Source organism: Shewanella sp. AS16, assembly GCF_021412365.1.
GTDB lineage: Bacteria > Pseudomonadota > Gammaproteobacteria > Enterobacterales > Shewanellaceae > Shewanella > Shewanella salipaludis.
Map to the genome: position 1 here is coordinate 57,672 of NZ_JAKCLK010000002.1, position 115,343 is coordinate 173,014.

At 56.0% G+C, this 115,343-nt stretch carries 97 protein-coding genes and 2 pseudogenes (2 of these 99 cut by a window edge); 42 read left to right on the forward strand and 57 right to left on the reverse strand.

What is annotated here, in order from left to right:
* On the forward strand, window positions 1–1,457 hold the 3' portion of the coding sequence (gene nrdD, locus LZP73_RS05125; protein WP_234233391.1) for an anaerobic ribonucleoside-triphosphate reductase. 343 nt of this gene lie to the left of the window's left edge; only the last 1,457 of its 1,800 coding nucleotides appear in the window; its start codon lies off the left edge, out of view; it ends in the stop codon at window positions 1,455–1,457.
* 123 nt (window positions 1,458–1,580) lie between these two features.
* The gene (locus LZP73_RS05130; RefSeq protein WP_234233392.1) at window positions 1,581–2,297 is read left to right on the forward strand and encodes a DUF599 domain-containing protein; all 717 of its coding nucleotides are present in this window, start codon (window positions 1,581–1,583) and stop codon (window positions 2,295–2,297) included.
* Between the two features lie 610 nt (window positions 2,298–2,907).
* Here LZP73_RS05130 and cydC read toward each other — a convergent pair.
* From cydC to LZP73_RS05145, 3 genes are all read right to left on the reverse strand, one after another.
* On the reverse strand, window positions 2,908–4,677 hold the full coding sequence (gene cydC / locus LZP73_RS05135; RefSeq protein WP_234233393.1) for a heme ABC transporter ATP-binding protein/permease CydC: 1,770 nt from the start codon (window positions 4,675–4,677) through the stop codon (window positions 2,908–2,910).
* Window positions 4,674–6,548 carry a heme ABC transporter permease/ATP-binding protein CydD gene (gene cydD / locus LZP73_RS05140; RefSeq protein ID WP_234233394.1) on the reverse strand — a complete coding sequence of 625 codons (1,875 nt, stop codon included), beginning with the start codon at window positions 6,546–6,548 and terminating at the stop codon, window positions 4,674–4,676. Before cydD ends, cydC begins: the two co-directional genes overlap by 4 nt.
* Window positions 6,549–6,713: 165 nt before the next feature.
* A complete protein-coding gene (locus LZP73_RS05145; protein ID WP_234233395.1) occupies window positions 6,714–7,775 on the reverse strand; it encodes a DUF3626 domain-containing protein in 1,062 nt (353 codons plus the stop codon).
* Between the two features lie 209 nt (window positions 7,776–7,984).
* On the opposite strand from LZP73_RS05145, the gene LZP73_RS05150 reads away from it, so the two are divergent.
* Window positions 7,985–9,448, forward strand: coding sequence for a DEAD/DEAH box helicase (locus tag LZP73_RS05150; protein WP_234233396.1), 1,464 nt, complete (start codon window positions 7,985–7,987; stop codon window positions 9,446–9,448).
* Between the two features lie 188 nt (window positions 9,449–9,636).
* Window positions 9,637–10,191, forward strand: coding sequence for a hypothetical protein (locus tag LZP73_RS05155; RefSeq protein ID WP_234233397.1), 555 nt, complete (start codon window positions 9,637–9,639; stop codon window positions 10,189–10,191).
* A 141-nt stretch (window positions 10,192–10,332) separates the two neighbouring features.
* Here the strand turns inward: LZP73_RS05155 and LZP73_RS05160 are convergent, their stop codons facing one another.
* The 15 genes from LZP73_RS05160 to brnQ all read right to left on the reverse strand — a co-directional run bounded on the left by LZP73_RS05160 (window position 10,333) and on the right by brnQ (window position 26,772).
* Entirely contained in the window at window positions 10,333–12,279 is a 1,947-nt protein-coding gene (locus LZP73_RS05160; RefSeq protein ID WP_234233398.1) for an aconitate hydratase, read from the reverse strand.
* A gap of 384 nt (window positions 12,280–12,663) precedes the next feature.
* Complete coding sequence (locus LZP73_RS05165; protein WP_234233399.1) at window positions 12,664–12,936, reverse strand: helix-hairpin-helix domain-containing protein; 273 nt, start codon at window positions 12,934–12,936, stop codon at window positions 12,664–12,666.
* Window positions 12,937–13,031: 95 nt separating this feature from the next.
* Window positions 13,032–13,469, reverse strand: coding sequence for a glutaredoxin family protein (locus LZP73_RS05170; protein ID WP_234233400.1), 438 nt, complete (start codon window positions 13,467–13,469; stop codon window positions 13,032–13,034).
* A gap of 436 nt (window positions 13,470–13,905) precedes the next feature.
* Window positions 13,906–14,091 (reverse strand): FRG domain-containing protein, encoded by a 186-nt coding sequence (locus LZP73_RS21520; protein ID WP_442800723.1) that lies wholly within the window; start codon window positions 14,089–14,091, stop codon window positions 13,906–13,908.
* A 643-nt stretch (window positions 14,092–14,734) separates the two neighbouring features.
* On the reverse strand, window positions 14,735–16,108 hold the full coding sequence (dbpA, locus tag LZP73_RS05175) for an ATP-dependent RNA helicase DbpA (protein WP_234234208.1): 1,374 nt from the start codon (window positions 16,106–16,108) through the stop codon (window positions 14,735–14,737).
* A 260-nt stretch (window positions 16,109–16,368) separates the two neighbouring features.
* Window positions 16,369–16,938, reverse strand: coding sequence for a peptide-methionine (S)-S-oxide reductase (locus LZP73_RS05180; RefSeq protein WP_234233401.1), 570 nt, complete (start codon window positions 16,936–16,938; stop codon window positions 16,369–16,371).
* 234 nt (window positions 16,939–17,172) lie between these two features.
* Window positions 17,173–17,943 (reverse strand): ABC transporter permease, encoded by a 771-nt coding sequence (locus tag LZP73_RS05185; RefSeq protein ID WP_234233402.1) that lies wholly within the window; start codon window positions 17,941–17,943, stop codon window positions 17,173–17,175.
* A complete protein-coding gene (locus tag LZP73_RS05190; RefSeq protein WP_234233403.1) occupies window positions 17,943–18,878 on the reverse strand; it encodes an ABC transporter ATP-binding protein in 936 nt (311 codons plus the stop codon). Before LZP73_RS05190 ends, LZP73_RS05185 begins: the two co-directional genes overlap by 1 nt.
* 98 nt (window positions 18,879–18,976) lie before the next feature.
* Window positions 18,977–19,507, reverse strand: coding sequence for a hypoxanthine phosphoribosyltransferase (gene hpt / locus LZP73_RS05195; protein ID WP_234233404.1), 531 nt, complete (start codon window positions 19,505–19,507; stop codon window positions 18,977–18,979).
* Between the two features lie 7 nt (window positions 19,508–19,514).
* Window positions 19,515–20,171, reverse strand: a complete 657-nt coding sequence (locus LZP73_RS05200; RefSeq protein ID WP_234233405.1) for a flavin prenyltransferase UbiX — start codon at window positions 20,169–20,171, stop codon at window positions 19,515–19,517.
* A gap of 10 nt (window positions 20,172–20,181) precedes the next feature.
* The gene (gene mpl, locus LZP73_RS05205) at window positions 20,182–21,546 is read right to left on the reverse strand and encodes a UDP-N-acetylmuramate:L-alanyl-gamma-D-glutamyl-meso-diaminopimelate ligase (protein ID WP_234233406.1); all 1,365 of its coding nucleotides are present in this window, start codon (window positions 21,544–21,546) and stop codon (window positions 20,182–20,184) included.
* A gap of 86 nt (window positions 21,547–21,632) precedes the next feature.
* Entirely contained in the window at window positions 21,633–23,372 is a 1,740-nt protein-coding gene (gene recJ / locus LZP73_RS05210) for a single-stranded-DNA-specific exonuclease RecJ (protein WP_234234210.1), read from the reverse strand.
* A gap of 99 nt (window positions 23,373–23,471) precedes the next feature.
* Complete coding sequence (gene dsbC / locus LZP73_RS05215; protein WP_234233407.1) at window positions 23,472–24,200, reverse strand: bifunctional protein-disulfide isomerase/oxidoreductase DsbC; 729 nt, start codon at window positions 24,198–24,200, stop codon at window positions 23,472–23,474.
* Between the two features lie 147 nt (window positions 24,201–24,347).
* A complete protein-coding gene (gene xerD / locus LZP73_RS05220; protein WP_234233408.1) occupies window positions 24,348–25,247 on the reverse strand; it encodes a site-specific tyrosine recombinase XerD in 900 nt (299 codons plus the stop codon).
* 112 nt (window positions 25,248–25,359) lie between these two features.
* A complete protein-coding gene (gene brnQ, locus LZP73_RS05225) occupies window positions 25,360–26,772 on the reverse strand; it encodes a branched-chain amino acid transport system II carrier protein (RefSeq protein ID WP_234233409.1) in 1,413 nt (470 codons plus the stop codon).
* 489 nt (window positions 26,773–27,261) lie between these two features.
* Here brnQ and LZP73_RS05230 point away from each other — a divergent pair, with 489 nt between their 5' ends.
* The 4 genes from LZP73_RS05230 (at window position 27,262) to LZP73_RS05245 (ending at window position 34,040) form a co-directional block, all read left to right on the forward strand.
* Window positions 27,262–28,026 carry a tRNA1(Val) (adenine(37)-N6)-methyltransferase gene (locus LZP73_RS05230; RefSeq protein WP_234234212.1) on the forward strand — a complete coding sequence of 255 codons (765 nt, stop codon included), beginning with the start codon at window positions 27,262–27,264 and terminating at the stop codon, window positions 28,024–28,026.
* Between the two features lie 165 nt (window positions 28,027–28,191).
* Window positions 28,192–29,403, forward strand: coding sequence for an ATP-dependent RNA helicase SrmB (srmB, locus tag LZP73_RS05235; protein ID WP_234233410.1), 1,212 nt, complete (start codon window positions 28,192–28,194; stop codon window positions 29,401–29,403).
* 264 nt (window positions 29,404–29,667) lie between these two features.
* Window positions 29,668–30,879, forward strand: coding sequence for an efflux RND transporter periplasmic adaptor subunit (locus LZP73_RS05240; RefSeq protein WP_234233411.1), 1,212 nt, complete (start codon window positions 29,668–29,670; stop codon window positions 30,877–30,879).
* A complete protein-coding gene (locus tag LZP73_RS05245; protein WP_234233412.1) occupies window positions 30,879–34,040 on the forward strand; it encodes an efflux RND transporter permease subunit in 3,162 nt (1,053 codons plus the stop codon). The genes LZP73_RS05240 and LZP73_RS05245 overlap by 1 nt, the downstream gene beginning before the upstream one ends.
* Window positions 34,041–34,182: 142 nt before the next feature.
* Here LZP73_RS05245 and LZP73_RS05250 read toward each other — a convergent pair whose 3' ends face one another.
* On the reverse strand, window positions 34,183–34,743 hold the full coding sequence (locus LZP73_RS05250) for a MarR family winged helix-turn-helix transcriptional regulator (RefSeq protein WP_234233413.1): 561 nt from the start codon (window positions 34,741–34,743) through the stop codon (window positions 34,183–34,185).
* 158 nt (window positions 34,744–34,901) lie between these two features.
* Between LZP73_RS05250 and LZP73_RS05255 the strand changes: the two genes are divergently transcribed.
* The 4 genes from LZP73_RS05255 (at window position 34,902) to LZP73_RS05270 (ending at window position 38,672) form a co-directional block, all read left to right on the forward strand.
* A complete protein-coding gene (locus tag LZP73_RS05255; protein ID WP_234233414.1) occupies window positions 34,902–35,156 on the forward strand; it encodes a DUF2024 family protein in 255 nt (84 codons plus the stop codon).
* A gap of 24 nt (window positions 35,157–35,180) precedes the next feature.
* On the forward strand, window positions 35,181–35,444 hold the full coding sequence (locus tag LZP73_RS05260) for a Rho-binding antiterminator (protein ID WP_234233415.1): 264 nt from the start codon (window positions 35,181–35,183) through the stop codon (window positions 35,442–35,444).
* A gap of 41 nt (window positions 35,445–35,485) precedes the next feature.
* On the forward strand, window positions 35,486–36,220 hold the full coding sequence (locus LZP73_RS05265; RefSeq protein ID WP_234233416.1) for a hypothetical protein: 735 nt from the start codon (window positions 35,486–35,488) through the stop codon (window positions 36,218–36,220).
* Between the two features lie 208 nt (window positions 36,221–36,428).
* Window positions 36,429–38,672 (forward strand): PAS domain-containing protein, encoded by a 2,244-nt coding sequence (locus LZP73_RS05270; RefSeq protein WP_234233417.1) that lies wholly within the window; start codon window positions 36,429–36,431, stop codon window positions 38,670–38,672.
* 15 nt (window positions 38,673–38,687) lie between these two features.
* On the opposite strand, the gene LZP73_RS05275 is transcribed toward LZP73_RS05270, so the two are convergent.
* The 7 genes from LZP73_RS05275 to LZP73_RS05305 form a co-directional block, all read right to left on the reverse strand.
* A complete protein-coding gene (locus tag LZP73_RS05275) occupies window positions 38,688–40,094 on the reverse strand; it encodes a hypothetical protein (protein WP_234233418.1) in 1,407 nt (468 codons plus the stop codon).
* Between the two features lie 312 nt (window positions 40,095–40,406).
* Window positions 40,407–41,819: a sodium:proton antiporter NhaD gene (gene nhaD / locus LZP73_RS05280; protein ID WP_234234215.1), complete on the reverse strand. Its 1,413-nt coding sequence runs from the start codon at window positions 41,817–41,819 to the stop codon at window positions 40,407–40,409.
* 294 nt (window positions 41,820–42,113) lie between these two features.
* Window positions 42,114–42,854 (reverse strand): DUF481 domain-containing protein, encoded by a 741-nt coding sequence (locus LZP73_RS05285; RefSeq protein ID WP_234233419.1) that lies wholly within the window; start codon window positions 42,852–42,854, stop codon window positions 42,114–42,116.
* Window positions 42,855–43,152: 298 nt separating this feature from the next.
* On the reverse strand, window positions 43,153–43,497 hold the full coding sequence (locus LZP73_RS05290; RefSeq protein ID WP_234233420.1) for a hypothetical protein: 345 nt from the start codon (window positions 43,495–43,497) through the stop codon (window positions 43,153–43,155).
* Between the two features lie 659 nt (window positions 43,498–44,156).
* A complete protein-coding gene (locus tag LZP73_RS05295; protein ID WP_234233421.1) occupies window positions 44,157–44,939 on the reverse strand; it encodes a hypothetical protein in 783 nt (260 codons plus the stop codon).
* A 2-nt stretch (window positions 44,940–44,941) separates the two neighbouring features.
* Window positions 44,942–45,508, reverse strand: a complete 567-nt coding sequence (locus tag LZP73_RS05300; RefSeq protein ID WP_234233422.1) for a hypothetical protein — start codon at window positions 45,506–45,508, stop codon at window positions 44,942–44,944.
* A gap of 1,419 nt (window positions 45,509–46,927) precedes the next feature.
* A complete protein-coding gene (locus LZP73_RS05305) occupies window positions 46,928–48,253 on the reverse strand; it encodes a serine hydrolase domain-containing protein (protein WP_234233423.1) in 1,326 nt (441 codons plus the stop codon).
* Between the two features lie 458 nt (window positions 48,254–48,711).
* Between LZP73_RS05305 and LZP73_RS05310 the strand changes: the two genes are divergently transcribed.
* From LZP73_RS05310 to LZP73_RS05325, 4 genes are all read left to right on the forward strand, one after another.
* Entirely contained in the window at window positions 48,712–49,674 is a 963-nt protein-coding gene (locus LZP73_RS05310; protein ID WP_234233424.1) for a Gfo/Idh/MocA family protein, read from the forward strand.
* Window positions 49,675–49,776: 102 nt separating this feature from the next.
* Window positions 49,777–50,178 (forward strand): cupin domain-containing protein, encoded by a 402-nt coding sequence (locus tag LZP73_RS21440; RefSeq protein WP_234233425.1) that lies wholly within the window; start codon window positions 49,777–49,779, stop codon window positions 50,176–50,178.
* A 631-nt stretch (window positions 50,179–50,809) separates the two neighbouring features.
* The gene (locus LZP73_RS05320) at window positions 50,810–51,817 is read left to right on the forward strand and encodes a zinc-dependent alcohol dehydrogenase family protein (RefSeq protein ID WP_234233426.1); all 1,008 of its coding nucleotides are present in this window, start codon (window positions 50,810–50,812) and stop codon (window positions 51,815–51,817) included.
* A 150-nt stretch (window positions 51,818–51,967) separates the two neighbouring features.
* Window positions 51,968–52,885 carry an SDR family NAD(P)-dependent oxidoreductase gene (locus tag LZP73_RS05325; RefSeq protein WP_234233427.1) on the forward strand — a complete coding sequence of 306 codons (918 nt, stop codon included), beginning with the start codon at window positions 51,968–51,970 and terminating at the stop codon, window positions 52,883–52,885.
* Between the two features lie 198 nt (window positions 52,886–53,083).
* Here the strand turns inward: LZP73_RS05325 and LZP73_RS05330 are convergent, their stop codons facing one another.
* Window positions 53,084–53,866 (reverse strand): SDR family oxidoreductase, encoded by a 783-nt coding sequence (locus tag LZP73_RS05330; RefSeq protein ID WP_234233428.1) that lies wholly within the window; start codon window positions 53,864–53,866, stop codon window positions 53,084–53,086.
* Window positions 53,863–54,201 (reverse strand): hypothetical protein, encoded by a 339-nt coding sequence (locus tag LZP73_RS05335; protein WP_234233429.1) that lies wholly within the window; start codon window positions 54,199–54,201, stop codon window positions 53,863–53,865. Before LZP73_RS05335 ends, LZP73_RS05330 begins: the two co-directional genes overlap by 4 nt.
* 106 nt (window positions 54,202–54,307) lie before the next feature.
* On the opposite strand from LZP73_RS05335, the gene LZP73_RS05340 reads away from it, so the two are divergent.
* Together LZP73_RS05340 and LZP73_RS05345 are read left to right on the forward strand one after the other, a co-directional pair.
* Entirely contained in the window at window positions 54,308–55,201 is an 894-nt protein-coding gene (locus LZP73_RS05340; RefSeq protein ID WP_234233430.1) for a LysR family transcriptional regulator, read from the forward strand.
* A gap of 569 nt (window positions 55,202–55,770) precedes the next feature.
* Window positions 55,771–56,088, forward strand: a pseudogene (locus tag LZP73_RS05345) (transposase); the annotation flags it as partial.
* Window positions 56,089–56,121: 33 nt separating this feature from the next.
* Here the strand turns inward: LZP73_RS05345 and LZP73_RS05350 are convergent.
* From LZP73_RS05350 to tkt, 5 genes are all read right to left on the reverse strand, one after another.
* Window positions 56,122–57,324 carry an HNH endonuclease gene (locus LZP73_RS05350; RefSeq protein ID WP_234233431.1) on the reverse strand — a complete coding sequence of 401 codons (1,203 nt, stop codon included), beginning with the start codon at window positions 57,322–57,324 and terminating at the stop codon, window positions 56,122–56,124.
* 434 nt (window positions 57,325–57,758) lie between these two features.
* Window positions 57,759–58,826 carry a class II fructose-bisphosphate aldolase gene (gene fba, locus LZP73_RS05355; protein WP_234233432.1) on the reverse strand — a complete coding sequence of 356 codons (1,068 nt, stop codon included), beginning with the start codon at window positions 58,824–58,826 and terminating at the stop codon, window positions 57,759–57,761.
* A 151-nt stretch (window positions 58,827–58,977) separates the two neighbouring features.
* Complete coding sequence (locus LZP73_RS05360; protein WP_234233433.1) at window positions 58,978–60,153, reverse strand: phosphoglycerate kinase; 1,176 nt, start codon at window positions 60,151–60,153, stop codon at window positions 58,978–58,980.
* A gap of 187 nt (window positions 60,154–60,340) precedes the next feature.
* Entirely contained in the window at window positions 60,341–61,354 is a 1,014-nt protein-coding gene (epd, locus tag LZP73_RS05365; RefSeq protein ID WP_234233434.1) for an erythrose-4-phosphate dehydrogenase, read from the reverse strand.
* Window positions 61,355–61,472: 118 nt separating this feature from the next.
* Entirely contained in the window at window positions 61,473–63,467 is a 1,995-nt protein-coding gene (gene tkt / locus LZP73_RS05370) for a transketolase (RefSeq protein ID WP_234233435.1), read from the reverse strand.
* 532 nt (window positions 63,468–63,999) lie between these two features.
* On the opposite strand from tkt, the gene metK reads away from it, so the two are divergent.
* Window positions 64,000–65,151 carry a methionine adenosyltransferase gene (gene metK, locus LZP73_RS05375; RefSeq protein ID WP_169564720.1) on the forward strand — a complete coding sequence of 384 codons (1,152 nt, stop codon included), beginning with the start codon at window positions 64,000–64,002 and terminating at the stop codon, window positions 65,149–65,151.
* An 83-nt stretch (window positions 65,152–65,234) separates the two neighbouring features.
* Here metK and LZP73_RS05380 read toward each other — a convergent pair whose 3' ends face one another.
* The 4 genes from LZP73_RS05380 to LZP73_RS05395 form a co-directional block, all read right to left on the reverse strand.
* On the reverse strand, window positions 65,235–65,798 hold the full coding sequence (locus LZP73_RS05380) for a GNAT family N-acetyltransferase (RefSeq protein WP_234233436.1): 564 nt from the start codon (window positions 65,796–65,798) through the stop codon (window positions 65,235–65,237).
* Window positions 65,799–65,872: 74 nt separating this feature from the next.
* Window positions 65,873–66,298 carry a potassium channel family protein gene (locus tag LZP73_RS05385; RefSeq protein WP_169564718.1) on the reverse strand — a complete coding sequence of 142 codons (426 nt, stop codon included), beginning with the start codon at window positions 66,296–66,298 and terminating at the stop codon, window positions 65,873–65,875.
* 90 nt (window positions 66,299–66,388) lie between these two features.
* Window positions 66,389–66,982 carry a GNAT family N-acetyltransferase gene (locus tag LZP73_RS05390; protein ID WP_234233437.1) on the reverse strand — a complete coding sequence of 198 codons (594 nt, stop codon included), beginning with the start codon at window positions 66,980–66,982 and terminating at the stop codon, window positions 66,389–66,391.
* Between the two features lie 103 nt (window positions 66,983–67,085).
* Window positions 67,086–67,289, reverse strand: a complete 204-nt coding sequence (locus LZP73_RS05395) for a hypothetical protein (RefSeq protein WP_234233438.1) — start codon at window positions 67,287–67,289, stop codon at window positions 67,086–67,088.
* A gap of 88 nt (window positions 67,290–67,377) precedes the next feature.
* On the opposite strand from LZP73_RS05395, the gene LZP73_RS05400 reads away from it, so the two are divergent.
* Window positions 67,378–67,797 (forward strand): META domain-containing protein, encoded by a 420-nt coding sequence (locus LZP73_RS05400; protein ID WP_234233439.1) that lies wholly within the window; start codon window positions 67,378–67,380, stop codon window positions 67,795–67,797.
* Between the two features lie 71 nt (window positions 67,798–67,868).
* Here LZP73_RS05400 and LZP73_RS05405 read toward each other — a convergent pair whose 3' ends face one another.
* A complete protein-coding gene (locus LZP73_RS05405) occupies window positions 67,869–68,159 on the reverse strand; it encodes a hypothetical protein (RefSeq protein ID WP_234233440.1) in 291 nt (96 codons plus the stop codon).
* 327 nt (window positions 68,160–68,486) lie between these two features.
* Between LZP73_RS05405 and LZP73_RS05410 the strand changes: the two genes are divergently transcribed.
* From LZP73_RS05410 to LZP73_RS05435, 6 genes and pseudogenes are all read left to right on the forward strand, one after another.
* The gene (locus tag LZP73_RS05410) at window positions 68,487–68,939 is read left to right on the forward strand and encodes a GNAT family N-acetyltransferase (protein WP_234233441.1); all 453 of its coding nucleotides are present in this window, start codon (window positions 68,487–68,489) and stop codon (window positions 68,937–68,939) included.
* 59 nt (window positions 68,940–68,998) lie between these two features.
* On the forward strand, window positions 68,999–69,535 hold the full coding sequence (gene yjjX, locus LZP73_RS05415; RefSeq protein ID WP_234233443.1) for an inosine/xanthosine triphosphatase: 537 nt from the start codon (window positions 68,999–69,001) through the stop codon (window positions 69,533–69,535).
* Between the two features lie 143 nt (window positions 69,536–69,678).
* Window positions 69,679–70,170, forward strand: a pseudogene (locus tag LZP73_RS05420) (GNAT family N-acetyltransferase); the annotation flags it as partial.
* 110 nt (window positions 70,171–70,280) lie between these two features.
* Window positions 70,281–71,321, forward strand: a complete 1,041-nt coding sequence (locus LZP73_RS05425; RefSeq protein WP_234233447.1) for an NADP(H)-dependent aldo-keto reductase — start codon at window positions 70,281–70,283, stop codon at window positions 71,319–71,321.
* A 114-nt stretch (window positions 71,322–71,435) separates the two neighbouring features.
* A complete protein-coding gene (locus tag LZP73_RS05430; RefSeq protein WP_234233448.1) occupies window positions 71,436–72,647 on the forward strand; it encodes a cysteine desulfurase in 1,212 nt (403 codons plus the stop codon).
* A 26-nt stretch (window positions 72,648–72,673) separates the two neighbouring features.
* The gene (locus LZP73_RS05435) at window positions 72,674–73,117 is read left to right on the forward strand and encodes a SufE family protein (protein WP_234233449.1); all 444 of its coding nucleotides are present in this window, start codon (window positions 72,674–72,676) and stop codon (window positions 73,115–73,117) included.
* Window positions 73,118–73,124: 7 nt separating this feature from the next.
* Here the strand turns inward: LZP73_RS05435 and LZP73_RS05440 are convergent, their stop codons facing one another.
* Window positions 73,125–74,528: an alanine/glycine:cation symporter family protein gene (locus LZP73_RS05440; protein WP_234234217.1), complete on the reverse strand. Its 1,404-nt coding sequence runs from the start codon at window positions 74,526–74,528 to the stop codon at window positions 73,125–73,127.
* A gap of 674 nt (window positions 74,529–75,202) precedes the next feature.
* Between LZP73_RS05440 and LZP73_RS05445 the strand changes: the two genes are divergently transcribed.
* The 3 genes from LZP73_RS05445 (at window position 75,203) to LZP73_RS05455 (ending at window position 79,148) form a co-directional block, all read left to right on the forward strand.
* On the forward strand, window positions 75,203–76,351 hold the full coding sequence (locus LZP73_RS05445) for a membrane dipeptidase (RefSeq protein WP_234233450.1): 1,149 nt from the start codon (window positions 75,203–75,205) through the stop codon (window positions 76,349–76,351).
* A 75-nt stretch (window positions 76,352–76,426) separates the two neighbouring features.
* Window positions 76,427–77,602 (forward strand): AAA family ATPase, encoded by a 1,176-nt coding sequence (locus LZP73_RS05450; RefSeq protein WP_234233452.1) that lies wholly within the window; start codon window positions 76,427–76,429, stop codon window positions 77,600–77,602.
* Between the two features lie 151 nt (window positions 77,603–77,753).
* Window positions 77,754–79,148, forward strand: a complete 1,395-nt coding sequence (locus tag LZP73_RS05455) for a M28 family metallopeptidase (RefSeq protein WP_234233453.1) — start codon at window positions 77,754–77,756, stop codon at window positions 79,146–79,148.
* Between the two features lie 111 nt (window positions 79,149–79,259).
* On the opposite strand, the gene LZP73_RS05460 is transcribed toward LZP73_RS05455, so the two are convergent.
* Window positions 79,260–80,450 (reverse strand): class I SAM-dependent rRNA methyltransferase, encoded by a 1,191-nt coding sequence (locus LZP73_RS05460; RefSeq protein WP_169564701.1) that lies wholly within the window; start codon window positions 80,448–80,450, stop codon window positions 79,260–79,262.
* A gap of 315 nt (window positions 80,451–80,765) precedes the next feature.
* Here LZP73_RS05460 and bufA2 point away from each other — a divergent pair, with 315 nt between their 5' ends.
* From bufA2 to LZP73_RS05475, 3 genes are all read left to right on the forward strand, one after another.
* A complete protein-coding gene (gene bufA2, locus LZP73_RS05465) occupies window positions 80,766–81,254 on the forward strand; it encodes a BufA2 family periplasmic bufferin-type metallophore (protein WP_234233455.1) in 489 nt (162 codons plus the stop codon).
* Window positions 81,255–81,322: 68 nt separating this feature from the next.
* Window positions 81,323–82,234: an MNIO family bufferin maturase gene (bufB, locus tag LZP73_RS05470; protein ID WP_234233457.1), complete on the forward strand. Its 912-nt coding sequence runs from the start codon at window positions 81,323–81,325 to the stop codon at window positions 82,232–82,234.
* The gene (locus LZP73_RS05475; RefSeq protein WP_234233458.1) at window positions 82,231–83,067 is read left to right on the forward strand and encodes an HvfC/BufC family peptide modification chaperone; all 837 of its coding nucleotides are present in this window, start codon (window positions 82,231–82,233) and stop codon (window positions 83,065–83,067) included. Before bufB ends, LZP73_RS05475 begins: the two co-directional genes overlap by 4 nt.
* A gap of 31 nt (window positions 83,068–83,098) precedes the next feature.
* On the opposite strand, the gene LZP73_RS05480 is transcribed toward LZP73_RS05475, so the two are convergent.
* Window positions 83,099–83,770 carry a nitroreductase family protein gene (locus LZP73_RS05480; RefSeq protein ID WP_169564697.1) on the reverse strand — a complete coding sequence of 224 codons (672 nt, stop codon included), beginning with the start codon at window positions 83,768–83,770 and terminating at the stop codon, window positions 83,099–83,101.
* A gap of 399 nt (window positions 83,771–84,169) precedes the next feature.
* On the opposite strand from LZP73_RS05480, the gene LZP73_RS05485 reads away from it, so the two are divergent.
* The 5 genes from LZP73_RS05485 to LZP73_RS05505 all read left to right on the forward strand — a co-directional run bounded on the left by LZP73_RS05485 (window position 84,170) and on the right by LZP73_RS05505 (window position 88,793).
* Entirely contained in the window at window positions 84,170–84,562 is a 393-nt protein-coding gene (locus LZP73_RS05485) for an inclusion body family protein (RefSeq protein WP_234233459.1), read from the forward strand.
* A gap of 444 nt (window positions 84,563–85,006) precedes the next feature.
* Window positions 85,007–85,933: a DUF72 domain-containing protein gene (locus LZP73_RS05490; RefSeq protein WP_234233461.1), complete on the forward strand. Its 927-nt coding sequence runs from the start codon at window positions 85,007–85,009 to the stop codon at window positions 85,931–85,933.
* Window positions 85,934–86,304: 371 nt separating this feature from the next.
* Window positions 86,305–87,081, forward strand: coding sequence for a hypothetical protein (locus LZP73_RS05495; protein ID WP_234233462.1), 777 nt, complete (start codon window positions 86,305–86,307; stop codon window positions 87,079–87,081).
* A 368-nt stretch (window positions 87,082–87,449) separates the two neighbouring features.
* Window positions 87,450–87,653 (forward strand): hypothetical protein, encoded by a 204-nt coding sequence (locus LZP73_RS05500; protein ID WP_169564694.1) that lies wholly within the window; start codon window positions 87,450–87,452, stop codon window positions 87,651–87,653.
* 261 nt (window positions 87,654–87,914) lie between these two features.
* Window positions 87,915–88,793: a hypothetical protein gene (locus LZP73_RS05505; protein WP_234233463.1), complete on the forward strand. Its 879-nt coding sequence runs from the start codon at window positions 87,915–87,917 to the stop codon at window positions 88,791–88,793.
* Here the strand turns inward: LZP73_RS05505 and LZP73_RS05510 are convergent.
* Window positions 88,705–89,991 (reverse strand): IS4 family transposase, encoded by a 1,287-nt coding sequence (locus tag LZP73_RS05510; RefSeq protein WP_234233464.1) that lies wholly within the window; start codon window positions 89,989–89,991, stop codon window positions 88,705–88,707. The two genes, LZP73_RS05505 and LZP73_RS05510, sit on opposite strands and share 89 nt — an antisense overlap.
* A 177-nt stretch (window positions 89,992–90,168) precedes the next feature.
* Here LZP73_RS05510 and LZP73_RS05515 point away from each other — a divergent pair, with 177 nt between their 5' ends.
* Window positions 90,169–90,426, forward strand: coding sequence for a hypothetical protein (locus tag LZP73_RS05515; protein WP_234233465.1), 258 nt, complete (start codon window positions 90,169–90,171; stop codon window positions 90,424–90,426).
* A gap of 1,064 nt (window positions 90,427–91,490) precedes the next feature.
* Here the strand turns inward: LZP73_RS05515 and LZP73_RS05520 are convergent.
* The 3 genes from LZP73_RS05520 to prfB form a co-directional block, all read right to left on the reverse strand.
* Window positions 91,491–92,531 (reverse strand): substrate-binding domain-containing protein, encoded by a 1,041-nt coding sequence (locus tag LZP73_RS05520; RefSeq protein ID WP_234233466.1) that lies wholly within the window; start codon window positions 92,529–92,531, stop codon window positions 91,491–91,493.
* 343 nt (window positions 92,532–92,874) lie between these two features.
* The gene (gene lysS, locus LZP73_RS05525) at window positions 92,875–94,377 is read right to left on the reverse strand and encodes a lysine--tRNA ligase (protein WP_169564691.1); all 1,503 of its coding nucleotides are present in this window, start codon (window positions 94,375–94,377) and stop codon (window positions 92,875–92,877) included.
* 53 nt (window positions 94,378–94,430) lie between these two features.
* Window positions 94,431–95,529, reverse strand: a protein-coding gene (gene prfB, locus LZP73_RS05530; protein ID WP_169564690.1) for a peptide chain release factor 2 whose coding sequence is annotated in 2 segments (ribosomal slippage) — window positions 94,431–95,453 and window positions 95,455–95,529 — 1,098 coding nt in all. Because the reading frame shifts where the segments join, the coding sequence is not laid out codon by codon here.
* Window positions 95,530–95,821: 292 nt separating this feature from the next.
* Here prfB and LZP73_RS05535 point away from each other — a divergent pair.
* The gene (locus LZP73_RS05535) at window positions 95,822–97,510 is read left to right on the forward strand and encodes an amidohydrolase (protein ID WP_234233467.1); all 1,689 of its coding nucleotides are present in this window, start codon (window positions 95,822–95,824) and stop codon (window positions 97,508–97,510) included.
* 15 nt (window positions 97,511–97,525) lie between these two features.
* Here the strand turns inward: LZP73_RS05535 and LZP73_RS05540 are convergent, their stop codons facing one another.
* The 5 genes from LZP73_RS05540 to LZP73_RS05560 form a co-directional block, all read right to left on the reverse strand.
* Window positions 97,526–98,404, reverse strand: a complete 879-nt coding sequence (locus LZP73_RS05540; protein ID WP_234233468.1) for a LysR family transcriptional regulator — start codon at window positions 98,402–98,404, stop codon at window positions 97,526–97,528.
* A 43-nt stretch (window positions 98,405–98,447) separates the two neighbouring features.
* Window positions 98,448–99,614, reverse strand: coding sequence for a chromate efflux transporter (gene chrA / locus LZP73_RS05545; RefSeq protein WP_234233469.1), 1,167 nt, complete (start codon window positions 99,612–99,614; stop codon window positions 98,448–98,450).
* Between the two features lie 103 nt (window positions 99,615–99,717).
* On the reverse strand, window positions 99,718–100,896 hold the full coding sequence (gene rlmC, locus LZP73_RS05550) for a 23S rRNA (uracil(747)-C(5))-methyltransferase RlmC (protein ID WP_234233470.1): 1,179 nt from the start codon (window positions 100,894–100,896) through the stop codon (window positions 99,718–99,720).
* An 82-nt stretch (window positions 100,897–100,978) separates the two neighbouring features.
* Window positions 100,979–102,154, reverse strand: a complete 1,176-nt coding sequence (locus LZP73_RS05555) for a glycerol-3-phosphate dehydrogenase/oxidase (protein WP_234233471.1) — start codon at window positions 102,152–102,154, stop codon at window positions 100,979–100,981.
* Between the two features lie 77 nt (window positions 102,155–102,231).
* The gene (locus tag LZP73_RS05560) at window positions 102,232–102,678 is read right to left on the reverse strand and encodes a MarR family winged helix-turn-helix transcriptional regulator (RefSeq protein WP_234233472.1); all 447 of its coding nucleotides are present in this window, start codon (window positions 102,676–102,678) and stop codon (window positions 102,232–102,234) included.
* 222 nt (window positions 102,679–102,900) lie between these two features.
* On the opposite strand from LZP73_RS05560, the gene LZP73_RS05565 reads away from it, so the two are divergent.
* Window positions 102,901–103,092: a cytoplasmic protein gene (locus tag LZP73_RS05565; RefSeq protein ID WP_234233473.1), complete on the forward strand. Its 192-nt coding sequence runs from the start codon at window positions 102,901–102,903 to the stop codon at window positions 103,090–103,092.
* Window positions 103,093–103,201: 109 nt separating this feature from the next.
* Here the strand turns inward: LZP73_RS05565 and ahpF are convergent, their stop codons facing one another.
* From ahpF to LZP73_RS05590, 5 genes are all read right to left on the reverse strand, one after another.
* Window positions 103,202–104,830 carry an alkyl hydroperoxide reductase subunit F gene (gene ahpF / locus LZP73_RS05570; RefSeq protein WP_234233474.1) on the reverse strand — a complete coding sequence of 543 codons (1,629 nt, stop codon included), beginning with the start codon at window positions 104,828–104,830 and terminating at the stop codon, window positions 103,202–103,204.
* Between the two features lie 156 nt (window positions 104,831–104,986).
* Window positions 104,987–105,556, reverse strand: a complete 570-nt coding sequence (gene ahpC / locus LZP73_RS05575; RefSeq protein ID WP_234233475.1) for an alkyl hydroperoxide reductase subunit C — start codon at window positions 105,554–105,556, stop codon at window positions 104,987–104,989.
* 233 nt (window positions 105,557–105,789) lie between these two features.
* A complete protein-coding gene (locus tag LZP73_RS05580; protein WP_234233476.1) occupies window positions 105,790–106,533 on the reverse strand; it encodes a spermidine synthase in 744 nt (247 codons plus the stop codon).
* Between the two features lie 191 nt (window positions 106,534–106,724).
* A complete protein-coding gene (locus tag LZP73_RS05585) occupies window positions 106,725–107,462 on the reverse strand; it encodes a dienelactone hydrolase family protein (protein WP_234233477.1) in 738 nt (245 codons plus the stop codon).
* Window positions 107,463–107,536: 74 nt separating this feature from the next.
* Window positions 107,537–108,538, reverse strand: a complete 1,002-nt coding sequence (locus tag LZP73_RS05590) for a 2-hydroxyacid dehydrogenase (RefSeq protein ID WP_234233478.1) — start codon at window positions 108,536–108,538, stop codon at window positions 107,537–107,539.
* A gap of 274 nt (window positions 108,539–108,812) precedes the next feature.
* Here LZP73_RS05590 and rluA point away from each other — a divergent pair, with 274 nt between their 5' ends.
* Window positions 108,813–109,487, forward strand: coding sequence for a bifunctional tRNA pseudouridine(32) synthase/23S rRNA pseudouridine(746) synthase RluA (gene rluA / locus LZP73_RS05595; RefSeq protein ID WP_234233480.1), 675 nt, complete (start codon window positions 108,813–108,815; stop codon window positions 109,485–109,487).
* Window positions 109,488–109,582: 95 nt separating this feature from the next.
* Complete coding sequence (gene asnC, locus LZP73_RS05600) at window positions 109,583–110,044, forward strand: transcriptional regulator AsnC (RefSeq protein WP_169564678.1); 462 nt, start codon at window positions 109,583–109,585, stop codon at window positions 110,042–110,044.
* Window positions 110,045–110,226: 182 nt separating this feature from the next.
* On the opposite strand, the gene LZP73_RS05605 is transcribed toward asnC, so the two are convergent.
* A complete protein-coding gene (locus LZP73_RS05605; RefSeq protein ID WP_234233482.1) occupies window positions 110,227–114,012 on the reverse strand; it encodes a S8 family serine peptidase in 3,786 nt (1,261 codons plus the stop codon).
* A gap of 786 nt (window positions 114,013–114,798) precedes the next feature.
* A protein-coding gene (locus LZP73_RS05610; protein WP_234233484.1) for a succinylglutamate desuccinylase/aspartoacylase family protein crosses the window boundary here: on the reverse strand, window positions 114,799–115,343 show its end. The gene runs 568 nt beyond the window's last position; the window shows 545 of its 1,113 coding nt (coding positions 569–1,113); the start codon falls outside the window, past its right edge — the gene reads right to left on this strand; the stop codon is at window positions 114,799–114,801.

The following is a 115,343-nucleotide window of genomic DNA, read 5'->3' on the forward strand; positions in this document are numbered from 1 at the left end:
TCGGCGGCGAGTCACGCGCCCCGCAGCATCTGGAATCCTTCTGTGGTTGCTTCATCAATCTGGTGTTTGCCGTCAGCGCCCAATTTGCCGGTGCCGTCGCCACAGTGGAGTTCCTGACCTACTTCGATCACTTTGCCCGCAAGGATTATGGCGATGACTACACCCAAACGGCGGCAGCCAAGATAGAAGCCCACCTGCAGCATGTGGTGTACAGCCTCAACCAACCGGCCGCCGCCCGGGGCTATCAATCGGTATTCTGGAACATCTCCCTCTTCTCCGAGCGCTTCCTCAACGCCATGTTCGAGAACTTCATCTTCCCCGATGGCGACAGTCCCAACTGGCAATCCATCAATAAGTTACAGCACTTCTTCATGGACTGGTTCGGTAAGGAGCGTGAGAAGGCACTGCTGACCTACCCTGTGGTCACCGCCGCCATGCTCACCCACAACAAGCAGGTCGCCGATGTTGAATTCGGCCATTTCTGCAGTGCCCAGATGGCCAAAGGCAACAGCTTTTTCGTCTATATGTCCGACAGCCCCGACTCCCTGGCCTCCTGTTGCCGCCTGCGCAACGAAGTGGCGGATCACAGCTTCTCCTACACCTTGGGGGCCGGCGGGGTGGCGACCGGCTCCATCAATGTCATCACCCTCAACCTGAACCGCCTGGTGCAGCAGGGGAAAGATCTCGGCGAAGAAATAGAAAAGATCCAACAATACCAAGTGGCCTACCGCAAGCTGATGGAACATTATCAAGCCTGCCATATGCTGCCGGTTTACGACGCAGGTTTCATCCACCTGGACAAGCAATTCCTGACCATAGGGATCAACGGCATGGTTGAGGCCGCCGAGTCCAGGGGCATAGTTCCCGGCAATAACAGCGAATATAAAGCCTTTGTCGAAAGCCAACTCAAGGTCATCTACCAGGCGAACAAGGTCGCCAGTCAGCGTTGGGGCTACAAGTTCAATACCGAATTCGTGCCGGCGGAAAATCTCGGGGTCAAGAATGCCAAGTGGGACAGGAAGTCCGGGCTGAAGGTGAATCGAGACTGTTACAACTCCTACTTTTATCCGGTCGAAGACGAATCGCTCAACCTGGTGGATAAGTTCGTACTGCACGGCAAGGAGCTGACGCAATTCCTCGATGGCGGCTCGGCGCTGCATCTGAATCTGGAGGAATACCCGGACCCAGAGCAGTATTTCAAGCTGTATCAGATAGCCGCCAGAACCGGCTGTAACTATTGGACCACCAATATCAAGGTCACCATATGCAATAGCTGTCGCCATATAGACAAACAGACGCGTTACCATTGCAGCGCCTGTCACAGCACGGATGTCGATTGGGCGACCCGGGTAATAGGCTACCTCAAACGCGTCACCAGCTTCAGCCAATCCAGGCAGAAAGAGCATGCACTGAGGCACTATCACCGCCAACAGGCCGGCCTGCAACGAGTCGACTGAGGCTGAGACGGCCGGCGCGCCGCCGCAATCCCTGAGCGGCGCTTCCCCTAAAGATAAAAGACTATAAAACTTCACACTTAGTGTTGCATAATCAAGTTATTACCTCTTTTGCTGCCGTTCCCTATGACTATCTCTCTCTTGGATATACTGTCTTTCCTGTGTTTCATCTGTTGCTGGTCCGGCTATACCGCCTTCGCCCGCCGCAAGGCCAAGACCACGGCCTGCATCGCCCGCAGCCTGCATCAGCATAGGATACATTGGATGTACCAGCTGATGACCCGGGAAATGCGCGTCGGTGAGGCGGCGCTGCTGGCCAATCTGGAACGCAACATCGCCTTCTTCGCCAGCACCACCTTGCTGGTGCTGGCCGGGGTGCTGACCCTGTTTGCCCAGGTGGAAAAGCTGGAGAGCGTGATCGCCTCAGTGCCCTTCTCCGCCCTGAATCACCCCCTGGTACAGGTCAAGCTAGGGCTGCTGGCCGGGATCTTCGTGCTGGCCTTCTTTCAATTCACCTGGTCGATGCGCCAGTATGGCTTCCTCAACGTCATGATAGGCGCGGCGCCGGTCGACAAGTCCGGCACGGATGAGAATTTGCGCGGCTACGCCAGGCAGATGGCGATAGTGCAAGATCAGGCGGCACATACCTACAACTATGGCCTGCGTTCCTATTACTTCTCCATGGCGGCCCTATGCTGGTTCTTCCACCCGCTGCTGTTTATCGGCGCCAGCCTGTTCATCGTCTATACCTTGTATCGACGCGAATTTAAGTCCAGGGCGGTTATCGCCATCACCGCAGGACAGGCACATTTGGAAGCTGAGCAGCAAATCCGCGGTAACTGAACCAAGTTAATATTCATGACAGATAAGCCTTAACAGCAAAACCGATGGCGAGTCTCGCCTCATCGGCTGCAGGACAGGCACATCTGGAAGCGGAGCAGCAAATCCGCGGTAACTGAACCAAGTTAATATTCATGACAGATAAGCCTTAACAGCAAAGCCGATGGCGAGTCTCGCCTCATCGGCTGCAGGACAGGCACATCTGGAGGCGGAGCAACACAACAGCCGAAAATAAACTGCAAAACCGATGGCGAGTCTCGCCTTATCGGCTGCATGCAGGACAGGCACATCTGGAAGCGGAGCAGCACAACAGCCGAAAATAAACTGCAAAACCGATGGCGAGTCTCGCCTCATCGGCTGCAGGACAGGCACATCTGGAGGCGGAGCAGCACAACAGCCGAAAATAAACTGCAAAACCGATGGCGAGTCTCGCCTTATCGGCTGCCGAACAGGCACATCTGGAAGCGGAGCAGCACAACAGCCGAAAATAAACTGCAAAACCGATGGCGAGTCTCGCCTTATCGGCTGCAGGACAGGCACATCTGGAAGCGGAGCAACACAACAGCCGAAAATAAACTGCAAAGCCGATGGCGAAGTCTCGCCTCATGCAGGTTCAGCTCAGGCGGCGATACAGGCTCTGATAGTAGGCGTTGCTCGCGAGCAACGTCTCGTGGCTGCCGGAGGCGGCGATCTTGCCCTGCTGCAACAAATGGATCTCATCCATCTGCGCCATGGCGGTGAGCCTGTGGCTTATCAGCAGCAGCGTCTTGTCCTTGGCGAAGGCGAACAGGAGGGCGAGGATCTCCCGCTCTGTCTGCTTATCCAGCCCCTCGGTCGGCTCGTCGAGCAGCAAGAGCGGCGCATCCCGCAGCAAGGCGCGGGCCACGCCTATGCGGCGCTTCTCCCCACCCGAGAGCTGACGCCCCCCCTCGCCTATCCAGGCATCCAGCGGCGCCTTGCCCTCGAGCAAGCTGCCCAAGCCCACCAAGTGCAACACTTCCATCAGGCGTTCGTCGTTCGCCTTAACCTCGGCCGTATCGGCTTCATGCTCGGGCAATGCCAGGGCGAGGTTGTCCCTCAGGCTGCCGCTGAATAGGTGGATCCTTTGGCTCACCAGGGACATGGACTGGCGCAGGGCTCGCTCGCCGTAAGCCTCTATCGGCCTGTCATCCAGCCGGATAGCGCCGGCTTGGGGTTGCCACTGACGGCAGATCAATGCCAACAGGCTCGACTTGCCGCAACCTGTCGGCCCGAGCAGTGCCACCTTGGTGCCGGGTTCCAGCCTCAGCGACAACCCCTCGAGCACAGGCTCCCCGGGCGCGTAACCGAAATAGATATCATCCAGCGCCAGGCGCCCCGTCTGCGCCGGCACCCCGCCCCCCGAGTTTGTCTCCTCGGCGAAGCGGATCGCCGGCGTCTGCTCGGTCAGCGCCAGGATGCGGCCGGCCGACTGGACGCAGGCCGACAGCTGAGAGAAGGCCCCGGCGATGGGCTGCAGCATTTCGGCGCAGGCCATGGTGGCCAGCACCATGAGCCCCAACAGAGGGCCGGGTGGATACCTGTCGCCGATACCCGCGGCCGCCAGATATAACACCAGCAGCAGCGCGGCGCCATTGACCAGCACCAGCAGCGCCTGGCTCAGGGCCGTCACCCTGGCCATGGCCGTTTGACTGCCAAACAGCGCCCGCTCGGCGGCGTCCAGGCGTGCCAGGAAGCCGCCATTGGCGCCAAATAGCGTCAGCTCGGCCTGGCCCTGCAGATACTCCAGCAGCAGTACCCGCAACCTGCGCTTGTTGTCGACCGTGTCCCGACCTGCCCTGTCGCCCAGACGATAGAAGAGCAGCGGCAACAGCAACCAGGCTGCCAACAGCAGGCCACAGAGCGCCAGTGCCAGCGCAGCATCGAAGCTCGCCAGGAATAGGTACAACCCAAGGGTCATCAACAGCGAGGCCAGCATGGGGGTCAGGAGCCGCAGGTAGAGGTGATCCAGAGTGTCTATGTCGGCCAGCAAGAGGTTGAGCAGTTCGCCGCGCCTCAGCCCCAGCAGATTGGCGGCGCTCAGGGGCATCAGCCTCTGCCAGACCCATATCCGTAGCCGGGTCAGCAGCCTGAAGGTGGCTTCATGGGTCGCCAGCCGCTCGCCGTAGCGGCTCAGGGTGCGGCCGATGGAGAAGAATCTCACGCCGGCCGCCGGGGTAAAAAAGTTAAATGCCTGGGCCGTGGTCAGGCTCAGGCCGGCCACTGCGGTGGCCGACAAGAACCAGCCGGAAAGGGATAAGAGGCCTATGCCCGTCGCCAGGGTGAATAGGCTGAGCAACATGCCCAGCAAGAGGATCTGCCACTGGCGCTTGAACAGGCGCAGGAAAGGCCAGAGAAGGCTCATGACTCGGCCCCCCGGCCGGCGGCCAGAACGTCAGTTTCTATCTTAGTCTCCGGCACCAGGTCATCTAAGCCATCTAAGTCGAGCAGTTCCTCCTGCTCGGTCAACATGTCGCTAAATACCCCGGGGGCAGTGGCCAAGGCGTCGAAGTCGCCCTCCTGCACCAGTCGCCCCCCGGCGAGCACCAAGATCTTATCCATCTGCGCCAGGTGCTCCAGCCTGTGAGTCACCATGATACAAGCCTTGCCCTGCATGGCCTCATCCAGCGCGGCGAGCACCAAGCGCTCGCTATGGCTGTCCAGGCTGGCGCTGGGCTCATCGAGCAGAAATAGCCCTGCCCCCTGGCCCAGGGCCCTGGCCAGGGCGATGCGCTGGGCCTGGCCGACAGACAGGCCGCCCGCCTCTTCGGCTATCCCATGCGCCAGGCCCATGGGGCTGGCGGCGACAAAATCGGCGATATTGGCCTGGGCCAGCAGCTCATGAATGCACTCATCCGTCATCTCAGGCCTGCCGAGGGCGACATTGTCGCGCACTGTGCCATGAAACAACTGGGGCTCCTGCCCCAACCAAGCGATGCGACGCCGCCACTGTTCCAGATCCAGACGATTCAACTCGACACCGTTGATTTGCAAACTGCCGCTGTAGGGCAGGAACCCCAGCAAGGCATTGAGCAGGCTGGTCTTGCCGGCGCCGCTCGGGCCCACCAGCGCCAGGTGCTGCCCCGGCATTAGGCTGAAACTCAGCGGCCCCAGCAGACACAGGCCGTCCAGGGTATGGACTCTCAAACCGCTGGCACTGATGGTGATGTCATCGCCAAACATGGGCTCACCGGCATAGGGCTCGCCGGCGGCAGCGGCATTTGGGGTTGAAACTGCGGCCGGCGGCTGTTGCAACAGTGCCATCAGCGCCTCGGCGGCACCTATGGCCTGGGCCTTGGCGTGATAGTGAGTGCCGAGATCCCGCAGCGGCTGGTAAAACTCGGGTGCCAGCAAGAGGATAAACATCCCGGTCAACAGGCTGATCTTGATGTCGTAATGGCCGAAGTCCAGGTTCCCCAGGTAGCTGAAACCTAAGTAGACAGCCAATACTGCGATAGACACGGCGGCGAAAAACTCCAGCACAGCCGAACTGAGAAATGCCAGCTTGAGCACTGACATGGTGCGGCCGCGAAACTCCTCGCTGGCATCGGCTATCTGTTTGAGTTCGGCATCGGCGCGGTAGAAGAGCTTCAGGGTGCTCAGTCCCCTGAGCCTATCCAGAAAGTGACCGCTGAGCCGGGACAGGGCCCTGACGTTGTTGCGGTTGGCCTCGGCGGCACCCATGCCGACCAAGATCATGAACAGTGGGATCAGCGGCGCCGTCGTCAGCAAGACCAGCCCGGCGGCCCAGTTAAGGGGAAATACGGCGACCAGTATGATGAGGGGGATGCAACCCGCCAGGGCGACTTGCGGCAGGTACCTGGCGTAGAAATCCTGCAGGTTTTCCACCTGCTCCAACACTATGCTGGCCCAGGCACCCGCGGGTTTGCCTTGAATGAATGCCGGCCCCAATACGCTGAGGCGTGCCAGCACGGCGCCGCGTATCTGTTTTCGCAGCCTGACCCCGGCATTGAAGCTGGCCCGCTCACGGCCATAGGCCAGCGCCGCCCGCACAGCTATCAGCGCCAGCAGACCGAGGAACTGGGCATCGAAATCGCTCCTGGGACGCTCGAGCATTATGATGCCGTCGAGCACTGTGGCTATCAGGTACGCCTGCGCCACCATGGCGGCACCCGACAACAGGCCGCACAGGAGCGTCAATTTGAGATAAGGGCCACAGGCATGGCGCTGGGACTTCAACCAGAGGCTGAGACGTTTCTCTAAGGGTTTATCCATGCAAATCCGGCATAAGGCAATAACAATGAAGAGCTTAGGCTAATAAGTAACCCGAGTGAATACATGGCTCAGGATTGGGCAGCAGTATCTCAGGCATTCTTCCATGAGGAAACCCGGACGGGCGAATTTGTTAGCTGGACCACAAATAAGTCATAAACCCGGGACTCAACCCCGCTCACCAATGCTGGGCTCACCGTATTTGACCAGCACATGCCATAGGAGCTTAAGCTCCTGGGCCACCAGCTCCCGGCTGCCCCTGTCACGCCACAGCTGCGGGTTGCGTTGCAGCGCCTGGGCCGCCAGCCCCAGCGCTCTGGCATCCAGGTAATCATCCATGGCGACACGGCGGGCGAGCGACGGCATAGCCGGGCCGCGGAAATCCGACGGGATCTGCGCCAGATGCAGTCTGAAGCCCCCATGCCAACATAAGTCCATCTCGTATTCGGCGGCGAGCCGTTGCAGCAGTTCGCCTGTCTCCGTTCCCTCGAAGGCGGGATCCGCCACCAAATAGTCGACGTCTTCCGCCAGAGACACTTCGCCGTGAACCTGCACTTCTATGTAGTGATCCAGATTGGCCGAGGCCCGTCCGCCGAAGCGGGCTGAGGGATCCAGGGATAATTGCCGGCTCAGGTGATGCACCAGCTGCGCCGGTTTGAAGTCGGCCCGTCCCAGGGCGTAATGCCGCTCGAAACTCTCGCTCAGCAGGGCGGCAAACACCTCATCGAACTGCTTCAGAGTGCCCCACTCCTTGGGGTTACGGTAAGAGTCCAGGTAACAGAAACTGCTGCGCTGCAGCACCTCGGGACAGGTGAGGAGATAACAACTGCCGAAACGCGGCGAGGGACCATCGGGCCATAGCCCAAGATCCAGGGCGCCATACTTGGGTCTGAGTTTAGTCCCCTTGTAGGCCTGGCCGAACACGCGATTCTCCCAATGATCCCTCGGGCCACCCAGCTCGGGTGACAGTTGGCCGTTGGAGATATGGGTTTCGAACTGGCTCTTGTAGACGCCATCCTGCAACAGCCCGGCCGCCACACTCAGGCCGCGGCTGTCGAGTCTGTCGGGATGAAAGTGCAGTGCCACCCTGGCATTCTGGGGCAAACGCCGCTGTGCCAGCAGCATTTCCTGTGCCGGAATATTGGCCATCTGCTGCACATTCCTGATGATCGCCTGGGCCTGCTCCCGTCGCTCCCGCGCCAGGCGCTCGACATGCTCCATTGCCGTCATACTCTCACCACGAGTCCAAGAAGGTTAACTACAAGATACTATAGTTAACCCATTACCACACATAAAGCCGCTGCCGAAGGCGCCGCTCCCGGGTCCTAAATATGCGTATTCGATGGCGCTGTGCAGCCAGATCCTGTAAGCTGCACGCCCGCCAGCCGACCTGGCACAGTCCATCACATCAGCACTTAGTTGCAACAAGAGACCTATCTATGAGTTTTACCTCCCTGGGCTTATCGGCCCCGATATTAAAGGCCGTCGCCGAACAAGGCTATGACACTCCCTCACCCATTCAGGCCCAGGCGATTCCTGCCGTGCTCGAAGGTAAGGACGTGATGGCTGCGGCTCAAACAGGAACAGGTAAAACCGCCGGCTTCACCCTGCCATTGCTGGAATTGCTGAGCCGTGGCACCAAGGCCCAGGCGGGTCAGGTGCGCGCCCTGGTGCTGACGCCGACCCGCGAACTGGCGGCTCAGGTTGCCGAGAGCGTCGCCACCTATGGCAAGAACCTGCCACTGCGCTCCGCCGTGGTGTTCGGCGGCGTGCCCATCAATCCCCAGCTGGCCAAGTTGCGTCACGGTGTCGATGTCCTGGTCGCGACCCCTGGGCGTTTGATGGACTTGTACAACCAGAAGGCGGTGAAGTTCAACCAGCTGGAAATTCTGGTACTGGACGAAGCCGACCGCATGCTGGACATGGGCTTCATCCGCGATATCCGCAAGATCCTCGCCGTGCTGCCCAAGGAGCGCCAGAACCTGATGTTCTCGGCCACCTTCTCAGATGAAATTCGCCAGCTGGCCAAGGGCCTGGTGAATAACCCGGTCGAGATCTCGGTGACGCCGCGCAATGCCGCCGCCACCACGGTCAAGCAGTGGATCTGCCCTGTGGACAAGGGGCAGAAATCGGCGCTGCTGATCAAGCTGGTTAAAGACAATGACTGGCAGCAAGTGCTGGTATTCTCCCGCACCAAGCACGGTGCCAACCGCTTGGCCAAGAACCTGGAAGAGGCCGGCATCAAGGCCGCCGCCATCCATGGCAACAAGAGCCAGACAGCCCGTACCAAGGCCCTGGCCGATTTCAAGAGCGGCGCTGTGCGTGTCATGGTGGCGACGGATATCGCCGCCCGTGGTTTGGATATCGACCAGTTGCCCCAGGTAGTCAACTTCGACCTGCCCAACGTGCCTGAGGATTATGTGCACCGTATCGGTCGTACCGGTCGTGCCGGCGCCTCGGGCCAGGCGGTATCCCTGGTGAGCGCCGAAGAAATCAAGCTGCTTAACGACATAGAAAGGTTGATCAACCGCCTGCTGGATCGCGAGCAGGTCGAAGGTTTCACGCCTGTGCACCCACTGCCTGAGTCACGCCTGACCCAGGGTGGCAAAGCCTCTCACGGCCGCAGAAACGCCAATGCCGGCCATAGAGATGGTCAGCGCAGCGGCGACGTCGCCCGCGGCCATAAGCCGAACGACAAGAACCCGCGCCATCAACGCCCGGCCCAAGGTGACAGAGACGCCGCCAAGCCGGCCCGTGCACCTCGTGCCAACGGTGAAGGTCGCCGTCAAAATGACAGCCGGTCACAGGGCAAGGCTGCCACCCCTAATGCCCAGAGCCCCAAGCCGGCCGGTGAGCGCAGATCGCACTCGGGCGGCAACCGCAGCCGTAATCCTCAAGGCTAATCCTCGGGGTTTAAGCCCAAGTTTAAGCCCAAATTTAAGCCACCCAAAAAAACGCCCGAGGCCAAATGGCCTCGGGCGTTTTTGTTCCCTGTCACTTCTCCCCGGCTCACCCGCCACCCGGGCCATCGCCCGCTTCAGCGTGAACTATACTGAAAACTTAACTTGTTCCCCACCATCCGAGGTGAGCCATGAAGACCCGAGTCAGTATCTTAACCGCCAGCCTGTTACTCGGCATGGGTATCTGCGGTGCCTATGCCGGCGATCAAGCCATGCCCGACGATGCAGCCAATGCCATGTTAGAAGATGCCCTGAGCGCGGCCCCCGCCTCGCTCAGGGACAAGGTCACAGTCATGGATTGGGACCACAAGGTATTGCAACAAGGCAGCAGCAATTACACCTGCTTGCCGACGCCGGCCGGTATGGCAGGCAAATCCCCCATGTGCATGGATGGCCCCTGGATGGAATGGGCCGATGCCTGGATGAATAAGCAGCCTTTCCAGGCCAAAACCATAGGCATCTCCTACATGTTGGCCGGTGATCAGGGCGCCAGCAACACAGATCCCTATGCCTCTATGGAGACGGCAGACAACCAATGGGTCAAGGAAGGGCCGCACCTGATGATCATCATCCCGGACAAGATGTTGCTGGATAGCCTGCCAACGGATCCCTTCAACGGTGGCCCCTATGTGATGTGGAAAGGCACCCCCTACGCCCATATCATGGTGCCGGTCGGCGGACATTAGCCGGCGAGGCCTGGGCCCAAAAAACCAGCGGCAAAACGCCCGAACTTGTGATTCGGGCGTTTTTCATAGCAGACTCTTTATTGCCGGATGCCCTCTTGGCTGTTTAGCACAGGTGCCTTTCCCCCGGGCTGTGCTTCTTCCCTAGTGCTTCCCTGTGCCTTGCTTTCCCCTGGCCCAGTTTATCAGCCCGCCGGCCAATAAGATCTCGGCCTGGCGGCCGGATAATTGATGCCCCAGGGTCAAAGGCTCGCCATTGACCGAGACGCAGATCTCCTTGCCTTCGCCGATGGCGGCATGTATCCGGCTGAAATTGACCCTGTCACCCTGGCGCAGCCTGTCGGCATCCCCGGCCCGCAGAAATGTCAGGGGTAAGATGCCGAAATTCACCAGGTTCTGCCAATGGATCCTGGCAAAACTCTTGGCTATCACCACCCTCAGGCCGAGGTAGCGGGGCGCCAATGCCGCATGCTCCCGACTCGAGCCCTGGCCATAGTTTTCGCCTCCGACTATGATGTGGCCCGTCCGCTCCCTGACCTCGAGTGCCCGCCTGACATAGTCGGCATCCAACTGGCCATACACGAAGTCGGCAATCCTGGCTATGTTGGATCTATAGGGCAACACCTTGGCCCCGGCCGGGAGTATGGTATCAGTGGAGATGTCATCACCCACCTTGAGCAGCACAGGCGCCTCAAAGCCGTCCGCCAGTGGAGCCAGTTCGGGCAACGACTGAATGTTCGGCCCCTTGACCAGGGCCAGCCCCTCGGCCGATGCCGGTGGCGCCAGCAACACATCCAGCTCCAACAGCAGTTTCTGCGCCCGCCTGAGCTTAGGGTATTTAACCCCCAGGGTGCGGGGATCTGTGATCTTCCCCGTCAGGGCCGATGCCGCCGCCGTCTCGGGACTGCAGAGAAAGACACTGTCTTCCATGGTGCCCGAACGGCCGGGGAAATTACGCGGCGTGGTTCTCAGTGAGTTCCTGCCGGACGCAGGCGCCTGTCCCATGCCGATGCAGCCATTACAGCCGGCCTGGTGAATGCGGGCACCGGCGGCCACCAGCGCCGCCAGGTGACCGCCGGCGATCAGTTGCTGCAACGTGTCCCTTGATGCCGGATTGATGTCGAAGGACACCCTAGGATGTACCCGCCGCCCCTTGACTATCTGAGCCGCGATCGCCAGATCGCGAAAACCCGGATTGGCCGACGAGCCTATATAGGCCTGGTAGATGTCTTCGCCTGCGATGTCGGCTACTGGCACCACATTCCCAGGGCTGGAGGGTTTGGCGATCAATGGCTCCAGGTTGGAGAGCGCTATGCTGTCCAGCGCATCATAGCGACAATCGGGATCGGCGCTCAGCGCCCGGAAGTCGGCGGCGCGATCATTTTCCTTTAAGAATGCCGCCACCGCATCGTCGGCAGGAAACACACTGCTGGTGGCCCCCAGCTCGGCGCCCATGTTGGCTATCACATGCCTGTCCATGGCCGACAGGCCTCTGAGCCCAGGGCCGTAATATTCCAGTATGTAGCCGACCCCGCCCTTGACCCCATGGCGACGCAGCATCTCCAGGATCACGTCTTTGGCGCTGACCCAGTCGGGCAATTTTCCCGTCAACTTGATCCCCATGATCCTGGGCATTTGCAGGAAGAAGGGATGGCCGGCCATGGCCATGGCGACCTCCATGCCACCTGCGCCTATGGCGAGCATCCCCAGGGCGCCGGCCGCCGGGGTATGACTGTCGGCCCCCAGCAGCGTCTTGCCCGGCTTGCCGAACTTCTGCATATGCACTGGATGGCTGACCCCATTGCCCGGGCGGGAATACCAGATCCCGAACCTGTCGCAGGCGCTCTGCAGAAACAGGTGATCGTCGGGGTTTCTATGGTCTTCCTGGATCAGGTTATGGTCGACATATTGGGCCGACAACTCGGTCTTCACCCTCGACAGTTGCATCGCTTCCAGCTCCAGCATCACCAGGGTGCCTGTGGCATCCTGAGTCAGGGTCTGGTCTATGCCTATGGCGATCTCTTCGCCGGGGCGCATCTCACCTGCAACCAAGTGATCCCGGATGAGTTTTTGTGCCAGATTGAGTCCCATGACCAAAGCCCTCGCATGCATGCCCCCGTGTTGCGGGCCATACTTTTACCTTAGACCAGCCGGGCAGAGTTTTCACTCGACAGGCCAAGGCGTTGACCTGCACGCTGGCGCGAGTCGTGACCCAAGGTGTGTAAAGGATGCCAGGGCAATAGCAAGGAGATCATTGGGGATTGCAGCTTCCCAGTGCTGCCGGTTGGGCTCAAGCAACGCTTGGCCCAGGAAAAGGTGAGCTGCGGGATAACGGATGGGTTATTTATCCTGTGCCGCCTCCACTTCAAATCCTAATGCCGATCATTGCTATCAGAGATCTTTTACCAGTCAAATACTGCCCTGCTGTAGCTGGCAATAAAATCCGCCACCTGACACAGATTTAATTCAGCCCGCCTATTCCTGTAAATGCCGTTTGCGTTCGGCGGTAAACTCCCACCACTTTCTGGCCGGGCCACCTTCCATGTAACGCACGGCCGCAATGAACACGTCTATGACGCAAGGATCATGCCTCTGGCCAGTGACACGGCAGAGATCCTGATACATCTGGTAGGGATCCTTGCCCGCCAGCTCGGCCGGCGTCTTGAATCCCAGGCGCAAAAAGTCCTGTTCCGTGGCCTTGCCGACATTGGGGATCTGCTGAAACTGGGTGATCTCATCCCTTGGCATTATTTCCCTCCAACGTCAAAAGGTGTACTGGTCTGAATGAGCACTGTGAATAAGCGCTATGACTAAAAACTATAAGGTAAGCTGACAGCCAAGGATTACAGCGGCGCTTGCTGCATAGCCGAATTTACCGTGTCGTCATGGGGAATAAGCTTCGCAATCTCGGCGGCGATCAGCTCACGCCTGAAACCGACGATCAAATTATCCCTGAATAACACCAGAGGTGTTCCATAGCCACCCAGTTGTTGATATTCGGCCTCGGCATCACTGTCTTTTTCTATATCCCGTTCAACATAGGCGATATTGTTTTTGTTGAAGTAATCCTTCAGCAAGACGCAATATGGGCAGCCTTCCTTGGTGTAAGCGATGATCCGGCTCTGCTCATGGCTGAAAAACTGCCGGTAGTCACCGCTGACAGATTTTGGCGCACTCTGGAACCAGTTAAAGAGTAAGAAAATGGCGACACCCGAGATGAAAAACCCCAGGAATATAGATAAATCTGAGCGGAGGAATTTGGGGATAGTGATTTTATTCATGAAACACCCGAACCAGTGGCAACAAGTATATTGAAGGAGCACAGCAGGAGGAACCGAGTGCGCTGCCAAAATGCCTGAAAAACTGGCAACACACTCAGTCTTACAGACTATTAGCCATTAATGACAGCTGGGATCGGTTTCCCAAATGCTACACCAGTTGGTGTAACCCGCCTGACACAGGGCTTCCATACTGTCACAATCGGGACGCGCCAATGCCATAGTTGAAGCGACTCCCAATGCCACTGCCAATCCTGCTACCGCTAGTTTTCTGAACTTTTTCATATTTGCCTCATTTCCTTTGAGTTTAATAAATATATGACTAATCACTGATTAATCTGAAAAGTACTAGGCTTAAACTGCAATCCTAACGCAGAACATAGTTAACAGGTATGCTACATACTGTCAACACGCATCCGACCTGAGCCACTGGTGTTATTTATCCCAAGCTTACATCAGCTATGACGGCGAGCCGGGTAGCGACAATGCAGCGCCGCTGAAAACTAAATAAAGCCGCATCTGCCCCGGAATAATTGAATGAAGAGAAATAGGCTGCTGTTAATGGACTATAAGACCAATCCAAAAGTCCAGTGGCTAACCCCTGGTGTTGCCCAATTACCAGCAGCTAAATACGGAGTTCAGCCAATTATTCTAATGACCAACAAGCATTAGATTGTCCACGATAACCCATCCAGTCTCACTTTTTTAAAAATTTAATGCTCTATAATCCTTCCCAAGATGACACTTTGCTGTTGATAACTTTGCTGTTGATAACTTGACTCATGTATGTCCCCATAATTCATAACACTTGAATTCAGTAATATTTAACGTGATATTTATTAGGGAAGCAGTTGTAATTAACTAAGCCAGGCCCCCTTCCCACCAGAGTTTGTTGGGCATTCAAGCTAAACCAGTACATCAAAAATGCTACTGTTGCGCCAGTGGCCTTTGGCGACAGGGTGAGCATAGCATGGCGATATGCTGTGAACGAGAGCCATGGATGGCGAGCTGGCTCTTGTGCATGGCGGCACTTTGTCGCCGTCGAGCCCTCTGGGACGCTTATGGTGAAATCAAGAACCGGCGACTCTCTTGACCTAAGACTGACTCTCTTAACCCAACTTAACCCAAGAAGAGTCGAAGGGCTGCGCTATGACAAGACAGGAAGCTACACAGTTAAACATAGCCAAATAAAAACACCCGAATCCTTGCGGACCGGGTGTTGAATTGGGTTTGTGCCAGGTGAGTCACAGACTGGCAGATCCAGCCGGTTACATGGGCCATGCCCTGTAGGACTTGCCCTTGAGCTTACCACCGGTGATCTTGTTGAGCGCCTTCTTGGCCACCTTGCGATTGACCGCCACATAGGCGCGGTAATCGGTGATCTGGATCTTGCCGACCTGGGTGCCTTCTATGCCATTCTCACCCGTCAGGGCGCCCAAGATGTCGCCGGGACGCAGCTTCTGTTTCTTGCCGCCGTCGATCTGCAGGGTGATCATGCTAGGTGCCGACGGGGTGGTATTCAGCAGGCTCAGGGATGGCAGCGGCTCGCTGACGATATCCCGCTCGAGATACTCTTCCAACAGGGCAATCTTGTAGCCGTCCTGCTCGGTATAGAAGCTATAGGCGGCGCCCTTGCTGCCGGCACGGCCGGTGCGACCTATGCGGTGAATATGCACTTCTGTGTCGTAGGCCAGGTGATAGTTGAATACCGCATCCAGGTTGTCGATATCCAGGCCGCGGGCGGCCACGTCGGTCGCCACCAAGACGCAGGCGCTCTTGTTGGCAAATTGCAGCAGGGTCTCGTCGCGGTCGCGCTGCTCCAAATCCCCATGCAATGCCAGCACGCTGAAACCAAAGCCGGCCAGCTCGTTGGCCACTTCCTGGGTCTCGCGCTTGGTGTTGCAGAACACCACCGCACTCTCTGGCTTATGCTCGAGCAACAGCAGCCGCAGCGCTTCCATCCGCGCCTTGTTGTCGTCCAGTCGATAGAAATGCTGCTCTATGCTGACGGCATCATGGGTCGAGGCGACCTTCACCATCACAGGCTTATACATTATCTGTTCGGCGATCGACTGGATTTGCTTGGGGAAAGTCGCGCTGAACAACAGGGTCTGCCGCTCGCGGGGCGCCTGTTCTATGATGGCATCCAGTGCCGGTTGGAAGCCCATCTCCAGCATGCGATCAGCCTCATCCAGCACCAGCATCTCCAGATGACTCAGATCCAGACGATTGCGATCCAGATGATCTACTATCCGCCCCGGGGTGCCGACTATGATATGGGCACCATGTTCCAGGGAGCCGACCTGAGGTCCCATGGGCACGCCGCCGCACAGGGTCAGCACCTTGATATTGTGTATGCCACGGGCCAGGGTGCGGATCTCCTGCGCCACCTGATCCGCCAGCTCGCGGGTCGGACACAGGATCAACGTCTGGATGCGAAAACGTTTCACATCCAGCTTGTTCAGCAAGCCCAGACCGAAGGCCGCCGTCTTGCCCGAGCCCGTCTTGCCCTGGCCTATGACATCCTCACCCGCCAGTATAGGTGGCAGGCTCTGGGCCTGGATGGGGGTCATCGACAGATAACCCATGGTGGTGAGGTTTTCCAGCAATGCGGGTTTCAGCTTAAGGGTGGAAAAGGCCATCTGGCTGTCTGGCAGTGTATCTGTGTGACTCAAGGTGTATATCCTGTGGTGATATTAAGGTGTTGCTTAACATGAGGTTAAATCTGTTATTCGGGTGTCTGGCGCTGTGCTGCGCCTCTTGGCGCAGGAACCGGCATGGCCTCGGGCCCCGAAAGAGCGGCTATTGTAGCAAGATAGCCGCGGCTGTGCTTGCCAAGATGCAGATTAAATGTACGGCATGAAGCACAGGGCCGAATTCCCCGGCCCTGTGACCAGCGGCGTCACTCAGGGGTTCTTGCGGCCGCCAGGATCTGCGCCTTGCGCTCGCCATCCAAGTGCTCGCCGAATTGCTGCAGCAAGCGCATCAGCCTTGGCTGGATCCGCACCCGGCAGAAGGGTTTATCTGGATCGGCATAGTAATAATCGCGGATGGACTCACGGGACAGCCTGAACTCGCCGAACCCCAGTGCCCGGGTCTGCAGGGGGGCGTCGAACCCGTTCTGCAACTTGGCTATGATATCTGTCACCGCCGCCAACTGAGGGGCATCATAGGCATAGACGGCGCTGCGATAACGTCGTCCCACACCCTGCTCTAGCGTGCTGCCATGGCTATGCAGGTGGATCTCCACCAGGGTCGCCAGTGCTATCTGTTCGGGATCGAAGTGCACCACCACACCCTCACAGAAGTCATCCTCGCCATAGCGGCTAGCGTCATAGCAGGTGGGCGAACCGGCAGGAGCCGCGCCGGCCGACAGCCAGCCCTGCTCTACCTCGACCACCCCCTTCAGGGAGCGGAAGATGGCTTCGCTACACCAATGACAACTGCCGCCGAGGGCTATCTTGGTTATCATCTCGTCTGTTCCTCATGAGTTTCATCCCCATGGAATGAGCTGCCAAACGCAACACCGGGTTTGGGTTGTCACCTGGCCCAATTTTCCCCTCAGGCCTATCGGCGCTTCAAGGCATAGAAAGGATAGCCCCATCTGGCTGGATTGCACCCTGTCCGGTGCATGTTTTCGAGCCGGCTCACAAAAGCAAACGCCCCGAAAACGGGGCGCTTGTGTTTGGCTCATGTCCAAGCTCAATCAGCTGCGCAGGCCTATGCCACGGGACACCAGGTAGTAGGCCAGCGTCCAGAGGGCGACACAGAAGCCCACCATGATGCCCACCGACAAGGGCACGCTGATATCGGCAAAGCCGAGGAAGCCGTAGCGGAATACGTTGATCATATAGACAACGGGGTTGAGGGCCGACACCCCCTGCCAGAAGCTGGGTAGCAGGGAGAGCGAGTAAAACACCCCGCCGAGATAGGTCAGCGGCGTCAGCACGAAGGTAGGTATTATGCTGATGTCATCGAAGCTCTTGGCAAATACGGCGTTGATCAGCCCCCCGAGGGAGAAGAGCACAGAGGTCAGGAACACGGTCAGCACCACCAGCCCAAGATGATGCAGATGTATGTCGACGAAGAAGAGTGCCACCAGGGTCACTATCAGGCCGACACACAGGCCGCGGGCCACCCCGCCACCGATATAGCCGGCGATCATCACATAGTGGGGCACGGGAGCCACCATGACCTCCTCCAGGTTGCGCTGGAACTTGGCGCTGTAGAAGGACGAAGCCACGTTGGAGTAGGAGTTGGTGATGACAGACATCATGATAAGGCCTGGGGCGATAAACTCCATGTAGGTCACCCCGCCCATCTCGCCTATGCGGCTGCCCACCAGGTTGCCGAAGATCAGGAAATACAAGGTCATGGTGATGGCCGGCGGCACCAGGGTCTGGATCCAGATGCGGGTGAAGCGGCTGATCTCTTTGATTAATATGCTCTTGAAAGCGATGACATACAGGTGCCTCATCACTTGTCCTCCTTGGATTTTTCCACCAGCTCGACGAACAGCTCCTCGAGCCGGTTCGACTTGTTGCGCATCGACAGGACTTCGATGTCCAATGCCGATAACTGGGCGAAGACAGCATTCAGGCTATGCGATTTCTCCACATCCACTTCCAGGGTATGGGGATCCGTCAGGCGGCAAGCCATGCCGGTCAGCACAGGGGCAAGCTGGATATCGCGGCGCAGATCCAGGATGAAGGTCTCCATGTTGAGCTTGCCCAGCAGCGTCTTCATGCTGGTGCATTCCACCAGCACACCCTGGTCGATTATGCCTATGTTGCGGCATAACATCTCGGCCTCTTCCAGGTAATGGGTGGTGAGTATTATGGTCACCCCCTGCTTGTTGATCTGCTTGAGGAAGTCCCACATGGAGCGGCGCAGTTCTATGTCGACCCCTGCGGTCGGCTCATCGAGGATCAATAACTTGGGTTCATGCATCAGGGCCCTGGCGATCATCAGACGCCGCTTCATGCCACCGGACAGCTCCCTGGCCTGGGTGTTGCGCTTGCCCCAGAGATCCAGCTGGCTCAGGTAGATCTCGGCCCGCGCCAGAGCCACATGCCTTGGCACGCCATAATAGCCGGCCTGATTGACCACTATCTGCAGCACAGTCTCGAACTGGTTGAAGTTGAATTCCTGGGGCACCAGGCCTATGCAGAGCTTGGCCTGCTCCAGTTCCCGGTCGAGATCGAAGCCGAACACCCTGACACTGCCGGCCGTTTTCTGCACCAGGGAGCAGATGATGCCGATAGTGGTCGACTTGCCCGCGCCATTGGGGCCGAGCAAGGCGAAGAAGTCCCCTTGTTCGACGCTCAGGCTGATGCCCTTGACGGCTTCGACGCCACTCTTATAGGTTTTTTTCAGGTCTTCGAGTACTAATGCATGAGCTGTATTAGCCATTATCTGTAGCGGCTCCTAGATTGGGTAACTGGATGGCGAAAGCTATCCCGGCGGATAGCAAAACTCCCACTGGGCGCGGGAGTTTGCAGGTATGGCTGTTATTCCAGGGGAACGACTTTGGCTATGTAAGGCAAGTTACGGTATTGCTCGGCGTAGTCTATGCCATAGCCGACGATGAACTCATCTGGAATGGTGAAGCCGATGAAGTCTACCGGCACATCGACCTCGCGGCGCTCCGGCTTATCCAGCAGGGTGCACAGGGCCAGGCTCTTGGGCTCGCGCAGCAGCAACATCTCGCGCACCTTGTTGAGGGTATTGCCCGAGTCGATCAAGTCTTCAACGATCAGCACATCACGGCCGCCGATATCGGACTGCACATCTTTAAGCACTTTCACATCCCGTGAGCTGGTCATGGCGTTGCCATAACTTGAAACCGACATGAAATCGATTTCCACATGCCCCTTGATGCGGCGGCATAGATCGGCCATAAAGACCACCGAGCCCTTCAACAGCCCTACCATCAGCAGGCGCTCGCTGTTGGCATAATGGGCGTTGATCCGCTCTGCCAGTTCATCCAGTTTCTGGTTAATCTCCTCGGCGGAGATCATCACTTCTGTGGTGTGTTTCATATTGCTCTCAATTGTCGAGGTCGCTCTGGTGCTTATCATAACCCCAGCGACTCGTTAATGCGTGGTCTATGCCCAGATGATCCAAGATCCGGGCGACCATGAAGTTTACCAGATCCTGAATGGATTTGGGATTGTGATAAAAGCCGGGTGCCGCCGGCATTATGGTGACGCCCAGGCGCGACAGGGTCAGCATATGTTCCAAGTGTATGGCACTGAAGGGCGTTTCCCTGGGCACAAGTATGAGCTGACCGCGTTCCTTGATCACCACATCGGCGGCGCGCTCGAGCAGGTTATTGCTCATGCCGGTGGCAACCGCCGCCAGGGTGCCCGTGCTGCAGGGGCAGATGACCATCTGTCCGGGCGCGGCGCTGCCGGAGGCCGGCGGCGAAAACCATTCATCCTTGCCCAGCACCCTCAGCTCGCCCTTGAGCTCGCTTGTCTGCTCGGCCAGCAGCGCCAGGAGCTGCTCCCTGGCCTTGTCGGTGTTGGCGCTGAGCTGCAGTCCCTGCTCGGTTGCCAGCACCACGCGGGCGGCGCTGGAGATCATCAGGAAGACGGTGTAATCGGCGCATAGCAAAGCCTGCAACAGGCTCAGGCCATAGGGCGCGCCGGAGGCTCCCGTCCAGGCCAGGCTGATGCTCTTGTCCCCGGGGGCATTCGTCATTGGCATTTCCTCAACCCGCTTTCAGGGCAGACAGGAGTTTCTGGTGCAGGCCACCGAAACCGCCGTTGCTCATTATGATGATATGCTCGCCCGCCTCGGCATTGGCGGCGACCCGCGCGACTATCGCCTCTATATCATCCAGCACTGTCACCGGCAGGGGAGCCGCCGCCATGGCAGGCGCGAGCTGCCAGCCTATGTCGTCCGCCTGATACAGATAGGCCTCATCGGCCTGACGCATGGCATAGGCCAGGGTGTCCTTATGGACCCCGCTCTTCATGGTGTTGGAGCGCGGCTCCAGCACCAAAGTGATCTTGCTCCGGCCCACCTTGGCACGCATTCCCTTGAGGGTGCTGGCGATGGCCGTGGGATGATGGGCGAAGTCGTCATAGACGCTCACCCCGCGAATGTTGCCCAGCAGCTCGAGCCGGCGCTTGGGCGGAGCAAAACCGGCCAGAGCCTCGATCGCCGCGGCCGGCCTGACCCCGACATGGCGGGCGGCGGCGATGGCCATGATGGCATTCTCTATGTTGTGTTGGCCGATAAGATCCCAGGTGAGCACACCCTGGGACTCGCCATCGAAGAAGACTTCGAAGCTGTGGCCATCCTCGGCCAAGGCACAGGCATGCCAACCCAGATCGCCGGCCTGCAGATGGAAGCACTCCTGCTCGCTCCAGCACCCCATGTCGAGCACCTCCCTGACGGCCTGGGCGTCGGCGGGCCAGATCACCTTGCCCTCACCCGGGACAGTCCGGATCACATGGTTGAACTGCCGCTGGATGGCGGCCAAGTCGGCGAAGATATCGGCGTGATCGAATTCCAGGTTATTGATCACCAAGGTACGCGGTTGGTAATGGACAAACTTGGAGCGCTTATCGAAGAAGGCGCTGTCATACTCGTCGGCCTCGACCACGAAGAAGGGCGAGTTGCCCAGGCGCGCCGAGACGCCGAAGTTTTGCGGCACCCCGCCGATGAGAAAGCCTGGCTCGTAGCCGCACGTTTCCAACACCCAGGCCAGCATGCTCGAGGTCGAAGTCTTGCCGTGGGTACCCGACACCGCCAGCACCCAGCGGCCTGGCAGTATGTGCTCGGCGAGGAACTGCGGCCCTGAGGTGTATTTCATCCCCTTGTTCAGCACGGCTTCGACACAGGGATTGCCCCGGCTCATGGCATTGCCTATGACCACAAGATCCGGCTCTGAGTCGAGCTGGGCGGGATCGAAGCCCTGGATCAATTCTATTCCCTGCTGCTCCAGCTGGGTGCTCATGGGCGGATAGACGTTGGCATCGCTGCCCGTGACCCTATGGCCCATGGCCCTGGCCAGCAGCGCCAGCCCACCCATGAAAGTGCCGCAGATCCCTAAAATATGTACGTGCATGCTGCTCACTCTATGTCTGAAAACCCCGGCTATTGTACCTTCGCCGGCGATTATCACAAGCTCGGCCACCGGCCTGGCCCGGCGCCTCACATGGCCTGCAACTGCTCCACCATCAGCTGCAGGCTGCGGTTGCCGCGAAACTCATTCACATCCAGCTTATAGGCGAGGCGCACCCGGCGCACAGTCGCATCCGGCCAGAGGTTAAGATCTACATTGAAGGCGATGCCATCGAGCATCAGGCTGCCGCACTCGGTTTCCAGCACCAGCTTCAGATGGCGCTCGCCCACCAGGCGCTGCTGCACCAGGGTGAAATAGCCGTCGAACAAGGGCTCCTCGAACGCCTGGCCCCAAGGGCCGGCGCCGCGCAGCAGCTCAGCGGTTTCCAGGGTCAAGAGCTCAGCGGGGAGCTCGCCGTCGGACAACAGCTGCCCCGTGAGCTGCTCCGGTTGCAACAGCTCATGGGTCGCCTGGTCGAAGGCGGCGGCGAACTCGTCGAAGCGCGCCTGCTTGAGCGACAGTCCCGCCGCCATGGCATGGCCGCCGAACTTGAGGATCAGCCCTGGATGACGGCCGTTGATCAGCTCCAACAGATCGCGCATATGCAAGCCCTTGATGGAGCGCGCCGAGCCCTTGATCTCGCCATTGCCGGCATCGGCGAAGGCGATCACCGGCCTGTGGTACCTATCCTTGATGCGTGACGCCAGTATGCCTATCACCCCCTGATGCCAGTCACTCTGGAATAGGGCTATGGCCCAGGGCAATTCGGCCTCGTCCAGGCCCTTGCTCCCCAGATTGAGGCTCTCCAGGCGCTTGAGCGCCTCCTGTTGCATGCCGGCTTCCAGCTCGCGGCGCTCGGCATTGAGGCCGTCGAGCTCGGCCGCCATGCGCCTGGCCAGCATGATATCTTCACACAAGAGTGTCTCAACCCCGAGCGCCATCTCATCCAGGCGCCCGGCGGCATTGAGCCTGGGGCCGACGGCGAAGCCGAAATCTGCGGCCACCATACGCTCAGGGCTGCGTTTGGCGACGTCCAGCAGGGCGGTGATCCCGACACGGCAGCGTCCGGCACGCACCCGCTGCAGGCCGGCTTCGACCAGGATGCGGTTGTTGGCATCGAGCGACACCACATCGGCGACTGTCCCCAGGGCGACTATGTCCAGCAATTGTCCCAGGTTGGGCTCGGCCAGGCCCTTGAGGCGGTACCAGTCACGCCGCCTGAGTTCGGCTCTCAGGCCGGACATGAGGTAGAAAGCCACCCCGACACCGGCGATGGACTTGCTGGCAAACTGACAGCCGGGTTGGTTAGGGTTCACTATGGCGTCGGCGCCCGGTAACTCGGCGCCCGGCAGATGGTGATCCGTGATCACCACCTGCATGCCGAAGGCTTTGGCGGCGGCCACGCCTTCCAGCGAAGAGATGCCATTATCCACTGTGATCAACAGCTCGGCACCCTTCTCCTTGGCGACCGCGACTATCTCGGGACTGAGGCCATAGCCATAATCGAAGCGGTTGGGGATCAGATAATCCACCCTGGTCGCGCCCATCATGGCCAGCGCCAGCATGCAGACACTGGTGGAGGTGGCGCCATCGGCATCGAAGTCGCCGACGATGAGAATGGCTTTCTCGGCGGCGATGGCATCGGCCAAGATCACCGCGGCCTCGGCCAGGCCCTTCATTGTCTCTGGCCTGAGCAAGCGCGCCAGGGTCAGCTGGCAATCCTCGGCAGCGACACCGCGGCGGGCGAACAGTTGTCTGAGCAAGGGGGGAATGTCTGACGGCAGATGGCTATCGTCCATCTGGGGGCGGCGAACTATCTCGTGGATCACTGTGGCTGGGTCCCTCTGGCTGAAGATGGCGGCGGTAACGGCGCAAAAGCATAACAAAAAAGGTGAGCCATGGCTCACCTTCCCGGAACTGAATACTGCTTATTTGTTGGCTTCCAGCGCATCGAACAAGGCCTTGGGAGGCAGATAGCCGGCGAGCATGCTGCCGTCTTCGAGTATGATGGCCGGGGTGCCATTGATGCCGAAGGTGACCCCCAGCTTATATTGCTCGTCGATGCGCGCGTCGCACTTGTTCGATTGGAGCTTCTCACCCGCCTTGGCCTGTGTCATGGCCAGTTTAGGATCTTTGGCGCACCAGACGGCCTGCATCTCATCGGCGTTGGCCGAAGGCACGCCGGCACGGGGGAAGGCCATGTAACGCACTGTAATGCCGAGCTTGTTATAGTCGGCCATTTGTTTATGCAGCTTACGGCAATAGCCACAGCTGGTATCGGTAAACACTGTCACTACATGCTTTTCGTCGGCGGCCTTGTAGACCAGCATATTGTCTTCGAATGGCTTGAGCATTTCCAGGCGTGGCCCGGCCGATGCCTGCTCGGTCAGGTTCTTCATCCCCTGATCTATGTCGTATAAATTACCATGGAACAGCTTGGAGCCATCCTTGCTGATGTAGAGCACTCCTCTGTTGGTCAGGGCTTCATACAAGCCTGTGATGGGGGAGTCCTTCATGGACAAGACTTGGAGATTAAGCTGTTCGCTCAGCTTCTGCTTGATGGCATCCGTGTCCTGGGACAGGGTATTGCCGGTCGCACCGGCCAAAGGTGTCAGCAAGAGGGCGCAGAGCAGAGATAATGTTCGGGTCAACTTCATTGGATATCCTATGTGTTTATGGGTCTAACACTTTGCCTACGCATACCAGACCCTCTCTTAGCTGAAAAACTTACAGCCTGGAGGCCCGGAAAGCAAATTTATGCTGTAACTAAATCCTTCTCCATGCTGGATTTAAGCCGGCCGTCTTTAGCCCCTGGGATGGTGTTCACTATGCAATTCCTGCAAGCGCGCCCGGGCGACATGGGTATAGATCTGGGTGGTCGAAAGATCGCTGTGGCCCAAGAGCAGCTGCACCACCCGCAAATCGGCGCCATGATTGAGTAAATGGGTGGCGAACGCGTGCCTGAGGGTATGAGGCGACAACTGGGTGTCTATGCCGGCCCGCAGGGCATAGAGCTTGATGCGATGCCAGAAGGTCTGTCTGGTCATCATCTGTCCCCGGCGCGAGGGAAACACCACGTCGCTCTGCTTATGGCCGAGCAGCTCGGCACGGGCAAATTTAAAATAGCCCTCGATCTCGGCTACCGCCATCTCCCCCATGGGGACCAGGCGCTCCTTGCCGCCCTTGCCGACGATACGCACCAGTCCCTGGCGCAAACTGAGTTGCTCCATGGTGAGGCTGACCAATTCCGTCACCCTCAGGCCAGTGGCATAGAGGAGTTCCAGCATGGCCTTGTCGCGGCATTCCAGCGGGTCCCCGTCGTCCGGTTCGGCCAGCAGGCTGTCTATCTGGGCCTCGCTGAGCGAGCCCGGCAGCTTGCGGGCCAACTTGGGGGATTCGAGCCTGGCGGTGGGATCCAGGCTTATCTCATGGCGCAGCAACAAGAAACCATAGAAGCGCCGCAGGCTGCTGAGCAATCTGGCACTGCTGCTGCGGGCCGCCCCTTGCGCTACCCTGTGCGCCAGATAGCTCCGCAGCTGCTCCTGGCCGACCTCAACCAGCCGGTAACCTTGCTGTTGCTGAAAGCGGTCGAAATGACGCAGATCCGTGCGGTAGGCGGCCAAAGTATTGTCACTCAAGCCTTTGACAGACCAGAGATCATCGACAAACACTTCTATCCAGGGATCGGCACAATAAACGCTCACTGCTACCTCATGACTTTTACGAACGGAGATACTCGGGCATAAAACAAATACAGGACGCAAGCCTGTGGCTCACATCCCGTATCCTTAGCTTATTTCACTGACACGCGTCACTTCATACTGTGACTGCACTCGCTCGCGGGCGGATGAACAGGCAGGCCAGCATGGTCAGTACCGTCGGCAATAACCAGGCCATGCCTTCGGCATGCAGTGGCAGCTCGGCCGTCAGGCGCTCTATGTAGAGCAGCGCATCGACCAGGAAGGCCAACAGGCCGTTGCTGGGCTCCAGCGCCTGCAATACCTCACGGGTCAAGCCGGCGGCATGCAGGCCATCGAGAATGCCGAAGAATAACGCCACGCTCAACACCAAACGGTGAGAAAACTCGGGACGCTTGAAAGAAGAGGTCAGGAATGTCAGCACCACCAGGGCGATGGCAACCGGATATATGGTCAGGAGCACGGGTATGCTGATGCTGATCAACTGGCTCAGGCCTATGTTGGCCACGGTGGCACAGATGGCACTCAGCAAGAACACCCATGACTTGTAGCTCATCACGGGCAATAACTCGTCGAAGAACTCGGAACAGGCAGTCACCAGGCCGACAGCCGTGGTCAGACAGGCCAGGGTGACCACAGTCGACAACATCACAGTGCCTAAGGCGCCAAACTCATGGGTCACATAATTGGTCAGTATCTGGCCACCATTCTCGGCACCCTGGGCGATATCGCCGGCGGTCGCGCCGAGGAAGAAGAGCGAGACATACACGAATGCCAGACCGGCGGCGGCGATGAATGCGGCGCGCACCAGGTATTTGGTCTGCAAGGCGGGCTCGGTGATCCCCTTCTTGCGCACTATGTCGATGATTAACATGCCAAACATCAGAGATGCCAGGGTATCCATGGTGTTATAACCTTCGAGTATCCCCTTGGTCAGCGGGCTGTTGCGGTAATCGCCGACCGCCTGGCCAACCTCCGAGCCCGGCAGGAAGATCACGGATATCGCCAAGGCAACCAACAGAGTAATAAGGATAGGCGTCAACACCTTGCCGACGTTATCGAGCAATTTCCCCGGAAACATGGCCAACAGCATGGTCAAGGTAAAGAAGCCCAGAGTATAAAGTAACTGCGTCAGCTTGAGCTCGACCGAGCCCAGCATGATGATAGCCTCGGTATTGTCTATGAAAGGCCGGGCACCTATCTCATAGGCCACCAGGCCTGTCCTTGGGGCGGCGAAGGCCGGACCTATGATGATATAGATGGCGATGGCCAAGGCGGTTGCGGCGAAGGCCGGCAGCATGGCCATGACTTTGCCGTTGGCCTTGGCGACGGCAATCAGGCCTGTGAGTGGCAAGCCCACGGCAGTGACCAGGAAGCCCAACATGGCCAGCGGCATATTCTCACCGGCAAGCATACCGGCGAACGGTGGGAAAATCAGGTTACCAGCCCCCAGGAAAAAGGCGAAGGTCATGAAGCCTAAGCCCAGGGTGTCTGTAATACTCATCTGCTTGTTTTGCACTCTCTGCCCCATTTGTTGTCTTTTTGTTTCTACAAACTAAGTGATTCCGCCTAGATTAGCTACAGTTCCAGGCTATCGATTTTCGACTGTAAAATAACAATTACAGCTAAACGCAGTTAATTTAAGCTAGTGATGACAAATTTATCGCCAAACAAGCGGGGTAAAAACGCGGTCAGTGTTAGAAATCCTACTTTGAGGGCCTTTTTGGCTTAAACTGGCCCTAACCAGGGCAGAACTAATATCAGAGATAGCAGGCCAAGGCAAGCCGGCATAGCCTGAAACAGGGAAACAGCCTGCATTTGGACGCATTTTTTCAACCTTGTCGCTACAACCCCCTTAAAGTTCGCGCTTTAAGTGCAAAACCGCAACCAGGTGACACTGAGGCAGGCCCGGCGGACCGTGGCAGATCGGACCAGAAACAGCCCATCCAGGCCCATGTTCGGCAAACTGGCGCCAAAAATGAGTTACAATCGCCCCATCAACAACCCCGAATGCACTCAGATGGGCTTCAGCTTTAAACAATTTCATATCGACGATGCAGGTTGCGGCATGCCGGTCAGCACGGATGGCGTGCTGTTGGGCGCCTGGGCGCCACTCACCCAGGCCAGGCATATCCTGGATATAGGCGCCGGCAGCGGCCTGTTGAGCCTGATGGCCGCCCAGCGCACCCGGGAGCAGACACAGCCTCAGGCGCACATAGTGGCGGTCGAATTGGATGAGGCCGCCGCCCTTGCCTGCCGGCATAATTTCGCCAACAGCCCATGGCCCGACAGACTGAGTCTGCATCACACCAGCATCCAGGACTATGCCGAGCGCCATCTCGATTCCTCCAGGGAGCAAGAGGCGGCGTTATTCGAGCACATCATCTGCAATCCGCCCTACTTCGAGTCGGGCCAGCTCTCGAGCAATTCGGCCAGAGCCAGCGCCCGGCATACGGAGCGGCTGAGTTTCGCCGCCCTGCTGAGCGCCATCACCCAATTGTTGCATGGGTCCGGCTCGGTCAGCCTGATCTTGCCCCTGGCGGCCCTGCCCAGACTGGTGCCGCTGCTGGCCCAGACAGGCCTGGTTCTGCGCGAGTTGCAGCCGGTAGCCAGTGTCGAAACCAAGGCGCCGCAGCGCGGCTTATTGCTGTTACAGAAGGCTCAGACGCCCCAGGCGGGCATGAATGCCTGCATGACTCACCCTGTGCTGACGGTGCGCGACAGTCATGGCCACTATTCCCCGGCCATGGCGGCGCTGACGCGGGACTTTTACCTGAAACTCTGATGTCGCCGGCACTCGACAGTCACAGGGCGAGAGTCACTGGGTGAGCCTCCCCGCGCCGGGCCCTGCGACCCAGGCTCGGCTAATGGCGCCATAAGCAGATAAGTTATTTAAGTTAGCCGCCATAAGCTTTATAATGCTGCGCTATTATCCGTCGAGACGCCGCGCATGCTATTTGAAGATTTCCAGCTTGACCCTAGCTTATTAGAGTCACTCAAGGCCATGGGGCACCACACCCCCACCAAGATCCAGCAACAAACCATTCCTCTGGCCATGGATCAGAGGGATATCCTGGCGCGCGCCCCGACAGGCACAGGCAAGACGGCCAGCTTCCTGCTGCCGGCCTTGCAACATCTGATCGATTTTCCACGGCGTTTCCCGGGACAGGCCAGGGTATTGGTGCTCACGCCGACCCGCGAACTGGCAAGCCAAATTCACAGGTATGCCTGCCATCTGGCAACCGACTTGGATCTGGACATAGGCATAGTCACGGGCGGCGTCCCCTATGGTCCACAGGAAGAGACCCTGGCGGGCAATGTGGATATTCTGGTGGCGACTCCAGGACGCTTGCTGGAATACCTGGATAAAGACAAATTCGATGCCACCGAAGTCGACATCCTGGTGATAGATGAAGCCGACCGCATGCTGGACATGGGCTTTTCTTCCGTGGTGAACACCATCGCCATCGAGGCCCAGGGCCGTAAGCAGAATATGTTGTTCTCGGCCACCCTGGAAGGCGGCGGCGTGCAACGTTTTGCCCGGGATCTGCTGAAGGATCCCGCCATCATAGATGTGGACTCCCCCCGCAGCGAGAAGGCCAAGATCCACCAGTGGATCCACCTGGCCGATGACAAGAATCACAAATTCCAGCTGTTGTGCCATCTGCTCAATCAGGAAGAAGTCAAACGCGCCATAGTGTTCGTCAAGACCCGCGAGCAGGTCAGCAGCCTCGAAGGCCAGCTGCTCAAGGCAGGGATCCCCTGCGCCTTCATGCGCGGCGACATGGAGCAGAAGAAACGCTTCCAGGCCCTGGGGCGCTTCACCAAGGGTGAGGTCAAAGTCTTGTTGGCGACCGATGTGGCGGCCCGCGGCATAGATGTCGACGACATCACCCATGTGATCAACTTCGACATGCCAAGGTCGGCCGATACCTATATTCACCGCATAGGCCGTACCGGCCGCGCCGGCGCCAAGGGCACGGCCATCTCCCTGGCCGAGGCCCATGATATGCGCATCGTAGGCAAGATAGAGCGTTACATAGAACAGCCCCTGAAGCGCCGTGTCATCGAAGAGCTGCGCCCCAGGAATAAAGAAGCCAAGGTGCCGGGCAAGAAAAAGCCCAATGCCAAGGCGGCGGCCAAGAAAACCAAGAAGAAATAGCCCAATTTAAATGTGTTCAAAAAAGCCGCAACAGCGGCTTTTTTTATCTCCTTGATATTTATTGGATTAATTTTGTTTTTTGTTTAAGAGACAGAATAGATCACCCTAATGACGGCCAAAACTCCCCTTCCCGGCGCCTTCCCCCTCCCTAAGCCTTGAAATATTATTTTTAGATACATTTTATTTACAAAAAGACGTTTATCGATCGCCCCGTCTCTGGTAATTTAGGCGGCCTAAGTGACTTGCATGGATGTATAGCGAAAAATGATGAAAACGATCCTGCGGAGAGCCTCTCCTTTCCTGATAGTAATAGTGTTTCTGGGCCTGGCCGCGATACTGATGAGTACCAAGGAAGCCCCGGAACAGAAACCCGATGCGGCCCCTGTGCCTATTATCGATGTGACCAGCGTGCAGCAAAGGAATATGTCGCTGAGCCTGTCTTCCTACGGCGTGGTCAATCCCAAATACAAGACCCAACTGGTCACCGAAGTTCAGGGACGCATGTTGAGTATCGCCGATAACTTCGTCGCCGGTGGCATAGTCCATAAAGGCGAACAACTGGCGCAGATAGAACCCTCTGATTATCAAGCCGATCTGATCCAAGCCCAGGCAAGCCTGGCACAGGCACAGGCGGCGCTGAACGAAGAGAAGGCCCGCGGCGAAGTCGCCAAGATTGAATTTAAGGGCTACGACAAGGGCCTGCCGCCTGAGCTGGGACTGCGCATACCCCAGCTGAAAAAAGAGCAGGCCAACGTCAAATACGCCGAGGCCGCACTGGCCAGGGCCCAGCGCAACCTGGATCGCACCGTCATTCGGGCGCCTTTCGATGGCATCATCAAGGCGCGCAACATAGATCTGGGGCAATACGTGACCCTGGGCACCAATCTGGGTGAATTATACGGCACCAGCATAGCCGAGATCCGTCTGCCACTGGCCAATGACGAGCTCGCCTATCTGGAGTCCGTGGATAACCCCAACACCCGAGTGACCCTGAACGCCTCTCTCGCGGGCGAAAACGTCAGCTGGGAAGGCAGGGTCGTGCGCAGCGAAGGGGTGATAGATGCGGACAACCGCATGGTTTATCTGGTCGCCGAAGTCCAGGATCCCTACCTGCGCAGCGCCAAGGTCCCGGGGCAGTTGCCGTTGAAATTCGGCAGCTTCGTCAGCGCCGAGATAGAGGGCCGCAGTCTGGAGGCCATAGTCACACTGCCGCGCCACATAGTGCGCAATGAGCATGTCGCCGTGGTCAGCGACAAAAACATCATAGAGATGCGCCATGTCAACGTGGTGCATACAGATCTGGAGCTGGCCTATATCAAGGGCAGCCTGGCCGATGGCGAACGGGTTTCCCTGACCAACCTCAACAACATGACTGATGGCCAACTGGTTAAGGTGGTGGGTGAAGACAATACTTCCGACCAGGATCCGCTCGACGAGTCGGCGGCGCCGACACTGATGGCAGCAGGTGATAAATAATGGATACCCAGAAAGGATTGATCTCCTGGTTCGCCCGCAACAGCGTGGCAGCCAACCTGCTGATGGTGATACTGATAGTCGGTGGCCTTTTCAGTGCCGTACGGATCAACAAGGAAATTTTTCCTACCTTCGAACTCAACTATTTGAATATCTCGGTCGCCTACCCGGGCGCCGCCCCTCAGGAGATAGAAGAAGGGATCAACATCAAGATAGAAGAAGCCATTCAGGACATAGATGGCATCAAGAAGGTGACCTCGGTTGCCAGTGAAGGCGTGGGGTCGGTCACCATAGAGGTGGAAGACGGCCATGACGTGCAGCAGGTGCTGGACGAGGCCAAGCTGAGAGTCGATGCCATTGCGACCTTCCCGGTGAATATCGAAAAACCCAACATCTATCAGATTAAACCGGAAAACAATGTGATCTGGGTGTCAGTGTTCGGCGACCTGAGCCCACATGACATGAAGGAACTGGCCAAGACGGTGCGCGACGAGATCGCCGCCCTGCCCGCAGTCACCAAGGCCCAGGTCGCTGGGGTGCGTGATTATGAGATAGGCATAGAAGTCTCGGAAGATAAGCTCAGAGAGTATGGGATCAGCTTCGAGCAGGTGGCGCTGGCAGTGCGGAACTCCTCGCTCGACCTGCCCGGCGGCTCGATCCGCTCCCAGGACGGTGACATACTGCTGCGCACCAAGGGACAGGCCTATACGGGTGACGATTTTGCCAACATAGTCGTCAGCACCCGCCGCGATGGCAGCCGCATCATGCTGCCCCAAGTGGCGAACATCAAGGATGGCTTCGAGGAGCGCCTGGGATACACCCGCTTCAACGGTCAACCCGCCGCCATCATAGAGATCCTCAGCGTCGACGATCAAAACGCGCTGGACATCTCCAAGCAGGTCAAGGACTATGTGGCCAAACGCCAGGATAACCTGCCCGCAGGCGCCAAGCTGGATACCTGGGGCGATCTGACCCATTACCTCAAGGGCCGTTTGAACATGATGTTATCCAACATGTTCTATGGCGCCCTGCTGGTCTTCCTGATCTTGGCCTTATTCCTGGATCTCAAGCTGGCCTTCTGGGTCATGATGGGCCTTCCCGTCTGCTTCCTGGGCACCATGCTCCTGATGCCGATCGAACCTTTCTCCATGTCCATCAACATGCTCACCCTGTTCGCCTTCATCCTGGTGTTGGGGATAGTGGTCGACGACGCCATCGTCATAGGCGAGAGTGCCTACAGCGAGGTCGAACACCATGGACACTCGATAGACAATGTGATCCGCGGCGCCAAGAAGGTTGCCATGCCCGCCACCTTCGGGGTATTGACGACCATAGCCGCCTTCATTCCCATGTTGATGGTACCGGGTCCCATGGGCATCATCTGGAAATCCATCGGCCTTATCGTCATCCTCTGCCTGGCCTTTTCCCTGGTAGAGTCCAAGCTGATCCTGCCGGCGCATCTGGCCCATATGAAGCTCAAAAAATCCTCGGGGCCCAAGGGGTTCTTCGGCCGCAACAAGGCCAGATTTAACGAGCAATTCCAGTATTTCGTTCACAACAAGTACCGGCACTTCCTCGAGCGTTGCATCCAGCACAGATACAATGTCATCGCAGGCTTCATTGGGGTATTGATCCTCTCCATAGCACTGGTGGCCAGCGGCAAGGTGCGTTGGGTCTTCTTCCCCGATATCCCCTCGGACTTTATCCAGGTCAAACTGGAAATGGATGAAGGCAGTTCGGAGCAGAACACCCTCAAAGCGGTACAGAGCATAGAAGATGCCCTGTATGCCATGAACGACAAGATGGAAAAAGACCACGGCTATCCTGTGGTGAAGAGCAGCTTCATCGACATGAGTTCACGCACCAGTGCCTTCATCTTTGCCGAACTGACCAAGGGCGAGGACAGGGACGTGGACGGGGTAACTATCTCGGCCGCCTGGCGTGAACAGCTGCCAGAGCTGGTCGCAGTCAAGAAGTTGAATATCAATGCCAGTACCAACGACACGGGCGGCGATATCTCCTTCAGACTGACGTCGAGCGATCTGGAGCAATTGTCCCAGGCCACCAAGGAACTCAAGCAAAAGCTCGCCAGCTATGAGGGGGTGTATGACATCGCCGACAACTTCTCCTCCGGCAGCCATGAAATCCGCCTCAAGATCCGCCCCGAGGCCGAGGCCCAGGGCTTGACCCTGTCGGATCTCGCCCGTCAGGTCCGCTACGGCTTCTATGGTTATGAGGCCCAGCGCATCCTGCGGAACAAGGAAGAAGTCAAGGTGATGGTGCGCTATCCACTGGAGCAGCGCCGCACTGTGGGTTATCTGGAAAACATGCAGATCCGTACTCCTACCGGGGTGGCCGTGCCTTTCTCCAGCGTGGCCGAGATAGAGATGGGTGAATCTTACTCCTCTATCACCCGGGTAGATGGTCGCAGGGCGATCAGCATCAGTGCCAGCGCCAACAAGAACAAGGTCGAGCCGTCGAAGATAGTGGCCGAAATTCAAAAAGATTTTCTGCCTGTGCTGATGCAGAAATATCCCAAGATTTCCACCACCCTGGATGGCAACAGCCAGGATGAGCAGAATGCCTTGGTGGGGCTGATGCAAGGCTTCTTCTTCGCCATGTTCACCATCTATGCGCTGATGGCGATCCCGCTGAAATCCTACAGTCAGCCCTTGATCATCATGTCCGTCATCCCCTTCGGCATGATAGGCGCGCTGCTGGGCCACTTACTGCTGGGACTGTCCATGAGCATACTCAGCCTATGCGGCATAGTGGCGCTGGCGGGTGTGGTGGTGAATGACTCGCTGATCCTGGTGGACTTCGTCAACCGGGCCAGGGAGCAAGGCTTGTCGATCAAGGCGGCGGCGATAGATTCGGGTTGCTACCGCTTCCGGGCGATCATCCTGACCTCACTGACCACCTTCGTCGGTCTGGTGCCCATCATATTGGAGCGCAGCCTGCAGGCGAAGATAGTCATCCCCATGGCCACCTCGCTGGCCTTCGGTATCCTCTTCTCGACCGTGGTGACCCTGATCCTGGTGCCCCTGCTGTATATAGTGCTCGACGATATCAAGCGCTTCAGCCGTCGCTTCTTTACCTGGTGGTGGCAACCCAGGGTGGAAGTCGCTCACGAGGAGCCGACCCCGCGCCAAACGGAGCGTTAATCTCCACAGAGGCGAGATCAGAAAGGGCTTAAGCTGTCGGCTTAAGCCCTTTTTGTTGCTGCCCCGCGGGGATCGCCGGGTTCAAACGTATCTATCGAGTCACGCACTGCGGCCTGCTCCCAAGTGTACACCCAAGTTCGGCCTAAGCCGGAGCCTGGTGTTCCCGGCAAATCAACCCGATGGCATCATCCGGCAAAGGCTCTCGGGTCAGGCCACAGAAAGGCCGGCCATCCCTGTGCTGATGAAAACGGCAACTGCTGCAGATGCCGAAACTCTTGCGGCTCTCCTGTTGTTGCATCTGGGTCAGCAGCTCATGCAATAAGACGGTCAATTGTTGCTCGGCTTCGGCGCCTAACTGCGCCAAGGCATTCTCCAGCACCTGCAGTGTGGCCAGCCTCTGTATCAGTGCCAGGCCTGTCTGTGTGGGCCTTAAATGCACTATGCGCTTATCCTTAGGATCCAAGCGCTTAACCAGCCATTGCCGCTCTTCCAACGCCTTGAGAGACTGAGACACAGTGCCCTTGGTCAGTCCCAGGTATTCAGTCACCCCGGTTACCGTATCCGAGTAATGATTGCAGATGCTCAGATAGCGCAGCGCACTCAGCTGCACCGCCGGCACGGTAGACACTTGGGCATCATCTCTTTGCCAACTGCGCAACAGGCTGTTGAGCCGTTCCACATAATCCAAAAAAGTCGGCGTCATTTCCAGCTCATCAAAGTTATCTCTATTTTTTCAAGTATACATTGACATGGTATCGATACGAAACTATTATCTCGAACACCAAGATTTGGTATCGAATCGAAACCAATTAAACCCAAACCAAGTTAAGCTCAATGACAACGCCATCCAAGGAGACAGGAATGAAAGTTCAGGTATTTGACACACATGTAAAAACCCAGGCCGGCCACTACTTGCATTTTGATGTGCTGGTGGAGCCGAAAAATGCAGCCCAGGCCAATTTCTACGCTCAACGCTTCTTACAGCAACAGGGCATAGACGCCGCCGATATACAGCAACAGAGCTGCAATTTTTGCCATAACGAAATCGCCACCCCGGAAGTGATAGCCGCCATAGATGCCGATGAGCATTTCATTCTCAAACTGCAAGGCTGTTAATTCACGCCGTACTGAGACGCCAATATGAACCCAGCCATCATTGCCTGCGATCTGCACGATCATGTCGAGATCATCTGTATGAGACGCTACCCGATCCGGGTCCAGCGGATGGACGGCAGCCAGATATGCGGCACTGCCTTTAACACCCGCACAGGCGCCGGTGAAGAGTATTTACAATTGCATGCGGCCGGGGACCTGCTCGAGGTGCCACTGCAACTAATTGAACATATTGAAGTATTGGACTCAAAGGCGCCACTGACAACACTCTGGCTGCAGCCGCGGCAGTAAACAGCTATCACCCCAACCTATCACCAATAACGAGGTTAACCATGAAAAAACTTATGCTGAGTATGCTCATAGCTTTAGGCAGTTCACAGGCCATGGCCCACGGTCCCGGCGGTATTCACGCCGAGAAGTCTGATACCCAGGCCGCTTTCGATCTGGTGCACACCCGGGTATTCAGAGACGGCACCCATCTGGTGTTTGAACAGGTAGTGACAGGCAAGGTCGGGGCCGACAAACCCAAGAGCAATGGCAAGAAGTTCGCCACCGCCGATGTCTTCAGTTACGTCTGGCCTACGGCTCTGGACTCGGAAGTCATAGGCTTCGAGGGTAAGAAAGGCATAGTCGCCCTGGCGCTGACGGTCCACCCTGACTTCGATGACACCCCCCTGTACGATGAGAATAACGACGGCAATCCGGCCAATGACGGGGATGACTGGCACGCCCATTGGGTGGTATTGACCCCGGATGAGGCCTGTGGCCCCAAAGGGTTAAAGGTCAGGGATATTCCCGCGGGCGAAACCCCCAAGGTCCCCAAGACCTGGCCTGGTGCCCCCATATACATAGATTCACCCGGCTATGATTTCAGCCTCAAGCAGAACACGGTTGCCATCAGGGTTCCCTTGAAAGAAGTGGGTTTCCCAACAGATTTCAACTACGACGGTGTGACCGCAGCCTTAAAAATCAATGCCAACCTGCATAATCCACTCCTGTGTGTCGTGAATGTCTATGACATCGCTTCCGGTGACCTGTCTCTGCCCGGACGTTGGTCCAATCCCTAAGGCCCGGCGCCGGGATTAGCGCCCGGCCGATACCCAGGGTAAGGACAAAGGGTGAAACCGGACTAACCGGTTTCACCCTTTTTCGGGTCAGCGCCGGCAAAAATTGAGCCGCATAAGCTTCCCAGGTTAGCAATTTGTAACACCCTGTGCCGCCACATATCTTCGTGCTATCATGGCGCCTCCTTAGAACTGCTACCCTATCCCTTACATGTTGAACGGAAACTCAGGCCTACATTCGTTAAAACCTCTGCTCATCGCCGCCCAAGGGATCCACTGGTCGCATCAACGCCTGTTGGCCGTTGCCAGCCAGCTGTCCATGCTGATCATCGCCATGATCATACTCACCAACCTGGCTATCACCCTGGGGGAGCGCCGGCTGCAGGAAGAGTGGGCGACCCAGAGATACAGCGAGCTGCAGACAGTCGGCACCCTGATCGCCGACAAGGTGGCCTTCCAACAGTTTCGAACCCAGATGTTTGCCAAGAGCGAGGCCCTGCAGCAATACCTGCAGCAAGGGGATGAAGCGAACCGGAATAAGCTGCTCGGCACCTGGGACCCCCTGGTGCAGAATATCCCTGAGTTATTGGGCATTGCCCTGTTCGATCCCCAGGGCAATTACCGTTTTTCCACCGGCCCCATCTTCAGCACAGAATCCCTGCCGCCTTCGCTGCTCGGCGGTGCCCGCAACATGGGCGGTAACGAGATCTATACCTCGCCCCTGGAGTTCATCCCCATAGCCGGCCTGCTCGAACCCTATATGTACCAGCTGGCCTGGCTGGAAAACCCGGATCAGAGCATCAAGGGCTATCTGGTGACCTACATTTCCATGCTGCAAATGCTGGAGGCGATCAAACCCGCCTTCTCCAGCAACAAGTCACCGATGATCATGCTCGACACCCAGGGAGTCCTGTATGCCGGCGCAGAGCAACTGGATCCCATGCCGCGCCTGCCTGCAACCTTGGGCGCCAGCCTGAAACAGAGTTACCCCAGCCTGTGGCGCAACATGTCGATGAGCAACTTCGGCCAGTTCCATGGCGAGGATGCCACCTTCGTGTATCTGAAGGTCGAGCTCACCACCCAGTATGAAACCAAGCGGGAGTATTTTTTACTCTCTTACATACGCAACAGCGACATAGCCACCCGCTTCGCCCAGTGGCAGAATCTGCTCCTCATGGCCTCGGTAGCCCTGACCTTGTTGGCCGCGGCCGCCATACTCCTGACCCATATGTATCGCCTGGAACAAAGATCCCGCCAGTACAGCATTGCCCTGGCCAACAAGCTGTTCAGCAGCGACATCGGCTACCTGATAGTCAATGACAATGCCAGGGTGATAAGCGCCAATGCCAAGGCCGCCAGCGCCACCCTGCTGCCATTGGACGAACTGACGGACAGGAGCATACAGCGCACCCTGCATCTGGACGATGCCACCTATGCCAGGTTGCTGGAACAGGTCTACAGCACGGGGGAATGGCGTGGCCAAATCAACCTCGAAGCCATTGGCGGCGCCATCCTCAGGACTGTGATCCGGCCGGCGCCCAACTCCAACAAGCGGGCGCCCCATCTGTTGATCACCCTGGAAGATATCAGCGAGCTGAGCAGCTGCCAGAAGGAGGCCTTCCTGAGCCAGTTGCTATGCAACAATGCGGTCGCCGCGGCACTCACGGACGCCAGCGGCAAGCTGATCATGACCAATGAAGTCTTCGATACCCAAATGCAGCTCAACGGCGAGTTGGATCATAACCTGGCGACCCTGCTGGATAATGATCTCAGCAATCAATGGCCAAGGATCACCCAGCAGATCACTATGCAGGGGAAATGGCAGGGACAGATCCTCTGTTCCGCCAACCACAGACACTCGGCCTGTCTGCAGGCCACGCTCCAGGGCCATATGGACAGTGACGGCGAGGTGCAATACATAGTCTGCACCCTGGAACAGGCGACCCAGCGCAGCAGGATGAAGGAGGCCGGCGATCTTATCCCCCACCGCAGCACCATCTTCCTCAACCTGGAGGATCTGGAGCGCTACTTCCAGTCGCTGACGCCCCAGAGCCGCAATCAATCCAGCCTGCTGCTGGTCGACATCAACCCAGAGGGCATGTTGAGCCATATGAGCGACATAGGCCAACTGGAAACCCGCCAGCAGGAAGTCGAAATGCGCCTGCTGCTGGAACTGCCCAGCAGCTATCAGATGTCCCATTACCAACTGGGCAAGCTGGTCCTGATCTTGCCCGACACGGATGCGACCCAGGCCCATAAATTCGCCAGCGAGATACTCGATACCCTCAATGAGAATGGCTTAGGCGAAGGGATCTGCATAGGCATCGCCGGCTACCAGCCGGAGCAGAGCCTGGAGGCCTATCTGAGCAATGCCGAGGTGGCACTCAAGCGCGCCAAGCAGACGGGCAATCAGAATATCTGTCAGGCCTTCACCAGGCAAAAACCCCAGGCCTAACGGCCCCGGGGGAGCTCACTTGGCGGCGTCGCTCCCATCTATGGCGGCGATATGCCCCGGCAGGTCGCTCACGCTGATGTCCACTATCGCCGAACGGTTCATGGTGATCTTGTAACGGGCGAATTGCGGCTCCCCCTTGGCTTCGCGCAGCATCACTATCAGGTTGATCTGGTACCTGCGCTCCACCGACTCATTGCTTATCCTGCCCTCGACTTCCTTGTAAATCTTCGCCTTACCCCGCTCCAGATAGCGGGCAAAGGGCACCAGACTGAAGTTGACCTGCTCCTGCATGGAGGAATAGCCGGCCTGGAACTCGTTCTGGGTCACCTTGGTCGAGATGCCATAATGCAGGATTTCGGCATCCAGCTTATTCTGGCTATGCCTCTGTTTGAGTATCTCGGCCACCGCCTTGGGTATTTTCTGGGGACGCATGAATTCGAGCCACACCAACTGCCTGGCGATCACCGCCTGGCTGTTGGTGTCCCTCAAAATCCGACTCCAGCGCGGCCGGCCGCGCTGGATGAAGCGCCATAGGGCGTTACGGACATCATCCTTGAAGATCTCCCTGAAGCCGTAGATCACCGCCAGCGACAGCACCAGGGCTATGGTCAGGCCGCTGAATACCCCCTGGGCCTTGATGATCAACGCCGACACCACCAACATCACCAGGCCGGTCGCCAGGCCGGTCGTGAATTTCTTCAAGCCAACACCCAGCGGCTTCAACTCCTCTTTCAACACCACCCCTTGTTGAATAAGGCGTCTGAGCAGCAGCATCTTGTTGGAGATCCTGTTGGGATCTTGCTTGGTTTGCACCGAGTTATAACGCCGCTCCTCTTCCCTGTAGTTATGCTCGGCGCGGCATAGCTGCAGCACAGCATCGCTTATCTCGGTAAATTCACTGCTCCTGGGGGCGTGCGCCAACAGCTTGAGCAAGCGCTGTTCACAGAACCAGGAGAGGTAATTGTCGGCATTCTCGAAATAGGATTTCCACTTGGGGTCCCCCGGCTCGTTGCGGCGAAACTTGCGCAACAACACACTCACCTGCTCCCGCAGCTCATCCAGCGCCTGATAGAAGCTCGCCGTTTCCGTCAGCTGCTCCAGCGCCTTGCCGTCGGTTTCGACCGCGACCGCGAACTGGTAGGCGAACAGGTTGAGGTATAAACGGAACTCTTCGACCGTGCGCCGATTCAAGCTGGCAAAACGGCTCTGCACCAGGGGCAGATGCAGGCCATCGGAAAAATACGAGCGGCGCCCGACAATGGCACTGTGGTAATACTCTTCTTCATTGAGCGTATTGACCCCTATGCCCATTTCCTTGGGTAAGAAGAAATAGAGATCCAGCCGCCGCTGCTCCCCTATGCCCATGAGATGGCTGAACTTGATTGAGAGTGCTTCTTCCTGCTTGATATTGATCTTGGACACTATGACCTTTCACACACTGAATAAATAAAGATAACCGCGAATAGCCGAAGCCCAGCCCTGTCGGAAGACACCTGTTGGCGCCGGCGAGCCATGAGTTCAGGCAGGAACCCCAGTACTCAGACAGGCATGAGTTGAAACAGAAAGTTCACTGTATGATCATAGTCTTGGCTACGGCTCTTGGCTAACCATCTTACGCTAGCCAGGCAGCCAGTGCCATGCCCGGCTTAAACCCACAGCGCGGCTGGTTTCCAATAACTCATGAGCACCTGGATGCATGAGCAGCTGAATAATACAGGCGACCGGGATCACGCCTCAATGAAATGTGGCCGCATTCAACCAGAGATGCACCAGGATACTGGCGGCATAACCCAGGGCGATCACCGGGGTCCATTTGAGGTGGGAGAGGAAGGTGTAGCTGCCCCGCGCCTGCCCCATCAATGCCACCCCGGCCGCGCTGCCGATAGACAGCAGGCTGCCGCCCACCCCGGCCGTCAGGGTGACCAATAACCACTGTCCCAACACCATATCCGGGTCCATGGTCAGCACGGCAAACATCACGGGAATGTTGTCGACAACCGACGACAAGAGGCCGATGGCGACATTGGCATAGGTCACGTCCCAATGGCTGTACATGGCCGCCGAGACCAGGCTGAGATACCCCATGAAGCCCAGGCCGCCGACGCAGAGCACTACGCCATAGAAGAAGAGCAAGGTATCCCACTCGGCCCTGGCGATGCGGCTGAACACATCGAAGGGGACCACATTGCCCAGTTGCACCTGGGACTTGCCGTTATTTTCCCGCTCGGCGCACTCGCGTGCCCAGGCAACATCCTGGGAAAAGGTCTTGCGCAGATAAAACCCAAAAAACTGCAACAGCCCCAAGCCTGTCATCATCCCCAACACGGGCGGCATCCCCAGCAGGGAATGGCCGCAGACGGCTATGCTGATGGTGAGGATGAACAACAGGACCACCCGCTTGGCGCCGCGCTTGGTGACCACGGCTTCCGTCGCCGCCTTGGGCACCTTGGCGTCAATGAAGCAGCTCATGATCGCGGCGGGTACCAGGAAATTGACCAAGGAGGGAATGAACAAGTCGAAAAATTGGCCGAAACTCACCACCTCCTTCTGCCATACCATCAGGGTGGTAATGTCGCCGAAGGGGCTGAAGGCGCCGCCGGCGTTGGCCGCCACCACTATGTTGATGCAGGCCAGGGTAATGAATTGACGCTCCTTGCCCCCGACCTTCATCACCACGGCGCCCATCAACAGGGCCGTGGTGAGGTTATCGGCCACAGGCGAGATGAAGAAGGCCATGCAGCCGGTTAACCAGAACACGGCCCGTAAACTGAAACCCCGGCCGGCCATCCAAGCGCGCAATGCATCGAACAGCTGGCGCTCTTCCATGGCGTTGATATAGGTCATGGCCACCAACAGGAAGAGCAAGAGCTCGGCATATTCGAGCAGATTATGCTTGAACGCCATTTCCGCCTGCTCCGGCATGCCCTGCTGCGTGTAGACATAACCTATCATGCCCCAAATGATACCGGCTGCCACCAGTACGGGCTTGGACTTGCGCAGATGCAGCAATTCCTCCCCCATCACCAGCAGGTAGGCCAGCACGAAGATCCCCACCGCCAGATACCCTGTCCAGCTTGCGGTGAGCGCCAGAGGCTGTAATTCCGTCGCGGCATTGCCGGCACAGGCCTGCGCCGGGAAGAGCCCCATGATGGCCAGACTCAGTCCGGGAAGACGGGCAACAGGCTTGAGCTCGGGCAGGCGTGGTAAGTGCATAGTCTTAAATCTCCATAGGCGGCTACCCTGAAATTACCACAGCCATGGCGACAACTATATTGATAAATCTCAACTTATCTTAGCTTAACTCTCTGCCTTACTCTCGGCCTTACTCTAGACCTTACTCTAAACCAGAGTCGCGACATAGAGGCGGAGGCGGCGTAGGCATCATGTCTTTGGGGCATAAAAAAGGCGCCATCAGGCGCCTGTCGAGAACCGGGTTCAGACTCAGAATGAATACAGCAGAGTCATGTTGGTCTCGGTGTCCGTGCTCTTCTTGTCGTCCAGCGGCTCGCTGTTGTAGCGCACTATCACGGCAAACTTCATCGCCAGCGCGCCTATCAGGTTGGCCGTCAAGGCGGTTTCCGAACGGGCATCCAGCTTATCGCCATAGTCGGCGACGAACCTCTGTTGGAACTTGGCGTTGTCGCTGATTTCAGTCTCGTAGTTCACCACGCCGTGGGCTACCACGCTGGTCTCACTGTCATAGCCCAAGGTTTCGGCCTGCTCGCTGTCCAGGTTCTTATAGATGACACCCGGACCTATTTCGCCATCGAGGAAACTCGTTGCCGTCTCGAAGAACCTGTGACCGTAACCTGCGGCGCCCGTGAGCTTGTAGTCATAACCTGTGAAAGGATCGACTTCATAGTTGGCGTTGGCAAACAGGTAGTTTACCTCGCTCAACTTATAGTTGCCCTGGGCACCCAGGAAGTAACGCTTGGCGGTGACTTCGTTGGTGTCTTCCTTGTAGAGGCCTTCCAGCAGGTACTGGTTTTCCCAGTTACCCAGCTCATGCTTCAGGTTCAAACGGCCCTTCACAGAGGAAGTCTCAGTGTTTCCCGTCGTCAGGGTCGCACCCAGCTCGGCTTCGCCGGCAAAGGTCTTGTCCCCGGCAATAAAATCGGCCCCTGCATGCGCGGCAAAAGGCAGCGCCATGGAGATGGCTGCCGCAATTAGCAGTTTCTTCATTAGTTATTCCGTCCTGTTTACGTCCAATCAGATCCCAAAAAATCGGCGGCGATCTTAACATCCGAAGCGAAAAAATGAAAATATGCGGCAAAAATAACCAATTGGCGCATCGACTGCCTTGAGCTTTCGCACCGTGACACCCCGGCTCCCGATCACACTAAGCCCCGGAGGAGTCGGCTCAAATCTCCCAGTTTCAGAAGGCCACAGCAGCAATGCCATATCCTGTGTTTCGGTTTGGTAACCGTTTTCAAGCGATAAGTCGTGGCGGTTCCCCACTTTTTTTGAGCTTTTTGTTAAATTATCCCTTTAGATCGACACCGCTTAAACCCTCAGATTTTCCTCTAGGACCGTCAATACAAGTACCACTTCCAGCTACCCATACAAGTTTATCTGCAGTTTTTGAAACCAATGCAATCGAAAGTAATGCCTTACCGTATTCATTTTCCGGATCTAACCAAACTTCAAAGCTATCAGTACTCGTGGTACATGTAGAATTCGAGTCCCAACCGCCATTGGCAATTCGAACAAATATTTTTCCCCCATATGCATAGATGTTCGTTACTTTACCTTGGTAAGTACCGGCATATACATCAGAACCATACATAGAAAGAATTATAAATATGCTTGCTAAGATTAATTTCATCGTGGTTTCCCTTAGAGTTTAACGCCCACTTCAACTGCCGGAGGTCAGATTTCAAGCGCTTGTTAAGTGACATTGTAAGCTACCGCATAAATCCATGCCATGCCAGATTATAAGGACAGCCTAAACACTTTTCCCCGGTAATGAAACATCCTGAACAGAGTCCGTGATTCACAGATCAAAGGCTAGCAAACACATTAAAGCTAAGCTTGTCGGGGATTGAGGTGGCATGCCTCGACAGGCAAAAAGGGAATACCTCAAAGCCTAGTCAGACAGGCGCAAAAAAGGTTTGGATGTCCCATCTTTCTTATGTAACGTCGTGGGTCTCCGACCCACACCCGGGGAAAGGGGGCAGTGTCGACTTGCCCCCTTGTCCAATCCCCCAGCGACCCCAGACGAAGCCGAGCACTTTGGCCTTATGGGCTGGAAACGGCCACCGAGACCGACTCGCTCCTGCTCGACGGTCTCTTCCTCGGCATCCATGCCTCGGCTCACCCGTTTCTTTCAGCCCAACGCCCAAAGCGGCTTCGATGGGGAGGAAGTGAGGTGCAATCTGCAAGTTAAGTGTTATGCCTGTCCTATCTAATTTGCCTGTCCCTACATTATATAAATATACGCATAGTAAAGATGCTACGTGTTGCTAATCTCTCTTATTCAGCTTGTTATAATTTGGATTCAATAAGGAAACCGTCAACACCGTTCAACTCTTTCCTCTTGAATCTAAGTCCTCCTCCAGTAGACGAGGTTGGCCACATAGCTTCAAGCTTTGTATCTACGTAGATTACGTTGGTTCCACCAGAGAGCTTTGTAGCTCGAAATACACACTCTCCAAATGCTTTTGCCTGTTTAGCACCATCTAAACCAACTAAAGTAATTAACGCTTTACTACTTGCCAATCCAACACCAATATCTAGCTCTGGCAATTCGTACCTTTCATGCAGTATTTCGTTTACGATAAGACGACAGGTATCAATACAGTTTTTAGCAGCTCTATGAGCAGCGTAAATAGATTGTGAAGTATCCGTTTCATCAACCTTAAAAAATGCTAATACGCCGTCACCTAAATATTCCGTAACAGCGCCGCCTTCAAATGATATTGTTTTAGCTAAAGCAGGCAGTAGTGCTGATGTTTCATAATAGACTCTCTGTAACATGCTAACTTTTGCTTTTTTGGTACTTATATCACATAGCAAGTGCCGACTTGAATTCCGCATATCAGCAACCAACGCGATGAAAGAAGCAACCTCATTGGTATCTGTTCTTACGATTGGGTAACCGGGAATAAATGAAGTAACGCTTGCAGACTTTTGGATATCATACGATTCAGAACGAAAACTCTCATTTGCTACAACCAGTTGAGAACCTTCCTTTTCCCATATATTTTCAGCATCATCAAGACTATCGCAAATCAACTTGCGTAAAATAGATTTCTTTTCATTATTCATAACTATAACCAAACCTTAAAAACGGACAAACTCCAGATCAACGTACCTAGAGATATGAACAAGAAAGTGCAGCGCATACACCAAGTAGAGCGCTTTATTTTTAAATCTCTAATATAAGTTATTTTCATACTTTCTCTCACAAGACTAAAAATAATATCATCATAGCTACCAGGCAATAATAAACGCTTCTGTTCAATACTTTTGTTAGCAATAATGGGAAAATTCATAAACAAGTCAATGATTGAGAATGAAAATAAATCGCCATTATAGAATGCACAATTATCACCACCACTAATATTTTCAATAATAGATGTGGGGTTTCTTATAGATACAAGTGCCTTATAAAGAAAAAACAAAGACAGTACCCAAACTATTAACAGTGCGTAAGACAATGCGCAGTAAATCCAAACAGTCTTTATCTGCTGGTAAACCTCATACACTTTTGGAATAGCAACAACAGGAAGAAATACTGCAATGAACAGAAAGCCTAACTTAACATCTATAGCTCTAATGGTATTCTGAGTGTCAGATATGGACTGGTACAAAAACTCAATTTTCTTATCGTTCATAAGTACGCTCCGAAATATAGTAATTTATTCTTACGACCTTACAAGCTTTACCTTCCCTTTAAAGAAAGCCAAGCGCCTCGACAGTCTTAGCTCTTCGGCTGCTAGTTACACTAGTTCCTCCCCTTCTAAGCCGCTTTGAGGGTTAAGCTGAATAAAAAGTGTAAGCCGAGGAAAAGATCATCGAACAGGAGCATGTCGTCGAATTATGGGACAGCTGCGCAGCAGCAGTCCCGTAGAGTAGCAAATCCACAGAGTGGACTTGTTCACCAATACTAGTCCTCAAACAGCTTAAACAGCCCGTATCCTACTGCTGCAATAGCCGCGACTGGGGCAGCAGCCGTAATTATCGCCCCAGCAGCCATACCACCACCAACTGCAGAGCCAACGGCAGCCATCCCAGATGATATTGCTGCGCCACCAGCGAGACCTGAAGCACCTGCTGCTGAGGCTAAAGCTGCTCCTGTAGTGCCAGCGGTAGCTGACATGATGGTTGCAGCAGATCCACCGACTACAGCGGATGCTGTACTAGCAGCGGTCCCCGCGGTAGCCAAAGCTCCAGCCGCACCAACAACAGTAGATTTTTTTGTATTTTCAGACATCCTACTCTTCCTTTTGTATCAATGTTCAAAACGGTATTGCTGCCATAACGCCACACGCAGCGGCAGCTTTAGCTATCCGACTTATCTTGCTTATATAGAAATCCAAGAGTCGTGACAGTCATAACACTTCGCTAGCAAAGAGTTCTTATGATCGCAATTTGAAACCGGGGTTTAGGGAGAGTGGGGGAAAGGAGAAAATAACTGCAATCCATCGCCATGCAGTAACTTGTTTTAAGTTGCTGCCCTCATCCCTGATTAACACCTGTTTCGGAAGTGCAAACCAGATAAATCTTTTGCTACTTTTTGACTGAGCGCAGTGGTTAAGACTTGGATTAGCCATGCCTTAATTATTGTTTTCATTGCAATAGTCAACTGAAAGCCATCGTACTGCATGCCGTATGAAGCAGCAATAGAAAATGAAAATAAGGCCAGAAATTGCTCCGAACTGTCAGAGTGCACCAGTCCCGCTTGAAGCGGCCGCAGGAAGTGTGAGCACATGGCGTAGCCGAGACAAGGACGTCGAGGCACGAGGGTCGAGCAGGATGCGAGTCTCTCGTGTAGCCAAATGTGCGAACACTTCCAAGGGGCTTTCCGCTTCGTCGCGGGTCGATGGGGGAATTGGACAAGGGGGACGGTCGAAACGTCCCTCTTTCCCCGGGTGTGGGTCGGAGACCCACGACTTCCCGTTGTTTGAAAAACAACAAACCCGAAGGGTTTAATCTTGCCAATGGGGAGGGTGTTGGGCACGACAGAGCCGAGGCATTTGCGCTAGGGCAACTGGCCCGCCTCAGCACTGAGTCCTGCCTGGCAGATATCAGGCTTAGTTAACTCTCTGCGCCTTATAGGTATTTACCCCCTTAAGCAACGAAAACCCGGTCGGTTTATTTTCGGCATCGGTTTCAAACCTGACTGTGGCGTCCGGGGCTGTCAGGAAGAAGCTTGCGTTGGCCTCTGGGTGCAGTTCCAGGGGCTTGCTGCCAAGGAGGTTGCTTTGCAGATACAGGCGGTCTGCTTCGGTGAAAACATGGGCTGGCTGCTCCAGCAGCAGGTACTCGCCGGCAACTTTTTGATTCAGTACCAGATCCGGCGCCGTGGCTGACTTTTCCGTCACCTTGAAATCGGGCCAGTGATATTCAGCGGCAATGCTGGTAAAGATTTCCTCAATCAAGGTCATGCCATTGTCGCTGTTGGTCAGCACCACGGCGCCCTGGCCGGTTTTGGTGTAGCCGAACAGTAAGCTGCGAGAGCCTTCAATGCCGCCGCTGTGGCTGAAGCTGGTACGGCTAAAGCTGCTTCCGTCTGACTTTTCCTCAACAAAAAAGCCCAGACCGGTTTCGCCCAGATCTCGGCTTAACATGGTTTTGGTCATTTGACTGGACAGGATTTTGTTTGAGGTGCCGGCGTCCGACTTTTGTACTTCGATAATGATTTTTGCCAAATCTGCTGCTGTGCTCCACATGCCGGCCGCGGCCAGCTCGGGATATTGGTGCCACAAACCTTCAATAGCCGCGCCGTTGACCTCATGTCCTGCGGCGGCATGGCTGCGCTCTGCATCCGGCAAACGGGTGGCGAAGCGGCTTTGGCGCATATCCAAGGGGATGAAGACTGTATCTTGCAAAAGCTGTGGGAACTCCTGTTTGCTGACTTCTGTCATCAGCAACTGGATGATGCTGTAACCGCCGCCGGAATAACGCCACTCTGTGCCCGGTATGGCTTCAACACGCACCGGCGCTGAATTGGCGGGGGCTTCACCATCCAGCACCGCAAGCAGGCTGGGTACGGTTTGCTTTTCCGCATAGCCATGAAAACCATGCACATTGACGCCACCACTGTGATTCAGCAACTGCCGCAGGCTTACCTTGTGCGCTTTGGTGAATTCATTGTCGGGCAGCTGCCAGCTTTTCAGTTGCTTATTGATATCGCCATCCAACTGCAGTTTGCCTTGCTCAACCAGATGCAAGGCCGCCATGGCGCTGACGGCCTTACTAATAGACGCGATTTGAAATAAGGTGTCCGGCGTGGTGCGCTCGTTGCTGCCAACAAGATTCACCCCATAGGCGCGGGCCCACTCAAGTTGGCCATTGTTCACCACTGCTATGCTGACGGCAGGCACCTGGTGGTAGCGCATCCTGTCTTCGAGGCGCATTTTTTGCGCCGATGCGCCCTTGACCACCACAGAACTGGAAAGCCCTTGCTCAACGCGGGCAATTTTCTCATTCAGCGCGCTGGTGTTTGAAGCGTCAGAAGCGTTTGAACTTGCTGCAAAAGCTGCACTTGTGCAGGCAGCAGCCGTGCAGACAGCAAATAGCACAAGGAATAGCAGGGGGGTACGCAGTATTTGTGATCCAGGCATAAGAGGTTCGTCCATGCATTAGCGGCCAGAATGTGACACTAACAAGTTAATTTAACTCACCTTATTGAAAATCTGCCAAGGTTGCAATGGCGAAGCTGTAACCACTAGCTTCACAAATGGCTGTCCCCTGAACTTTCCCCGGGGGTGGGCTGGGTTGGGCGAGTGTGGCCTGGGGGAGAAAGTGTTATGGCTGCCTGGTGTTTTTTGGTATTTTTACCTGCCAAGCGAGTAGGCGTAATGAAGGAAGTATTTTGAAAATTGGATTAGGGATCATAGGGCTGGGCACCATTGGCCGCTTTGTGCTGGAGGGTGCGCTGCAAGACAAGGATTTTGAGGTCAAATGTATTTACGATATAAATCCACCGGTACTTGATGCCGAGCACTATCGCGACATAGAGGTGGCAACCTCGGTGGATGAACTGTTGGACAGGGCCGACATAGATCTGGTGTATATCAGCACACCGCCGGCGACCCATATCGAATACTGTAATCTCGCTCTGGATAAGGGCAAGGCCCTGTGGTGCGAAAAGCCATTGGCAACCAATCTGGAACAAGCCACTGCCCTGGTGCAGCGGATAGAAGCCGCCAATGCAGTGGGCGCCGTTAACCTGTCGCTGGCGACCAGCCCTATCCTCGCCAAGTTGCAGGAACTCATGGACTCAATTCCCAGGGATGACCAAGACCGAGTGGAAATGCAGTTCAGATTCAGCGCCTGGCCGCGTCACTGGCAAAAAGATGCCAGCGGTTGGCTGAGCGGCCGGGAACAGGGCGGTTTTCTGCGGGAAGTCTTCTCTCACTTTGTGTTCATGCACCACAGGCTGATTGGCCCGCTGGCGCTGCAAAGGAGCGAGATAGACTACCCCAGCGAAACCGAGTCCGAGTCCCAGGTGTATGCCCGTTACCTGTCCGGCAATACCCGGGTAACAGTGCATGGGGCCGTGGGCGGCAATGCTCCCGATCTCAACGACTGGACCCTCTATACCAAGGAAAAGTCCATTCGTTTCAGCGATTGGGACAAGATTAGCATAGGCGATCGGCATGGCTGGGTCAGATGCCCGCTGGAAAACAAGGGCTCGGTGACAACCCAACTGGCAGAGGTGAAAAAGATGATGGCGGGGCAAACACACAGGCTCGCCAGCTTCAAAGAAGCACTGGAGGTGCAACGGGTGGTAGAATTTACCATCCGCAACGCCGATAGCCTTGTTCTGGCATAGAGGCAGCGGTGACATTGATTCCGGCCATAATGTCGGTGCCCCGCCCCATCCCAGGGGCAGTTTTTATCGGTCAGTTTTCAGGCCGTTTTCAGGAGATAGGTTGTGACACTCACTAAAATACTGGGTCTGTCGGTGCTTGGCTTGTTTATCTCTGCCCAGGCGCTGGCATCGGAAAAGGTAAAACGGGAAGACAAGCTTTTTCGCAGTGTGCAGGCGGCTCAGGGCAGCCAATTCGTCAAGGCCCAAAGGATAGAAATGGCCCCCGGGGTGGCGGCGCCGGTACACGTTCACCCTGTACCCACCTTTGGGGTGATCAACCAAGGCAGCATAGCCTATCAGGAGGAAGGCGGCGCCGAAGTCATGCTCAAGGCAGGTGATACCTTTTTTGAGCCCAAGGACCTCAAGATCCTCAAGTTTAACAACGGTGGCGACAAACCGGCGGTGTTTACCGTGTTCTACCTGGTCGAGGATAAGGACAGCCAGACGCTGCACCTGGCCCAGTAGCGACGCACCAAATCAAAGGGCAGACGCAACACCAAACCATAGCATCAAGCCATAGCACTAAACCATAGCACCAAATGAGTGGCACTAAGGCCCTGTCGACACTGGGTAATGTCTGATAAGTCAGCAATATGCAGCAAGCGGTTAAGAGTTCGAGGCCAGGGATGGGGCAGCTACCGCCCCTGGCACTACTAACCCTGCGTCATTTATTATCAAGCTTGTCAGATTCAGCCTTGCTGTAAATGCCATTGCACAGGGAGTAGATCAGCGTGCCCAGTATCACCATGGCCGCTCGCGGGCGTCCTAAATGTCTATAAGGACAGCCTAAACTCTTTTGCCGGTAATAAAACATCCTGAACAGAGTCCGTCAGTCCCTGGGTCTGGGTTTGGGGGCAGCAAACACATCAAACGGGGGTTGAGGTGGGAAACCACGATAGGCGAAAGGGGATAGCTCAAAGCCTCGTCAGACAGGCCGAAAAACGCACAGAGATTTGGATATCCCATCTTTACAGTAAGTCGCTCCATTCGATTGTCTCATTCATTTTTGAATTGCTACCATTCAATTTGTTCTATTTCAATTCAATAAAGTATAGCCATACTAAAAGGGTAAATCCAAATAACTGAGGAAATAGCCATGAATAGCAGAATGAAAGCCGCTGTGATAACTGAAGCTGAATTACCGTTAGTCATAACAGAGTTACTGGTTCCAGAACCGAAAGAGCACGAAGTTAGGTTAAAAGTTCAAGCATCAAGTGTTAATCCACTAGACATCAAAATATCAAAAGGCCAAGCGCCTCACGCGAAGCATCCGTATCCAGCGGTTCTTGGTATTGATACTGTAGGTATTGTTGAAAAAGTTGGTACCTCAGTGAAAAACCTAAAGGTAGGTGACAAAGTTTATGGTTTGGCAGGTGGTGTGGGGGGCATCCAAGGCTCCCTTGCTGAATATCAGGTTGTAGATGCGTCATTACTTGCGTTAGCACCGTCTAATATTAGCTCACTTGAGTCAGCTTCGATCCCCCTTATCTTTATCACTGCATGGGAGGGTCTAGTGGACCGAGCAAACGTATCTGCCGGTAAGACCGTCCTTGTTCACGGAGGTGCTGGTGGTGTAGGTCAAATGGTCATACAGATTGCAAAATCTTTTGGTGCCCAAGTTTATGCGACAGGCTATCCAGATGACTTTGATAGCATAAGAGATTTGGGAGCAACTCCGATCGACTTCATTTCTACAACAGTTGAAGATTATGTTCAACAGCACACTGGTGGTGAAGGATTTGATATTGTATACGATACAGTAGGAGGAGAAGTATTAGATAACTCCTTTAAGTCTGCTAAGACTTACGTTGGTCATGTAGTTAGTTGCTTAGGTTGGGGAACTCATAGTATCGCTCCTTTATCATTTCGTGGTGCGACTTATTCTGGTGTGTTTACATTGTTACCAATTCAAACGGGAAAACATCGTGATCATCATGGATATATTATAAGTATGGCGACCAAGCTAGTAGAAAGCGGACAACTGCGCGTTCATCAAGATCCACGCTTTTTCAAATTATCTGAAATAAATCAGGCATACCAATATATTCTTAGTGGGAAGGCTAAAGGGAAGGTTGCTATTAGTATTAGTGATGATAATAGTTAATACAAGTTTCAACACTTCAATAAATGAGGCTAGATATTAATTTATTCGACCTTATTCGCAATATTACACCAAATTAAAATAATTTAGAACAACGTAATAATATTTATCTAAATTCAATAATTTGTGCGGTTAAAAATACACGAGGTTCTTATGATGATTAATACAGGATTTAATTTTAGCTCTACTTCATCTGATGTAATAAAGGATATAGACTTAACGAGAAAAAGAGTCATAGTTACAGGGGGAGCAAGTGGGATTGGAAGAGAAACGGTTCGAACACTTGCTATGGCTGGAGCCAATGTAACCATCGCAGCCCGTCGTCTAGAAGTCGCTGAAGAAGTTGCTTTAGAATTAAGAGCCGATACAGGAAACTCACGAATTGAAGTTCGCAGCTTAGATTTAGCAGACTTACAGTCTGTTAGGGCATTCGTTTCTAATTGGAATGAGCCATTAGATATACTAATAAATAATGCTGGTATTATGGCATTACCCACTTTAGAGCGAACTTCTGAAGGAAGAGAAATGCAATTTGGTACTAACTTCATAGGACATTTTGCATTGACTCTCGGATTGCATCGATATCTAAAGGAGGCTAAAGAGGCTCGGGTGGTGTCCGTTGCATCTAGTGGGAATCTATTTGGACCAGTTCTTTGGGATGATATAGACTTTTCCTTTTTGCCTTATGATCCGCTTATTGCTTATGCACAATCTAAGACGGCCTGTATCTTGTTGTCTGTTGCGATTTCAAGGAAGTGGCATTCTGATGGGATAACCTCCAATGCTCTTAACCCCGGAGCCATCGCTACTAATTTGCAGAGATATACTGGTGGATTGCGTACACCTGAGCAGTATAGAAAAACAGTAGCCCAAGGTGCTGCTACAACAGTTTTATTGGCATGTAGTCCTACCTTGAGAGGTGTTAGTGGACGATATTTCGATGATTGTAATGAGGCTCCAATAGTCAACGAACGCCCGAATGGTAGGCTCTATGGCGTAGCTAGTTATGCACTGGATCCCCAAAATGCAGATCGCCTGTGGGACATAGCAATAGAATGGGTTCAGTTATAAAATTGATACATTCCCCATGTCAATAATATAGTATTTATGTGAATATTCAGTTCAATAAATTAATTTAATATACAAAAACACCCCCGAGAATTATTAATGGGGGCATTTTATTTATGTTAACGGATAATTAATATAATTTTTATATAAAAACACCAATCAGATGATTATGTTATCTTTATGGGATGATGATATATATGGTTAAATAGTAGGTATCGTGCCTCCATCGATAACGTATTCACAACCCGTTATTGAACTCGCTCTGTCCGAAACTAAAAACGTTATTAGATCTGCTACTTCATCTGGAGTGTTTGGCCGCCCAAGTGGTATTCCTCCCAATGACTCCATGATTATCTTTTTTCCACCTTCGTAGTCTGTTCCAGAACTTGCAGCTATTCGTGAAACAAGCCTAGTTGCGGCTTCAGTCTCAATCCATCCAGGAGAAACACGTATTACACGTACTCCATATTTAGAGACTTCTTTGGAAACTGATTTACTGTACGCAGAAAGTGCAGCTTTAGATGCCGCATAAGCTGTGGTAGCTTCTGGTAAAGGAAGGGTGCTTTGTATTGAAGTAACATGAATGACCACTCCTTTATGCCTTTGTACCATTGTGGGCAATATTGACCTATCTAGTCTTACTGCTGGAAATAAGTTCAAAGAAAGTTCTTCATGCCAAATGCTGTCATCTAGTGCTTGGTATCCACCACTGGGACTTTTAGAACCTCCCACTACATGGACGATGATGTCGAGGGGGCCAAATTGTTCATTAGCCACTTGAATTAAAGTATCACAGCCATGTTTAGTCGATAAGTCTGCCTTTACACACTTTAGATTCTTAGTGGAGGTTTCGGGCAACTCCCTAGCAGCAGTAAGCACTCTAACGCCCTGTGCAAGAAGTGCCTTTACAACTGCCTGCCCTGTACCTTTGGTTCCCCCTGTAACAAGTGCAGTTCTTCCTTTTAGCGATAATTCGTAACTCATGCTTTGATCTCCAACTTAATTATCTTCTCGTTTTGAATGTAAAATTCGAACTGTAAATTAATAGGGCTACCAGAAAAGTTACCAACAACTAATGCTATAACCGTAATTTTGTCTCCACTTATATCCACTTGAATAGGTGTCGTCGTATGGCTATACCTTCGATATGCTTCACGCCGCCAAGCAAGAATTTCGTTAATTCCAGTGTATTGTTTCATATCGTCTATGACGACGACATCTTCGTTAAAAGCCTCCTTGTAGGCATCTGTGGAGTCATTTTCATAAAAGTATGTTTTTATTGCCTTAAATCTTTCCAATGTTAACGAGGGGGTAATCATCTGCTCTCCAAGTACAGTTATTCGGTTCATAATTAGTGTAACTCCGCCTCATTAATGTTATAAGTGCAATTATTGTTGATGCGTTATTGAGTGAAATGGGATAATTATGGCTTCTGTTAGTGATTTAGCTGCTGTAAGTGTATTGGCGAAAGAGTGCAACTTTCGTACTGCGTCTGAAATTATTGGAGTATCAACATCTGCACTTAGCCGAACTATTGCGAATGTCGAGAAAGAAGTGGGGGCAAGGTTATTTAATCGAACAACTAGGAGTGTTTCGTTGACGGATGCTGGTAGACATTTCATTTTAAAAATTGAACCAGCGCTAAGAGAGATTAACTTAGCAATATCTGAAGTCAGAGATATAAAATCCCAGTATCTTGGAACTATACGTATCAATGCAGATGAGGCTATTGCAAGACAAATTATAAATCCAACAATTGCTTCATACCTGAAAGATTATCCTCAAATGGACATAGAACTCATTTCCGAAGGGCGATTAGTCGATATTGTCTCAGAAGGTTATGATGCTGGTATTAGAACTATAAACAATATTCCCAAGGATATGATTGCCATTCCTATTGCAATTGATCGAAACATGGCTGTAGTTGCGTCACCAGATTATTTAATGAATAAGAAGATACCAAATACTCCTGATGATTTACGCCTTCATGAATGCATAAGAGAGAAATATCCAAGTGGGCGGAGATATAAATGGGACTTCAAGAGTCAAAATGAGATCATGTCTTTAGATGTGCCGGGAAGATTGACCGTTAACTCCTATAATCTAGTGATAGAAGCTTGTCTATCTGGTGTGGGGATAGGCTATACAGGGTATCATTTTGTTAAGCCCTATATAGAGTCTGGAGAACTATGCCATCTATTGAAAGATTGGACTGTCGAATGGCCTACTTTATGCCTGTATTATCCCCAAGGAAGAAATATCACATCTTCTATGAGAGCGTTTATAGATACACTTAAAAGACAAACTGAAATTGACTAGATCGCGGAAAGCAGTAATTTTAGTTCTGGAGGATGTTTATCATCTGACTTTATTGGGTTGCAACATCCGAAAAAGCCAGCACATGCAACAATTTCAGGTTTAACACTTTCGTTCTAGCGATACTCAATACAGTGATAAAATGGCAGAGACTGTTGTACATACGTTGAAAAAATTAGCTAGCCAAACACTACCATTGTTCAAGATTTAGATATACTTATTGTTATCTAAATAAGAGTAGTCGAGTTACAGAGTCTAACTCATTTTTGTCCAATTTTGTTTTATTGGTGGATCTGTCATGGTGTGACAAAATCCACTGATAAGACACCTAATCTATCGTGATGTTCATAAATGTCTATGAGGACAGCCTAAACACTATTGCACGTAATGAAACATCCTGAACAGAGCCCATCAGTCCCTGGGTCAGGGGGCAGCAAACACATCAAACGGGGGGTGAGGTGGGAAACCACGAGAGGCAAAAGGGATAGTTCAAAGCCTAGTCAGACAGGCCAAAAAGTGCAAAAAGGTTTGGATGTCCTATCCTATCTTCCATTAAAAAGCGCAAAAAGATTTGGATGTCCCATCTTTCACTGGTCATCAAATCCTGGCGCAACAAATGGCATACGCTGTCAGCCTACTTCAAGTACCCGGATTACGTGCGCACGGCGATATACACCACCAATGCCGTCGAGGCCGTCCACCGCCAGTTCCGCAAACTGACCAAGACCAAGGGGGGATTTGCCAATGAAAACAGTTTGCTTAAGCTGCTCTATGCCGGTATGTTGCAGGCGTCAGAGCGTTGGACGCACCCGGTGCAAAACTGGAACCTGACCCTGTCACAACTGTCGATCCACTTTGAGGGACGACTGGATGCTCACATCGAGCTATGACGGGCTGACACAGAATATTGAACACCCTCTATTTTACAGGTTCTTAAAAAAGTCGCGGTGCTGATTCACCTGTCCACTTATAACGTTGAGCTCTTCTATGTTGGATATACCTCCATTAAAGGCTAGAAGTTCCTCTAATTTCAGCTCAACAAACTTACTCAAAGGCTTGATTAGAACAAAGGATTTACCTAATCCAAGAGAATCAATTTGACACTGTTTCAACTGCTTAAAATCCGCACAGCTAATTACCCAGTTTAGTTTCCGATTAATATTCAAATTGAGCGCAACAAAACCATTTGCTGGTATTAGTGATATTGTTGTTCCGTAATCAATACCGCAATGTTCTTTTAAAAAATGGTCTGACTGATTGTGAGCTCCAGCCCCTTTTATCTTGGGTTTAGGATCATCCGGTTTCATCCATAGAGCTTTGTATAGCTCCTCGGCTTCGCCCCCTAGAAGTGCTGATTTTCCAAAAAATACATAGGCTATACCAAGCGCAAGTTTAGCTAAAAACCTAACATCAAAGTCTAGATACATAGCAACCCTATTTTTCAGTTCCTGTCCATTTGAACAATAGCTATGAAAGTACTCTATTCTTTCTTTGTCTAACTCAGTTGCATCTGTAAAGCCTATAGACTTAGGGTCCGCTCCTTGTACTTGTGTACACATTATTTTGTCTACTTTTTTACCACAAAAGGCGTCTTTAAAAGCATTCCATGAAATTTGGGGTGCCTTTAAAGTGCGTTCAGAGAACATGAAGTATGCTCTTGAACGTATTTTTTTTACAGTTCTAGGGTTTCCTCCTGAATACCAATACTTTTGCTCGTCATGGGGTCTAATCCAGAATACCTGTTCACCTAAAGGCCCTAGCCAATATTCGCAAGCCTCATCATCTTTCATTTTAGGTGGGGACAAATCACTAATGCCCATACAGCGAAATGGAAGTCCACTGAACAGAGTTGGAGAAAATAATGAGTACGCAGTTTCATTTAATTGGTTGAAAACCATAAAATCCTTTTCAAATGCAGCATCAACAAACAAGCCGAGATTACTATTGCAATCTTTACACACATCCCTTGTTTTCAAATAATCTGGTGCTTGGCTACCACCAAGAAACTGAGGAATCACATGCTCAAGGCTGAATTTAGCAACTTCTTTATCTTGCCTGCAGTAAATACAGTTATTCATTTTTACCTCGAAAAATATAACCTGTATAACGCGCATACGCGTCATCATTCCCTAGTTCTCAGCACGAGCACACGATCCAACTCAGCACCGCCTGTTTCCTTACGGCCAAGTCAATCTAAGCTACTGGAGTTTATCCATTTTCTCAAGCTACTTCTCTGTAAAGCGTACGCACTCTTGTGTCAAAGAGGATCGAGTTTGCGGTATTCCGGACACATTGCTGACGCTTCAGATAGATAGTCAGGTGCAAGCGGGCGTTTGGCCTTCGCCGGCATGGATGCCGGCGCAGAGCCTATAGGGATAACTCTCTTAACATCAAAAGCCGGCGTGCCAATAGCCTGCTTGCACGCTGTATTGACGACCAAGGCTGCGGCCCAGGGCATCAACTCAGATCCCACTCCTGCGAACACAAAAAAGCCCGCTAATTGCGGGCTTTTTTCATTCCAATCCAAGCGGCTTAAGCCGAATGGCTCAAATTAAACGGCTTAGAGGTTGATCTTGGGGTCCAGCGCACCTGACTGGTAGGCCTTGTACATGGCCTGCAGCGACAGCGGCTTGATCTTGGAGCCCATACCGGCACTGCCGAACGCTTCGTAGCGTATGGTACAGATGTCGGCCATGGCTTCCATGGAGGCCTTGAGGAACTTGCGTGGGTCGAATTCGCTTGGGTTTTCGGCGAGGAACTTGCGTACGGCGCCGGTCGAGGCCAGACGCAGGTCTGTGTCTATGTTGACCTTGCGCACGCCGTGCTTGATGCCTTCGACTATCTCTTCCAGCGGCACGCCATAGGTCTCAGGGATCTGACCGCCGTACTGGTTGATGATCTGCAACCATTCCTGCGGCACAGAGCTTGAGCCGTGCATCACCAGGTGGGTGTTGGGAATGCGGGCGTGGATTTCCTTGATGCGGTCGATGCGCAGCACGTCGCCGGTAGGCTTGCGGCTGAACTTGTAGGCGCCGTGGCTGGTGCCTATGGCGATGGCCAGGGCATCCACATGGGTATCGGCAACGAAACGCGCCGCTTCATCCGGGCTGGTGAGCATCTGATCGTGGCTGAGTATGCCTTCGGCGCCGACGCCGTCTTCTTCACCTGCCTGGCCGGTTTCCAGGCTGCCCAGCACCCCTATCTCACCCTCGACCGACACACCGCAGGCATGGGCGAAGGCCACAGTCTGACGGGTCACCTCGACGTTGTATTCATAGGAAGCCGGGGTCTTGCCATCGGCCATCAGGGAGCCGTCCATCATCACGGAGCTCATGCCCAGCTGAATGGAGCGCTGGCACACGTCCGGATGGGTGCCGTGATCCTGGTGGATACACACGGGCACATCCGGATACTGCTCGATAGCGGCATTCATCAGGTATTTGAGGAACACGGGACGGGCATACTTGCGGGCACCGGCCGAGGCCTGCAGGATCACAGGACTGTCTGTGGCTTCGGCAGCCTGCATGATGGCACGCATCTGCTCGAGGTTGTTTACATTGAACGCAGGCACACCGTATCCATGCTCGGCCGCGTGATCTAACATTTGTCGTAGGGAAATTAACGCCATTTTTTACTCCAATAATAGGGTGACTGTGGCCTTGCGGCACGAGTGCACCTAGGTCGCTATCGTTTGGATGGATCTTTATGCTCTCCGGTATTCGAGCCGGGCTTTCCTGCCGGAGAGCGGTTTCTTATTATATTTTTATCACCGCAGCGTCTTACGCACCACGGGTTTCAAGCATAGCTACCGCAGGCAACTCCTTGCCCTCGAGGAACTCGAGGAAGGCACCGCCGCCGGTAGAAATATAAGACACTTTATCGGCAATGCCATATTTGTCCACTGCCGCCAGGGTGTCACCACCGCCGGCGATGGAGAAGGCCTTGGAATCGGCGATCGCCTGGGCGATGCGCTTGGTGCCTTCACCGAACTGATCGAATTCGAACACCCCGACCGGGCCATTCCAGACTATGGTCCCGGCGCCGGCGATGATCTGTGCCAGTGCTTCGGCGCTGTCCGGGCCTATGTCGAAGATCATCTCGTTGTCGGCCACCTCGGCGACCGGCTTGAGGGTCGCAGCCGCCGTTGGGCTGAATTCAGCCGCCACCACCACATCGGTCGGCACAGGAATATCGGCGCCGCGGCTTTGGGCATTGGCCACCAGACGCTTGGCTTCGTCGATAAGATCGGCCTCATACAGCGACTTGCCGACATTGAAACCCGCCGCGGCGATGAAGGTGTTGGCTATGCCGCCACCCACCACCAGCTGATCTACTATGCCGGACAGGCTCTCGAGCACGGTCAGCTTGGTCGACACCTTGGAGCCACCCACTATGGCCACCAGCGGCCGGGCCGGGTTATCCATCGCCTTACCCAAGGCATCGAGTTCCTGGGACAACAGGGGACCGGCACAGGCAACAGGCGCATAGAGGCCGACCCCATGGGTCGAGGCCTGGGCACGGTGAGCCGTGCCGAAGGCATCCATCACATAGACGTCACACAGGGCAGCCAGCTTCTTCGCCAGCGCTTCATCGTTCTTCTTCTCGCCGACATTGAAGCGCACGTTCTCGAATACCACCACTTCACCGACGCCAACCTCGACGCCATCCAGATAGTCGTTCGCCAGGCGCACCGGGCAGTCCAGGGCCTTGGCCAGGTAATCGACCACCGGCTGAAGGGAAAACTCGGGATTGAACTCGCCCTCGGTTGGGCGGCCCAGGTGGGACATCACCATCACGGCGGCGCCCTTCTCCAGCGCCAACTTGATGGTGGGCAGTGAGGCGCGCAGGCGCGCATCGCTGCTGACGACACCCTTGCTGACAGGCACATTGAGATCTTCACGAATAAGCACCCGCTTACCCTGAAGCTCCAGGTCTGCCATCTTGATAATTGCCATAGTAACGCTTCCTTTTAATCGAAAAACAAACTGGTTTCACTTTTATGCGCCGCTCAAGCGGCGGCGTGAATCTCTGTTTTCGTCGGCGGCCTGGCATTCAGGCCCGGCCACCGACGCTTATCCTGGTGTCTATTTCTGACTTACTGCCTATTTCTGGCTTACTGCCCATGGCCCCTTTGGATTGCCGCTAGAGTTTGGCCTGGATCATCGCCAGGCTGGTGTCCAGCATGCGGTTGGCAAACCCCCACTCGTTGTCGCACCAGAGCAATAACTTCACCAGATGGCCGGCACTGACCCGGGTCTGGGTGCCATCGACTATGCTGGATCTGGGATCATGGTTGAAGTCGCATGACACCAGAGGCTCGTTGGTATAGCCGAGAATGGCGTTGAAACTGCCACTGGCCGCCAACTCCAGCACATTGTTGACCGTCTCTATGTCGACCCGCTTCTCCAGGGTCACGGACAGGTCTATGGCGGTCACATTGATGGTAGGTACCCGTACCGAGATGGCTTCGAACTTGTCTTTCATGTGCGGCAATATGCGCTCTATGCCGCGGGCCAACTTGGTATCTACAGGTATGATGGACTGACCCGCGGCCCGAGTACGGCGCAAGTCGTCATGATAGGCGTCTATCACCTGTTGGTCGTTCATCGCCGAGTGGATGGTGGTGATGGCACCACTCTTGACACCAAAACGCCGGTCGAGCACGTCGATAACGGGCACGATACAGTTGGTGGTACAGGAGGCATTGGAGACGACCGTATGCTCAGGGCGCAACAAGTCATGGTTGACGCCATAGACTATGGTGGCGTCGACATCGTTGGACGATGGATGGGCAATCAGCACTTGCCTGGCGCCTGCGAGCACATGGGCCTCGCAGCTCTGCCTGTCTATGATGGCCCCCGTGGCTTCATAGACTATGTCTATGTCCAGCTCACCCCAGGGCAGCTTGGCGGGATCGGTCTCATGCAGCAGCTTGATGGCATCATCGCCTATCAGCAACTGCCCGTCACCCAGCTTGACCCGGCTCTGGAAACGCCCGTGGGTGGTGTCGTATTGGGTCAGGTGCGCTATGGCTTCGGGCTTGGCCAGTTCGTTGATGGCCACTATCTGGATCTCTTGACGCTTGCCAGACTCATATAAGGCACGAAGAATTGAACGACCGATACGGCCATAGCCATTGATTGCGACACGGATCATTGAGGTCTCAGCTTCCTCTCATATTGCTTTTCGGATACAAAAACGGCCTGCAACTGATTGCAGGCCGTATTATACAGATTAAAGGTACAAAAGTTTAACCTTTTGCACCCGGCACTCATTAGTTCAGTGCGTTAACTGTGTTCACCACATTTTCCACTGTGAAGCCGAAGTGCTGCATCAGCACGCCGCCCGGGGCAGACTCGCCGAAGGTCGTCATGCCAACCACGGCACCGTCGAAACCGACATACTTGCACCAGAAGTCACTGTGAGCCGCTTCGATGGCGACACGCTTGCCGACGGCGCGTGGCAACACGGCTTCCTTGTAGGCCGCATCTTGCTTGTCGAACTCAGTGGTCGACGGCATGGACACGACGCGCACCTGTTTGCCTTGCTCCGTCAGGGCAGCGGCGGCATCGACCGCCAGCTGTACTTCAGAGCCGGTGGCGATCAGGATAACATCCGGCGTGCCGGCGCAATCTTTGAGCACATAACCGCCCTTGGCGACGTTGGCCAACTGCTCGGCGCTGCGGGCCTGGGCCTTGAGGTTTTGACGGCTGAACACCAAGGATGTCGGTGCGCTGCGACGTTCGATGGCGTTTTTCCAGGCCACGGCGGTTTCGGCCGCATCGCAAGGGCGCCATACCGCCATGTTAGGCGTCATACGCAGGTTAGCCAGTTGCTCAACGGGTTGGTGGGTCGGGCCATCTTCACCCTGACCTATGGAGTCATGGGTATAGACGAAGATGTTCTGTATGCCCATCAGGGCCGACATACGTACCGCATTGCGGGCGTATTCCATGAACATCATGAAGGTCGCGCCATAGTTGATGAAACCACCATGCAGCGAGGCACCGTTCATTATGCCGCTCATGCCGAATTCACGCACACCGTAATAGATGTAGTTACCGGCAGGATCGTCCTGGATGCCCTTGGAGCCTGACCAGAGGGTCAGGTTGGAGCCGGCCAGATCCGCCGAGCCGCCCAGCAGCTCTGGCAGCATGGCGCCGAAGGCACCTATGGCATTTTGCGAGGCTTTACGGCTGGCGATGCCTTCGGCCTTGTCCTGACATTCCTGGATGAAGGCCTGGGCCTTGGCATCGAAGTCGGCAGGCAATTCGCCCTTCAGCACCCGGCGCTCGTACTCGGCGGCCAACTCGGGGAAGGCGGCCTTGTAGGCGGCCAGCTTGTCGTTCCAGGCGGCTTCACGGGCATCACCCGCAGCCTTGGCATCCCAACCTGCGTAGACATCGGCAGGGATCTCAAACGGAGGGTAATGCCAACCGAGGAATTCGCGGGCGGCGGCGATTTCGGCATCACCCAGTGGCGAGCCGTGGCAATCGTGGCTGCCGGATTTGTTTGGCGAACCGAAGCCTATGATGGTCTTGCAACAGATCATGGTCGGCTTGTCGGTGACCGCCTTGGCGGCTTCGATGGCGGCGCGAATGGCGTCGCTGTCGTGGCCGTCGACGCCGGCGATCACATGCCAGCCGTAAGCTTCGAAGCGCTTGGGGGTATCGTCTGTGAACCAGCCTTCGACGTGACCGTCGATGGAGATGCCGTTGTCATCCCAGAAGGCGATAAGCTTGCCCAGGCCCAGAGTACCGGCCAGTGAACAGGCTTCGTGAGAGATGCCTTCCATCAGGCAGCCGTCGCCGAGGAAGCAATAGGTGAAGTGATCTACTATGTCGTGACCCGGGCGGTTAAACTGCGCCGCCAGGGTTTTCTCGGCGATCGCCATGCCCACGGCATTGCTTATGCCTGCGCCCAGCGGGCCTGTGGTGGTTTCTACCCCTGGGGTATAACCGTATTCAGGGTGGCCCGGAGTCTTGGAATGCAACTGACGGAATTGCTTCAGTTCTTCTATCGGCAGCGCATAGCCTGTGAGATGCAGCAGAGAGTAGATCAGCATGGAGCCATGACCGTTGGAGAGGATGAATCTGTCCCTGTCTGCCCATTTTGGGTTGTTCGGGTTGTGCTTGAGGAAATCATTCCACAGCACTTCAGCGATATCCGCCATACCCATGGGGGCGCCTGGGTGGCCGGAATTGGCTTTTTGAACTGCGTCCATACTTAAGGCGCGGATAGCGTTTGCGAGTTCTTTACGGGAAGACATGCTCTCTCCTGCTTGTGTGTGAGGTCTAGCGGGCAATTTGGAGCCATATTTTCCCCTACCCGGCCCCGTGACGCAAATTAAAATTCGCGCCCGGGTTCTCCCGGCGCCGGCTGGCAAAGGCCTGAGCTCGGCCCATGCCCAAGACGGACCTGGCCACAGTGAAAACAGCGTTAAATAAATGTGTTGATTATCAAGGGTAAATGTTAATCATCGGCCGATTGCAGACCTGGCTGGCTGCCCGCCATGGAGGCCAAGGCCGGCACTAGCCCACTCGGGGGCTACTTTTGCCCGGGTTTTGCCTGGGGCGGCTTAGGCGACGGCGCGGCGCAGGCAAGATGAAAACACGATAGAATTCAGCCGGGTAAAGCATATCCGCCCAGTTGAAGCCCCCCTACCCGAGTCATAACTTGGGGGGATATTGCACAAATATTCGCTCTGGGGGGTGTCATGGCAGGCGATTTCCACTAAAATGGCCGTCTAGATGTAGATGCTTCTACACGTTTAAATTGTTACTGGCGAGATTTTCCTAATTATGGCAAAGCACTTGTTCACCTCTGAGTCGGTCTCAGAAGGTCATCCCGATAAAATTGCAGATCAGATCTCTGATGCTGTGCTCGACGCCATTCTGGCGCAAGATCCCAAGGCGCGCGTCGCCTGTGAAACCTATGTCAAGACAGGCATGGTATTGGTCGGTGGTGAAGTCACCACCTCTGCCTGGGTCGACATAGAAGAGCTGACCCGCAAGACGGTACGCGACATAGGCTACACCCACTCGGATATGGGCTTCGATGCCGATTCCTGTGCGGTATTGAACGCCATAGGCAAGCAATCACCCGATATCAACCAGGGTGTAGACAGGGCCGATCCCCGTGAGCAAGGCGCCGGCGATCAGGGGCTGATGTTTGGTTACGCCAGTAACGAAACCGATATTTTGATGCCTGCACCTATTACCTATGCCCACGCATTGGTGAAGCGTCAGTCCGAAGTCCGTAAGGATGGCACCCTGTCCTGGTTGCGTCCGGATGCCAAGAGCCAGGTCACCTTCGCCTATGAAGATGGCCAGATTGCCGGCATAGACGCCATAGTGCTGTCGACCCAGCATTGCGACAGCGTCAGCCAGAGCGAGCTGATCGAAGGCGTGATGGAAACCATCATCAAGCCGGTGCTGCCGTCACAATGGTTGAACAAGGACACCAAGTTCTTCATCAACCCGACTGGGCGTTTCGTTATCGGCGGCCCCATGGGCGATTGCGGCCTGACCGGGCGTAAGATCATAGTCGACACCTACGGCGGCATGGCCCGTCACGGTGGTGGCGCCTTCTCGGGTAAAGATCCCTCCAAGGTTGACCGCAGCGCCGCCTACGCCGCCCGTTACGTGGCCAAGAACCTGGTCGCCGCCGGCCTGGCAGCCCGTTGTGAGTTGCAGGTGTCTTACGCCATAGGCGTGGCCGAGCCAACCTCCATCAGCATAGAAACCTTCGGTACCAGCAAGATATCCGAAGAGCGGTTGATCCAACTGGTGCGTCAGCACTTCGATCTGCGCCCTTACGGCCTGACCGAAATGCTCAACCTGGCCCGCCCCATCTACCAGGCGACTGCCGCTTACGGCCACTTCGGCCGCAACGAGTTCCCTTGGGAACAAACGGATAAGGCCGAAGCCCTGCGCGCCGACGCGGGTCTGTAATCGAGCCTGACCGCAGTCATACTAAAAAAACCGCCCATGGGCGGTTTTTTTATGTCTGTCTATTCTTGGCACCAGCGCCGGGCTCAGCTCGACTCGCTCAGGAGCAGATAATAGTCCCGGCCGGCGAAGCCGAAATAATCCAGCACCCGCATCTTGCCCTTACCCGCATGCGCCGCATAGGACAGCTGATTATCTTCGGCGATGAAGGTCAGCATATAGGGGAAACTCGGCGCCACTTCTTGCCTCAAGCGCGCCAGCAGGGCCTCGAAGATCCCCTGGCCCCGGCACTCTTTCTTAATCCACACAGGGCCATATTGGCAGGTGTTGCTGCGGCTGAGACCATGCTTGCCACCGAGTGCGGGATCATCGGCCGTTAGCCTGGGCAAGCGCTGCAACAGCGCCCGGTAGATGGGCCAGGTCTCGAAAAACTGCCAGCGACCGGCGATCACATAGGCCACTATCTCACCGGCCAGCTCAGCCACCAGCAGCCAGTGGTTTTGGATCAACTCGCCAAGCTCGGCCCTGGAGAAGGCCTGGCCCTGAAAGCCCTCGCCACTGCCTGCCGCCAGCTCATCCTTGAGGTACTGGCGCTCCAGCCGTGCCAGGGTATCGGCATCCTCCGCTCTGGCCAATCTGATGTGGAACATAGTTACAAGCTGCCTCTAGGGCTGAATTTAACGGCAGGATACCAGCCATGCTGCCGAAACGACAGCCCGGCACTTCACCTATTATCCCAATAGCGCTGCATCTCGTAATACAGGAATGAGGCGGTCCAGGTGATCAGCAGCAGGCCGGTCAGGGCTTCGAGGCCAACCAGATGCCTGATATGCCCATGGGGCACTATGTCACCCAGCCCCAGAGTGGTGAAACTGATATAGGAAAAATAAACACAATCGAGCAGAGAGCCACTGAAGTTACCGCTCAGATGCCCCCAGTCCCGAAAGTGTGGCAACAGATAGTAACCCAGGGCAAACAGCCAGATCTCCAGGCTGTGGGCTATGATGGCGCCAAACACGCCGCAGACTATCCTGAATCTGTGTTTCAACTTCATTCTGGGGATCAGCACAGACATGCGATAGAGGAACTCGTAGTGAATGAGCACGGCCAGGGCGATGATCAAGCCATTAACCAAAAATACCGTCAGCATAGACTGCCCCATCTGAGAGCACACTCACTTATCCGAGAAGACACTCCTCTGAGGATAGCCTATCCGTCCGGGTTGAACCTTGGCCGGTGCTCAGCTCGACTGACTGAGTCCCAGTTTGCTGAGTAAATTGCGTTTTACCGCCGGCCACTCGCCGGCGACGATGGAATAGATCACTGTGTCCCTGAGGGAGCCGTCTTTCATTATCATATGATGGCGCAGTATGCCGTCCTGCTTGGCACCTAAGCGTTCGATGGCGGCGCGGGAGGCCAGATTGAAGAAATGCGTCCTGAATTCGACGGCGATAGCGTCACAGGACTCGAACAAGTTGTTCAGCAGCAACAATTTGCACTCGGTATTTATTGGGGTACGACGCACCGAATCTGCATACCAGGTATAACCCAGCATGGCGCGCTTGTTGCCGGCATCGACCTGGTAGTAGCGCGTGGTGCCGACAATCTTGTCCGTGGCTTTTGCCCGCACGGCATAGGCAATATCGCCGTCTGCGGCCGCCGCCATGGCGTTGGCGACATAGGCGCCCATGTCCCCGGGCGCGGGCACATTGGCAAACCACAGCTTCCAGGACTCCCCATCCCGAACGGCTTGTGCCAACGCCGGCACATGGGCCTCAGCCAGGGGCTCCAATACGACAAATTCACCTTCCAGTACTTCAGATTTAATCCACATCCGGTTTCAGTCCTTTATGTTTCACCCAATCAACAAACCCATAATCAAAATCAGCCATAGCCAAGCCAGGCCGAACCCACTCGAGTCTCGGGCGCATCCCAGGCTAGTTAAGCTCTTGCTGGCGCTTCATCCATTCGATAACCAAGACCACAGGATAGGGTGACATGAACACCAATCCCAGGCCTATCGAGGTGGCGATGAGTAGCATGCCCTGCAGTTCCAGCGACCAATCGGTCAATAGGTATACAGTCGAGCCACAAAGGAGCATGAAGCATCCAAGCCAATGCACAATTTTCAGCATTTTCATCAGTTTTTATCTCGAAAGCCAGAGTAAACCACTTTTCATTCGGGGTTAAGCTTGTACACTATAGGCCGCAAAAACAGTAGGATCTATCATGATAAAACAGACACTCTTTCTCGGCACACTTCTTTTAGGTCTGTCAGCCTGCCAAAGCAGCCCAAATCCTGACGTTGAGGATCTCGCCTTGATGGGCCATTGGCATGTCGAACGTATATTGGACAAGGCCGTCCTGGACTACAGCCCGGCGCAACTCAGCTTCGCCGCCGACGGCAGCTTGTCGGGCAACAATAGCTGCAACAATTTCTTTGGCCAATACCAACAGCAAGGTGAAAGGCTCACACTCGCACCCGCAGGCACGACCATGAAGGCCTGCGTCGATGCCTTGATGGCCCAGGAAAGCAGCCTGATGCAGGCGATGGTGTTGGTCGCGGCCGCCGAGCTTAAGGGCGATAAATTAGCCCTGCTGGATGCCAAGGGCAGGCCATTGCTGCTGCTGAGACAGGAACAACAATGATTGAAGAACGGCGCCGCAACTGCGGCGCCGTTCTTGTCTGAGCGTGCTTTTCTAAGGACAGATATTCCCGTTCAGGCTGAAAACCGGCCACTGGCCTTGGCGCCTATGCTGAGACTATGCAGGGCCGCCGGCGGTTGCTCCCGCTCGATAAGGTAACTCCAATAGGCGTCGTCGAAGCCGCAAAACCAGGAGGCCGCCTTGCCTTCGTCCCTGAGAATGAGTCGCCACCAGACTATGCCCCAGAGACCGAACGTCAGCAGCGTCAAGCAAAAATGCAGCGGATGCCGCACCCCGGCGGTACCGGGTTCGGCCCTGACGGGGGGGTGGCTGCCATGCCCGTCTGTGTCTCTTATCTGTGCCATACTGTCTGCGCCATACTGTCTGTACCCTGATCACCCGCCCTGTAACATCCAAGCCGTCAGCACCAGAGTAAAGTTTAGCAGGCCAGGACCCGGGTCGTATGCCGCCCGGGCGCTGCAGGGGAAATTTACGCCCCGCGAGTCCCATGCTAAAGTGCGGTTCCATGCTAAAGTGCAGTCCCATGCTAAAGTGCAGTCCCATGCGCCGATGCGGTAGCGGCTGAAGGTGTCCCGCAAGCATAACAACCAAGCCATGGCAGCAAAGCCAGAGCACCGAAGCCAGAGCACCGAAGCCAGAGCGCAGCCCAGACAAGAGAACAAGGAACCCAGATGCAGATACGTAAAGCCGAACTCGCCGATGTCCCGGCCTTGGTGGCATTCAATCAGGCCATGGCCGCAGAAACCGAAGGTTTACGGCTGGACGAGGCCACGCTCACCCTGGGGGTGACTACCCTGCTGCAGCGAGCCGAGAAGGGGTTCTATCTGGTGGCCGAGATAGCCGGCGAGATAGCAGGTTCATTGCTGGTGACTTTCGAGTGGAGCGACTGGCGCGCCAAGGATTATTACTGGATCCAGAGCGTCTATATCCGCCCCGAGAACCGTCGCCAGGGCATCTATGGCCGCCTGTATCAGCGCGTCAAAGAACTCGCCGCGGCCAACGGCGGCGCCGCCAGTTTCCGCCTCTATGTGGAGCAGGAAAACACCAGGGCGCAGCAGACCTACCAGGCGCTCGGCATGGAGCAGAGCTACTACCTCATGTATGAAGAAAAGCCAACGGCCTGATTGGGACCCTGGCGCCTGCCGAGACATGTGAAACCAGCAACCGAGAGAAAATACACGCCATGCAACAAGCCAATATTCGGGTGCGGGTCGGCTCGACCAACCCGGTAAAAGTCAACGCGGCCCGCAACGCCCTGACACAGGTCTTTCCCCAGGCCAACATAGACTGCCAGGGCATGCATGCCCCTTCGGGCGTCGCCGAGCAGCCGATGACGGAAACCGAGACCCGGGAAGGCGCCATCAACAGGGTGCGCTTCTGCCAACAGGCGGTCGAGGCCGACTTCTATCTGGCGATGGAAGGCGGGGTCGATGCGTTCGACCATGGTCCTGCAACCTTCGCCTATATCGCCATCGCCAGGGCGGAGCAGCTCTCCATAGGCCGCAGCGCCCTGCTGCCGTTGCCGCCCAAGGTGCATCAGGCGCTGCTGGCCGGCGAAGAACTGGGCCATGTGATGGACAGGCTCTTCAACACGGTCAACATCAAGCAGCAAGGCGGGGCCATAGGCCTGCTCACCCAGGGACATGCGACCCGGGAGAGCATCTACACCCAGGCGATCATCCTGGCGCTGGCCCCCATGTTGAATCCACAATGGTACTAGCCCCAAGCCCCAGACCCCAAGCCCTAGACCCCAGGCCCTGAAGCAGTATGAATCCCGAGGAGCAACCCATGTCTGAAACCAAGCCTAAGCCGGCGAGCCGGGCCAATGCCGACCTGGCTCCCGGAGCCGCCACGGCTCAGGTCGTCATACGCGAGTTGCAAGCCGGCGATGATGCCGCCATAGCCGGGGTCATACGTGAGGTCTCGGCCGAATACGGTCTGGGGGCGGATAAGGGCTACAGCGTCGCCGACCCTACCCTGGATTGCCTGAGCCGGATTTACCGTCAAGCGGGCGCCAATTACTGGGTGATCACCCGGGAAGCCAGGGTGCTGGGCGGCGCCGGCATAGCGCCGCTGGCAGGACAAGCCGGGGTATGTGAGCTGCAGAAGATGTATTTTTTACCTGCCATCAGGGGCCTGGGGCTGTCCCGACGACTGGCCTTGCTGGCGCTGGCGTTCGCCCGCGACCAGGGCTATGACAGCTGCTATCTGGAAACCACCGCCTGCCTCAAGGAAGCCGTCAGACTCTACGAGTCGCTCGGCTTCGAGCACCTGGACGCGCCGCTCGGCGCTACGGGCCACGACGCCTGCGAACTGCCCATGCTGCTGACATTCGGTGCCCAAGGACCAGGCTAGGCTAATCCCGCCCCTGGGCGATGCGGCGCCAATGCCGGGGCGCTTTCATCTTTGCTTTCATCCAAAAGCTTGCTAGCCTCAGCTTTAGGACAATTCCATAGGAGAAATAGATGGAATACAGACGCATACCTCATTCGAGTCTCGACGTCAGCAAGCTATGCCTGGGCACCATGACCTGGGGAGAGCAGAACACCCAGGCACAGGCATTCGAGCAGTTGGATTACGCCATAGGCGCAGGCATCAATTTCATCGACACGGCCGAAATGTACCCTGTGCCCCCCAAACCCGAGACCCAGGGCGAGACAGAGCGCATCCTGGGCAATTACCTCAAGGCCCGCGGCAACCGCAATAAGCTGGTGATCGCCACCAAGATAGCCGCTCCGGGTGGCAAGGGCGATTACATACGCGACAAGATGGCGCTGGACTGGCGCAATATCCATCAGGCCGTCGATGCCTCGCTGGAGCGCCTGGGCGTCGACACCATAGATCTGTACCAGATCCACTGGCCCCACAGGAATACCAATTTCTTCGGCGAGCTGTTTTATGAACAGGCCGAGCATGAACAACAGACACCTATCCTGGATACCCTGGAGGCGCTGGCGGAGATCATACGCCAGGGCAAGGTGCGCTACATAGGGGTCTCCAACGAGACCCCATGGGGATTGATGAAGTATCTGCAACTGGCGGAGAAACACGATCTGCCCCGCATAGTCAGTGTGCAGAACCCCTACAATCTGCTCAATCGCAGCTTCGAGGTGGGCATGAGCGAGATCAGCCACAGGGAAGAGTTGCCGCTGCTGGCCTACTCGCCGCTGGCCTTCGGCGCCCTCAGCGGCAAATACCTCGACGGCCAATGGCCCGCAGCCGCGCGCCTGACCCTATACAAGCGCTTCGCCCGCTACACGGGCTCACAACAGGCACTGGATGCGACCCGGGCCTATGTCGAACTGGCGCGGGAGTTTAACCTCAGTCCGGCGCAGATGGCACTGGCCTTCGTCAACTCCCGCCCCTTCGTCGGTGCCAACATCATAGGGGCCACCACCCTGCCCCAGCTCAAGGAGAATATCGCCAGCGCCGGGGTGAGCCTGTCGGCCGAGCTCTTGCTCAGGCTGAACGCCCTGTCGGAGCAATTCCGCCTGCCCTGCCCCTAGGCAATCGGGCCGACGCGGCCAAACACCGGCTTGCAATAGGCGCTAAGATCACTGAAGATCTCAGCGCCTCTTTATTTTTCGGCCTGTTTACAGACCTTGGGTTAGACACATTCGATGACACATGCACAGCTGCGCGCACAATTTCCCGTTCTAGAGCAAACACTGGCGGATCACCCCCTGTGTTATCTGGATACCGCCGCCACCAGTCAGAAACCCCAGTGCGTACTGGATGCCATGACGGCCTATTATCAACAGGATAATGCCAATGTGCATAGGGCCGCCCACAGCCTGTCGGCCCGCGCCACCCAGGGCTACGAGGCGGTGCGCGATAAGCTGCAGCAGTTCATCAAGGCAAACCGGCGTGAGGAGATCATCTTCACCCATGGCACCACGGAAGCCATCAACCTGGTGGCCAACGGCCTAAGCAAACAATTGCAGCCAGGCGATCTCATACTGCTGGACGGCGCCGCCCACCACGCCAACATAGTGCCCTGGCAGATGCTGGCCGAGCGCTGCGGCGCCCGGATAAAACCCATTCCGCTGACCCGGGATTGTCGTCTGGACGAGGCCGCCTTCGATGCCCTGCTGGCGCTCAAGCCGAAGATAGTCGCCCTGGGGCATGTATCCAATGCCCTTGGCATAATCAATCCGCTGCCGTCTCTCATCAAGCGCGCCAAGGCCGCAGGCGCACTGACCCTGGTGGATGGCGCCCAGGCGGTGGCCCATATGCCTGTGGATGTGTCCCAGCTGGATTGCGACTTCTATGCCTTCTCCGGCCACAAGATGTATGGCCCGACCGGGGTCGGCGTCCTCTATGGCAGGTATGAGGTGCTCGACGGCCTGACGCCGCTGCTCACCGGCGGTGAGATGATCAAGACAGTCAGCTTCGAGGCCACGGAATTTGGCGCCCTGCCCAATAGATTGGAGGCAGGCACGCCGCCGATCGCCGAGGTCATAGGCCTGGGAGCGGCCATCGACTTCTTGAATTCACTGCCCAGGGCCGAACTCCAGGCACAGGAACAAGCCCTGCTGCAGCATCTGCAGCAGCAGCTGAGCAGCATAGAAGGCGTGCATCTCTATGGCGCCCATGTCGACAACCTGGGGGCCGTGGCCTTCAACCTCGCCGACGAACATCACCAGGATGTGGGCATCTTATTGGATCAACAGGGGGTTGCGGTGCGCTGCGGCCATCATTGCGCCATGCCGCTGATGCAGAGCCTGGGGCTGAAGGGTTGCTGCCGGGCGTCGCTGGGGATCTACAGCAACAAGGCTGATATAGCGCGTTTCATCCAGGCACTGAAACAGGTCAAAGATCTGCTGCTCTAGCCGCCGTATGTTTATGAGGAATAGTTATGAGTTCGACTTCGCCGCCCGATGCGGCTTTCCTGGCACCACTGGCTTCCAAGGCCGAGATCCTGGCGCTGTTCGCCCAGGCACCCAACTGGCAGGAAAAGTACCGCCAGCTGATGCTGCTGGGCAAACGCTTTCCCGCGCTCGCCAACGAGTTCAGGGTCGAGGCCGCCCAGGTCAGGGGCTGTGAGAGCAACGCCTGGCTGTATCACAGGCAGCTGGCGGGCAAACACTACTTTCTCGCCGACAGCGATGCCAGGATAGTCAAGGGGCTGATAGGCCTGTTGTTGGCGGCGAACCAGGGGCTGAGCGCGGCGGAGATCGCCGCCTTCGATGCCGATGCCTACTTCAACACCCTGGGGCTCAGTGGCCAACTGAGCCCGTCACGCACCAACGGCCTCTATGCCCTGGCCGGGGCCATCAAGGCCTGTGCTGCCGAAGGCTGATCCATGCCTACCAGATCCCGGTTTCACTCTTGCCCTGGATAGGGATCTCACCCGCCCGGTATTCGGGCAATACCCCGGCGCGCTTCTTGCTGAAGTAATGGTTGGACAGGGCTATGATGGTGGGTGTCAGCAGGGTGATGGCGATGATATTGACCACAGTCATCAGCCCCAGCGACATGTCCGCCAGCGCCCACACCTGCTTGAGTGACGCATTGGAACCCCACACCACCATGCCCAAATACAGCGCCGTATAGCCGATGCGGCCCTTCCTGTTGTCCAGCTTGAACAGGTGCAGGTTGCTCTCCGCATAGGCATAATTGGCGACCACGGATGAGAAGGCGAACAGGGTAATGGCCAGGGACACGAAGTGGGTGCCCGCGCCCCCCATATGCACTGTCATGGCATCCTGGATCATGCGAATGCCTTCCATTTCACCGCTGTAGCTTCCCCCCGCCAGCAACACCATGACGGCGGTACAAGTGCAGAGCACCAGGGTATCGAAAAACACCCCCAGCATTTGCACGAACCCCTGGGTGACGGGGTGATTGGGGTAAGGCGAGGCCCCCGCCGCCGCGTGGGGCACGCTGCCGGCACCGGCTTCGTTGGAATAGAGACCACGCTGCACGCCATTTTTAATGGCGGCGCCCAGGGCGCCGGCGCCGGCTTCCTGCAGACCGAAGGCGGAGCTGAAGATGCCGTAAAGCACGTCCGGGAGCAGGGAGATGTTCATCACAGTGATGCTCAGGGCCACCAGTATGTAGCCGACACCCATGAAGGGAACCACTATCTCGGCGAAGTGGGCGACGCGGCGCAAACCGCCCGTGACTATGAAGCCGGCCACCACGGCTATGACCAGGCCGGCCCAGAGACGGGGGATGCCGTAGCTGTAATTGAGCGCATCTGTGATGGTGTTGGCCTGCATGGCACTGAAGCTGAAACCGTACCCCAGGAACAGGCAGACGGCGAAGGTAATGGACAGCCAGCGTTTGTTCAATCCCATCTGGATGTAATAGGCGGGCCCGCCGCGAAACTCCTGCTTGCTGTCGCGGATCTTGTACAGCTGCCCGAGCACACTCTCGGCAAATCCGGTCGCCATGCCCAACAGGGCTATCACCCACATCCAGAACACGGCACCCGGGCCGCCGAGGGAGATGGCCACAGCCACCCCGGCAAGGTTGCCCGTACCCACGCGCGCCGACAGGCCGGTGCAGAGGGCTTCGAAAGAACTGATCCCGGAGGCATCGTCCCTGGTGCTGTTTTTCATCACGCTGAACATGTGCAAGAAGTGCCGCAGCTGCACGAACCTCAACCTGACAGTGAACCAGATACCGGCGGCAACCAGGAGATAGATGAGGACCTGTCCTTCCCCCCACAGCAGATTATTGATGGGATCTATTAGGCTCAACATGATGCACAGTCCTTTTTCAATGATGGGAAAACGAGCTTAACCCTATTCTCCCCGCCGACGCAAAAATAGCCTACCCGGGCGACAGATGTATGCCCGCCAGCATGCAGCGCACCGGGCCACAGGCCAGCGCTATGGCAGCGACAGCCAGGAATACAAAAATATCACAACATTTGGGCCAGTTTTTGGCATTATGGTAACCAGCATGATGCCATCTGCCAGGAGCCGCCCTTGAAGGACCAACAACCCCAGCTCCACGTCTACGACTCATTGGGTAGGGAACTCATTGCTATACTGCGTAAAGCTGGCAGGGCACCCATTGCCAAGCTGGCCGAGATCCTCAAGGTCTCCCGTGGCACAGGCCATCATGCTCATAGAGGTCATAGGCAGGTCGAGCTCGCAGGTCATCAACCCGTTGCGCGGTATTCCCGAATGACACAAGCTGCATACCACCAACGGCGCCCGGGATCTCGTGGCCGAGATACAGACTGCCAGCCTAACGAGTTCGACCGGGTGTTGCGGCCTGCGCGGCGAAAGCCATTGATGGCACTGAATAACTTGGCCAAGCAATTGGCGTAACTATCCAAGACCCGAGTACTCGAAATAGGGTATAAAGGCAACAGTTCTCGGCCGGGCAGACATAAGACTGCCGCGGCCCGACCATCTAACAGGGACACAAAATGATCAAGGCATGCGATCTTCATCGTCGACAGCTACTCAAGGGCCTGGGGGCAGCCACGCTGCTGAGCCAACTGCCGGCCTTCTCCGCCCAGGGCGCCGTCCGCAGGCATCCCTACATCGACGGTCTGAGCTTCCTGCCGGACGATCTTGCGGATGTCAAAGCCTCCGGCCTCGACGCCTTCATCTGCGACGTCTCCGACATAGAGGCCATCAAACAGCTCGACGGCACCACCAACTACAAACGCACCTATAAGGCCTGCATGGCCAGCATCAAGCAGGCCAGGCAGAGGGTGGCGGATAATCCGCAGATACTGCTGTTGGGCGAGAAAGGCACTGACATCGACGCCGCCCTCGACTCACAACGCACAGCTGTGTTCTTCCAGATCCAGGGGGCCGACTGTGTCGAGGGCGATCTGAACCTGGTAGAGGAGTTTCACCGCCAGGGGCTGAGGGTGCTGCAGCTGACCCATCACTACGGCAACGAGTACGCCGGCGGCGCCCTGGACTTCGACGCCAACGGCGGCCTCAACAAGCCGCTGACCGCCAGGGGCCGTGAGCTGATTGCCCGCCTCAATGAAGTCAACATGCTGGTGGATGTCAGCCACTCCAGCCCGCAGACGGCGCTCGATGCCGTTAAGGCCTCCAGCGCGCCCATCATCCAGAGCCACGGCGCCGCCCGAGCCCTGGTCAAGCATGCCCGCTGCTCACCCGATGAGGTGATCCGCGCCATAGGCGACAGCGGCGGGGTGTTCGGGGTGTTCATGATGAGCTTCTGGCTCACCTACAGGAATCCGCCGACGCTGGACGACTATATCCGCCAGCTGGAGCATGTCGCCAATGTCGGCGGCGTCGAGGCGGCAGCCATAGCCAACGACTTCCCGCTGCGGGGCCAGGAAAACCTGCTGAAGCTGAACAACGACAACGCCGAGGGCGTCAAGGAATACCTGGAGTGGTGGCATAGCCTGGCCGCCAAGCATGTGCTCGGCTTCGAGCGCGAGCCCCGGCATGTGGTGATCCCCGAGCTGAACCACATAGAACGCATGAGTCGCATAGATGATGCCCTGGCCAAGGCCAGATTCAAGGCCACCGACAGGGACAGATTCATGGGCGGCAACTGGCAGCGGGTGCTGCAGCAGGTCTTGGTTTAACCTCGGCCTCACCTTGCGCCAGGGGCCAGCGGCGCTATCATAGCCGGCTGCGGCCTCAGCCAGGATAGGGATCCCATGCTCACCACACTCGCCATCTACAATTATCGCTCGCTGCGCGATGTCGTCCTGCCGCTTGGGCGCCTCAACCTGGTCACAGGGGCCAACGGCAGTGGCAAGTCCAACCTCTACAAGGCCTTGAGGCTGCTGGCGCACACGGCCAGTGGCGGCGTGGTGGCCGCCCTCGCCCAGGATGGTGGCCTGGGCTCCAGCTTCTGGGCCGGTCCAGAGCGGCTCAGCAGGAGCATGCTGACGGGCGAGATGCCGATAGAAGATACTGTGCGTCAGGCGCCCAAACGCCTCAAGCTGGGCTTCGCCGGCGACGACTTCGGCTACCTGATAGAACTGGGCCTGCCCAAACCCGATTCCACCAGCCTGTTCGGCCTGGATCCCCAGGTGAAACGCGAGGCCATCTGGTGCGGCCCCCGCTATCGCCCCTCTAGCCTGCTGCTCGAGCGCCGCGGTGCCCTGGTCAAGGCCCGCAGCGCCGACGGTCGCGGCTGGCTGGCGCTGGACATGCAGATGCAACACGGCGACAGCATCTTCTCCGAGTTGGCCGATCCCGAGCGTACCCCGGAAGTGCTCAGGCTCAGGGAGAGCATACGCGCCTGGCGTTTCTACGATCATTTCCGTACCGACGGCGACGCCCCCGCCAGACGCCTGCAACTGGGCACCCACACCCAGGTGTTGCACCATGACGGCCGCGATCTGGTCTCGGCCATCCAGACCATCTTCGAGATAGGTGACAAGGAGGCCCTGGATCATGCGGTCGCCGATGCCTTTCCCGGCGCCAGCATAGCCATAGTCCCTGAGGCCAACGGCATGTTGCGGCTGCATTTCTATCAGCAGGGACTGCTGCGGCCGCTCAATACCGGCGAGCTGTCCGATGGCACCCTCAGATACCTGCTGCTGATCGCCGCCCTGCTCACCCCCAGGCCACCCGAGCTGATGGTGCTCAACGAGCCGGAAACCAGCCTGCATCCGGATCTGCTGCCGGCGCTGGCACGGCTCATCGCCCTGGCCTCGGACAGGAGTCAGCTGTGGGTGGTCTCCCATGCCAATCGCCTGATCAACGCCTTGACCCAGTTCGAGCATTGCAACTGCCTGGCGCTGGACAAACGCCTGGGCGAGACCCAGATCCTCGGGCAAGATCTGCTCAGCACTCCGAGCTGGCACTGGCAAGTCAAACGCTGAGCCGGCTGCAGCGGCGACGCTCGCCTGCAATATCTACTAACAATTGAACCCACAGCCGCCTCCCCCAGATGGCGGCTTCTTTGTTAGAGTCGTTAGCGCACCGCATCCCGTCCATGCACCCAGATCCCAAGAAAGCTAACAAGAGGTCAATATGCCATCACAGTCCCGCCACCGCCTCAAGCCACTGCTGCTCGGCGCCGCCTTTGTCGCCCCCCTTTGGCTCGCCGCTGTGCCTCGGGCCCAAGCCGCCGCCCCGGGCGTTCCCGCCGGCGAAGATCTGCGCCTGTATGACATAGCCGAGGGCGCCAGCGCGGCGCGGATCCGCGCCGACATAGAGACACTGGTGGGCTTCGGCACCCGCCATACCCTGTCGGAAACCCAATCCGGCAGCCGCGGCATAGGCGCCGCCCGCCGCTGGGTGCAGGCCGAGTTCGAGCGCATCTCCAGCCAGTGCGGCAACTGCCTGGAAATAGTCAGGGTCGGCGAGACTGTCTCGGGCAAGCGCATTCCCAAGCCCACGGAAGTGGTCAATGTGATCGCCATCCAGAGGGGCAAACAGGATCCCAGGCGGGTAGTGCTGATGAGCGGCGATCTCGACTCGCGGGTCTCGGATGTGCTGGACGCCGCCTCCGACGCCCCGGGCGCCAACGACAACGCCTCAGGAGTCGCCGGCACCCTGGAGGCGGCGCGGCTGCTGTCCCAATACCAGTTCGACGGCACTATCGTCTATGCCGTGCTCTCCGGCGAGGAGCAGGGCCTGTACGGCGGTGCCACCCTGGCCAAGTATGCCAGGGAACATGACTGGCGGATCAAAGCCGTGCTCAACAACGACATGATAGGCAATATCGACGGCATCAATGGCGTCAAGGACAACCACAGCGTACGGGTATTCTCCGAAGGGGTGCGCATCGCCGAGACGCCGGCGGAGGCCAGGGAGCGTTATTTCAGTGGCGGCGAGAACGACTCGGCCTCACGCAACCTGGCGCGCAAGATCAAGAGCCTGGCGGATCAATACCTCAGCAACCTGGATGTGATGCTGGTGTATCGCCTCGACAGGTTCGGCCGCGGCGGCCACCACCTGCCCTTCAACAAGGCCGGGCTGGCGGCGGTGCGCATCATGGAGACCAACGAGAACTACAACCGCCAGCACCAGGACATCAGGGTCGAGAACGGCATAGCCTACGGTGATGTGCTGGCTGGGGTGGATTTCGACTTCAACGCCAAGCTGACCGCGCTCAATGCCGTCAGCCTGGCGTCCATGGCCTGGGCCCCGGCGCCGCCGGAAGCGGTCAAGATACAAGGTGAGGTCTCGGCCGATACCCGGCTGAGCTGGCAACTGGCGGATGCGGGGAACCTGGCCGGCTATCGTGTCTACTGGCGCCTGACCACCGAGCCCGAATGGAGCCACAGCCGCTATGTCGGCAAGGTGGACAATTTCACCCTCAAGAATCTGGTGATAGACAACTATCTGTTCGGCGTTGCCAGCGTCGCCGCCAACGGCAACGAGAGCCCCGTGGTCTTCCCCGGTGCCGCCGGCGCCTTCTAGTTCCAGCTCGAACGGCCTGGCACCATAGCAAAAAAAAACGGGCACCCAGGTGCCCGTTTTTTAGCTTGCCGGCCATAGGGGCGCAGCTTGCCACCTGCCGTTATCGGCGGCTTACCAGACGCGAGCCACCAGCCCCTTGAGGTAGAAGCCCTCGGGAAAGGCACTGCCGATCGGATGATCGCTCGCCTGGCTCAAACGTTCGATGAACTGGATGTCGCGTTTGGCGTCCAGCGCCGCATCTGCGACTATCTTCTGGAATAAGTCTGCCGCCATCAGCCCCGAGCAGGAGAAGGTCAGCAGCACGCCACCCGGATTGAGCAGCTGCAGGGCGATCATATTGATGTCCTTGTAGCCACGGCAGGCGCCGTTGAGCTGGGCCTTGTTGTCGGCAAACTTGGGCGGATCCAACACTATCACATCGAAGCGCTTGCCCTCGTCGCGGTATTGGCGCAGCAGCTTGAAGACGTCCGCCTCCTTGTACTCCACATGGCTGTCGTCCAGCTCGTTGATCGCCATGTTGAGCCGCGCCGTGTCCAGCGCCAGGCTGGAGACATCGACGTTTTCGATCGACTTGGCGCCGGCCTTGGCGGCATACAGACCGAAGGTGCCTGTGTAGCAGAAGCAGTTGAGCACAGACTTGCCCTTGGCGAAGCGGCCGGCGATGGCGCGGTTATCGCGCTGATCCAGATAGAAGCCCGTCTTATGGCCCTTGGTGACATCGACGGCTATCTTGATGCCGTTCTCTTCTATGATGAGCGGCATCTCGGGAAGCTCGCCATGCAGCAACCCTGTGACAGGCGCCAGGCCTTCCTTCTTGCGCGCGTCCACGTCCGAGCGCTCATAGATGGCGCAATCGGGGAACTGCAGCGCCAGCTGGGCCACCAGGGTGTCGCGCCAGTAATCTGCGCCTGTGCTCAGCAGCTGACACACCAACACCTTGGCGTATTTGTCTATGGTGACGCCCGGCAGGCCGTCGGATTCGGCCGCCACCAGGCGATAGCCGGTCAGTCCCTGCTCGCGGATCAGATCTTCACGGCCGGCCTGGGCCCGTTGCAGGCGCCGGGCGAAGAACTCGGCATCTATCTGCTCTTCCTTGTCGAAGGTCCATACCCGCACCTGAATTTGCGACTCCGGCGACCAGGCGCCGCGGCCAAGCCAACGGCCGTCATGGGCGACCACGTCGACGGTTTCGCCCGCCTGAGGTTTGCCCTTGATGTTATGTATGCCACTGGAGAATACCCAGGGGTGACGACGGTCGAGGGACTTCTCGCGTCCGGGTCTAAGTTTGATTCTGATAGCCATGAGTCTGCCTTATGAGAGGTGCGGCGAACGATAATGGCGCAAGTCTGGTCCACTATCCACAGGCGCGGATCATACCCCTTACGCGCCCGCTGTCAAAGCCGCAGGCCTGGTTCAAGGGAAGCTATGCTGCAAATAACACCCTGGAGCTGAAATACCCGGGCCATTCGCAGGGTCTGTTACTACACCCATGCATTGAGTATGGGGCTCGGATCGGATTGGTGGCTGCCCGATGCCAAAATTATGCCTGGCTGGAAAAATGCTACTAATCTTATGCTTGCATCAACAACTGAATGCAATAACAGTAAGGAAGAGACAATGAACAAGAAAACTCAGAGCGCATTATCCGGCGCGGCATTGGCCATGGCGAGCATGGCGGGATATGCCGGCGCGGCGGAGCCCATGCCCATGGCCAGCGACAGTGCAGATTTAGTACATTGTTATGGTGTTAACGCCTGTAAGGGTCATAACGATTGCAAGACAGCCGAAAACGCCTGCGCCGGTCATGGCAAATGCAAGGGCACAGGCTTCGTCGCCACCACGGCCAAGAGCTGTGACAAGGTCGGCGGCAAGGTTGCAGACGACTGGGTTGGCCAGATAGCCAACAGCGAAATGGTGCACTGCTACGGCGTCAATGCCTGCAAGGGTCACAACGACTGCAAGACAGCTAAGAATGCCTGTGCCGGTCACGGCAAGTGCAAGGGCATGGGCTTCGTCGCCACCCCCAAGAAAGCCTGCGACAACATGGGCGGTAAGATGACGGACGAGGACATGGACATGGACATGAACATGAACACGGACAGCTAGTCTCACGGCTCGCCTATCGGCAAGCGCCGGCCCTACGGGGCCGGCCTTCTTCCCACCAAGGAGAGACAGTGACAAACACAGTGATCACTCAGCCCTTCCTGGGTTTCGGCCTGGGACTGAGAACCCAACATTTCGAGCATGTGCTGACACAGCAACCCGAGGTCGACTGGTTCGAGGTGATATCGGAAAATTTCATGGTCGGCGGCGGCAAGCCCAGGTATTACCTTGAGGCGATTGGCGAGCGCTACCCACTGGTGATGCATGGGGTGTCGCTGTCGATCGGCAGCACAGATCCCCTGGACATGGATTATCTCAAGGCGCTGAAACAGCTGGCAAACCAGGTGCAGCCGCGCTGGATCTCGGATCATATCTGCTGGACCTCCATCCACGGCATCAACAGCCATGATCTGCTGCCGCTGCCCTACACGGAGGAAACCATCCGCCATGTGGCCGCCCGGGTACGCCAAGTGCAGGACTTTCTCGGCCGGCGCATCTTGCTGGAAAATGTCTCCAGCTACCTGTCCTATAAAGACTCCAGCATGGACGAGTGGCAATTCCTCAATGCCGTGGCCGAGGAAGCCGACTGCCTGATACTGTTCGACGTCAACAACATCTATGTCAGCGCCCGCAATCACGGCTTCGAGCCCCTGGACTATATCCGCCAAATGGATCCCAGGCGGGTGCAACAGATACATCTCGCCGGTCACAGCGACTACGGCGACTATGTGGTAGACACCCATGACAGTGCCATCTGCGATCCCGTGTGGGACCTGTACAGTGCGGCTTTAACGCATCTGGGCCCCGTCAGCAGCATGATAGAGAGAGACGCCAACATCCCTGAGTTTTCTGTGCTGGAGCAGGAGTTGGCAGTGGCGCGTACCTTAGCCTTGCAGACCCTGCCGCAACTGGCGGCCGACTATGGCAAACACCGCCGCGCCGGTCTGCCGGACCAAGATGCCAAGCGGATGGGCAGCCTATGAGCAAAGACCAACAGCAGGCGGACAAGGGCCGCCTGCATCAGCTGCAACAGGACTTCATGGCCTACCTGCTGCAGGGTGAGCCCGGGCCGACGCTGGCCGACAGACTCAAACGCCAAATACGGGATCAGGGTGGCATCAGCCTGGACACCCGCATCGGCATCTATGCCAACGCCTACAGGGTGCGGCTGACTGAAGTACTGGAGACGGATCACCCCAAGCTGGCGCTGTACCTTGGCGACGACCTCTGGGACAAGTTAACCTCGGCTTTCATCCAGGCCAAGCCATCCAGGTTCAGATCCCTGCGGGACTTCGGCGATGCCCTGCCGGACTTCCTGCGGCAACACCCTGAATTCAACCGAGATCCCATCCTGGCCGATATCGCCGCCTTCGAGCGGCGGCTGCTCAACGCCTTCGACGCCCCCGAGCAGCCAAGGGCCGCTTTCGAGCAACTGCAAGGCCTGGCGCCGGCCCTCTGGCCCGGCTGTCGCTTGAGGTTTCATCCCAGCGTGCAACTGTTCAAATGTCACAGCAACGCGGTGGAGAGCTGGCAGGCATTGAAACTGGAGCAGGCACCGGCAGCGGCAGATTATTCGGCGCAGCGGGCCTGGCTGCTGTGGCGCGGCGAGAGCCGACTGACAGAGTTCATCTCCCTGGCACCCTACCAGCTGGCGCTGCTCGAAGGCTTCCTCGCCGGCGAGGACTTTGCCACTCAGTGTTCAGCCATGCTCGCCTATGTCGATGCCGACCAGGCCCCAGTGACTGTGCTGCAATCGCTGCAGGCCTGGTTCTCCATGGGACTCATCGCCAGGCTGGACCCAGGCCGGCAAGGCTGACGCAGGGCACTAGCCGACACTGAGGCCAAGCTCAGAGGAAAGTGCTGATCTGCGCCAATGCCTTCTTGCGAATGGCATGCTCAGGCACAGTCGCATCCTCGGCCGGATAGCCCACCACCAACAGCATATAGGGACGCTCATTATCCCTGTCCCGCCGACAGATCTTACTCAGAAAGCTCATCGGCTTGGGGGTATGGGTCAGGGTGCCGAGCCCGGCATGGTGCAGCGCTTGGATCAGGAAGCCTGTGGCTATGCCAACCGACTCATGGACGTAATAGTTGCTCTTGTCGCCCTCCCCGGCCCCTGAGCGTTTCTGGCTGAAAATCGCAATCAACCAGGGCGCATGTTCGAGATAGGCCTTGTTGGCGTCGGTCCCCAGAGGTTTGAGGGCATCGAGCCATTCTTCCCCGGCACGGCCATCGTAGAAGGCCTGCTCCAACGCCTCGGCCTCCAGGCGGATCTGCGCCTTTATCTCTGGGCTGGCTATCGCCACGAAATGCCATGGCTGATGGTTAGCCCCATTGGGGGCGGTTCCCGCCGCCAGCAGGCACTGCTCTATGATGGCCCGGGGAACCTGCCTGTCGGAAAACTTGCGGATAGAATGGCGTCGCTTCAGCGCCTGATAGTTATCCGCGGCGCGGCGCAGCATTTCATCTTGGGGGTATTCAACAAAATCCGTTAGGGCTAGATGCAGTTCTGTCATGGCACTTCCTTGAGACTCTAGGTTAATCAACAGGCATATCCGTAAGCTAACAAAGAAAACGCCGACGGCACAGCCACAGAGGTTATTCCTGCCATGGGCAATGCCTGACGACATCCGGATATCAGCCCGGACTCAGCGCAGGTATAGGGTTAAAACAGAACGTTAAGCCGGCTCAGAACAGCCCCGAAGGCGCGCGGCCCAAGCCTGGCGCCACTCGGCAATAACAGGCTAAGAGATTGTTTATGAATGTAATAAATATTTCATCTTAGGCTTGCTTGCAAAAGGATCGGGCGTTGACTATTTTTTTTTGGCATCTTTTCGGATGCTGCAATTGGATACGGGTCATTTAGCGTGGTGTGTGCGCTCACCACCAACAACTCTTAAATAAGGAAATTAATCATGAATAACACAATCGATGTGCTGGTAATCGTTGACGCAGAAAGAGCCCTGGCAACAGGTAACTTGGGCGCGCATGTACTGTTAGCAGACAGCACAGGACAAAACAGCAGCACATGGGGCGCTGAGCTCACTACTACTTGCCACAATGGCCAAACCATCAACTGGCGTGTCGAAGCCGTTAGCCCAAGCAGCGCGGTTGCCATAGTGCAGTTTACCGGCCAGGCCGTCAGCACAGAAGTCATAGCGCCCAACAAGCAAACCAGCGGTTCCAATAATCCTTTCTGGACGTCAGAAGTGGAAACCCGCACTTGTGCCAACTACCAATACTCGATCGTATTGGATCTCGATGGCAAGCAAATGACCTTCGATCCATTCATCAACGTCGTAAAATAAGCGCCGGCAGTTAGAACAGGCCAAGCTACAGGGCACTTACCCGAGTGACTCAAGTACCAGGCATGGGGCCGCATGGCGCCATGCCTTATTCGGGCCCCGACACAGCAGCTTCATCACCCCCCCTGCCGTGCGCACATCAATCATGACAGCACCTCATTCAGCCTGAGCAAGCCGCGATTTGAACATACAGCAGCGCTCCAATGGTTTGACTCGCATGCGAATATCGGCACAATAAGCCTGTCCGGCACCCGCCGGCACCAACAGCCGCGACCATGAATTAGAGCCGGGCTGCAGCCGAGCAACACCAGCGAGGAAACATCGCCCTTGAGCCCCTCATACCCTATCCCCCAGGGACTGAACCCAGCCCCAGGACCAGATTCGAACCCTGGCGCTGAACCTGATGCTGAACCTGACGCAAAAACCAGCCTCAGGCTGGGGCTGGCCATGTGGTCCCACAACCAGTGGCAACACAGCATCTATGGCGCCGGCTGCCGCAGTGCCGGGCGCCTCGAACGCTATGCGCAGATCTTCAATACGGTCGAAGGCAACACCAGTTTCTACGCCACCCCGGCAGGTCACACTGTCAACAACTGGCATGCGGCCACCCCAGACAGCTTCCGCTTCACCTTCAAGCTGCCCCAGGTCATCACCCACAGACAACAACTGCAACACTGCGACAGCGAACTGAGGGATTTCTTCGGCGTGATGACCCCCCTCATGGGCAAGACAGGCATCTGGAAAATCCAGCTGCCGGCCCACTTCGGCCCCGAGGCCCTGCCGATACTGGCGCGTTTCCTCGAACGCCTGCCGAGCGGGTTGCCGCTGGGCGTCGAGGTACGCCACCCGGCCTTCTTTGCCAAGGGCGAGGCCGAGCGGGCGCTGAACCGGCTGTTGCTCGACAAAGGCTGCAACCGCATCATAATGGACAGCCGGCCACTGTTTGCACTGCCGCCCAGCAACGCCGCCATCCGCGATGCCCACAGCAAGAAACCCAAGGTGCCGGTGCACGCCATAGCCACCGCCGCCAACCCTGTTATCCGTTTCATAGGCCAAGCGGACGCGGCGACTGCAGGGCTCGCCCAGGCCAATCCGCCGACCCAGCCGCCGCGGGACAACGACGCCTTCTTCGACAACTGGTTGCAACAACTGCCGCTGTGGCTCAACGAAGGCAAGCAGCCTTATCTGTTCATCCACACCCCGGACAACGCCGGAGCCCCCGAGTTGGCGCTGCGGCTATACCAAAAACTGCGCCACAGGCTCGCCATGGAGGCCGGGTCTCCCCAAGCCAGACTCAAGCTGCCGGAACTGGCCTTGCTGCCGCCGGCGCCACTCCAGTTACAGTCACAACCACAGCTGGGGCTGGAGTGGTAATAAGTACGGCTTCCATTCACGCCGGACCGATGCCTGTTGGCATGAGAGGTTGGACAAAACCTGCTGACGGCCTTTGAGCCTTATCCATGGGTAGCCTGTTGTATTGCGCCCTGTTGTATTGCGCCCCGAGCGGCGCGCGCGTGCTGGTTGCCGGTGACGCCGTACTCTATATGAAAGGCAAGATTTACCTCTAATCCTGTATCAAATCAGTCGCCGCGCCCAAGACAATGGTGCGGCAGTTTTCTGGGCAAGGCCGCCGGCATTGACTATGGTTAGTTATGCTCTTCAATCGCATGTGTCGGATATAAACTCAGGCACCCAGGATCGCCGCTCCCTGTCCTTTAGGTGTCGTTTGATAACAGGATATGACGATGAATAATCTGCAAAAAACAACCTTGACCCTGGCCCTCCCCGGGCTGTTATTCTCGACTGCCGCACTGGCGACCCACAGCTGGGGCAACTATCACTGGGCCCGCACCGCCAACCCTTTCACGCTGCAGGTCGTCGACAGCACCAGCGACAACTGGCCCGGAGTCCTCACGGATACGCTGGATCACTGGTCCCAGTCTGCAGTGTTGGCATTCAACATCGGCGCGACAGACAACGGCAGCCGTACCCGCAAACGCTGCGCCATGGTCACAGGCAAGATGCGGGTCTGCAACGCCGCCTATGGCTACAACGGTTGGCTGGGGCTGGCCTCCATCAACCTGGACAGCGCGGGCCACATCATCAAGGGCACCGCCAAGATGAACGACAGTTACGCCAGCTACTGGACGATTCCGGGCGAGATGAATCACGTCATGTGCCAGGAAGTCGGCCATGTATTTGGTCTGGGACACACAAGTGAGGACGGCAGCAGTCAAAGTACCTGTATGGATTACAGCCAATCCATCGACAGTCAATGGCCCAACACCCACGACTATCAGATGTTGGCCGACATCTATGCCCATCTGGACAGTTACGACAGCTTCACCGGCAACAGCGAGCCCACCAGCAGCTGCAGGGGCAAGAAATGCGCTAACAAGTCCTTCGGCCTGGGTCACAGGATCTACGGCAATGAACACTTCGAAATCTGGGCCGAAGCCGAAGCCGACGGCACCCTGACGCTGCACCATGTCTACCTGGTCGATGGTCACGCACCGCACTAGCCTCAGACTCGCCGCCCCCACCCGGGGACGGCGGTTACATTCGACGGGTAATTAACCTTGTTTTCGAGCGCTTTCCTCAGTAGATTAATACCTTAGGGCACAAGCCCAAGCTGAAGGACAACAGACGAAGGACAACAGACAGTGTCAGGACGACAAGCCAGCTGCCATTCATGGCAAGACTCACGCAATTTGTTCCGTCGCCCTGCGGCAACTCCGAAGGGGAATGCCTGTAACCTGCGGCGGTGATTGCTGACTGGAGCCGGAAATGAGTGATGGCCCTCCTCATTCTCTATAGTGGCATTAATGATTAAAAAATAAGACGATTCCATTTATCTCTCCTAGTGACATTAGATAAAACGGAGGCTTGTATGAAGTATGAATGCCCAGAATGTTCGCGGACAATTTTTAATCGAAGACTGGATAACTGTGAGTTTTGCTCAGCTGCTATACCCGAGAATTTAAAATTTTCAGATGCTGATAAAAAACAAATAGAAAATGAACATCAAGAATTAATGAAGCGTGAGTGTGAAATAGAGCCGCCACTTCGTCGATATGTTGGTGGCGCTTTTTAAGTTAAGATGCCCCGTTCACAAATATCTGTGGCATTCCGCCAATTAACACCTGACTAAAAACCGGCCCATACGCATAAAAAAGTGATGGATGTCATTAATCTCTTTACAGGACCTCCTTAAATATTGTTTCCGCACAAGAAGAAACAAGTCTCCTCAGAGTGAAACACTCTGGACACCAACCCGCCACGCTGCGAAAATGATGGGGAGAATTTTATAACACCTTACCATCTGATATCATTTAAACATCAAGGATGAGATCTAATGCATTGCAGTTACAAAACAACAAAAACATCAATTATTTTATTCATTCTCTTTATTCTAGGCTCACTTTCAACTTCAGCAAGTGAAGGCAACCTTCCCTTGCTGAAAGAAAATATCATCAGAATAGAACAGCCTCCAGAAATCCAATACAATAGCGCTCTTATTCAAGAGAAAGGTCTCAACATACTAGTGTACGAATCCTGGGACGGGTATCACGTTCGCAAAGGAAATTTACATTACTCACAAGTGGATATGTCGAAAGAAAAGACCAAATTCACTCCCCCCAAGGTTGTTTCTGCACACAAAAATGCAAAAATCAGAACTTCAGTTAGCCAAGTCACAATAAACAATGATGAGTGGCTCTACTATATCGAATCGAATAGCTACAAGTCTGAGGCTATTGCTTATAGAGCAAAACTTGTGGATGGCAGCCTGGTAGAACAACAAACACTCTCATTGGGAATGCCCATATCCCCTGCAAGCAATGCCAGGTGGCATGTGGTTGACGGCAATAAAGTGGGCTTGGTCTATAGAGAGAAGCTATGTTGTAAATTATACTTTTCTATCAGCAATAATGGCATAGACTTTGGTGAATTTTCATATATAGGAAATGCTGGCTCTATGCCATATCTTTCATCTTTTAAAGATGGAAAGCTTCTTTATTTATTTCAAAAAGGTTTCAAAACAAGCAAAACAAAAGCGAATGGTGAACCAATATTTATTATGAAATCACATTTTAGAATGTCTAGCGACATGGGTAAAACATGGGGTGACCCCCATACACTGGACCTTAAGCATTTAAGTGCCGCCAAATTTCATCTAAACTATTGTCTTTCCTTGATTTTGCCTGGGGACTTCGTTTACAGGTTTCAGCTATAAATTTCACCGCCCAAGCCACGTCAGCGACAAGTTGACCTCTGGCTTGCTGCGCTAAGGATTTCATTATTGGCTCAAACCATCCTATTGGTGTTTTAGCCATCTTGAACATGGATAACCTGAGCATGGCTTTCGCTGCTCCAGCCCGGCAAAGGTAGCGTTTTACCAATAAACTGAGCAGGCTCGACCAAATTAACCCTTCCACTAAGTGGGGTTGGCGGGTGGAAAAGCGTTTGAGGTTGTTGTGGCTCTTCCATTCTTTGAACAGCAACTCCACTTGCCAGCGCAGCCGATACAACTTGCTGATGTCTTCAATACTGAAACGACTTCTCGGGAGGTTGGTCAGCCAGCACAGGTAGCGTTTTTCTTCCTTGTGCCAGATGGCGACCATGCGGCATTGATACTGCTTCCACGCCACATCCAGATCAACTAATACACGTTTTCTACCGCTTGATTTCAGTACCTCTTTCAGCGGTTTGTTTGCCATTTTTTCTATTACCTTTCCCTTGTTATCAATGGCTCGAATGACGCTTGGGTTGAGATGTTTTGCCCCGCGCATCAAGAAATAGCCGCCGTGACGGGCCAATGCCGCAAAGTAATTCAGATCCATATAACCGGCATCGGCCAGCAGCAGGGTATCCGTCAGGGTTTCAGCCTTGGGCAGATGAGCACGTTCCGAGCTGCGATCCGGCGTCAGTGTCAGACTGACAGGTTGCTCGGACAGCAATGACATCGTCATGTGACATTTCACCGACGCCGGGGAAGGCAACATAAACCGATTGGGGTAAACGTCGGCCAGTTCAGGATGCAACACCACAGATGAGCCATCCTGGATAAGAATGTCCTTGAACCGACTCAGTTTGGCAGGCAATGCTTGCTGGAACTGGGTTTGCAACAGTGCCATCGCTCTACAGGTCACGCGTTGAACAAACTCGGCAAATTCTTGTTTACGCAGCTGGTTATGAAAGGGTTTATAGGCGACATTCAGAGTCGTATCCATGCCTATCCCATTGAAAGTGCGGTGCAGAGTTGCAATGGAATCAACGGAAGCATCCCCCATAGCAGAGACCAAGCTGGTCAGTAGCGGTAAAGGCTGAATGGCCCGCAATCTGCGGCAAAATCCCTGCTCTCTGGCGGTTTTGTTAAGATAATTTTCACTGAACAGTTGGCTTAAACGTTCGGATATGGAAATATGCTGCACGGCTCTTCGTCTGTGTGGTTTTGTTTGGCGACTAAATCAGATCACAGCAAGAGCCATTTTTCTATCTATTTCAGCAACTTTTACTAAAGATCCTGTCTATGGGGTGACCCCACTCCCCTCACTTTAACCGATGCTACTGTTCATGATGCAAAATCAGTTTCGAGATCTGATGGCAACATGGACATTTATTACTCTTACCCTATCGATGAGGAAGAAGAGCTGTCATTGTGGCGCAGATGCATAAAAAGTAACGCCAAGCTAGGTGATGAGGAATTGGTGGTTGAACATGATTTTGGCAATATTGCCAAGCCTTCTCCTCATCGTTTGAAAAATGGTCAAGTGCTTATCACATTTGTAGAACAAGGAAAGGCAGCCTTGGAAGGTGACCATAATATCCACACAGCCTTGATATCGAGTGATGCAACTTGTAACTGAGAAGAACAAAAACCATAGGTAGAAAGACAGGACGTCGGCGTAGCTTTCGGGCTATCGATTCAATCAAGAGCCCGATGCCCCATCGGAAGCGTTAGTGACTTTCGAATAAGCCCAAGGGGTTGTCAACTTCGTGGGGTGGCACGGGGAGTTCCAGAACAGCTGGGTAGGACAGAACTCATTGCGACTCTACTCTGCTGCCAATGAGTACACCAGAATAAGCACTGTTGCGCCAATGACCGTTGGCGGCATGGATGCCGCCGTCGAGCCGACAGGGATGTCTTCACGGCGTGTCATTGGTGTAACAGTGCGAAAGCCCACGGCAGGTGATGAGTAACACAGATATTTACAGTGACTCTATCAGTAGGATAGCGGCGCCGATACCTACAGTGGGTATCGACATCAGGCTGAACGGAGAATGGGGACAGCCTTCAGCCTCCAATACAGCCGCAGGTTACACATCCCCTTCGAAGTTACCGCAGGGCGTTGAAGACGCTTTATTAAACCAAAGTCGCGTAACGCCGACAGGACGTCGGCGTAGCTTTCGGGCTATCGATTCAATCAAGAGCCCGATGCCCCATAGGAAGCGTTAGTGACTTTCGAATAAGCCCAAGGGGTTGTCAACTTCGTGGGGTGGCACGGGGAGTTCCAGAACAGCTGGGTAGGACAGAACTCATTGCGACTCTACTCTGCTGCCAATGAGTACACCAGAATAAGCACTGTTGCGCCAATGACCGTTGGCGGCATGGATGTCTTCACGGCGTGTCATTGGTGTAACAGTGCGAAAGCCCACGGCAGGTGATGAGTAACACAGATATTTACAGTGACTCTATCAGTAGGATAGCGGCGCCGATACCTACAGTGGGTATCGACATCAGGCTGAACGGATAGTGGGGACCGGAGAGTGGGGAAACGGATAGTGGGGACAGCCACTACTCTTTTTCAGCCTCCAATACAGCCGCAGGTTACACAACCCCTTCGAAGTTACCGCAGGGCGTTGAAGACGCTTTATTAAACCAAAGTCGCGTAACGCCGACAGGGCGGCACGGGGTGATCCAAGGCTGGGCTCAATAGACCCCCCTGGTGTCGGCCGAATCATTGGCTTCGACGCCTGTGCATGTCCCGGTATTCTCCCGGGTACAGGTATGAAACCCGAGATAGCTGAATTCAGTCGGCGGCACTTGGCCCGTCGTCAGGTAGTGGTGGAGCATTTCCGCTCCCAGGCGCCCCATTTCGAAGGGCCGCTGGCCGATATTCACGGTAGACAGCGCCTGCTCGAGCGCCTCGAGCTGGAGCGCTTCGGTATCGGCGGAGATGATCACTGTCTCGTGACTGCTGATCTGCCGCCTGTAGGGTGTCATCCGCGTTATGTAGTGGGGTGAAAACTGGGCGAACCCCGCCACGGCGATGAACACGGGCACGGACTTCTTCAGCACCAATTCCAGCTGATTCAACGCCATGTCGCGTTTGCCCGAAGTATAGAAGGGGCACCTGTCATATTCTTTCCAGCCATTTGCGCCATCGAGGCGCTGCCCCGTGGCCTCACCGGATAAGGCGAAGCGCACCCCATGGATCCGTTCATCAAGATTCGGGGTGCTGACGTTGCCGGACTGGATACACACCAAGGTTTGCCCCTGGGTCTTGAACTGCTTGGCATAGTTGCCCAGGGCGACACCCAGGTCGAAATTATTGGTACCGACATAGGCCAGGCGGTAGCCACTATGTTCCGGCAGGAGATCTGAGTCGAAGGTGATGACGGGAATATGCCTGGCTTTGGCCGCCACCAGGGCATGCTCAACCAGATATTTAGAGTCTGTGGTCGAAACCAGCAGGCCATCGACGCCGCGCGCTATCATCTCATTGATGGCAATCGCCTGTTCCCTTATGTCCTGGAAATACTCGGGCCCACCGTATAGGCAATCAATCCTGAGTTCGGCACTGGTATGCGCCTTGGCGTAAGCCTGGCAGCCATGGAGCGACTGTTCGTAAAAACTGTCCTTCTTGGTCTTGCCTATCACCCCCAGGGTCAGCGTCTCCTGGGCCAGAACCTGGGGAATGGCAAACAAGGCCCCCAAACAAAGGAGCGAGAAGAGAGATAAAGCTTTCATGGCGATCGTCCCTGTAGAGCTAGGATTTCCTTTATGGCTTTCAAGTAAAAGCCAATAAATATCATAATACTATACGCCGATTGCGGGAAAAAACGAAAGCCCCATGCCCAGCCTTTGCGCCAGGTCACACGGCCGAGCCCGGCGCCGCCGGCATACCCAAACGGCCTCGCTGCGTGTCACTTGGGGAGCTATGCAATGATCAATGGCAGACAATGAGAGGCTCGGTAGCCAACCCCTTTGACACCGCAAGCCTGGAGCCATAATCAGGATGAATGGGCAAAAAAAAACCAGCCCCGAGGCTGGTTTTTTATTGATGCGCTGCGTCAAGGCGAGCCGTAGCGGCTTAAACCTGTGGCCGCATCGCCGGGAACAAGATCACGTCGCGTATGGTGTGGGTGTTGGTAAACAACATCACCAGACGATCTATGCCTATGCCCTGACCGGCAGTCGGTGGCAGGCCGTGTTCCAGCGCCGTGATATAGTCGGCGTCGTAGAACATGGCTTCGTCGTCACCCGCGTCCTTGGCATCGACCTGGGCCTTGAAACGACTGTCCTGATCTTCGGCGTCGTTGAGCTCGCTGAAGCCGTTGGCCACTTCACGGCCACCTATGAAGAACTCGAATCTGTCGGTGATGAAGTGGTTGTCATCGTTGCGGCGCGCCAGTGGCGAAATGTCCGCCGGGTAGCCAGTGATGAAGGTAGGTTGCATCAGCTTGGGCTCGGCGGTTTCGCCGAAGATCTCTTCCAGCAGCTGACCACAGGTCCAGAAGTCTTCGACCTTCATGCCCAGGCTCAATGCCAGTTCACGCATGAAACCGACGTTCTTGACCTCTTCGTAGGTCATGGCCTGGATGGTGGCATTGTCCGGATTGTAATGCTTGATGGCGTCCAGCATGCTCATGCGGGTGTATGGACCGCCGAAGTCGACCGTATGCTCGCCGTAAGGCATGCTGGTGCTGCCCATGAGTTCCAGGGCGATGGAGCTGAGCATCTCTTCGGTCAGATCCATCAGATCTTGGTAGTCGGCATAGGCCATATAGAATTCCATCATGGTGAATTCCGGGTTATGGCGTGGCGACAGACCTTCGTTGCGGAAGTTGCGGTTGATCTCGAACACCCGCTCGAAGCCACCGACCACCAGACGCTTGAGGTACAACTCGGGCGCGATGCGCAGGTACATGGCCATGTCGAGGGCGTTGTGGTGGGTCACGAAGGGACGCGCCGAGGCGCCGCCGGGGATCACATGCATCATGGGGGTTTCAACTTCCATGAACTCTTTTTTGATCATGAAGTTACGGATAGCCGCAACCACTTTTGAGCGCATGATGAAGGCCTGGCGTGACTCTTCGTTGACGATGAGATCCACGTAACGCTGACGGTAGCGGGTTTCCTGATCCGTCAGGCCATGGAATTTCTCCGGCAGGGGACGCAGCGCCTTGGTCAGCAACTGGTATTCTTCCATGTTGACGTACAGATCGCCCTTGCCCGACAGGTGCAGCTGACCCGTGACCCCTATGATGTCACCTATGTCCAGCCCCTGATAACGCTCCTTCAGCTCACCCTGCACGCTCTTCTCGGCATAGGCCTGGATGCGACCGGACACGTCCTGGATCACCAGGAAGGGACCACGCTTGGCCATGATGCGACCTGCGATGCTGGTCTTGAAGCCCAGGGCTTCCAGCTCTTCCTTGGTGTTCTGGCCATACTGTGCCTGCAACTCGGCGGCCTTATGGGTACGGCGGAAGGTATTGGGGTGCGCGTTGGCTTCACAAGTCGGGCGTATGTGCTCCAGCTTGGCACGGCGCTCGGCGATCAGCTTGTTTTCATCTTGTACTAAATCAGTCATCTCATTTCTCATCTATAGCTTCAATTCGGTAGCGGTGGCTCGTTGCCGGCGCCTTACAGGCCTGACTTCAGGCTGGCTTCGATAAACTTGTCCAGATCGCCGTCGAGCACCTGTTGGGTGTTGCGGTTCTCGACCCCGGTACGCAAGTCTTTGATGCGGGCGTCGTCGAGCACATAGGAGCGGATCTGGCTGCCCCAGCCGATATCCGACTTGGCGTCTTCGGCGGCCTGCTTGTCGGCGTTCTGCTTGAGCATTTCCAGCTCATACAGCTTGGCCTTGAGCTGCTTCATCGCCGCGTCGCGGTTCTTGTGCTGGGACCTGTCGTTCTGGCACTGCACCACGGTATTGGTCGGCAAGTGGGTGATACGGATCGCCGACTCCGTCTTGTTGACGTGCTGACCACCGGCACCCGAGGCGCGGTAGGTATCGATACGCAGTTCCGCCGGGTTGATATCTATGGTGATATCGTCGTCAATTTCCGGATAGACGAACACTGAGCAGAACGAGGTATGGCGACGGCCGGACGAATCGAACGGCGACTTGCGCACCAGGCGGTGAACCCCTGTCTCGGTACGCAACCAGCCGAAGGCATATTCGCCGCTGAACTTGATGGTCGCGCCCTTGATGCCGGCGACATCGCCGTCGGTGACTTCCATCAACTCTGGGCTGAAGCCATGGGCCTCGCCCCAACGCAGGTACATGCGCAGCACCATGTTGGCCCAATCCTGGGCCTCTGTGCCGCCCGAACCTGACTGGATATCCAGGTAGCAGTCGGAGACATCGTTCGGGCCGGAAAACATGCGGCGGAACTCGAGTTCGGCCAGGCTCTTCTCCAAGTCGCTCAGCTCGCTGCTGGCCTCATTGAAGGTATCCTCGTCGGCTTCTTCTATCGCCAACTCCAGCAGGCCCTCGACATCTTCCAGGCCCGTGTCCATGGTATTGATTGTCTTGACCACTGCCTCGAGCGCGGCGCGCTCTTTCCCCAGCGCCTGGGCGCGTTCGGGATCGTTCCACACTTCCGAGCTTTCCAGCTCGCGGCTGACTTCTTCTAGACGCTCTTGCTTGGCATCATAGTCAAAGATACCCCCTAAGGAGCTGGGTGCGGTCCGCGAGCTCCTTAATCTTGAATTTTACCGGATTGACTTCAAACATGAATTTCCAACTTAAATTAACTGTAGACACTGGTTGCAACCGCATATTTTAACCTAAGCGCGGCTTGAAACCTAGGGGGCTAGTCCAGGTTAGCGCCAGAATAGCGATGATTATTTTTACACCAGGGCCAGGGCCGGCGCAGAAGGACAAAGAACGGCGACGGCGCCGGTCCATGAACGCCCCCAGGGCCTCTATCGCCTCGCTATATGGATTTTGGGATAGCTGCTAGCTTTTAGCATCTCAAAATAGCTTTAGAATGGTCGACTACCTCATGCTAAGGAACTGAAAGACCATGATTAACAGCCACAAGCAAAACTTGCTGAAAACCCTGGCGTTGTCCGGAGCCATCAGCTTATCGGCCTGCGCCAGCGATGAACAGGCCGATACCCTGCTGACCCATGCCAAGATCTACGGCCATCAGGGCGCCAGCAGCCTGGCGATCAAGGATGGCAAGATAATCTACATAGGCTCGGACGACAGCATGAAGCATGTCAGCCCAGGTACCGAGGTGATAGATCTGCAGGGCGGCTATGTGTTGCCCGGCTTCATAGACAACCACAATCATGTGTTTGAAGCCGCCGGCGAGATAGGCAGCGACTGTTTGCTGGATAGAGACAGGGATCTCGACGCCTATGTCCTCAGCCTGAAGCACTGCCGCCGGGATCTCGGCGCGGGTGACTGGCTGCTCGGCTATGGCCACCAGTTGAGCGCCCTGCTCACCGAAACCGGTCCCTCGCCGCTGGCGGTCCTGGACGCCATCTTCCCGGACAATCCCGTGGTGATCATGGAGCAGACCTCGCATTCCATGTGGGTCAACTCGGTGGCGCTGGCCAAGGCAGGAATCGACGCCGCCAGCCCGGATCCCCAGGGCGGCAAGATACTCAAGGACCCGGATACGGGAAAGTTACTCGGGGTGTTGCTGGACAATGCCGGAGAGCTGGTGATGGAGCAGGCCTGGCAGGCCCAGCCGGATCTCAAGGCCGCCAACGAGAGGGGCCTGCTCAACGGCCTGGCGGCTGCGGCCGAGAACGGCATCACCAGCATAGGCGACGGCCGGCTGTACTGGAAACGGGGCTGGCTCGACACCTGGCTCAAACTCGAGGCCGAAGAGAGATTGACCGCCAGGGTCAGCCTCAGGCCCTGGGTCTATCCTGCCACAGATCCGGCGCCGCAGCTGGCCTTCTTCAAGCAGATCCACTCGGATGATCCAGGCAGGCGTCTGCTGCTCAACCAGGTGAAGCTCTACAGCGACGGCATCATAAGCAATGGCACCGCCAGCACCCTGACGCCCTACGACTGGAGCTACAGCCGGGATCTCCCCCATGGACTGGAGTACATTCCGGCCGACAGGCTGGGCTGGTGGCTGAGCGAACTCGACAAGCTGGGATTCGGTGCCCACATACACGCCATAGGCGATGCCGGGGTGCGCAATAGCCTGGATGCCATAGCGGCGATGCGGGCCAAGGGGGTCAAACGTCCCTATGGCATGACCCACCTGGAGATGGTGTCTCCCCAAGACATAGGACGTTTCGCAACCCTGGATGTCGATGCCGACTTTCAGCTGGGCAGCGATTATATCGCCGAGCAGGAGCATGACTGGGCCGTGCCCTTCATCGGCCGACAACGGGCCCATGCCCTGCTGCCAATCAATGCCATCTACCGAAGCGGGGCCAATGTCACCCTCAGCAGCGACTGGAACGTCAATCCGCTCAATCCCTTGATAGGCATAGCCAATGCCCTCTACATGGGGGAAGCAGGCCTGCCGGACATAGACGCCGCCATAGACGCCTATACCCTGAATGCGGCCAGGGCACTGGGAATAGCCGAGATCACGGGATCACTTGAGCCGGGCAAGGCGGCCGATCTTGTGGTGCTGGAGCGGGACATCACCCAGCTGGCACCAGAGCAAATTGCCGCCACCAGGATACTCATGACCTGGCTCGAAGGTGAGCGGGTATTCAATCTGGATGAGGCGCGCTGAGGCCGCGCCAGGGGATCAGAGCAGGCGGCGTTTGAGCAGTTCGATCAAGGGGCCGCCCAGGGCGCCGCTATCGAATCCATGGTGCCAGCGCAGTTCCAGCCGGCGCTTGATTGGCGCCAGCTCGCTGCTCAGCTGCAGCCGCACCAGACTGGCATCCGCCAATTCTGCCTGCACCAACGACAGCGGCAGGAAGGCAAAACCGTCAGAATCGCGCAGCAGCCGCTTGAGCAGCTGCAGATCCGAGATCAGGCCATAGCAACCACTGAAGCCCAGCTCCATACTCTGGCGCGCCTCCCGGCCACGGGCCCAAACCCATTCACGATAGCCGGCAAGCTGACCCGGATCCACCCGCGCCGCCCCGCTCAGGGGATGCGTGCCGGCAACCAGAATGCACTCCTCATATTCACCCACACGGCAATAACCCCAATCGGGCTGATGCAGGGCCATATCCTCGTGGAGCAACAGCAGGTCACATTCGCCCCGCTCGAAAGCCTGGCTCAGGGCCTCATGGCTGTCGTTCTTGAGGATCAGATCCAGATCGGGAAATTGCCTCAAATAGTCACTCAACGCCGGGGCCAGGCCCTCCATGGGAATATAATTCTCTACCCCCAGGATGACGGTGCCTGTGCCATGCTGTGCCAGACTGCCGGCCGATTGATAGAAGCGCTCGCATTGGGCCAGCGCCAGGGTGGCCACAGGCAGGAGGCTCTCCCCTGCCTGACTGAGGCTGATTTGATTCTGACTGCGCTCGAACAGCTTGAGCCCGAGATCGATTTCCAGCTCGGCTATCCACTGGCTCAGCTGTGGTTGGCGCTTGCCCATGACCCGCGCCGCGGCCGACACTGAGCCCAGTTGGGTCGCGAGCACGAAGGCCTTCAAATGTTGGATATTCATCGCATCCTCCGGGGATCAAATGCCATTCCTGGGTCGGTGGCAGCTAGCCTGCCAATACACTCGCCAATATGCCGGCGCCGGCAAAGCCGGCCACCAGCAGCACTATGTGCGGCCGGAATAGCTTGAGACAGCCGAAGCCCACCAGAACCAGCGCCATATCCTGGGGCGAGACCACGCCACTGCTGAATACCGGCCGGTACAGGGCCGCCAACAGCAGCCCCACCACGCAGGCGTTGACCCCGGCGATGGCGGCGGCAATTCTGGGACGGGCGGCGATGAAATGCCAGCTGTCCAGGCCCACCAGCATCAGCAGGAATCCGGGCAGGAAGATGGCCCCGGTCGCCACCAGGGCGCCCAGCAGCGGCTGCTCGAGCCAAAGCTCGGCCCCCAGAAACGTCGCCAGGGTAAACATGGGCCCGGGCACGGCCTGGGCCAGGGCATAGCCGGTGAGGAAGCGATCGCCGCTCATGGCCTGGGCGACATGGGTCTCCAGCAGCGGCAGCACCACATGGCCGCCGCCGAACACCAGGCTGCCCACCTGATAGAACTGGGCGAACACCAGAGTCAGGCCACTACCCTGGGACAGCCAATAGAAGGAGGCCAACAGCAAGGCGCCAAACAGCCCCAGCCAGACCAGATTGAGCCTGATGGCCGGCGGCGCGCTCGTGGCCGCTGCCCCCGCCTGCCGGCCGTTGAGCCAGACAGCGCCTGCTATGGCCCCAAGGCACAAGAGCAACAGCTGCGCGCCCATGGCCGGCAGCAGCAACATGGTGACGGCGCTCGCCAGCATGAGCCCTTGGGTGAGCTTACGGCGGCAAAACTGGCCGAACATGCCGAGCACGGCATCAAACACCACCACCACGGCCAGCAGCTTGAGACCATGGATGACGCCGTTGAAATAGCCATTGTCCAGCCATTGGGCACTGGTCACCGCCAGCAAATACAAGAGGATGAAGGATGGCAGGGTGAAGCCGGCGAAGGCGGCCAGGGCGCCGTTCAATCCGCCGCGGTAATAGCCTATGGCGAAACCCAGCTGGCTGGAGCCAGGCCCGGGCATGAACTGGCTCAGGGCCACCAGACCGGCGAAACGCTTGTCATCCAGCCAGCCCAGCTCCTTGACGAAGGTCTGGCGAAAATAGCCTATATGGGCCGCCGGACCACCGAAACTCACCAACCCAAGAGAAAGAAAACGTAAAAAGATCTGCCACATATAGCTAAGGTTCCCTGCAATGATACGACTGGGCCAGATTATGACATCAAGATGCCCCAGAGATGACATTCGGGGAAATAATTTTACCTGGGCCGGGTACGGCTCAGGCCTCGCGCTCCAGCATCACCAGCACTTCGAAGTGATCCGTGTGGGGGAACATGTCGAACAGCTGCACCTTGGTGATGGCATAACCTTGAATATGGGCCAGATCTTTGGCCAAGGTCTTGGGGTTGCAGCTGGAATAGAGGATAGCCCTGGGGGCGAACTCGCTCAGGGAGCGACACAGGGTCTCGCCTATGCCGCGCCTGGGCGGATTGACTATGATGAGATCCGGCTTATCTGCAGCGCTTTCGCCCCTGGCGAAATCGGTGGAATCCAGGGCGCTGAAACTGACCTTTTCCAGCCCCATGGCCGCGGCCGACATTTTGGCGCAGGCGATGGCCTCGGTCTCTATCTCTATGCCTGTTAAGCTGATGTCTTTGGCGGCGCAGTGCAGCCCGAAACCGCCGACGCCGCAGAAGAGATCCCAGAGGCTGGTCGGCTTGAATTCGGCCACCCAATCACGGGCCGTCCGGTACAGCTGGGCCGCGACATCCGGATTGGTCTGGAAGAAACTCTTGGGGCGGATATACAGAGGCACATCGTTGAACCTCTCTTCCAGCCGGGTCTGCCGGGTGAGAAAGATCTCTTCCTCGCCTTCGAGGATCGCCATATGCACAGGCTGTATGTTGACCGACACCAGCTTGATCTGCGGATATTCCGCCAGCAGCTTGGGCAGCTCACGCTCGATGCGCGCTATGGCCTGGTGGGAGCGCAGCACGAACCTGAGCATATACTCACCTTTGGCCTGGCTGCGGGTCAGGAGCACAAACTTGAGCTCGCCCTTGGCCTTGGAAACCTGGTAGGGCGGCAGACCCGCCTGGCGCACGAAGGTCTCGAGTCGATGCAGCAACTGCTGCATGTCGTCGGGATAGAGGCTGCAATCGCAGAGGCTGACCGCCTCGCCGCTTGGGCTGAGCAGGCCAAGGATAGGCTGATGGGCGGCGCCCAGGGCCACCATCTTGGCCTTGTTGCGAAAGGCGGTTTCGGCACTCAACACGGGCGGCAAGTAGGCTTGCACCGCAAAATTGGCCAGCAGCGCCTGTAGTTCCCGGGTCTTGGCCGCGACTTGCTCGGCCATGGGCAGCCGAATATGACGGCAGGACAGGCATAGGCCAGACTCAAAATAGGCACACTTCACGGCAAGATCACTCGGCTGTCTCTGAACCCATACAGGGCTCATATTAGAGCTCATATTGGGGCTTGGGCTGAAAACGTCACACTCTAGCGTTTTTCGGCGCAAAAATCATTATTCATCACCCTGGCTAAGACAATTCCAGCTCATCGACATCGGCGAGCCGGGCCCTGGGACCCAAGGTTTGGGTTAACCAGTCGACGGCCTCCTTGGCCGTGCGTCTGAAGGTGGTCAACTTGCCGCCGTACAGGCTCAAGAGCCGCGGGTGACTGGGCCGGCATTGGAGCAGCGCATCCCGCGGCCGCTCGAACGCATTGCCGGATTGACGCGGCAATACCCGCACACCACAGAAGCTGCCGAGGATCTTGGCGCTCAGCGCCGTCACATCCCCCGCCGCCGGGAAATAATGCGTATATATGCCCAGCAGATAGTCGATTTCCTCCCGGGTCGGCTCCGGCTTATTTCCCAGTGACGACAGCACAGTCTCAGTGGTGCCGATCAGCGTCTTGCCATACCAGGGCATGACGAAGATCACCCGCTTATCGAAACAGGACTCAAGATACAGTATGCCATCCAGCGCCTGGATATCCAGCAACAGGTGGGTGCCCTGCACCCAGTCTATGGCCTCGGCGGCGATCGCCGGGGTGACGCTTGCCAGCACCCGGTTGACCCAGGGGCCGGCACAATTGACGACGGCCTTGGCGCTGACCAACCGCTCGCTTCCCTGATGGCGATAGCCGACACGGCATAGCTCGGGACCATGCTTTATCTCCAGGCAGCTGGCCTGGGTCAACACAGTGGCACCGAGGGAGACGGCGCTGCGTCCGACCGCCCGGGTCAGCAGCTTGTCGTCGGTCTGGGCATCCCAGTATTGAAATACTGCCTTCAGCCCCTGCAATTTTAAGCCTTGGATTTTCGGCCAATACATGGCGGGAATGGATTCGAAGCGTCCCAGGGAATCGAACTCACTCAGCACGGCATACAGGCTCAGACCTGCGCGTATGGTCCATGGGCTGCGCCGGCTGTCGCTGTACACAGGGATATAGAAGCGCACCGGCTTGACCAGGGTCGGCGCCAACCTGAGCAAGGCACGGCGCTCGAGCAAGGACTCGCGCACCAGATGCAACTGGGCGTTTTCCAGATAGCGCAGGCCGCCATGGATCAGCTTGCTGGAATTGGCCGAGGTCTGGGCCCCGATTTCGCCCTGCTCCAGCAGCAGCACTGAATAACCGGCGGCGCTGGCACACTGGGCCACGCCGACGCCGTTGATCCCGCCACCTATGATGACCAAGTCATAACTTTCCATGTAACTTCCTTAAGCTGCCATCCCAATATAAGAGCCCTGCCCTGTGTTTAGAGCCCTGTGTCTAGAACCCTGTATCCTCAGTCCTGGGCCTGACTGAGTCGCTCCAGCGCCTGCTCGCATAGGGCCTTCAAGGCCAGCAGCTCGTCGGTGGAGCCACCCACCTTGCAGCGCATCTGCTCGGGAACGCCCCTGGCGGCGAGTTGCAGTTCGCCACCCGCCTGGGTCAACTGCAGTACCCGCACCCGCTCGTCACGCTCGCTGCGGCCACGACTCACCAGCCCCTTGGCCTCCAGCCGTTTCAGCAGCGGCGTCAGGGTACCTGAGTCCAGATGCAGCCTATCCCCCAGGGTCTTGACGCTGATCCCTTGCTCCTGCCATAACACCAGCATGACCAGGTATTGGGGATAGGTCAGATCCAGCTTGTCCAGCAGGGGGCGATAGGCCCGCACCATGGCGTTGGCGGCGCTGTAGAGGGCGAAGCACACCTGATTGTCCAGGCATAGGTTTTCATCGGCTGCAGACATTTTCACACCTAAGAGAGAATCGATATAAGTTGTGTGCAATATACTTCTATTCCCGGAAGAACGCCATAGCCCAGAACACCATAGCCCAGAACACCATAGCCAGAGGGCCGCGCGCCATGCCAGGGCCCAATATGCGCCGCCGGGAAACCTTGCCCATGCGGGCTAAAGTTTCGCCTGCGTGGGCCGATATAGGGCTATCCATGGAATTTTAGAGAGACCCAGATGCCACTCGCTATCAATGCCTCGGCTCAGCCCAACAATGTCAGCAACGACAACGTCAATGTGAAGGTCATGCAGCTGGCGAAACAGCAACAAGAGATGCAGGGCGAGATGGTCATGCAGCTGATCGATGCCGCCGACATTGCCCCCGCCCCGGTGAATAACACGGGCCACAACATAGATGTGATGGCCTGACCCGGAGAAATGCGGCGGCTCACGCAAGAGCCGGGCGGATGTTCCAACCACAAAAAGCCAGCACAAGTGCTGGCTTTTTGTCGGCTTTCACAGCCATGCTCCCTGAGTCTTAGGCCGCCTCGACGTCCTTCTCGGGCGCCGTCTCCAGAGACTCGGAGGCTGCGCTCTTATCTAGGCTCTCATCGCTGTGGCGAATAAGGTAGTCGAAGGCCCCGAGTGAGGCGGTCGCACCGCTGCCCATGGCGATGATGATCTGCTTGAATGGCGAGTCGGTCACGTCGCCGGCGGCGAAGACGCCGGGGATAGAGGTTTGCCCGCGGGCATCGACCAAGATCTCCCCCCTGGGGGTGAGTTCGAGCGTGCCCTTGAGCCATTCGGCGTTGGGCACCAGGCCTATCTGCACGAAGATCCCCGCCAGCGCCAGATGATGACTGGCCCCCGTCTGCCTGTCTGTGTAGTTCAGGCCATTGACCCTGGTGCCATCGCCGGTCACCTCAGTGGTCTGGGCCTGGGTGATGATCTTGATATTGCCCATGGACTGTGCCTTGCGCTGCAACACCTCATCGGCACGCAGCCTGGCATCGAACTCCAGCACTGTCACATGCTCGACCAGGTTGGCCAGATCTATGGCCGCTTCGATACCCGAGTTACCGCCGCCGATCACCGCCACCCGCTTGCCCTTGAACAGTGGACCGTCGCAGTGGGGGCAGTAAGCCACGCCCTTGCCACGGTATTCCTGCTCGCCTGGCACATTCATCTCACGCCAGCGGGCCCCCGTGGCCAGTAATACAGTGCGGCTGCGCAGCTTGGCGCCGCTGGCCAGTTCGAGTTCGAACAGTCCCTGGCTTGTCTGTCCTAGGGAGGCGAGTGACATGGCCCTCTGGTTGTCCATGATGTCGACCTCATAGTCGCGCACATGGGCTTCCAGGTTGGCCACCAGCTTGGGCCCCTGGGTCGCCTGCACCGAGATGAAGTTTTCAATGCCGACGGTTTCGGCCACCTGCCCCCCAAACTTGTCGGCAACTATGCCGGTGCGCAAGCCCTTACGGGCCGCATAAATGGCCGCTGCTGCGCCCGCCGGGCCACCACCGACCACCAGCACCTCGAAGGGGGCTTTGGCATTGATGGCTTCGGCCTTGCGGCTCGCGGCCTTGGTGTCCAGCTTGTTGAGTATTTCGCCCAGGCTGATGCGGCCCTGAGCGAAAGGTTCGCCGTTCAGATAGACGGAAGGCACGGCCATTATGTTGCGTTCATTCACTTCGTCCTGAAACAGGGCGCCGTCGATCATCACATTGGTGATATTGGGGTTGATGGCCGCCATCATGTTGAGCGCCTGCACTACATCCGGGCAGTTCTGGCAGCTGAGCGACACATAGGTCTCGAAGCGGTAAGTGCCAGGCAGCTCACGTATCTGCGCTATTTGTTCGTCGCCGAGTTTGGTGGGATGGCCACCGCTATGCAGCAGCGCCAGCACCAGTGAGGTGAATTCGTGGCCCATGGGCAAACCGGCAAAGCTTATCCTGGTGTTGCTCTGGGGATTGACCAGTGTCATCGCCGGTGTACGCTCGCCGTCGACGGCCTTGAGGCTCACCAATGGGGAGAGACTGACAATGTCCTCGGCCAGGCGTCGCAGTTCCAGCGACTTATTGTCCACATCAGCCGACACGAGCAGCTCAACCGGTGTTTTGAGGTTTTGCAAATAGGTTTGCAGTTGATTTTTTAAATTCGTATCTAACATGACGACTCCCTGGACTGTCAGTGATTGGCTGCGCGCACCCGATATAATGATGTGAGAGACTCACTCGAGTCGCTTCTGTAAGTAACTGGCCAGCAAAGGCGGCCAGTCGTCACCCGGCACAGCGCCTGCCCGGGTGACTCAGACTAAGGCCTGACCTTAGATCTTACCGACCAGATCCAGGGAAGGCGCCAGAGTGTCGTCACCCGGTTGCCATTTGGCCGGGCAGACTTCACCGTCATGGGTAGCCACATATTGGGCGGCCTGGATTTTACGCACCAGCTCCTGAGCGCTGCGACCTATGCCCAGATCATGCACTTCGCTGACCTTGATCTGCCCCTCTGGGTTGATCACGAAGGTGCCGCGCAGCGCCAGGCCTTCTTCCTCTATCATCACGCCGAAGTTGCGGCTGATGGCGCCTGTGGGATCGGCCAGCATGGGGAATTGGATCTTGTTGATGGTATCCGAGGTATCGTGCCAGGCCTTGTGGGTGAAGTGAGTGTCGGTCGATACCGAATAGACTTCCACACCCATGGCCTGCAGCTTGTCATAATGATCGGCCATGTCGCCCAGCTCGGTTGGACAGACGAAGGTAAAGTCGGCCGGGTAGAAGAACACCACGGACCACTTGCCCAAGAGATCTTGCTCTGTCACAGGGACGAATTCGCCCTGGTGGAAGGCGGTGGCGCTGAAAGGTTTGATATTAGTGTTGATGATAGATTGAGTCATTTGACGCTCCATTTTCTGCTTGAAAGTAACAGGAAACTTCATCTTCCCTGTCGATGGAAGTCATACTACGCAATCGGAAAAATTAATTGTAACGGATAAAAACTATCGGCTTAATCGGTTTTTTATACTGGGATGGCCGGGCCTTTGTCCCGGGCACTCGGCTTAAAGGCTGTGAGCCCAAGCAGGCTGGGCTCAGGCAAGGCCATGCAAGTACGGCCATGAAAGTACGGCGGCTATTCCCAGGGGCCGAAGCGGGTCAGGGAACGGCCGAGGACGAAGTCCAGTTGCTGTGACAAGTCCTGGGCCGCAGCCTTGAGCCCGGACGCAGTAGCGTCCTGGGGCACCTTGGCGGCGAACACCACCCAGTTGCCGCCGCCGGTCAGGCAGGCCCTAACTTCCTTGAAATGCGCTTGCAGATGCGCCAACAGCTCTCTGTCCTGGCTATGCTCCTTCCAGCAGTTGAGCACCAGATGCCCATCGGCCTTGAGCAGGGCGGCACAATGACCGATGAACCGCGCCGAGACCTGGCCCTTGTCTATGCCTTTCTCGACATACATGTCGGCGAAGATCACATCGACCTTCTTATGCCCTGCGTCACTCAAAAACTGATTGGCGTCCTGATGAATGATGTTGAGCTTCTTGCCGAGCGGCAACTGAAAATAGCGCTTGGCCAGGGCGATCACTTCCTCCCTGAGTTCTACCGCCGACAGCTTGATGCCGGCATCGAAGCGCCGCAGCGCATGGATTAAGGCGCCGCCGCCCAGCCCCAGCACTATGGCGCTCTTGGGACGACAGAACAGCAAGATCAACAGCATGGCCTGCACATAGGTGTGCTGGGGAATATGAGGTGCCGCCTTGAGCAGCTTGCTCTGCTCGTCATTGTCACCGAAAGACAGGACTCGGGCTGTGCCGTCATCGAACACGCGGATAGGCCCGAGGGCATCCTGGGTTTCATGTAACAACTTCATCTCTGACATGGACTGGCATCTCGGCACAAGACGGGCTTGAGCAATGGGCAAACGCGGGCGGTTCGTCATCGATAGGATAACGCCGCCGGCATTCGTCGGGTTTTCAATTGGGCGCTATTATGCCAAATCCCACCCGGCTTGCCTGCATTTATCTCGCAGTTTGCCGGCCTGTTTGCGGCGAAAAGCAGGCAATACCGGCCTTAGCCGAGCAAGCGCTGGAAGAAGGCATTCGCCTGCTGATACATCTGCAGCGCCAAGGCGGGATCGTACCTGTCACCTTCATCACGCATGAAGGCATGCTGGGCATTGACCTCCAGCCAACTGAAGTGACGCCCGGTATCCTCCAGCCTGCGATGGATCACTTGCCTGCCTGCGCTCGGGACATGGGGATCTTGCTTGCCCCACACCATGAACAGCTCTCCCCGAATGTCCGCCGTGCGGCTCAGAGAGTCATTGCCCGCCTGGCATGGCAAGTTGTTGGAGTGGATATCCGTCGCATACAGACAAAAAGCGCCCTCAAGCCGCGGATTGAGCGCGGCACGGTACGCCAGATGCCCACCTATGCAGACCCCCATGGCGCCGACCTTGCCATTACAAAACGCCTGGCGAGCGGCAAAATCGAGCAATGCCTGGGTATCGCTGTCATGTTGTTCCAACGGCTTGGCAAACTTATCCTGGTTACCCTTGTCTTTACCCGCATCATCGTAGGCCAGCACTGTGCCCGGGGGATTGAGTTCGTGAAATACCTCGGGCACCAGCACCACAAAGCCATGGCCCGCCAGCATGCAAGCCGCCCTGGCGATGGGGGCGGTTTGCTGGAAGATCTCCGAATAGAAGATCACAGTGCCGAAACGCCCCTCGGCGGCCGGCCGATACACATAGGTGCGCATCTTGCCGGTCTGAGTGTCGATATCCTGAACCTCTGTGGTCACTAACATAATCTCTTGCTCTCACTTAAGCGAATTTGGGTCCGGCTCGCACTGAACTTGCGCGAGAGCCAGACAAATAACTTTTAATACAATTCATTAGCCGATGACTCGCCCCTGAGCAGTGTCTGCACATTGTCCAGGGTGGTACTGGCTATGGCATTGAGCGCCTCTTCGGTGAGGAAGGCCTGATGGCCGGTGAAGATCACATTGTGACAGGCCGACAGCCGGCGGAACACATCGTCCTGGATGATCTCGTTGGACTTGTCTTCGAAGAACAGCTCCTTCTCGTTCTCATACACGTCCATCCCCAAAGCGCCAATCTGCCCCGATTTCAGGGCTTCCATGGCGTCAGGGGCATCCAGCAGGCCGCCGCGGCTGGTGTTGATCACCATCACCCCAGGCTTCATCTGCGCGAAGCTATCCTTATTCAGCAGGTGCAAATTGTCCGCCGTCAGCGGGCAATGCAGGCTGATGATGTCACACTTGGGGTACAGCTCGGCGAGCGGCAGATAGGCGATACCTAGCTCAGCCACCTTGGGATTGGGAAAAGGATCGTGAGCCAGCACCTTGCAGCCGAATCCCAGCAATATCTTGATGGTGGCCAGGCCTATCTTGCCCGTGCCTATCACCCCGACGGTTTTGCCGAACAGGTTGAAGCCGACCAGGCCTTCGAGGGAGAAGTTGGCGTCCCGGGTGCGTTGATAGGCCTTATGTATCTTGCGGTTCAGGGTCAGGATCAGGGCTATTGTGTGTTCTGCCACAGACTCGGGAGAATAGGCAGGCACATTCACCACCTTGAGCCCCAGACGCTTGGCGGCTTCGAGATCTACGTTGTTGAAACCGGCGCAGCGCATGGCGATGATCCGGGTGCCGTGCTCGGCCAACTCGCTCAACACAGCCTCGCTCAGATCGTCGTTAACGAAGGCGCAAACCACGCTGGCGCCATGGGCCAGCTTGGCCGTCTTGGGACATAGCCGGGAATCGAAATAGTCTATCTGAATAGCCGTCCGGGTCGCAGGGTCGGCATTGATGCGGTTGAAGTGCTCTATGTCGTAGTGCTTGGCACTGAAGAAAGCCATTTTCATCTTTAGGGCTCCAGACTGGCAGAAAATTGGGGGTCCAGGCAGAAGTTTAAGTGAATCGCCCCTGCTTGTCCTTGCGTAAGAGCGCATTTTAGCTCGGATTATCCTTTGCTACTCGCTCTTTGCCAGCCGGCACCGACACTTGCCTTTGCTGCAGGTCTCTGCTGCGGGCCATTCCCCGGTTCGGCGCAGCTCGGCAATAGCCCAGATGATTGGGCTTGCACCCATACGAATGCGAGGGTATCTTTGCCGCGCACAGATAACCAGGCCAAATTTCATGACTGACTTTATTTACCAACCGCCGACCACCCCTTGGCTGGAGATACTCTACCAAGACAAAGACATCATGGTGGTGAATAAGCCCTCAGGCCTCTTGTCTGTGCCTGGCCGGGATCCGGCCCACAGCGACAGCATCTATTCCCGCATTTTGGCCCAGCATCCCAACAGCCAGATAGTCCACCGACTGGACATGGCGACCTCGGGCGTCATGGTGGTGGCCCTGAGACGCAGCGCCGAGCGTGAACTCAAGCGCCAATTTCGCGACCGCGAGACCCATAAGATCTATTTCGCCCGGGTCGCCGGCCATGTCAGCGCCCCCTGCAGCGTCGAGCTGCCGCTGATCTGCGACTGGCCCAACCGCCCCAAGCAGAAGGTAGATCACCAGCTCGGCAAGCCATCGCTGACCCATGTGGAGATCATCAGCCGCGGCCGGCGCTCGACCCTGGTCAGGCTCACCCCAATCACTGGCCGCTCCCATCAGCTGAGGGTGCACATGATGGCACTAGGTCACCCCATTCTCGGCGATGGCTTCTACGCCGACCCTCTGGCCAAGAGCCTGGCACCACGACTCCTGCTGCATGCCGCCGAGCTGAGCTTCACCCACCCCTACAGCGGCGAAGCCATGAGCTTCAGTTGTGAGGTGCCTTTTGCCACCGCCGAGGGAAATCAATAATTCACTGTTTGCATTAAAAGCCGCTTTAGCTCTGGCCAATTATCAGCAAAAGACGTAAATTTATCGCTATTCGTAAATTTATCGAGCACTAAGCTGTGGATGCATCATTTCAACGCGATCAACTAGACAACCAAATCCTTCAGGCCCTGATGCAGGATGCCCGCACCCCCTTCGCCGAACTGGCCAAGCGTTTCGGGGTCAGCGCCGGCACCATTCATGTGCGGGTCGAGAAGATGAAGCAGGCGGGGATCATCACAGGGGCGCAGATCACTGTCAATCCCAAGGCCCTGGGTTACGACGTCTGTTGCTTCATAGGCATCAATCTCAAGAGCGCCGGTGACTACCCGGCCGCCATCGCCAAGCTCAACGCCCTGGAAGAAGTGGTCGAAGCCTACTACACCACGGGCAACTACAGCGTCTTCGTCAAGGTCATGTGTCAATCCATCGACGGCCTGCAACATGTGCTGATCAACCGCATCCAGTCCATAGATGAGATCCAATCCACCGAGACCCTCATCAGCCTGCAAAACCCCATAGTCAGATCGGTAAAACCTTAATTCATGGCAGTGGAATAGGCGTGAATGGAACAGCCGCAGGAGCAGCAATAACCAACAAACCCATGACGGATATCCTGCCCACTTGCCATATGTGACTCGCTTTATAGCGACCCAGTTGGGGGAAATAAAAAAGGCTAACCTGAGGTTAGCCTTTTTTCGGTACTTATTTAACTATCGCAAGTTTATGCCTTCAGTTTACGGCGTGTCCAAGCGAACGGCACCAACAGCAGAGATAACCAACCGAGCGCACCACCATCGTTGCTTGGCTTGTCACTCACGGCAATAGATACTGACTGAGTATCTGAGTTGCCTTGAGTATCGGTCACTGTCAGATTGAACGACAGTACATCACCGCCTTCTCCTACTTCGGGAGCCTTGAAGCTCAAGCTACCACTCGATGTATCGACAGCAACGACTTTGCCTGCCGTCTGCACCCATTTATACGTCAGAGCATCATCATTACCATCTGAGGATAAGGTACCATTGACAACTACGTCCTGAAGCTCTTGCACAGCTGTCGGCGCACTTATGTTAGCTACAGGAGCAACCTCCATAACACCAAACTTATATGTCTTCTCGACCATATCGCCATCGAGTTCATCAGTCAGTTTAAGTGCAAAGGCATCACCCGCCTTAGTAGGCACCAAATCAAACCCAACCGATAAGTTCTCACCCGAGTCCGCTTTCTGAACCACGGTCCAAGTAATAGTGTTGCCTTCCTGAACTCCGCCATTGGAGATATTTTCGACTTTATGCCCTGCGGACATCAGAGCCGTAAATGAATATTCCTTATCTGCATCCGTGAAGTTGGCGGCAACCTCGAAGCTGACTCTGTTCGCTTCTCCAGCAACCATGCTGTCAGAAAGATTGGCAATTTGAGTCACTTCATCTTTACGTGTGATGCTGAACGGCACTTGCTTCATCGCACTCATATCCCCGGACTCGAGAATAAGAATACCATTCGCGTTTTTATCCGTATCCCAGTCGAAAGTTAAGCTGAATTTACCTGCTTCCTCTTTAACTTTCACTGACGCTGTGTCACTCAACGAATCTTCTGTAGGCAATACCGAGGTTACAGACACAAGCACATCGTCACTGCCACCCGGAGTAGATGCCTTATAGCCATCAACCACCACATAATATTTGCCGGCAGGCAGGTTGGTAAAGGCGACAGACTCATTGGAATCTGGGCCGGCACTGCTGCCTATCTTCGCAAAAGTGCTGTCCAAAATCCGCAAGTCTACGTCTGGTGCCGTCTCGGATGAAGTGCTGAATTTGATGTTAGGCACTACTTCGCTAAAGGTCACCACAATTGCATCATAATCATCTTCCGGCACCGACAGTACTTGAGGCGTAATCAAATTGCTCGCCTTGTCGTAAATACCCGCTTTGATATTGGTTAAGTCTTTAGCCACAAAGCCGCTGTAGGTCATGCTGCCGACGGTGCGTCCAGCAACAATATCTATGCTGCCTGGTAAGTTGTCGCCATTGGCCATAACAGCTACAGGCAGTTTAACTTCCGGCATGCCTTCCGCTGCCAGCTTGATGTTGGCAAAGTTCCAGCCTTCGCTGGCGGCGGCAACATTTGCCGTAACAGTCAACTCCTGAGTCGCGCCTTCTGCCAACTCGAAACTCGCCGGAGTGACAGTCAATACCAAACCATCGGCCATGCCTATGGCACTGGCAGTCCAGCTGCCGGCTTTGGTTGCCTTCACTGTACGAGTCCAGGTACAAGTGTCGACACACTTGGCGTTGGCCATAGTCGGTAAGTTGATCTGTGATGGCTGACCACCCAAGGCAGGATCGGCTTTCACATAACCGACATAAGTTTCATCCATCACCAGCCCAGTCTTGGCGGCTGCTTCAATATCGGCAAAACCCGCGCCCATATCGAAGAAATCTGACGGTGTCTTGCCATCTTCCTTGAAGGTCTTTTGATTTGCTGTCAGCATCAGCGCCGATTGGATCTCGGCTGGCGTCCATTCGGGGTGAATGCTGGCCAACAGAGTCAAGGCGCCGGCAACATGCGGACTGGCCATGGAGGTACCGCTCAGGAAAGCGAAATCAGCTGGATCTGGAGACTCTTTAAAGCCGGCCGATTGGCTGTTTGCATAAGCGGCAAAAATGCTCACGCCTGGGGCGGCAATCGAAGGCGCGATCACGTCCGGCACGGATTTATTCGGTCCGCGCGAGGTAAACTCGGCAGCGATACGTGCCAGCTTGTCATCATGAACTACTTCAGTCCCTGATATGCTGGCCTTATGACCTTCACCACTCGCTAACCAAGTACGTAATTCGTTACCTTGGGCGGCATTTATGTGGATGGCAGGTAATACATGGGCATCAGCGACGACACTGTCAGCACCACCGGTAACGTTGGCCAGTACCAAAGCACCGGCACCACCTGCCAATACGTTACGTCCTTTATCGACACGAGCAATCGCGCCACGGTCACACACTACTATGGTATCAGATTCAAAAGTGTTTTCAGGGAATGGCTTCAAACACTGGGCGGGGTCGCTGCCTGGGTCGTTAGGGTTCTCAAAATCACCGGCGTAGACAATTGGGCCAGCAAAGGCACCCGTCATAGCTTTACCCGTTAATGCCTCTGGTGCGACAGCATCTCCTCCCTGGAAACCACTGAGTGTTTTATCTTTGAAGTCTCTGTCATGGGTATAGGCAGCGGCGGTAGTTATCCAAGGCGCATCACCGGGAGAACCTACGGTTTCAGGACCAGGACCTGAGTTACCGGCAGATGTAGCCACATGAATACCCGCCTTGCGAGCAGCCAGGAATGCCAATGCATCCGCATCGTTCCAAGGGTCGCTTGAACCACCGCCGATAGAATAGTTGAGAGCATCGACGCCATGTTCTATGGCATGTTCCACCGCGAGCACTGTCAGGGAAGGCAAGCAACCGCTAAAACCAATTGCATCGTCTTCACCAGGTAAACACACCTGATAAGATATTATATTGGCGTGGGGGGCGACCCCCGACATTGAATCAAATACTACCCCAGTCGATTCACCGTTAGCATTAGGAACAGCTTGTTCCAGCAAGACGTTACCCGCTGTAGTACTCGCAGTGTGAGAACCATGACCGTTGTGATCCTCACCGTTGGCAGGCACATCAATATCGTGATCTAAATAGCCAGCAGTCACTGCCGGCCAGCTATGCACACCAATCAGTTTATCATTACACAATTCAGGGAAGTCACCGGCGCAATCACCAGAATAAACACCCGAGCCCCATGGGTTGGTATGATCGTATCCATCACCACCTATGTCGGCAAATGATGGATGGTCGGTATTGATACCTGTATCTATGATACCCACTATCATACCTTCACCTTTGCTCTCGACACCCGTCGCTTCGCCGCTCCAAACTGTCGGAGCCTTGATAATCGCCGGGCCGGAATCAGACATAGGTTTACGCAGTATTTCCCGGTTAATATGGGCAATACCTGGAACAGTGGCAAGCTTGGCGGCTTGAGCCTGTGTCATTTCGACGACCATGCCATTATAAGCTAAAGTTGTACGTTGCTTTACATTCAACTCACCGAGCAACACCATTGCTTTCTGTATCACACTGTCTTGACGCTTGTTAAGGAATGAACGATATGACTTAACGTTCTGACTGTTGACATCCAACTTGCGACTATTTCCCTTAACAACATCAGATGATGTGGCTTGGTAGCCTTCAATACCACCTTGATAAAGGGCAACTGGACTCTCGAGCAGACGAACAAAATAACGATAAGTTCCAGAAGGAAGATTGGTTTCAGGCGTGAACACAGCACTATGACCAGCATTCAAATCCTGAGCAGAACTCTTGGAATGTACTGCGGTAATGAAACCCGGTTGTAAATTTGGCTTGGAAATGGAAACTTCTAATTGGCTCGCGGCCTCGACGCTCATTGCCATCGACATCAGTGCGGCTGACACCGCAATTGCTACTTGACTTTTCACCTGTTATATCCTCAAACACCTGAAAGTGCTTTCTCGTTATAATAAAAATCGTCCATTCACCGATAAACTCTGATTCGCTTATCCTGCAGAACCCCTTGAGTTAAGGCGGTACTCTCAGCATAGTTAACCAAGAGCTAGACTTTTTAACACATGAAAAACATATCGGCAAACAAATCACCAAAAAAGCGCCATAAAAATGACTCTCGTCGTCTAACGACCACCTGAAAAAAGACACCAACATCATCTAATACAAGTATTTATAGTTATAGTGACGATAAGGTGACACCAAGATAAAAACACACAAAAACGCAACCAATTAACAACACAACAGACGGTAAATATCCACTTTATCGCACCGAATAAGGTTTCCTAGCCATCTGGAATAAGCGGCATAGAAAGGCATTGGAGAAAAATACTATTGAAGACTCTATATAACAGAGGACTGGACTGGAGGCGGAATTGGCATTTGAAACACTGAATATATTAGGCGCTAAAAATATACCGCCAGGAAATCCCTTTTCATTGGAAATGACGCCTCAAAAATAAACAATAAGTTGTATGTATAGAGTGGATGTTATCTATGCAGCGTACCGATAATTTGGCGTTGCCTTAGTCATCATGGATAACCTGGATGCCGCCCATGCTATTGGAGCAGTCTCCACCTATTCTCACATTGCTGAATATCGCTTGAGGTATATTGAGTCGAGCCATAAATGCTGGCTGCCCAAGATGAAATGACCCGAGCTCAGAGCGGGACAAACTCAATCCCGCTCACAGAGCATTTGCCTAAGGGTCGAGTGGAAACACCTCAGTCATCACCTTATACAGCTCTGTGCCCTGATGCACCGACGCCGAAGCGAAGTGCAGTATCGGCACACAATCGACTGGCAATGAGATGCGGGTCAAGGCTTCCTCTGTGCCATAGTGATCCAAGCGCAGCAAGTTAACCAGGTGCTCTCCCGCCTTCAGGGGCTCACCCACCTCGGCGACATATTCCACCAGGCCGGCCTTGGGGGCGTGGAACTTCTTATAATTGCGCAAATAACAGCCGTACCTTGCCATGGCAGCTGGCCGGACGCTCTCTGCTATCACACCTCTATGGCTCAGGTAGGCCAATATGCCCCGGGCATCGTGCTCGGCGTCGGCAAGATCTATCCGCTCCTGACTGGCAAGCTCCAAGGTAAAGGCCGAGACGGCAACCCCCAAGTCACGTCCCTGAGATGCCGCATATTCGCTCAGACGCCACCAGGGGCAGAAGGCCGCCTCATCCATGGCGCCGCCGAAGCTGTTGGGTATCACCAGGGTATAAGGAATGGAGAAGTACTGCGCCG

Excerpts from the sequence above, each read along its gene's own strand:
- LZP73_RS05350 (WP_234233431.1), bottom strand. The coding sequence starts at position 57,324 with ATGATGACGCGTATGCGCGTTATACAGGTTATATTTTTCGAGGTAAAA.
- LZP73_RS05400 (WP_234233439.1), top strand. The coding sequence starts at position 67,378 with ATGATAAAACAGACACTCTTTCTCGGCACACTTCTTTTAGGTCTGTCA.
- LZP73_RS05295 (WP_234233421.1), bottom strand. The coding sequence starts at position 44,939 with ATGAATAATGAAAAGAAATCTATTTTACGCAAGTTGATTTGCGATAGT.
- brnQ (WP_234233409.1), bottom strand. The coding sequence starts at position 26,772 with ATGGGGCAGAGAGTGCAAAACAAGCAGATGAGTATTACAGACACCCTG.
- LZP73_RS05485 (WP_234233459.1), top strand. The coding sequence starts at position 84,170 with ATGAATAACACAATCGATGTGCTGGTAATCGTTGACGCAGAAAGAGCC.
- LZP73_RS05270 (WP_234233417.1), top strand. The coding sequence starts at position 36,429 with ATGTTGAACGGAAACTCAGGCCTACATTCGTTAAAACCTCTGCTCATC.
- hpt (WP_234233404.1), bottom strand. The coding sequence starts at position 19,507 with ATGAAACACACCACAGAAGTGATGATCTCCGCCGAGGAGATTAACCAG.
- epd (WP_234233434.1), bottom strand. The coding sequence starts at position 61,354 with ATGATCCGTGTCGCAATCAATGGCTATGGCCGTATCGGTCGTTCAATT.
- LZP73_RS05330 (WP_234233428.1), bottom strand. The coding sequence starts at position 53,866 with ATGAGTTACGAATTATCGCTAAAAGGAAGAACTGCACTTGTTACAGGG.
- LZP73_RS05390 (WP_234233437.1), bottom strand. The coding sequence starts at position 66,982 with ATGTGGATTAAATCTGAAGTACTGGAAGGTGAATTTGTCGTATTGGAG.
- LZP73_RS05565 (WP_234233473.1), top strand. The coding sequence starts at position 102,901 with ATGCCACTCGCTATCAATGCCTCGGCTCAGCCCAACAATGTCAGCAAC.
- LZP73_RS05230 (WP_234234212.1), top strand. The coding sequence starts at position 27,262 with ATGGGCTTCAGCTTTAAACAATTTCATATCGACGATGCAGGTTGCGGC.
- LZP73_RS05185 (WP_234233402.1), bottom strand. The coding sequence starts at position 17,943 with ATGAGGCACCTGTATGTCATCGCTTTCAAGAGCATATTAATCAAAGAG.
- LZP73_RS05580 (WP_234233476.1), bottom strand. The coding sequence starts at position 106,533 with ATGTCAGAGATGAAGTTGTTACATGAAACCCAGGATGCCCTCGGGCCT.
- LZP73_RS05500 (WP_169564694.1), top strand. The coding sequence starts at position 87,450 with ATGAAGTATGAATGCCCAGAATGTTCGCGGACAATTTTTAATCGAAGA.
- LZP73_RS05155 (WP_234233397.1), top strand. The coding sequence starts at position 9,637 with ATGAAGACCCGAGTCAGTATCTTAACCGCCAGCCTGTTACTCGGCATG.
- LZP73_RS05165 (WP_234233399.1), bottom strand. The coding sequence starts at position 12,936 with ATGCCAAGGGATGAGATCACCCAGTTTCAGCAGATCCCCAATGTCGGC.
- LZP73_RS05515 (WP_234233465.1), top strand. The coding sequence starts at position 90,169 with ATGGACATTTATTACTCTTACCCTATCGATGAGGAAGAAGAGCTGTCA.
- LZP73_RS05245 (WP_234233412.1), top strand. The coding sequence starts at position 30,879 with ATGGATACCCAGAAAGGATTGATCTCCTGGTTCGCCCGCAACAGCGTG.
- cydD (WP_234233394.1), bottom strand. The coding sequence starts at position 6,548 with ATGGATAAACCCTTAGAGAAACGTCTCAGCCTCTGGTTGAAGTCCCAG.
- LZP73_RS05495 (WP_234233462.1), top strand. The coding sequence starts at position 86,305 with ATGAATAATCTGCAAAAAACAACCTTGACCCTGGCCCTCCCCGGGCTG.
- LZP73_RS05240 (WP_234233411.1), top strand. The coding sequence starts at position 29,668 with ATGATGAAAACGATCCTGCGGAGAGCCTCTCCTTTCCTGATAGTAATA.
- lysS (WP_169564691.1), bottom strand. The coding sequence starts at position 94,377 with ATGACTGATTTAGTACAAGATGAAAACAAGCTGATCGCCGAGCGCCGT.
- tkt (WP_234233435.1), bottom strand. The coding sequence starts at position 63,467 with ATGTCTTCCCGTAAAGAACTCGCAAACGCTATCCGCGCCTTAAGTATG.
- rlmC (WP_234233470.1), bottom strand. The coding sequence starts at position 100,896 with ATGAGCCCTGTATGGGTTCAGAGACAGCCGAGTGATCTTGCCGTGAAG.
- LZP73_RS05590 (WP_234233478.1), bottom strand. The coding sequence starts at position 108,538 with ATGAAAATGGCTTTCTTCAGTGCCAAGCACTACGACATAGAGCACTTC.
- nhaD (WP_234234215.1), bottom strand. The coding sequence starts at position 41,819 with ATGGGGCTCTTCCCGGCGCAGGCCTGTGCCGGCAATGCCGCGACGGAA.
- LZP73_RS05410 (WP_234233441.1), top strand. The coding sequence starts at position 68,487 with ATGCAGATACGTAAAGCCGAACTCGCCGATGTCCCGGCCTTGGTGGCA.
- LZP73_RS05520 (WP_234233466.1), bottom strand. The coding sequence starts at position 92,531 with ATGAAAGCTTTATCTCTCTTCTCGCTCCTTTGTTTGGGGGCCTTGTTT.
- LZP73_RS05555 (WP_234233471.1), bottom strand. The coding sequence starts at position 102,154 with ATGGAAAGTTATGACTTGGTCATCATAGGTGGCGGGATCAACGGCGTC.
- LZP73_RS05260 (WP_234233415.1), top strand. The coding sequence starts at position 35,181 with ATGAACCCAGCCATCATTGCCTGCGATCTGCACGATCATGTCGAGATC.
- LZP73_RS05290 (WP_234233420.1), bottom strand. The coding sequence starts at position 43,497 with ATGAAATTAATCTTAGCAAGCATATTTATAATTCTTTCTATGTATGGT.
- LZP73_RS05505 (WP_234233463.1), top strand. The coding sequence starts at position 87,915 with ATGCATTGCAGTTACAAAACAACAAAAACATCAATTATTTTATTCATT.
- LZP73_RS05480 (WP_169564697.1), bottom strand. The coding sequence starts at position 83,770 with ATGACAGAACTGCATCTAGCCCTAACGGATTTTGTTGAATACCCCCAA.
- LZP73_RS05490 (WP_234233461.1), top strand. The coding sequence starts at position 85,007 with ATGTGGTCCCACAACCAGTGGCAACACAGCATCTATGGCGCCGGCTGC.
- LZP73_RS05180 (WP_234233401.1), bottom strand. The coding sequence starts at position 16,938 with ATGATAACCAAGATAGCCCTCGGCGGCAGTTGTCATTGGTGTAGCGAA.
- LZP73_RS05435 (WP_234233449.1), top strand. The coding sequence starts at position 72,674 with ATGAGTTCGACTTCGCCGCCCGATGCGGCTTTCCTGGCACCACTGGCT.
- LZP73_RS05320 (WP_234233426.1), top strand. The coding sequence starts at position 50,810 with ATGAATAGCAGAATGAAAGCCGCTGTGATAACTGAAGCTGAATTACCG.
- LZP73_RS05475 (WP_234233458.1), top strand. The coding sequence starts at position 82,231 with ATGAGCAAAGACCAACAGCAGGCGGACAAGGGCCGCCTGCATCAGCTG.
- LZP73_RS05385 (WP_169564718.1), bottom strand. The coding sequence starts at position 66,298 with ATGCTGACGGTATTTTTGGTTAATGGCTTGATCATCGCCCTGGCCGTG.
- LZP73_RS05380 (WP_234233436.1), bottom strand. The coding sequence starts at position 65,798 with ATGTTCCACATCAGATTGGCCAGAGCGGAGGATGCCGATACCCTGGCA.
- bufA2 (WP_234233455.1), top strand. The coding sequence starts at position 80,766 with ATGAACAAGAAAACTCAGAGCGCATTATCCGGCGCGGCATTGGCCATG.
- LZP73_RS05145 (WP_234233395.1), bottom strand. The coding sequence starts at position 7,775 with ATGACGGCAATGGAGCATGTCGAGCGCCTGGCGCGGGAGCGACGGGAG.
- metK (WP_169564720.1), top strand. The coding sequence starts at position 64,000 with ATGGCAAAGCACTTGTTCACCTCTGAGTCGGTCTCAGAAGGTCATCCC.
- LZP73_RS05325 (WP_234233427.1), top strand. The coding sequence starts at position 51,968 with ATGATGATTAATACAGGATTTAATTTTAGCTCTACTTCATCTGATGTA.
- LZP73_RS05200 (WP_234233405.1), bottom strand. The coding sequence starts at position 20,171 with ATGACGAATGCCCCCGGGGACAAGAGCATCAGCCTGGCCTGGACGGGA.
- LZP73_RS05395 (WP_234233438.1), bottom strand. The coding sequence starts at position 67,289 with ATGAAAATGCTGAAAATTGTGCATTGGCTTGGATGCTTCATGCTCCTT.
- LZP73_RS05425 (WP_234233447.1), top strand. The coding sequence starts at position 70,281 with ATGGAATACAGACGCATACCTCATTCGAGTCTCGACGTCAGCAAGCTA.
- yjjX (WP_234233443.1), top strand. The coding sequence starts at position 68,999 with ATGCAACAAGCCAATATTCGGGTGCGGGTCGGCTCGACCAACCCGGTA.
- LZP73_RS05340 (WP_234233430.1), top strand. The coding sequence starts at position 54,308 with ATGGCTTCTGTTAGTGATTTAGCTGCTGTAAGTGTATTGGCGAAAGAG.
- LZP73_RS05150 (WP_234233396.1), top strand. The coding sequence starts at position 7,985 with ATGAGTTTTACCTCCCTGGGCTTATCGGCCCCGATATTAAAGGCCGTC.
- LZP73_RS05560 (WP_234233472.1), bottom strand. The coding sequence starts at position 102,678 with ATGTCTGCAGCCGATGAAAACCTATGCCTGGACAATCAGGTGTGCTTC.
- LZP73_RS05535 (WP_234233467.1), top strand. The coding sequence starts at position 95,822 with ATGATTAACAGCCACAAGCAAAACTTGCTGAAAACCCTGGCGTTGTCC.
- LZP73_RS05585 (WP_234233477.1), bottom strand. The coding sequence starts at position 107,462 with ATGTTAGTGACCACAGAGGTTCAGGATATCGACACTCAGACCGGCAAG.
- LZP73_RS05335 (WP_234233429.1), bottom strand. The coding sequence starts at position 54,201 with ATGATTACCCCCTCGTTAACATTGGAAAGATTTAAGGCAATAAAAACA.
- LZP73_RS05305 (WP_234233423.1), bottom strand. The coding sequence starts at position 48,253 with ATGCGCCTCGAAGACAGGATGCGCTACCACCAGGTGCCTGCCGTCAGC.
- dsbC (WP_234233407.1), bottom strand. The coding sequence starts at position 24,200 with ATGAAGTTGACCCGAACATTATCTCTGCTCTGCGCCCTCTTGCTGACA.
- cydC (WP_234233393.1), bottom strand. The coding sequence starts at position 4,677 with ATGAGCCTTCTCTGGCCTTTCCTGCGCCTGTTCAAGCGCCAGTGGCAG.
- dbpA (WP_234234208.1), bottom strand. The coding sequence starts at position 16,108 with ATGGCCTTTTCCACCCTTAAGCTGAAACCCGCATTGCTGGAAAACCTC.
- LZP73_RS05300 (WP_234233422.1), bottom strand. The coding sequence starts at position 45,508 with ATGAACGATAAGAAAATTGAGTTTTTGTACCAGTCCATATCTGACACT.
- LZP73_RS05455 (WP_234233453.1), top strand. The coding sequence starts at position 77,754 with ATGCCATCACAGTCCCGCCACCGCCTCAAGCCACTGCTGCTCGGCGCC.
- LZP73_RS05255 (WP_234233414.1), top strand. The coding sequence starts at position 34,902 with ATGAAAGTTCAGGTATTTGACACACATGTAAAAACCCAGGCCGGCCAC.
- srmB (WP_234233410.1), top strand. The coding sequence starts at position 28,192 with ATGCTATTTGAAGATTTCCAGCTTGACCCTAGCTTATTAGAGTCACTC.
- LZP73_RS05250 (WP_234233413.1), bottom strand. The coding sequence starts at position 34,743 with ATGACGCCGACTTTTTTGGATTATGTGGAACGGCTCAACAGCCTGTTG.
- LZP73_RS05265 (WP_234233416.1), top strand. The coding sequence starts at position 35,486 with ATGAAAAAACTTATGCTGAGTATGCTCATAGCTTTAGGCAGTTCACAG.
- LZP73_RS05540 (WP_234233468.1), bottom strand. The coding sequence starts at position 98,404 with ATGAATATCCAACATTTGAAGGCCTTCGTGCTCGCGACCCAACTGGGC.
- LZP73_RS05285 (WP_234233419.1), bottom strand. The coding sequence starts at position 42,854 with ATGAAGAAACTGCTAATTGCGGCAGCCATCTCCATGGCGCTGCCTTTT.
- LZP73_RS05160 (WP_234233398.1), bottom strand. The coding sequence starts at position 12,279 with ATGGGACTCAATCTGGCACAAAAACTCATCCGGGATCACTTGGTTGCA.
- chrA (WP_234233469.1), bottom strand. The coding sequence starts at position 99,614 with ATGTGGCAGATCTTTTTACGTTTTCTTTCTCTTGGGTTGGTGAGTTTC.
- mpl (WP_234233406.1), bottom strand. The coding sequence starts at position 21,546 with ATGCACGTACATATTTTAGGGATCTGCGGCACTTTCATGGGTGGGCTG.
- ahpC (WP_234233475.1), bottom strand. The coding sequence starts at position 105,556 with ATGACTCAATCTATCATCAACACTAATATCAAACCTTTCAGCGCCACC.
- LZP73_RS05450 (WP_234233452.1), top strand. The coding sequence starts at position 76,427 with ATGCTCACCACACTCGCCATCTACAATTATCGCTCGCTGCGCGATGTC.
- LZP73_RS05130 (WP_234233392.1), top strand. The coding sequence starts at position 1,581 with ATGACTATCTCTCTCTTGGATATACTGTCTTTCCTGTGTTTCATCTGT.
- LZP73_RS05170 (WP_234233400.1), bottom strand. The coding sequence starts at position 13,469 with ATGAATAAAATCACTATCCCCAAATTCCTCCGCTCAGATTTATCTATA.
- rluA (WP_234233480.1), top strand. The coding sequence starts at position 108,813 with ATGACTGACTTTATTTACCAACCGCCGACCACCCCTTGGCTGGAGATA.
- ahpF (WP_234233474.1), bottom strand. The coding sequence starts at position 104,830 with ATGTTAGATACGAATTTAAAAAATCAACTGCAAACCTATTTGCAAAAC.
- LZP73_RS05190 (WP_234233403.1), bottom strand. The coding sequence starts at position 18,878 with ATGGCTAATACAGCTCATGCATTAGTACTCGAAGACCTGAAAAAAACC.
- LZP73_RS05405 (WP_234233440.1), bottom strand. The coding sequence starts at position 68,159 with ATGGCACAGATAAGAGACACAGACGGGCATGGCAGCCACCCCCCCGTC.
- fba (WP_234233432.1), bottom strand. The coding sequence starts at position 58,826 with ATGGCGTTAATTTCCCTACGACAAATGTTAGATCACGCGGCCGAGCAT.
- LZP73_RS05360 (WP_234233433.1), bottom strand. The coding sequence starts at position 60,153 with ATGGCAATTATCAAGATGGCAGACCTGGAGCTTCAGGGTAAGCGGGTG.
- LZP73_RS05460 (WP_169564701.1), bottom strand. The coding sequence starts at position 80,450 with ATGGCTATCAGAATCAAACTTAGACCCGGACGCGAGAAGTCCCTCGAC.
- LZP73_RS05430 (WP_234233448.1), top strand. The coding sequence starts at position 71,436 with ATGACACATGCACAGCTGCGCGCACAATTTCCCGTTCTAGAGCAAACA.
- LZP73_RS05445 (WP_234233450.1), top strand. The coding sequence starts at position 75,203 with ATGATCAAGGCATGCGATCTTCATCGTCGACAGCTACTCAAGGGCCTG.